A 115,343-nucleotide genomic window follows, 5' to 3' on the forward strand; every position below is an offset into this window, starting at 1 on the left:
GACGATATACGCCAACGAAGTATCTTTAATCAGTGAAATCCATTGATTAATGAATGAGGGCACCATCATCCTCAACGCTTGGGGCAATACAATGTACCATAATACCTGCCAACGGTTGAATCCCAATGACATTCCTGCCTGCCACTGTCCTATACCGATAGCGATAATGCCAGCTTTTACGCCATGCGCTAAATAGGCTGATGAAATCAATGCCAGCGCGCAAACAACGGAGGTAAGCGCCGGGATATCAATACCAAATAGCATCGGCAACATAAAATAAGCCCAGAAGATCAGCATAATCACTGGAATAGCGCGAAAGAAGCCAAGGACAGCGGCAATAATTCCACCAACCCAACCACGAAACATTGCCAACGCCACACCAAGAATAATGCCTAAAATCGCTGACATCACACCAGCAATCAGACTGATAATCAGCGTCAGTGCCGCACCACCAATAGGCCCATCGGGATAAGCCCCCCACAGCAGATAATCCAGATTGTCATAAATAACGGTGAAATCCATATTAACGGCGCTCCTTGGCTAACAGACGATGTTCATACCACATACCCCAGGCTTCCATCACCGCAATCGCCACAATATATAACACGGTGGCAACGCCAAACGCCTGAAACGCTCTTAACGTTTCGGTCTCTACCTGACGTGAAGCATAGGAAAGTTCCGCCACGCCAATCGCCATAGCTAGGGAGGTACTTTTAACGATATTCATGTACTGGCCCAATAATGGAGGAAACGCAATTTTTAACGCCTGCGGTAAAATCACATAGCGCATTGATTGCCAGCCATTAAGCCCAAGAGCCAGTGCGGCATATTTCTGCCCATCCTTAACGCCCCGAATACCCGAACGAATCTCTTCAGCAATAAATGCCGAAAAATAGACCGTCAATCCGAACAGGGCTGCGATAAACTCAAAAGAAGGCCAGGCCAGCGTGAGCCCAAACAGCGTGATTTCATGAGGTGTATTTAACCAGGGAATGACTCCAGCAGGCAGCAATTTACCCACACCGAAGTACCAAAAGAAGAGCTGTACCAGCAGGGGAGTATTACGAAACAGGGAACAATAGGCAATCACCGGTAAACGCAAAACCGCCTGTTTGCTGTCTCTGGCTCCGGCAACCACCATACCCAATGCCGTAGCGGCAATAATCGAGACGGCAGACAGCCCCAACGTCAATAAAAAACCATCCCATAGCCATCCTAGGTATTCAGGCGCTAATAATAATTTTGTTAATTTTTCATCGAACATAAGCACCAGCTATTTATAACGGTTATCCACTAACCCTACTTTATTCCAATTAGTGTAGGTACAACCGGCAACCCTTGTATCACGGTTTAAACAGAAAGCCTCATTCTCTACAAACCAAAACAGGGCACGCCAAAGCATGCCCCGATCTGACTACCTGCAATAAAGTGAGCCTGTTAACTGATTAAGCTTTAGATGGATCAGGCGTTACCGTGCCAAACTTAAATTCCCCACGCGGCATGGAGGACTTGGTTTCAGGCCCGAACCAGCGGTTATAGATTTTGGCTGCTTCGCCATCTTTCTCCAGCTCCAACAGCACTTTGTTAACTTCTTCCGTCAGGCGGGTTTCGCCTTTAGTGATACCAACGCCTTGATATTCTTTAGTAATACTGAATGGTGTAATTTCAAAATCTGCTTTTACTGCATCCGGTAGATTGGCTAATAGGCCAACTAACTTAGCGTCATCCTGAGTAATCGCCTGAACGTTGCCATTACGCAATGCCGTAAAAGCAATCGGAGTATCATCATAGGAGATCACTTTAGCCGTTGGGTATTTATCCCGCAGCGTGATTTCCTGAACGGTGCCTTTATCGGCCCCGATCCGTAACTTAGCGATATCATCCGGCTGTTTTAACAAACCCTTATGAGAAATAAATTTTTGACCCGTAGCAAAATAAGGCACACTAAAATCAACTTCTTTAGCTCGCTGAGGCGTGATGGTGAAGTTAGCGGCAATCAGATCGACCTTCTTGGAAGTCAGTAAAGGAATACGGTTTGCCGGATTAGTCGCTTTCAACTCAACTTTAACCCCTAACGCTTTACCAATCGCATTAGCAATATCCACATCGTAACCCACAATCTTCTTAGTTTGTGGATCGACATAGCCAAACGGAGGATTACTGTCGAACACGGCAATATTCACTACACCCGCTTTTTTAATATCATCCAGTTGGTCTGCGTGAGCGACTGCTGCTGTGCCGGAAAGAGCAGCCAGTATAGTTAATGAAAGTACGCTTTGTTTTAATGTCAATTTCATGGCTGAATCCCGATGTATGAAAGAAAGAGTCGTGTTTGTGTCAGCCAGTTAAAGGCAAATCAGAGGCGGTGTGAAATAATATAAACCGATTTTATATTCCGTTTAGTTATAAGTATTTCTTGCGCAAAAATAGCCCGTTGTCGTCTCATAGCTATTCTTTCATGGTCTTTCATCGCGGTTAAATGAGCTCAAAACATCAATAAACCATCAATTTAAATGTAAATTAAATGTTTAAATCAACATCTAAATGAATCTAATTAATACGATAATAAACACAGTAAAACGGACTCATTTACAACCACACACACATTAAACAACTATTTAAAATCATATGTATATAAATATAACCCACATAAAAATAGAGACAACTTACAATAAATGATGTTCACTCACCCAATAACCATCTGATTCCAAAAATAAAAAATAAAAACATTTCATTAACATAACACGCATCACAAAATAAAGACTTGTTGAAGTTAATTTTTTAAATGATAATTATTATCAATTCGATATTAATTATCATTACCAAGTGGCTTGAATGAAAAATTTATCTTCCCAGGAACGCCCAACATTAAAACAACCGGTGGATCCCGTCTCTCCATTACCTCAGGTAAGCAGCCAACAGCTATTGGGGGAATCTGATATTTTATTGATTCAGCATCAGGGCCAACAGTATCAATTACGCATCACCAAAACCGGAAAACTGATTTTAACCAAATAATCATCAATACATAAAAACAGCCAGCCACCCAGACGATTAAGTTAAGGCAGCCAGCAACTTTCATTTAAAACATTCATGGAGAGTTGCAGTTATGCTTCGTCTGTCATCTTTAACCATTGCCGTTACCTGTGCATTACCGCTATCGGCCTATGCGGAAAGCCCGAAAAAAACGACCAATGAAGTCATGACCGTTACCGCAACGGGAAACGAACGCAATGCGTTTGAAGCCCCAATGATGGTCACCATAATAGATGCCAACGCCCCGGAAAATCTGGCGGCAAACAGCGCCGCCGATCTGGTGCGTTCTATTCCCGGCATTACCATCACGGGGACATCACGCAGTAACGGGCAAGATATCAACATGCGAGGATATGATAAACGCGGCGTGTTGACACTGGTCGACGGCATTCGTCAGGATACGGATACCGGGCACTTGAACGGTATTTTTCTCGATCCGGCACTGATTAAACGCGTTGAAGTGGTGCGTGGGCCTGCGGCTCAGTTGTATGGTAGCGGCGCACTCGGTGGAGTTATCTCCTTTGAAACCGTTGATGCAAAAGATTTACTGCGTAGCGGCGAAGCGGGTGGTGTTCGGCTATTTACCTCTGGTGCCACGCTGGATCACAGCCAGGCCTTGGGGGTAACAACATTTGGCAAAACAGATTCACTTGATGGCGTGTTTTCCGCCAACTTCCGTGATAAAGGCAACCTACGTTTAAGCAACGGCGAAACGGCGCCCAATGATGAGCAAATCGGTTCCTTCCTAGCTAAAGGTAAGTGGGCTATCACCGATGCTCAATCTCTGATGGCTAATCTGCGTTACTACAATAACGACGCTAAAGAACCTAAAAATCCACAAAACCTGAGTGCTGGCGGCACCACTACCGACGTGATGACTAACCGCACCACAGAGGATAAAGATGCCCAACTGGTATACAACCTGAATCCTGCGGATATGGACTGGCTGAATGCCACCACACGGGTTTACTACTCTGAAACCAATATCGACTCCTCACCTACCGGTCAGAAAGCGGAATATCGTAAGCAGAAAACTCAAGGTATCAAGCTGGATAATCGTTCACGCCTATTCCAAGAAAGTTTCATGCCAAACCAACTGACTTACGGCACTGAAACTTATAAGCAAAAGCAGATCCCCAGCGGAGCTACCACCAGCTTCCCAGATGCTGAAATTCGTTTTGCCTCAGGCTGGTTACAAGACGAGATTACCTTGCGCGATCTGCCCGTTTCTCTGATTGGTGCTATGCGCTATGACAATTACAAAGCCGAAAGCAGCGGCTATAGCGATATTGATGCCGACCAGTGGTCGCCGAAAGTGGCTTTATCCCTCTTCCCTACCGAATGGTTAAGTCTGTTTGCTTCCTATGCAGAAGCCTTCCGTGCGCCAACTATGGGTGAAATGTATAACGATTCCCTGCACTTCAGCATGGGGCCAACTATGAACAACTACTGGAAGCCTAACCCGAACTTGAAACCAGAAACCAACGCCACTCAGGAAGTTGGTTTTGGCCTGCGGTTTGACAACCTTTTGCTTGCGGATGATGACCTGAAATTTAAAGCCAGCTATTTCGGTACTAAAGCGGATGATTACATTTCGACCGCAGTCAATATGAAGATCGGATATCGCCCGGGTGTTGGCGTAATTTGCTCCCCGTGTGAAACCACTTCCGTCAATATTCCTCACGCCAAAATCTGGGGTTGGGATGTAATGATGGATTATCAGAGCCGCTATTTTGATTTAAATGTGGCTTATAACCGTACCAGCGGTAAAAACGACGATACCGGTGAATGGCTGTCAACCGTCAATCCGGACACTGTTTCTACCCGTCTGAACGTTCCTGTTGGTCATACCAATGCATCCGTTGGCTGGATGGGTGTATTTGCTAACCGCATCAACGATACGCCAACGCCGCAGCACGGTTATGCCACGCACGATTTCTATATTAGCTACAAACCGGAAATCCTTTCCGACAAATTAACCACCAGTGTGGTTATCGCTAACGCCTTCGATAAAGAGTACTACGCGCCTAACGGTACCCTTCAAGATGGCCGCAATGTGAAGCTATTCGCAAGCTATCAATTCTAACCACTATTCTCCTGTTTACAGGGGAAATATTATTATTCAGGAATAAAAAATGACCACTGTTTTATATCAAAGCTACTTACAGGCCAAACAGCAACACCCGGAAAAGTACGCCAGAGATCTGGCACAACTGCTCAATATTAGTGAAGCAGAGTTAACTCATTCCCGTGTCGGCCACGATGCCGTTCGCCTGAAAAGTGATATCAAAGACTTATTGGCCGCACTGGAAAGTGTTGGTGAAACAAAATCGATCACTCGCAACCAACACGCCGTACATGAGCAAGTCGGCAAATATACCAATCAACATTTAGGCGATCATGCCGGGTTGATTCTGAATCCTTATGCCTTGGACTTACGTCTGTTTCTTGAGCATTGGCTATTTGTCTTTGCTTTAAAGGAAGAGGGTAAGCGCGGCACTCGCCACAGCATCCAATTCTTTGATGAGCAGGGTAATGCACTGCACAAAGTCTACACCACGGAAAATACCGATATGGATGCTTGGCAAAAGGTGATCGATACTTTTATCCAACAGGATAATCCATCATTGAAGCTTGATGCAGTGCCAAAATCATCCGATAAGCAACCCTCGGTTGATAGTCAGGCAATCGACAGTGAATGGCGTGCAATGACTGATGTACATCAGTTTTTCAAACTGCTGAACAAGCATGGCATAACCCGTCAGCAGGCTTTTAATGCGGTTGAAGACGATCTGGCGCAGCGTGTAGATAATCAGTCACTCAGACAAATTCTACAAATGGCGAAAAACGAGGCCAACGACATTATGGTATTCGTCGGTAACCGAGGTTGTGTGCAGATTTTCACCGGGAAAATCGATCGCGTAGCGCCGATTGATGGCTGGATTAATATTTTCAATAAGGCGTTTGTACTGCACCTGATTGAAACCGATATTGCTGAAAGCTGGATAACCCGTAAACCGACCAAAGATGGTTTTGTTACCAGTCTGGAACTGTTTGCCGCTGACGGTACGCAAATCGCCCAACTTTATGGTCAACGCACCGAAGGGCATCCGGAACAGAAAACTTGGCGTACTCAAATAGACACCTTGTTACAACAACAAACGGTATCTGCATGAAAGGGCTAATCAATCGAGGGCTGATAGCCCTCTTTTCTGTGCTATCACTCAATGCGCTGGCCAGTGAACGAATTGTCAGTATTGGTGGGGATGTAACAGAAATCGTGTATGCGTTAGAGGCGCAGTCACAGCTGGTAGGGCGTGATTCAACCAGTACCTATCCGGAAGCGGCAAAGGCACTGCCCGATATTGGCTATATGCGCCAGTTAAACGCTGAAGGTATTCTTTCACTAAAACCCTCATTAGTACTTGCCAGCGACCAGTCGTTACCGGCACTGGCGTTGGAACAGGTTAGTCAGAGTGGGGTAAAGGTTGTCAGCATTCCTGGTAAACCATCGCTGGAAACCGTAACGGATAAAATCCACACTGTCGCTCAGGCGCTGGGCAAAGAGAAACAGGGAGAAAAACTGATTGCAGATTACCGCAATCAGTTAGCCGCGCTGCCGACGAGTCCATTGCCATCTAAAGTCCTGTTTATCATGAACTACGCCGGCTCAACACCCATGGCTGCTGGGCAAAACACCGCCGCTGACGCCATTATTACTATTGCGGGTGGCACCAATGCCATGCAGGGATTTAACAAGTATCGCCCACTTTCTCAGGAAGGCATTATTGCCGCTGCACCGGATATTCTGTTAATCACCTCGGCGGGATACGCGACGTTTGGCAGTGAAGACAATATTTGGCAATTAGCCGGTATCAGCCAGACCCCTGCCGGAAAGAATAAACATTTATTGGTGGTGGACGATCTCGCTCTGCTTGGTTTTAGTCTGAAAACGCCAGCAGTTATCGCTGAACTGCTTAAAGCGATGGAACACACGGGATGAATAGCTACATTTCACCACGCTACTGGCTGGTGGTAATGTTGACGGCATTGGTCATCCTGATGCTGTTTGCCGCTAATCTGGGGCCAGTCAAACTCTCATTTTATACCCTGGTAACCCACTCAGGCGAGGAGGCGAACTGGCACATTTGGTTGAATATTCGTCTTCCCAGAGTGTTGCTGGCAACCCTTATCGGTGCCGCTTTAGCGGTATCCGGCGCTATCATGCAAGGGTTATTTCGTAATCCACTGGCTGACCCAGGATTATTAGGGATCAGTACCGGCGCGGCCCTGTGCGTGGCGCTGGCAATTCTGCTCCCGCTGCCATTAACGGGCGTTATAAAACTATACGGGCATACGCTGGCCGCCTTTGGTGGAAGCATTGCCGTTTGTTGCCTGCTTTATGCTTTGAGCAAAACCGGTCATGGCAGCCTCACTCGCTTACTGTTAACCGGTATTGCGCTTAATGCCCTGGCCGGAGCGGCTATTGGCGTTATTAGTTATATCAGTGATGACCAACAGTTACGGCAGTTCTCCCTTTGGAGCATGGGTAGTTTAGGTCAGGCTCAGTGGTCAACCTTGATCATTGCTGCCTCATTAATTTTACCGGCGATTGCGATCGGCCTGCGCCTGTCACGGCTATTGAACATATTACAGTTGGGCGATGAAGAGGCTCACTATCTTGGGGTTAATGTCGAGTCGGTCAAATTGGGTTTATTGATGCTAAGTGCATTACTGATCGGCACCGCGGTCGCGATGAGTGGAATCATTGGCTTTATTGGGTTGGTGATCCCCCATCTTATCCGCTTACAGCTTGGCTCCGATCATCGTTGGCTATTACCCGGCTCGGTATTAGGGGGGGCTTGCCTGCTGCTGCTAGCCGATACGCTGGCCAGAACGTTGGCATCTCCGGCAGAAATTCCGGTCGGCTTAATTACCAGCCTGTTGGGTGGCCCCTATTTTTTATGGCTTATTTTACGCCAAAGAGAGATACCCCGTGCTTAAGGCTGAACATCTAAACTATAGCCGGTATAACCGCAATATTATCAATCAGGTTTCGCTGACCCTGAACCCCGGTGAGCTGGTGGCGATTATCGGCCCCAATGGAGCAGGCAAATCAACCCTGTTGCGTATTCTGACCGGGTATATTCAGCCGGACAGTGGCCACTGCCAGTTGCAAAATCGCCCTCTGCATCAGTGGCAACATAAAGATTTAGCAGCGGTTCGTGCCGTAATGAATCAACACAGCGCACTGACCTTTCCTTTTAGCGTACAGGAAGTAATTGCTATGGGGCGCACGCCTTATGGTAATCATCATCAGAATCAACAGGCCATTGATCATGCGATAAGCATCACGGAATGCACACCTCTGCTTAACCGCCAATACAATCAACTCTCCGGTGGAGAAAAACAGCGGATACAGTTAGCCCGCCTGTTAGCCCAACTGTGGCATCCAACGCCAGTAGAACGGTTGCTGTTTCTTGATGAGCCTACTTCGGCGTTAGATCTCTACCATCAGCAGCAAACATTACGTTTACTGAAGCAGATGACACGTCAGGCCCCCTTTTCCGTTTGTACCGTGCTGCACGATCTGAATCTGGCGGCACTGTATGCGGATAGAATTCTGTTATTACATCAAGGAAGTATTGTTGCCAGCGGAACGCCGGGGGAAGTGCTAAAAGATAAATTGCTAACGCGCTGGTATCAGGCGGATCTCTGCGTTTATGCGCATCCTGAAAATGCTGAAGTGCCGCAAATTTGTTTAAGAAGATAAGCTCACGCCCGGCTCAGAAAACATCATGATCGGGCGTGAACTCACAGTCGCTTTACTTTTTCGCCAGCAGGCTTTCAACTTCATCACCGCTACGGTGACGGAAATCCTGACCTTTCACGAAGTAGAAAATAAATTCACAAATGTTCTGACAGCGATCGCCAATACGCTCAATAGAACGCGCACAGGCCAGAGCAGTTAATACGCTGGGAATCGAGCGCGGGTCTTCCATCATATAGGTCATTAGTTGGCGGATAATTCCTTCATATTCCTGATCGACTTTCTTATCTTCCCGATAGATACGGACCGCTTCATCAATATCCATACGCGCAAAGGCATCAAGCACATCATGTAACATTTGAACCGTATGGCGACCTAACGATTCCAGATTCACCAGCAGCGGCTTGTGCTGCTGAGAGAACTTTTCCAGCGCCATACGACAAATTTTATCCGCAACATCGCCAATACGCTCCAGTTCTGAAACCGTTTTGGTGATGGCCATGACTAAACGCAGGTCGCTGGCGGTGGGTTGACGCTTGGCAATAATCCGCACGCAGGCTTCATCAATCGCCACTTCCATATTGTTAACTTTACGATCGTCTTCAATCACCCGGCGGGCCAGCTCTTCATCTGCCTGGTGCATAGCATTGATGGCATCGGTTAACTGTTGTTCCACCAGACCGCCCATGACCATGACCTGAGTACGTATATGTTCCAGTTCCGCATTAAACTGGCCGGAAATGTGTTTGCCTAAATTAAGGTTTTCCATTGTGGGTTCCCCGTTATCAACCATAGCGACCAGTAATGTAGTCTTCAGTTTGTTTCTTCTGCGGTGCGGTAAACAGCATATCGGTATCAGAGTACTCAATCAGCTCGCCCAAATACATAAATGCCGTATGGTCAGAACAACGAGCCGCCTGCTGCATATTATGGGTGACGATCACCACGGTATATTCAGATTTTAATTCGCTAATCAGCTCTTCTATACGACCGGTAGAAATCGGATCGAGCGCTGAACAAGGCTCATCCAGCAACAGTACTTCCGGGCGAATGGCAATGCCACGGGCAATACACAGACGCTGTTGCTGACCACCAGACAGGCTGTAGCCACTCTGATTCAGTTTATTTTTGGTTTCATCCCACAGCGCGGCTTTGGTTAATGCCCACTGCACTCGCTCATCCATCTCTGCACGGGGCAAGCGTTCAAACAGGCGTACGCCAAAGGCAATATTGTCATAAATCGACATCGGGAATGGCGTTGGCTTTTGGAACACCATGCCTACTTTTGCCCGTAGCAATGCGACGTCCTGATTATCTTCAAGGATATTTTGACCATCTAACAGAATTTGTCCGGTGGCATGCTGTTCCGGATAAAGCTGATACATTTTATTGAATGTCCGCAGCAAAGTTGATTTACCACAGCCAGACGGTCCAATAAACGCCGTGACCTGATTTTTGGCGATATCCAAGGAGATATTCTTTAACGCATGGAATTTGCCGTAATAAAAATTCAGATCCCGTACCTGAATCTTGCTGTCGGTTGAGTTGTCGTCACTCATCAGATTCATTAAGTCGTCTCTCTAGTATTTTTTACTGGCAAAAACTACACGCGCCAGAATATTTAATAACAATACACACAGGGTAATCAGCAATACACCAGCCCAAGCTAACTGTTGCCACTCAGCAAAAGGACTCATGGCAAATTTGAAAATGGTTACCGGCAAATTGGCAATCGGATGGCTCAGGTCAAGGCTCCAGAACTGATTGGACAGTGCAGTAAACAGCAAGGGTGCGGTTTCCCCGGCAATACGGGCAATGGCTAGCAGCACGCCTGTGACAATGCCGGAAAGAGAGGCTTTCAGCGTCAGAGAAAGAATAATCTTCCACTTAGGCGTACCCAGCGCGTAGGCCGCTTCCCGTAGGGTGTCCGGAACCAGTCGTAACATATTCTCAGTAGTACGAATGACGATAGGCACTTGTAATAACGCCAGTGCAATCACACCAGCCCAACCGGAAAAATGCTCCATTTGCATTACCACAATGGTGTAAACAAACAGACCAACCACAATGGACGGAGCCGACAGCAAAATATCGTTAATAAAACGCACCACTGAAGCAAATATCGACTTACGACCATATTCCGCCAGATAGATACCCGCCAAAATCCCCAACGGAGTACCGATCACCGTCGCCCACAGAATCAGTAGGCCACTACCTGCAAGAGCATTGGCTAATCCACCGCCCGCGGTATTCGGCGGCGGCGTCATTTCGGTAAATAGCGCCATCGACATACCGTCGATGCCTTTGGTAATCGTCGAAAACAGAATCCAGATTAACCAAAACAAGCCAAAAGCCATCGCCATCATCGAAATCAACAGCGCGATACGGTTTTTTTGACGGCGCCACGACTGCATACGTCTGCGACTGGTATAAAAAGAGGCGATTTCAGATTTATTGGTCGTCGTCATCTTAGCGTCCCTCATTTTTATTTAATCTGAGAATCATTAATTTAGATAGGGACAGTACAATAAAGGTGATAACAAACAGGATTAACCCCAACTCCATCAACGCGGCGGTATGCAGCCCTGATTCAGCCTCAGCAAACTCATTCGCCAGCGCAGAAGTAATACTGTTACCCGGCATATACAGGGAGAAGCTATCCAATTGGTAAGTGTTGCCAATAATGAAGGTCACCGCCATAGTTTCCCCTAAGGCGCGACCCAAACCCAGCATAATGCCGCCAATCACACCATTTTTGGTATAAGGCAGCACGATATTGCGGATCACTTCCCAAGTGGTACAACCGATGCCGTAAGCGGACTCTTTTAACAGCGTTGGCGTTTGTTCAAACACGTCACGCATTACCGCAGCGATATAAGGAATAATCATGATGGCCAGAATAATACCGGCGGCTAAAATACCGATACCAAATGCTGGGCCAGAAAACAGCGTGCTAATAATAGGAATGTTAGCCACCACATCCCCTACCGGCTGCTGAAAGTATTCGGCAAACAACGGAGCGAAAATAAACAGCCCCCACATGCCGTAAACAATGCTGGGTATAGCCGCCAATAGTTCAATGGCAATACCCAATGGGCGTTTTAACCATTTAGGTGACAGTTCAGTCAGGAACAGCGCGATACCAAAACTTACCGGTACGGCAATAAGTAACGCAATGATGGACGTTACGATGGTGCCATAAATGGGAACCAGCGCCCCAAACTCATCGGCTGGCGCATCCCACTCTTTATGCCAGAGAAAGCTGATGCCAAACTTTTGAATGCTAGGCCATGAAGCAATCACCAGAGAGATGATTATGCCGCCCAATAATAAAAGCGTAATCAGCGCTGCCAGTTTAACCAGCGCGCCAAAAATAATATCACCCTTCTTTCCCGGCGCTTTCATTACCGGCTTATGTACCGCCATTAAGTCTCTCTTTCATATTTACGGCCCTCTTCCATCTATCGGAAGAGGGCGGTTAGGAATGATTAATAGAGCGCTTTACCGCTGCTATCTTTAACCTGTGTTTTCCAGGCTGCACGAACTTGTTCAGTCACCGTGTCTGGCAGTACCGCATAATCAAGCTCTGTTGCCAGAGAGCCGCCTTTTTTGTAGCCCCAGTCAAAGAACTTCAGTACTTCTGCGCCACGTTTGGCATCTTTCTGAGTTTTGTGTACCAAAATAAACGTGGTTGAAGTAATCGGCCATACATCTTTGCCCTTCTGGAAGGTCAGATCCTGAGCAAAAGATTTAGACCAGTCGATACCTTTAGCCGCCGCACTGAACGATTGCTGAGTTGGGCTTACCGCTTCACCATCTGCTGATATTAGTTTGGTATAGGCCAGATTATTTTGCTTAGCGTAAGCATACTCAACATAACCAATAGAACCCGGCAAACGCTGAACAAAGGCTGCAATACCATCATTACCTTTACCACCTAAGCCCACCGGCCATTTAACGGTAGAACCAACCCCAACCTTCTCTTTCCAATCTGGATTCACTTTTGCCAAATAGCTGGTGAACACGAAAGAGGTTCCTGAACCATCGGCACGACGCACTACTGCGATATCCTGCTCTGGCAGTTTGACGCCAGGATTCAGTTTAACAATCGCCGGATCGTTCCACTTTTTCACCGTACCCAGATAGATATCGCCCAAGGTTTTTCCATCTAGGGTTAATTCCCCTGATTTAATTCCCTGAACATTCACCGCCAATACCACACCGCCAATGACGGTTGGGAACTGGAATAGATCATCTTTAGCCAGCTTTTCCTCATCCAGAGGCGCATCTGACGCACCAAAATCTACCGTATTGGCATTAATTTGCTTAACGCCACCGGACGAACCAATCCCTTGATAGTTAATGTTATTACCGCTCTCTTTTTGATAGCTATCCGCCCATTTTGCATAGACGGGTGCAGGGAACGTAGCACCGGCACCGGTAATATTCTCTGCCGCAAATGCTGACAAAGTTGTCAGAGAAACAGCTGCTGCAATACCATAAGCAATGGTTGTACGTGTCAGTTTCATCATTCCTCCTAAAGGAATTTATTGGCTCTGTATCGTTAAAAATCAGACTGGTGATGAGTACAAGCGCAAAGATAAGACCGTTTAGTGACAGTATAATGTCAACTAGGTTACAGTTTTATGACAGTGAGAAATTTTGATTTAACTAAGCCATGTTTTTATGAAATGTTACCCGAAGCGGTTGATAGCAATAATGACATTTTATTCCCTTCTTTTTTCACACTTCCCATTTCTATAAATTAATACTTTTTTCTTATTGAATTTTTATTCATAAACAACACATGAGCTTAGGTTGTTTATTAAGCAATTTATCGTCTACCTTCCAACCCGTTAATAATACCAGTGCTACATTTAATTTACGTAGGTGATTACTACGCATTTAACTACATATATAAGTAATGGCGGTGCATCCTATGTTGACTAAAAACACCTTTGAGAGAAAATTTACTTTATCAATATTATCAACGATATTGATCTGTAGTTTTCCAAGTCTATTGAATCAGGCGAATGGCGCAACTATTCCACTGACTGACAACAACACATATTCACAAATTAAAGCTAATACCAATGATATCGGTTCTGGAAATAATATTACGGTTAGTTCCAGCGTAGGAAGTTCAAATGACGGGGCGGTTTCGGCTCTGGACGGCGGGAACATCACTTTATCTAACAGTAATATCAGTAATGTGTGGAACAGCACCGCCGGATCCCGCGCGGTTAATGCACGTGGTACTAACAGCGTCGTTACACTCAATAACACCAATGCCCAGTTAAGCGCCACTCAGGCCAGCAACGGCGATGCCAGCTCGGTGGTTTCTGCCACCAGTAACGGTAACGTGTTTATTACTGGGGGGACTTTCGCAGCAGCCGGGGCTTATGTTCGTGGTCTTTCCGCTGCGGGTGATAATCCGGATAATGGCGGCGGTTATATCCGTGCCGAAAATGCCACGATCACCACACTGGGAAATTTCGGCCTTGGCGTACAGGCTTACGGCTCTAACAACCCATTAATGCCGGTAACACAAGTAGATTTAATCGGTGGTTCTGTGACCACCAACTCCACCAACTATGCGCCCGCACTGCAATCTGCTCGTATTGGTGCATTGATTACCACCCAAAATACTAACCTTACAGCTAATGGCGCTAATAACTTGGTGGTTGATGTTAACCGGGGCGGCGGCGTCAATATTGCAGGGGGTAATATCGTTGCCAACGGTGCTACCAGCGCGGGTATTTCCGCTGATGGTAGTGGCAGCCACGCCGTCGTCAACGGCAGTAACATCATCATGAACGGAGAAAAATCAGTTGGTGTATCCGCCAGCAATGGAGGGATTGCGGATATCTCCAATAATTCTATTGCCCTTACCGACATAGGCACCAACGGCATGGGCGCTTATGCTTCCGGTTCAGCTTCAGGTATTAATCTAATTAATACGGTAATTAATGTTAAAGGTGCAGGAACAAACGGTGGCAATGCACCCATTGGCGTAGGTTCTGAAAATGGAGGAACGGTGACCTTAACCGGCGGTAGCGTCACTATGGATGGCGCTAACCGGACTATTGCAGCCAGAGTAGTTAACAACGGTACCCTGACGGCCACCGGCACTCTTTTTGCCACCAAAGGCAATAACTCACATGCCGTGATGTCTTGGTTAAACGATCCTGTGGCCACAGGAATAATCACCTTAAATAATGCTACCATCACCACCGCAGGTACCAACGCCTATGGCCTTACCGCTAATAACAGTGCCAATGCCCAAATAACGGCTAACAATACCAATATCACCACCACCGGAGATATTGGTCGCGGTGTCTATGCCTGGAATGGCGGTGCCGTTACGCTTAACGGTGGCAATATTACCACCAGCGGTAGTCTGGCGTCCGGGTTACAGGCAGCTGGTACCAGCAGCTATTCGCCAAATGCTCAGGCGCAAATCAACGCAACCGGTATACAAGTCACCACATCGGGCTCTTTATCTGATGGTATCACCGCCGGATGGAGCGATGGCAGTATGGGATTGGTTAATGTTACTAACAGTCAGGTTAATACTTCCGGTGAATCCAGTGCCGGTGCGGCTGCCCGCTATGCCGGTACCATTAACCTATTCAATACCACCATCCAAGCCACCGGCGATCAATCCGCAGCCGTTTATGCTGAGGGGGGTGGTGTCGTATCGGTCAATAACTCCAGCCTTACTTCAACAAAATCTGATGGTGTTTCATTAAGCAACAGTGCAACCGTCACGCTAAATAATAGCCAAGTGATTGCCAATGGTGCTTCCATCAGTTCTGTTCTTAACCTCGCAGGCCAGACTCAAAATATTACCGTTGGTGCTGGCAGCCAGTTATTACAAAATAACGGTACGCTGTTGCAAGTTACCCGAACTGATGCGGGTATGGACGGCATCATCAACTTGACGCTGGCCCCAGGCTCTAAAGCCAGTGGCGATATCAGCGATTTGAATGGACTTACCAACGACTTTACTCGTTCCGGAGGGGGAAAAACTAACTTTATCGTTCAGGATGGCGCCCGCTGGATAGGGATGGTTAGAGGCATCAACGATATTGTTGTTGGTGGTAACAGTCAGTTTGTTAACGATGGAAGTGCGCCGATTAATGGCAATATTAATAGCGGGCAAAACGCCTCACTGATATTTAATAACAACACTTTTATCAACGGCGTTCTTCAACTCAACAGCGGTTCTAATGCTAGCTTTAATGGTAATTCAACCATCGTTCAAAACGTCATTGGTAATGGCTCAATTATCAGTTTCTTGCAAGACGCCATCTTGCAACACAACCTGATTGGTAGTAGTGCATCCCAACTGATTTTTAATGGTAATACCAATATCAGTAATGATGTAACCGGTAGCGGCAATTCAAACTTTACCTTCGCCGGAAATACTCAAATTGGCGGTAACCTAAGTGGTGATTTAACCAACTTCACTTTCAGTAAAACCGGAAATACGCACATTGTCGGAAATATTGACTTAACCAACTCATCAACGATTCATGGGGGAACCCAGCAAAATCCTATCGTTATTGATGGAAATGCGCTGGTATCCAATGGCTCAATACTGGGCGGTAACTTAGTGGTAAACGGCGCGCTGTCCGGATCGGGGGGTACTGTAGCGCCGGGGAACTCCGTCGGTACTCAAACTTACGCCAGCATGGCCCAATTTAGTGGTAATTATGCTGCGGAGGTCAATGCCGCCGGTCAATCAGATAATATTATTATTCAGGGCAATGCGGATTTGTCAGGTATCAACCTGTCTGTTGCTCAGGAAAACGGTACCGGTGGATATCAACTCAACCACCTGTATACCATTTTGCAAACCACCAATGGTGGTGTAGTACAAAACACCTTTGCCAGTACGGCGCTTAACGCTAACTTGCAAAATACGCTGGTGAAACTGGATCCGGTCAGTTATGGCACTGACGCGGTACAGGTTAGTTTGTCTGTTGATGAACAAAAACTGGCGGCAAAACAAGGGGATTTAACCTCCAACCAGAAAAATACGCTATCTGGTATTGTCGGTGCTGCCGGACAAAACAGCGCGGTTGATGCAGCAATGCAATCAACCAACACTGCTAATGCACTGGATCAGCTTTCTGGTGAAATTCACGCCAGCCTGCGTTCATCACTGTTTGCCTCCAGCACCATGCTAACGGATACGGTCATGAGCAGAGCCCGCCCGGAACACCGTGGATCTCAAGCCAGCAATCAGGTATGGGTACAAACGCTTGGGGGTAAATACAGTCTGGATGGAAATAGTAATGCCGCTAAGAGTACCAATAAAAATGGAGGGATCGCTGTAGGTGGCGCGCTTGCCCTTGATGGCGGCTGGCAACTTGGTCTGGCTCTGGCCTACAACAACGAAGATATTGATGTCGATGCGCGTTCATCCTCCGCCGATGTGGATACTACCACCATGATGGCTTATGCCAACAATAGCTGGGCCGCAGGAGCTGGTAATGTCAATCTGGTCATTGGCGGCGGATATAGCTGGCATAGCATTGATACCGAGCGTAACGTTAATTTAGTCAATCAAAAGCTAACCGCTTCGTATGATGCAAATACCACTCAGGCCTTTGCGGATATTGGCTACGCCATTCCAGTCACGACCAACTTTACCGTTGAACCTTACACCGGTATGGCTTGGTATCGTCAAAGCACCGATGACTTTACCGAACACAATGGCAATGCTGCATTGAAAGGGCAAGGGGACGATCAGGATGTCACGCTGTATAATCTGGGGCTTCGTAACCAGTTGAAGTTCTCTGTTGCTCATACACCCGCAGCGGTCAATATGTCTGCTGGCTGGCGCCATGCGGCAGGAGACGTAGATTCCGACGTTAAACTGGGCCTAGCTCAAAACGCGACCCCAACCTACACCGTAACCGGCGCACCGATAACCAAAGATGCAGCGGTGGTTTCCATTGGGATAGAGGCTCAGGTTTTAAATAATGCGGTAGTCGGTACGGCGTATAATGGCCAGCTATCTGATGATAATTCAGATAATGCCGGTTCTCTCTATTTCAAATATACCTTCTAATAAACGTTTAAAAAGTACCAGACAAAAGCCCCTAAACCTGACTGATTTAGGGGCTTATGGAAAGACAAAATAGAAAGGGGATATCGCATAAAACAGATATCCCCTTTCTTTATTAACTCAGATCTGAGCCGTTACTGGCGATGACCTTCTTATACCAGTAAAACGATTTTTTTCTCTTTCTGGCCAAGGTACCATTTCCCTGATCATCACGATCGACATAGACAAAGCCATAGCGTTTACTCATTTCCCCGGTGGAAGCAGAAACCAGATCAATACATCCCCAAGAGGTATAACCAATAACCGGAATACCATCTTCAATCGCATCCCCCATCGCTTTGATATGCTCACGCAAATAGCTGATGCGGTATTCGTCGTCGATTTCACCCTGCTGATTCATTTCGTCTTTCGCACCCAGACCATTTTCCACTAGGAACAGCGGTTTCTGGTAACGGTCATACATCATGTTCATGGTAATCCGCAGACCTAAGGGATCGATCCCCCACCCCCATTCGCTGGCCTGAATATGTGGATTCTTCAGAGATTTAACGATATTGGCAGCACTGCTGTTGTGCTCGTTCATATCAGCCGATGCACAGCGGGAAGCGTAATAGCTAAAAGAGACAAAATCGACACTGTTCTTGAGGATCTCGCTATCCCCCTCCTCCATCTCGATGGTAATGCCTTTTTCCCGAAACAGGCGTTTTGTGTACGAAGGATAAGCACCTCGAGCCTGAACATCGATGAAAAATAAGTTCTCTCGGTCTTTTTCCAGCGCCGCCCAAACATCTTCGGGTTTGCACGACCACGGGTAGAAATTACCACCAGCCAGCATGCAACCAACCTGATTGTGCGGGTTGACCTCATGGGCAATTCTAGTGGCTAAAGCACTCGCCAACAGCTCGTGATGTGCAGCCTGATATTTTACCTGTTCCTGATTATCATCTTTTTCGAACACCAGCCCCGCACCGGAGAATGGACTATGTAGCAAAATATTGATTTCATTAAACGTGAGCCAGTATTTCACCAATCCATCAAACGCTTCAAAACAGGTACGAGCGTAGTGTGTAAAAAACTCAACCATTTTCCTGTTACGCCACGAGCCGTACTCACGTACCAGATGCATTGGTACATCAAAGTGGCATAGTGTCACCAGCGGCTCGATACCATGCTTTTTGCATTCAGTGAAAACATCGCGGTAGAAGGCAATACCCTCTGCATTAGGTACTGATTCATTCCCGTTTGGGAAAATACGACTCCAGGCAATCGAAGTACGAAATACGCTAAACCCCATTTCCGCCATGAGGGCGATGTCATCTTTATAGCGATAATAAAAATCGATGCCTAAATGGCTGGGGTAAAATTCATCATCACGTAATGTAAACCGTTTTTCCTGACCCAGTTTTACCGCCAACCGATCTTTGCCGTGAGGGATCATATCAACCGTAGTCAGCCCTTTACCGCCGTCAAGATAAGCGCCTTCGGCCTGATTGGCAGCTAGTGCACCACCCCATAAAAAATCTGCGGGGAAAACAGACGCTGACATAAGGATACCTCTTATAAATTAATTTACTTTACAATAAGTTATACAGATAACGCGGGGGTCAATTTGGCTTCTTCTCTTTCCTCATCTTCAGAGACAGGAATGTCTTCAAACCCCAACAGCAACGTGAGGACAAAGGAAAGCACCACCGCCAGAATCATCACGCCGAACACCCACACAATAGTCATCGGGTTTGCCGGGTCAAAAAACTGAACGCTGGTAAACAAACCTGGAGAAGCCATCGAGTGACTTGCCAAGCCGGCAACCCCAGCAACGCCACCGCAGACAAAGCCACTGATCAGCGCCGCAATAAGAGGGCGCTTCAAGCGTATTGCGACACCATAAAGCGCAGGTTCTGAAATGCCCGCAACAATAGCGGATGCAGCAGCAGCCAGCGCCGTTTGGCGCAGTTCTGGGTTTTTGGTACGCCAAGCAACCGCCAACGATGAACCACCCAATGAAAGATTGGCACCAATCTCTGATGGCATCACCATGCCTTCTTTACCGGTTTCTGCAATGGTCTGAATGATGGTTGGCGTAAACACACGGTGCATCCCTGTCATCACCAACAGCGGCCACAGCCCTCCCATAATGGCGACGGATAACCAGCCCAGATAGCTATGAATGGTGTAAACCAACGCAGAAATACCACTTCCTATCCAGATGCCTAATGGCCCAATTAGCATGATGGCAATCGGCGCAGAGATGAGCACAATCAGCATCGGTTTAAGGAAGTTTTTGGTCACCGCTGGCGTGATACGGTCAACCCATTTTTCAATATAGGAGAGTAGCCAAGTCATGCACAGTGCCGGAATCACTGTGTAGGTATATTTCACCGCAGTAACCGATAAGCCGATAAATTCAACCTGCTGGCCCTGTGCTGCTTTTGCCATCAAATCGATAAATGTTGGGTGAACCAGCACCCCGGCTATTGCAATCGCTAATGACATGTTGGTTTTGAATTTTACCGCCGCAGAAGCGGCAACCATCACCGGCAGGAAGAAAAATGCCCCGTCGCCAATAACATTAAGAATAATCAGCGTTGAAGAGCCTTTGTCGAATACGCCTGTCATATCAAGAATCATAGCGAGCAATTTCACCATCGAGCCGCCGATAATGGCCGGGATCAGCGGTGACATGGTGCCAATCAACGCATCCAAAATCCCTGCTCCGATACGTTTCAGGGTGATTTTGTTTTTTTCAGGCACGGATTGCTGCGCCACCGATCCTTCTGGCAACAGTTTCAGCACTTCGGCATAGGCCTGTGAAACCGTGTTGCCAATAATTACCTGACACTGATTTTCGCTTCTCACTACGCCCAACACACCACCAATCGACTTCAATCCAGCAACATCAACAACGCTGTCATCGTTGAGCACAAAACGTAAGCGCGTCATACAATGAGTCACCGCCGCAACGTTACTCACTCCGCCAACTGCATCCACTATCGCTCTTGCTACCGCCACATAATTCTTAGTCATCGGGAAAACTCTCATAGATAGGTAACCGGTTTCATATAATGATGTTAATAAAAATATTAAATATCAATTTATAAATTTATTATTTATCTATTTTGTGATAATCATCCACATTAAATTCATTCGATAATCTGCCCAATGGCCTGCTTCTGCCTCGCCAGAATGTGTAGAATATAAGTAAATAGTTTTCAAGAAGTCAGGGAATCCCTATGTCTACCATGCAGGAAGTCGCCAACAAAGCAGGCGTCTCAAAAGCCACTGTTTCACGCGTTCTTTCCGGTAAAGGGTACGTCAGCAAAACAACAAAAGATCGGGTATATAAAGCCATAGAAGACGCAGGGTATCGCCCTAATTTGCTGGCGAGAAATCTGGCGACCAATAAATCTCAATGTATTGGCCTGGTAGTAACCAATACGCTCTATAACGGTAATTATTTCAGCGAATTAATTTCTCAGGCCGCACAAAAACTGGAAGATCACGGACGCCAGCTTATTCTGGTGGACGGGAAACACAGCGCCGAAGAAGAGCAAGAGGCGATCCAATTCCTGCTAGATTTACAATGCGATGCGGTGATCATCTATCCGCGCTTCTTAACCATCGACGTGATGGATGACATCATCGAGCAGTATAAACAGCCCATAATGGTGGTTAACCGAAGGCTAAGGAAAAACCAAAGCCAGTGTATTTGTTGCGATCACAAAGGTGCCAGTTTTAACGCAACAAAACACCTGATAGAGCAGGGCCACCGAGATATCGCCTTCATTACGGGTTCGCTGGATTCACCAACGGCTATTGAGCGTCTTTCCGGCTATAAAGAGGCCTTAAACCAACACCATATAGAGGTGCAGGATAAGCTCATTATCAAGGGAAAATGGACACCTGCCAGTGGTGCGGCAGCAATCGAGTCCCTGTTAAACAACAAGGTTACCTTTAGCGCAGTGCTTGCCAGTAATGATGATATGGCGATTGGTGTTATTAAGAAACTGACTGAAGTAGGTATTGCCATCCCGACTGATGTGTCCATTATCGGCTTCGATAACATCCCTACCGCTCCCTATTTAACACCTTCACTATCCAGCGTTAAAGATCCGGTTAGTAATATGGTTAGCGAGGTAATAAACCGGCTGATTTCCATGCTTGACGGTGGCTACCTGTCAAAAAACAATCTCTTCACTTCGGAATTGCTCGTCAGAGATTCGGTTGCTTATGGGCCTTTTTGGGGTAAATGATTACAAAGCTTCTTACACAACAGAGAACGAGCAACTGCGCTGACCATAAAAAAATCCGGTATACCTTTTGAACAGCATAACCGGATTTATTCAGTTTATAACGCTCTTGCCCTGTTTAGGTATTTGTTATCCGTCCACAGGGCTTACTATTAATAAACCCAAATTACTCTACGGTCACCGACTTCGCCAGATTTCGCGGCTGATCAACGTCAGTCCCTTTAATCAGCGCAACGTGATAAGAGAGCAATTGCAGAGGAATGGTATAAAAAATAGGTGCCACCAGTTCATCCACATAAGGCAATGGAATAATGGTCATACCTTCTGCATTGCTGAATCCGGCATCTTCTGCCGCGAATACATACAGCTGACCACCGCGAGCGCGAACTTCTTCAATATTCGACTTCAGTTTTTCCAGCAGTTCGTTGTTAGGTGCAACCACAATCACCGGCATATCCGCATCAATCAGTGCCAGCGGGCCGTGTTTTAACTCACCGGCAGCATAAGCTTCCGCATGGATATAGGAGATCTCTTTCAGCTTCAGAGCACCTTCCATCGCAATTGGGTACTGATCGCCACGACCTAGGAACAGGGCATGATGCTTCTCGGAGAAGTCTTCTGCCAGCGTTTCAATAGCTTTATCCAGAGACAGAAGCTGATCGATACGATTAGGCAGCGCCTGCAATGCATGAACAATATCGCGCTCGACTTTTTCTGACATGCCATGTAAGCGACCTAAACGGGCAACCAACATCAATAGTACGGTTAATTGAGTGGTGAAGGCTTTGGTTGATGCTACGCCAATTTCGGCACCGGCACGGGTCATCAGTGCGATATCTGATTCACGAACCAATGATGAGCCATTAACGTTACAAATAGCCAGAGAACCCAAATAGCCCAGCTCTTTTGACAAGCGTAATGCGGCCAGAGAATCGGCGGTTTCACCAGACTGGGACAGCGTCAGTAACAAGCTGCCTTTACGCACAGCCGGTTTACGATAGCGGAACTCTGAAGCAATTTCGATATCACAGGGCACACCGGCAATCGCTTCAAACCAATAGCGGGCAACCATCCCTGAGTGGTAAGACGTACCACAGGCGACGATTTGAATATGCTCAACCTTCTCTAACAGCGCGGTGGCTGAGGGGCCAAGCTCTTCCAGATTGACCAAACCGTGGCTGATACGCCCTTCAAGGGTGTTTTTAATTGCCAGAGGTTGTTCATAAATCTCTTTTTGCATGTAATGACGGTAAATACCTTTATCACCGGCATCATATTGACTGGTTGATTCAATGGATGGACGATCCACCAGCGTTCCTGCTTTATCAAAGATGGTTACAGAACGACGAGTGACTTCTGCAACATCACCCTCTTCCATATAGATAAAACGACGGGTAACTGGTAGCAACGCGAGCTGGTCAGAGGCAATGAAGTTTTCCCCCAAACCTAAACCAATCACCATTGGGCTGCCTGAACGAGCGGCAACCAAAACATCAGGATTACGACGATCGATAATCACCGTACCGTAAGCACCACGCAGGACTTTCAGTACGCGCTGCACCGCTTCCAGCAGGCTCAGTTCACTGTGATTTTTCAGCTCTTCATGCACCAGATGAGCAATAACCTCGGTATCTGTCTCTGAAGTAAAGACATAACCTTTAGCTCTCATCTCATCGCGCAGAGGCTCATAGTTCTCAATAATGCCGTTATGAACTACGGCAATAAAACCAGATTCGTGAGGGTGTGCGTTAGTTTCTGAAGGCTCACCATGAGTAGCCCAGCGGGTATGTGCAATGCCGGTACCGCCAGACAGTGGATACTCATCCACGGCGTCACTCAGCATTTTCACTTTACCCAAACGGCGAACACGCTGTAGGTTATGGGCTTCATCAATAACCGCCAGACCCGCAGAGTCATACCCGCGGTATTCCAGACGACGTAAACCTTCTAATAGTATTTCCGCTATATCTCGTTGTGCTACTGCACCAACAATTCCACACATCGTTTATATTCCTGATTTAAGAACCGGAGGATATCCGGATTCTGCGATGCCCTTGACCTTTTTGTTGCCGGTTTTCCGGCCTCCCCGAGCCTGTAGAGTTGGGGATTATTATGTTTTGCTATCGTCTCTCTGCTACAACATCAAAAAAACCATAGCAAAACAGTGAATGGTTACAGAGCAGCGTTAAACACCGCTCTGTAACTTACCAAATTACTTCTTTTTCTCTGGTCTTTTCCAACCAGAAATCTGACGCTGTCTGACTCGGCTAATCACCAGCTCATTTTCACCCACATCCTGAGTGACCGTGGTACCGGCACCAATGGTGGCACCTTTAGCAACCGTAACTGGCGCAACCAGTTGGGTATCCGATCCAACAAACACATCGTCACCAATAATGGTTTTAAACTTATTGGCACCATCGTAATTACAGGTAATGGTACCGGCACCGATATTAACCCGATCGCCAATATCCGCATCTCCGAGGTAAGACAGGTGACCCGCCTTAGAACCTTTACCCAAACGCGCTTTCTTCATCTCAACGAAGTTACCAACGTGCGCTTCATCTTCAAGCTGCGCGCCAGGGCGTAAGCGTGCGAATGGACCAACGGTACAACCAACACCCAACTCAGAATCATCAATAACGCTATAAGGGCTTATCACGCTATCATTACCGATAACGCAGTTTTTCAGTACACAACCGCTTTCAATGCGAACCCGATCCCCAAGCACTACACGGCCTTCAATGATGACATTGGTATCAATCACCACATCACGGCCATGAATCAGTTCACCGCGTAAATCAAAGCGGGAAGGGTCGTTTAGCATCACGCCAGCCAACAGTAAGCGATCTGCCTGTTCTGCCTGATAGACGCGCTCCAAACGAGACAGTTGCAGGCGGTTGTTTACCCCTTCAACTTCGCTCAGTCGGGAAGGGTGTACCGCTTCAACGCGGTTACCTTCTTCATAAGCCAGTCCAATAATGTCAGTGATGTAATATTCGCCCTGAGCATTGTTATTATTCAATTTGGCTAACCAGCGTTTTAAATCTTTGCCGCTAGCGACCAGAATACCGGTATTTATTTCATTGATTTTATGCTGCTCTTCGCTGGCATCTTTATGCTCAACAATACTAACCACTTGACCATCTTTACGTACAATACGTCCATATCCGGTTGGGTCATCCAGCTTAACGGTCAACAGACCAATGCCGCCGACAGGTTTAGCCGCCACTAAACGACGTAGGGTATCCTCTGAAATGAGTGGTACATCGCCGTACAACATCAGGATATTTTCATCATCGGCAAAATAAGGCGCGGCCTGCTGCATTGCATGGCCCGTACCCAATTGTTCTGCCTGTAAAACCCAGTTAATTGGCTGATCGGACAGCGTTTTCTTCAGTAGGTCTCCACCATGCCCGTAAACCAAATGAACCTGTTTGGCACCCAGTTTAGACGCGGTATCAATGACGTGTTGCACCATTGGCTTACCGGCTAAAAGATGCAGTACCTTTGGAAGATCTGAATACATACGCGTACCCTTGCCGGCGGCAAGAATCGCTACGCTAAGTTGAGACATTGACATAAACAACCTGCTAAAAAATTGATTGGCGAAAGTAAACCTGTTTAGTAACAAAAATGCTACTTCTTTTTCATCGAAAAATGCCGACAGGCCTTGTGGCACAAGGGTTGATAAAAAACACAGCTTTACCGGAAAATAGCCAAAAAACTGTCGGCATTCGGAGACAGATTTTTGGCTGTTATTGGTGAATAATAACCCGTTACTCACCGCGATAAACCACTTTTTTTTTAACGCGTACCAAGATGGTTAAAAAGTGAAAAAAACGGCGGTTTTAGTCGATTATCATTAAAACAAGAAGGTGACATGAGTAGTCTTTGGCTACTGAATGGGTACAACACAAATATTTGATGCCTGTTTTTCACAAAAATCTGCTTAAATGTCTAATATCATTGATCAGGAATCAATAATCACCATGAAAACCACACTGGAAGAACTTCTGGCATTTGTTACCGTGGTCGATAGCCATTCAATTACCCATGCAGCCAGTAAACTGAATCAAACAGTTTCAGGCATTAGTCGGGCACTGAGCAGGTTGGAACAAAAGCTGGAAACCTCGCTGTTAAACCGCACTACCCGGCGATTAGTATTAACGGAAGAAGGTCAGGCATTTTTAGTACACGCCAGAAAAATTCTGGCATCCGTCGATGAAGCAGAAGATCAGATGACGATACGCCGACAGCAGCCTTCAGGCTTACTGCGGGTCAATGCGGCATCCCCTTTTATGATACATACCATAGTGCCAATTATTGGCGAATTCCGTCGCCTTTATCCACAAATTGAACTGGAATTAAATACTAATGACCACTTTATCGACTTGCTGGAACACAAGACCGATATCGCTATCCGCATTGGTGAATTACGGGACTCTACCCTACATGCCCGTCATTTAGGCTCCAGCCAGAGACGTGCGTTGGCAAGTCCTGAATATCTAAAAAACTATCCGACAATCACCTGTACAGACGATTTAACATCCCATCAGCTATTGGGCTTTACTCAAATTGATAAGTTAAATGAATGGCCCTTCAGCGATGACAATGGGCATCTGCTGCACATAACCCCAAATCTGACCGCTTCCAGCGGCGAAACGTTAAGACAATTGGCTTTAGCCGGAGAAGGCATTGTTTGCCTGTCTGATTTTATGACCCATAAAGACAGACTACAGGGTGCTTTAATCGAAATACTTCCGCAACAAACGGTCAAGGTCATGCAACCCATTAACGCAGTCTATTATCGTAATACTCAGCTATCTGCCCGAATCACCTGTTTTTTAGATTTCTTAAGTAATCGAATAAAAATAATGCTTTAAATAAAAGTTTTAATATAAATACCACCTTAATCATTGAACCAAAAATAACGTCATAAATTGATGTTATTTTTCAGACAACTGACAAAGTTTGATGGGTTTATGTCTGGCAGCCAATCGGAGGGAGAGGTCGCCGTTGGGGTCGACTTGGCGTCAGCCAACGACAAACAGGTAAAGCCTGTTTGAACAGCGCTGGCACTGGCCCGCAAGGTGTTTCATAACCGCCCCTAGGCAGACTAGGCCCGGTGCGCTCCGAACTGAAGTACCGACGGCCTTCCGACCAAGCACAACAGTGATATGAGCAACATCGTATTTACGGCCGGAATATTCATTAAAGCCAATTTATCTGGTTTGTCAGCCCCCTAAAAACAACACCATAAACTGATGTTATTTTTTTATATGAAATTAATCACAATTTAATAACATTTCATGGCATTCCTTTAAGACTCTACTACGATTAATCTAACATCCATAACCCCTACCGGTAGTTATCGTGTTGTTTTGTAAAAAATATTAATACATCAGTCTTATTGGTAACCTTGTTACTAATCGGCTGTCGCGTGTTAACAATTCAAACTTAAAATAGTTATGCATGGAGATTTTCATGAAAAAAACGCTATTAGCCACGATTGTGTTTGGTACCTGTATGGCCGTCTCTGCAGCTACGTTGGCAGCCACCAAAATTGGGGTTACGATTTACAAATACGATGACAACTTTATGTCTGTTGTCCGTAAAGCGATTGAGAAAGAGTCTGCCGGCAATAAAGATGTCGCCCTGTTAATGAATGACTCACAAAATGACCAATCCAAACAGAACGACCAGATTGATGTTCTGATCGCAAAAGGGGTTAAAGCCCTAGCAATTAACCTGGTTGACCCGGCGGCGGCTCAGGTTGTGATTGATAAAGCGCGTGGCGACTCTATTCCCGTGGTGTTCTTCAATAAAGAGCCGTCAAAAGCCGCTCTGGACAGCTATGACAAAGCTTACTTTGTTGGTACTGACTCTAAAGAATCTGGCGTGATTCAGGGCCAACTCATTGCCAAACACTGGAAAGCACATCCTGAGTGGGATCTGAATAAAGATGGCGTCATTCAATTTGTACTGCTTAAAGGTGAACCGGGACATCCGGATGCTGAAGCGCGTACCACTTACGTGGTTAAAACACTGAATGATGATGACAAGATTAAAACCCAGCAACTGCAACTAGATACTGCAATGTGGGATACCGCACAGGCTAAAGATAAAATGGATGCCTGGTTATCCGGTCCTAATGCCGACAAGATTGAAGTAGTTATCGCTAACAATGATGCGATGGCTATGGGTGCAATTGAAGCATTGAAAGCGCATAACAAAGGAAAAATTCCGGTATTTGGCGTTGATGCCCTGCCAGAAGCGTTGGCTCTGGTACGTCAAGGTACTATGGCTGGAACCGTGCTAAATGATGCCAGCAATCAGGCAAAAGCCACCTTTGAATTATCTAAAAACCTGGCTGAAGGGAAACCTGCTGCACAAGGCACCAAGTGGGAAATTAAAGACAAAGTTGTCCGCGTTCCTTACGTAGCAGTAGATAAAGACAATCTGGATAAATTTAAATAATCCTTTTTATTGATAAAAATAGAAGGGGCGGCTTGCTGTCGCCCCTTTTTAATCAGGACCTGTTGTATGAGCGAAGAACTAGCCCCGCCAACCGATGATTTATTACTGGAAATGATCAATATCAGTAAGTCATTTCCCGGTGTAAAAGCGTTAGATAACGTTAATCTTAAAGTTCGCTCTCATTCCGTCCATGCATTAGTGGGCGAAAACGGGGCCGGAAAATCAACGTTATTAAAATGTCTGTTTGGTATTTATAAAAAAGACAGCGGAAAAATTATCTTTCAGGGGAAAGAAGTTAACTTTAGTCATTCTAAAGAAGCATTGGAACAAGGGGTTTCAATGGTACATCAGGAGCTTAATTTAGTGCTTCAACGTACCGTTATGGACAACATGTGGCTTGGTCGATATCCGGTAAAAGGCCTGTTTGTCGACCATAAAAAAATGTATCAAGACACTAAAGGTATATTCGATGAGCTGGATATTAATATTGACCCGCTGGTAAAAGTCGCCACCTTATCTGTTTCCCAAATGCAGATGATAGAAATTGCCAGAGCATTTTCCTACAACGCTAAAATAGTCATTATGGATGAACCTACGTCTTCTTTAACCGAGAAAGAGGTTAGTCATCTATTTAGTATTATTCGTAAATTGAAAGATCGCGGCTGCGGTATTGTTTATATCTCCCACAAAATGGAAGAGATATTCCAGCTTTGCGACGAAATAACCGTACTGCGTGATGGACAATGGGTAACCACTCGCCCTCTTGAAGGGCTAGCCATGAATGACATTATCTCTATGATGGTGGGTCGTTCATTAACTCAACGCTTTCCTGAAAAAACCAATAATATTGGTGATGTGATCCTTGAAGTTAAAAACCTAACTTCCAAAAAACAGCCTTCGGTTCAAGATGTCTCTTTTTCTCTGCATAAAGGAGAAATATTAGGCATTGCCGGTTTAGTTGGGGCTAAGCGTACTGATATTGTAGAAATACTGTTCGGTATTCGCGAAAGAATTGCCGGTAAAATTATTCTGAATGGAAAAGAGATAAAGAATAACAACGCTAATGAAGCTATTAGCCATGGTTTTGCTTTAGTGACTGAAGAACGCCGATCGACAGGAATTTACGCCCATCTGGATATTGGATTTAACTCTTTAATTTCCAATATGAAAACCTACAAAAACTCAGTAGGTTTATTAAACAACAACCGAATGAAAAGCGATACTCAGTGGGTTATCGATTCAATGCGGGTAAAAACCCCGGGCCATAAAACAGCAATTGGTTCTCTCTCGGGCGGTAATCAGCAAAAAGTGATTATTGGCCGCTGGCTGCTGACCCATCCTGAAATTTTATTATTGGATGAACCTACCCGTGGAATTGACGTAGGTGCCAAATTTGAAATTTATCAATTAATTATTGAGCTGGCTAAAAAAGAGAAAGGAATCATTATTATTTCTTCTGAGATGCCTGAATTATTAGGTATTACCGATCGTATTCTGGTTATGAGCAATGGCCGCTTGGCGGGTATTGTTAATACTAAAGAGACATCTCAAAGTGAAATTTTACAACTGGCTTCCAAATATTTATAAGTTATAGGATCGGCATATTATGAGTACTAAAAATAAAGGCTCTGTTGTTAATTTCATGAAAGAGAATGGTATTTATATCGTTCTCTTCGTGCTGCTTGGCATTATTATTATTCAGGATACCTCATTCCTCAGTTTGCTTAACTTGAGTAATATTCTGACTCAATCTTCGGTGCGAATTATTATCGCTCTTGGCGTTGCCGGACTGATTGTAACTCAGGGTACTGACCTGTCAGCGGGGCGTCAGGTGGGTTTAGCCGCCGTAATTGCCGCCACTTTGCTGCAATCCATGAGTAACGTAAATAAAGTATTCCCGAGTTTAGGTGAAATTCCTATTCCGGTGGTGATCCTGATTGTTTGTGCTATTGGTGCAATCATTGGGCTAATCAATGGGTTAATTATTGCCTATCTCAACGTGACGCCGTTTATTACCACCTTGGGCACCATGATTATCGTTTATGGTATTAACTCTCTCTATTATGACTTTGTTGGCGCCTCGCCCATCGCCGGTTTTGACCCACGATTTTCCACCTTTGCTCAGGGGTTTATCCGGTTTGGTGATTTTAAGCTGTCGTATATTACCTTCTACGCCGCTATCGCTATCGGGTTCGTCTGGATTTTGTGGAATAAAACTCGCTTTGGTAAAAACATATTTGCCATCGGCGGTAACCCGGAAGCAGCAAAAGTCTCCGGTGTTAACGTAACCCTAAACCTGATTATGATATATGCCCTGTCCGGCGTGTTCTACGCTTTTGGCGGTATGTTGGAAGCAGGACGCATTGGCAGTGCCACCAATAACCTAGGCTTTATGTATGAGCTGGATGCTATCGCGGCCTGTGTGGTTGGCGGTGTATCGTTTAGCGGCGGTGTAGGTACCGTTGCCGGGGTCGTAACCGGGGTTCTGATTTTTACCGTTATCAACTATGGCCTGACGTATATCGGGGTGAACCCTTACTGGCAGTATATTATTAAGGGCAGCATTATTATCTTTGCGGTGGCGTTGGATTCGTTGAAGTATGCGAAGAAGAAATAATATCTATAGGTTGATAAATTAGCTTTAGTGGATATTCCGGCCGTAATCGCTCTTGTACTGATATTACCTTGGTGCTCGGCCGGAAGACCATTTGTACTTTAGTTCAGAGTGCGTCGGGCCTACCTTTCCTAGGGGCCGTTACAAAACACCTTCGGTGTTTTGCCCTTCGGGCCAGCGCGATCGCTGTTCAAACAGGCTTTCGCCTGCTTGTCGTTGGCTTACGCCAAGTCGACCCCAACGGAAAGCTCTCCCTCCGATTGGATATTTTTTAGGTATAAATATTCACTGTCTGGTGTTTTCATATCAATCCGTATATTTAACCCAAAGTAACTTACCATCTGAAATTATCTGGCTAAACAACGCTTTTATTTTTTCTTTCTCACTATCAGCTACATGGTATAGCAACAATAAATCTTCACAGAGATGGTTTAACTGTATCTCTGTTAATGGCGCTTTCCTGATAAACCCTAAATAGGAAGCACCAATACCAATAAGCTCTAAGCCATATTGTTGTTGAAAGCGTTTTGCCAATATAAAGTTTTCTGCCGGTGATAAATCGCAACTAAAATAGCCATTAGGAAACGCATATAAAGTTTCATAGCTATGATTAACCGGTACAACTAATGCAGATACCGGACAATCAAAAATAGAAAGCGGGTCTTTTTGATAGTCTATCCATTCTTGTAAATAATCATCCGTTAACGTTAATCCTTTTTCACAAACCTGTTCAAAGGTAACGTCTTTTATTAATCGCTGGAAATTATGCTGACAAATAAACATCTCAGATGGGTTATTTAAATATCCAAGATACTCACCCTCATCAAAACATTCAGGTGGCAGTCCGGATAAATCCAAATCGTCACTATTGGCTAAATCGCAATCCACTCTAGCGTGACCAGAGGTATAGCAAGCCTGAGATACATCATCCAGCGTTAATAAAATTCGTTGATTACCATATTCCTGACTTTTTTGATGATAAAAATCTATCAAACTATCCAGACTATCAATCTCATCAATTCGATACTCATTACAGAGGCCTCCTGAAGGATTATGCGTCTCATCATGGCCTAAAAACTTAATGTTCATCTACTATGTCCCTTTATGCTTATCAACCCGCCTTCACCAAATACTGCTTCCCACTCACCTCAATCACCGGCACCCTGTGGTTAGTTTCAAAAAAATCGTACGCTGGCTTTAGCGTTTTCCAAAAATCAATATATTCCGAATCCTGATACTGAGTCATTTTATTTTGCGTCATGGCAAACGGGAAAATATGAATAGGAACCACTTTCTGCCCACCGGCAAAAGCCTGTTCAACCAGTCCATATATCTCGGTAATTATAGGGTCAGTCATGGCGTAGCAACCGGCTGAGGCACAACCGCCGTGTACCATAAGAAAATCACCGGTATAACCATTGGCACGATCGAAAGCGTTAGGGTAACCAATATTAAAAGAGAGATGATAATTGCTATTAGGGTTGAGTAGCCCTTTGGTGGTTGAGTAGAAACCTTCCGGGCTTTTATGATCCCCCTGTATTCTTTTAGGCCCTAGCCCTCCAGAATAAGTACATATGATATAGCTCTTATACAACTGATAAGGTTTATTGTCTGAACTGAACCACAGCTCAAACTTATCTTCCGCTTTAAGAATGCGGATATACAAACGATCGCCAAACTTAATCTGCTTTTCAGGTTCTGATGGGCGAGGTTGAATGGGTCCACCGTCCGAGCCCGGTTCTTTAGGAGGGCCCCCGGTAAGATTCTGATAAATAAGTAGGCTGACAATCACAATCAGCACCAGAATAATAATGAAAAGCACATTTCTCATTCAATAACGTCCCAATTATCTCTAGCGCTTTCTATCCATAGTAAAAAAGCCAATCTGTTTATCAGATTGGCTTTTTGTAACGCACCTAGCAATCAAAATACTGGGGGCTGATTACATCAATTTCTTGGTCAATTCGATAACGCGCAGTTTTGCAATCGCTTTACTCAGCTCTGCAGATGCCTGTGCATAATCGATGTCACCATGCGAATTACGGATATGTTCTTCCGCTTTACGCTTGGATTCCATTGCCCGAGCTTCATCAAGATCCTGTCCGCGGATAGCCGTATCAGATAAAACGGTAACGATGGTTGGTTGAACCTCGAGAATACCACCGGAAAGATAGATAAACTCTTCATCACCGTTTAGCTTAACGATACGAATCAGGCCCGGCTTGATGGCAGTGAGCAGCGGCGTATGCTGAGGATAAATCCCCAGTTCACCTTCGCTACCCGTCACCTGGATTCTTTGTACTTCGCCGGAAAACAGATTATTTTCCGCGCTCACTACGTCCAGATGGAAAGTTGATACGGCCATGTAGCCCTCCTATTGCAGCTTACAGTTTCTTGGCTTTTTCCACAGCTTCGTCAATGGAGCCAACCATGTAGAACGCCTGCTCAGGCAGATGATCGTATTCACCGTTCATAATACCGTTGAAGCCACGGATAGTGTCTTTCAGCGATACGTACTTACCAGAAGAACCGGTAAATACTTCTGCAACGAAGAATGGCTGAGACAGGAAGCGCTGAATCTTACGAGCACGAGATACCACCAACTTGTCACTTTCTGACAGCTCGTCCATACCCAGAATCGCAATGATGTCTTTCAGTTCCTGGTAACGTTGCAGAATTGACTGAACGCCACGAGCACAATCATAGTGCTCCTGACCAACCACTAAAGGATCCAACTGACGGCTGGTTGAATCAAGCGGGTCAACCGCCGGGTAAATACCCAGAGAAGCGATTTGACGACTTAATACGACCGTTGCGTCCAAGTGGGCGAAGGTGGTTGCCGGTGATGGGTCAGTCAAGTCATCCGCAGGTACATATACGGCCTGTACCGAGGTGATTGAACCGGTTTTCGTTGATGTAATACGTTCTTGCAGTACACCCATCTCTTCTGCCAGCGTTGGCTGATAGCCTACCGCGGATGGCATACGTCCTAACAGTGCGGATACTTCCGTACCGGCTAGGGTATAGCGATAGATATTATCGATAAATAACAGAACGTCACGGCCTTCATCACGGAATTTTTCCGCCATGGTCAAGCCGGTTAATGCAACGCGCAGACGGTTTCCTGGTGGCTCGTTCATTTGGCCATAAACCAGAGATACCTTATCCAGTACGTTTGATTCGGTCATTTCATGATAGAAGTCGTTACCTTCACGAGTACGTTCACCTACACCCGCAAATACAGAGTAACCTGAGTGCTCAGTCGCAATGTTACGAATCAGCTCCATCATGTTTACGGTTTTACCTACACCCGCACCACCGAACAGACCAACTTTACCACCTTTAGCAAACGGACAAATCAGGTCGATAACCTTGATACCCGTTTCCAGCAGTTCAGTTGCACCAGACAGATCTTCATAGCTTGGTGCTTCACGGTGAATAGCCCAACGCTCTTCTTCACCGATATCGCCTTTCATATCGATTGGCTGACCAAGTACGTTCATGATACGTCCCAGCGTCGCGGTACCAACAGGTACTTCGATAGGGTGCTCTAAATCTAATACTTTCAGACCGCGGCTTAGGCCATCGGATGTACCCATTGCGATACAACGAACTACACCACCACCGAGCTGTTGTTGAACTTCCAGCACCAGTTTGGCATCGATCTGAACTTCAAGCGCGTCGTACACTTTAGGTACGGCGTCTTGAGGGAATTCGACGTCCACTACGGCGCCGATAACCTGGATAATCTTTCCAGTAGCCATCTTGAATCCTCTACGTAATTCCTAAACCAAGCCCTAGACCGCCGAAGCTCCCGAGACAATCTCGGTAAGTTCCTGAGTGATGCTGGTCTGACGCGCTTTGTTATAAACTAACTGAAGCTCTTTAATCAGCTCACCACCGTTATCGGTTGCGGCTTTCATCGCTACCATTCGGGCGGCCTGCTCGCTTGCCAGGTTCTCAACTACACTTTGATAAACCTGCGATTCGACATAACGACGCAGCAAGGTATCCAGCAGCGACTTCGGATCGGGCTCGTATAGATAATCCCAGGACTTGTTTTTAATCTCTTCGTCATCTGACTGCGGCAGCGGTAACAGCTGTCTGATTTCTGGCGATTGCGACATGGTGTTAACAAACTTGTTATTAGCAACATACAGTCTGTCTAAACGACCTTCATCAAAGGCCTGCAGCATAACTTTTACCGGACCTATCAGTTCAGATACCGAGGGGCTATCGCCCATACCGGTAACCTGAGCCACAATATTGCCGCCAACCGATGAAAAGAAAGAGGTACCTTTAGAGCCGATCAACGCTAAATCAACGCTAACGCCTTTATCGTTCCACTCTTTCATTTCAGCCAGTAACTTCTTGAACAGGTTAATGTTCAATCCACCACACAGGCCACGGTCGGTAGACACAACCAGATAACCAACACGCTTAACGTCACGTTCATCCAGATAAGGGTGCTTATACTCAAGATTACCTAACGCAAGGTGACCAATCACTTTGCGCATCATCTCAGCATAAGGACGGCTTGCCGCCATGCGTTCTTGCGATTTACGCATTTTAGACGCGGCAACCATCTCCATCGCTTTGGTGATCTTTTGCGTATTTTGTACGCTGCCGATCTTACTACGTATTTCTTTTGCGCCGGCCATTTAAGCTTCTCCTCACTACCTTACGGCCCCTAAAGGCCGTTTGGTATTACCAAGACTGGGTTGCCTTGAAATTATCGAGAATGGCTTTGAAGCCTGCCTCGATCTCATCATTGTAGCCACCGGTTTGGTTGATTTTCTGTAAAAGCTCAGCGTGGTCACGCTCGGCATAGGCTAATAAAGCCGTTTCAAAGCTACCAACCTTATCTAACGCAACATCTTCCAGATAACCGCGTTCAGCTGCGAAAAGCACCAGAGACTGGTTAGCAACTGACATAGGATCATACTGTTTCTGTTTCAGTAATTCGGTAACTTTCTGACCGTGGCTCAGCTGTTTACGTGTTGCATCATCCAAATCAGAAGCAAACTGGGAGAATGCTGCCAGCTCACGATACTGTGCCAATGCGGTACGGATACCACCGGACAGTTTCTTCATGATTTTAGTCTGTGCTGCACCACCAACCCGCGATACGGAAATACCTGGGTTAACCGCCGGGCGAATACCCGCGTTAAACAAGTTAGATTCCAAGAAGATCTGGCCATCGGTAATGGAGATTACGTTGGTCGGAACGAACGCAGAAACGTCACCCGCCTGAGTTTCGATGATCGGTAATGCGGTTAATGAACCGGTTTTACCTTTCACTTCACCTTTAGTAAAGGCTTCAACGTACTCTTCGTTAACGCGAGCAGCACGCTCAAGTAAACGGGAGTGGAGATAGAATACGTCACCAGGGAACGCTTCACGACCCGGTGGACGACGTAGCAACAGAGAGATCTGACGATATGCAACAGCCTGCTTAGACAGGTCATCATAAATAATCAGTGCATCTTCACCGCGATCGCGGAAATATTCACCCATTGCACATCCAGCATAAGGTGCCAAATATTGCAGTGCGGCAGATTCGGATGCAGAAGCAACCACAACGATAGTGTTGGCTAATGCATTATGCTCTTCTAACTTACGCACAACGTTGGCGATAGTTGAAGCTTTCTGGCCGATAGCCACATAAATACATTTAATACCAGAATCACGCTGGTTGATGATGGCATCGATCGCCAGAGCCGTTTTACCAGTCTGACGGTCACCGATAATCAGCTCACGCTGACCACGGCCGATTGGAATCATGGAATCAACAGACTTATAACCAGTCTGTACTGGCTGGTCTACCGATTGACGTTCGATAACGCCTGGAGCGATAGCTTCAACAGCAGAGAAACCATCATTCTCAACCGGGCCTTTACCGTCAATTGGCGCACCCAGCGTGTTAACAACACGACCAAGCAGGCCACGACCGACCGGAACCTCAAGAATACGACCTGTACACTTAACTTTCATGCCTTCGGCAAGGTCAGTGTATGGCCCCATAACTACCGCACCAACGGAGTCACGCTCAAGGTTAAGTGCAATCGCATAGCGGCTACCCGGCAGTGCGATCATCTCACCCTGCATAACATCGGCTAAACCGTGAATACGGATAATTCCGTCACTGACGGAAACAATAGTACCTTCGTTGTGAGCTTCACTCACAACATTGAACTGAGCAATGCGTTGCTTGATCAGTTCGCTGATTTCTGTGGAATTCAGTTGCATGCTCCAGTCCCCTTAAGACTGCAAGACGTCTGTTAAACGTTCAAGACGACCACGTACACTGTCGTCTATCACCATGTCACCCGCACGGATGACAAAACCGGCTATAACAGACTTATCAATTTTGCAATTTAGCTTAACTTTGCGTGACAAACGTTTTTCCATCGCGGTGGCAATTTTTGCCAACTGGGCATCATTCAATGGAGCAGCGGCAGTAACATCCACTTCAATGGTTGACTCCTGCTCTGAACGCAATTGAATAAACTGTTCTAACACGTCAGGAAGCACGATTAAACGTCCATTTTCGGCCATGACCTTTATCAGGTTTTGACCACTTTCGTTGAGCTGTTCACCACAAATAGCAAGAAACGTGCTGGCTAAATGTTCCGGTGCCATCGCTCCGGACAGCAAATCAGCAACTTGCTCATTACGGCTAACTTCAGCAGCAAACGTCAGCATTTGTTGCCAGTTATCCAGGTCTTTCTGCTCAACGGCAAAGTCAAAAGCTGCTTTGGCGTAGGGGCGAGCTACAGTAATAAATTCAGACATCTGCCCCTCCCTCCTTACAGTTCAGCGACCAGTTTATCAACGATGTCGCTATTAGCAGCTTCATCCACGGAACGTTCGATAATTTTCTCAGCACCAGCAATCGCCAGCATAGCCACTTGCTTACGCAATTCTTCACGCGCTCGTTTGCGTTCTGCGTCTATTTCAGCCTGAGCCTGAGCAAGAATTCGAGAACGTTCTTGTTCAGCTTCAACTTTAGCTTCGTCGACTATTTGAGCCTTACGCTTATTTGCCTGCTCAATAATTACCTGAGCATCAGCTTTAGCTTGAGCTAACTGGTCGGTCACATTGGCTTGCGCTAAATCCAAATCTTTTTTAGCTCGTTCTGCAGAAGCTAAACCGTCAGCAATCTCTTTTTGACGTTTTTCGATGGCAGAGATAATCGGCGGCCATACGAACCTCATGCAGAACCAGACAAACAGGACAAACGCTATCGCCTGGCCGAGGATTGTTGCATTAATATTCACAGCACAATGCCTCTTGTTAATTTAACAGTTTGGTGTGGTTTCAATGTGTAATGTTAACCGGCAACGGCGAACATGACATACAGACCCAGACCAACAGCGATCATCGGAATGGCGTCAACCAGACCCATAACGATGAAGAACTGTGTACGTAATAATGGGATAAGATCAGGTTGGCGAGCAGCACCTTCCAAGAATTTACCACCCAAAATGCCGATACCGATAGCAGCACCGATCGCTGCAAGGCCCATCATTACAGCAGCAGCCATGTACAGCAGATCCATGTTTAGGTTTTCCATGACAGTCTCCAGTTTATTTCAGTTAAAACTTAGCAGGGTTGTTAATATTAATGTTCTTCAGAAGCCATCGACAGATAGACAATCGTCAGAACCATAAAGATAAAGGCCTGTAACGTAATGATCAGTATGTGGAATATTGCCCATGGGACATTAAGTAACCACTGTGACCACCAAGGAAGCAGACCAGCAATTAGGATGAAAATTAACTCACCCGCATACATGTTTCCGAACAGTCGCAGACCGAGGGAAACAGGTTTGGACAGCAAGCTAACGCCTTCCAAAATTAGGTTAACTGGAATAAACGCCCAGTGATTGAACGGCTGCATGGTGAGTTCTTTAACAAAACCCGATACGCCTTTCATCTTAATGCTGTAGAACAGAATCAGAATGAATACGCCCAGCGCCATTGAGAGAGTAATGCTCACGTCCGCAGTTGGTACCACACGTAAAGCAGGTAAACCAAGAACGTGTTCTCCAAGATAAGGAAGTAAATCGATTGGCAGTAAATCCATGGTATTCATCAGGAAAACCCAGACGAATACGGTAAGTGCCAGTGGAGCAATCAGCTTACTTTTGCCCTGATACATGTCTTTAACCGTACCATTAACAAAATCAATAATCAGCTCAACCGCACACTGAAATTTACCCGGAACACCGCTGCTAGCCTTGACCGCAACGCGGCGGAAAATGAACAGAAACAGTAAACCAAGAACAATGGAAAAAAACATCGAGTCGATGTTAATCGCCCAAAAACCAGGCTTATCACCGTGTTTAACGAGCTCCATAGTATGCAGATCCATCTGAAGGTTGTTCAAATGGTGGCCGATATATTCCTGTGGAGTAGAGATTTCCCCTGATGCAGACATGATGCCTCTCACTCTTTATTATCAATTAGTTACGAAAAATATTTATTATAGCCGGCGCCACTACTTGTACTATTAATACAGCCAAATAAGTCACGCAAAGAGGCAAAAACTCTGCCTTAAACACAACCAACGCGATAACAAGCAGCGCAATGGTCAAAATAATTTTTACAATCTCACCGATAAAAAATGACCAGGCCAGTTTACCCTGAGCCCGATCGCTATCTTGATGTTGCCATGTTAACAGTAAAAACACCGCGTTAGGCAAACATCCAGATAAACCACCCAAAAAAGCAGAAATAGCCCATTTTTGGCTGCTAAGACAAAAAACCACGCTAAGTATAATAACAATGGCAAATTGTGCTAACAAAAGTCTGCGGGCTGTGACTAAATCATAAAGCGCTACAGACATGGCATATACTCTCTTTGAGCGTTAGCTTTCTTTCTACTGAAAAAGTAGAAACCGAGTAGCGTATAAAACTGTCTTTATCGACCAGAGTCAAGCCAGAAAAAACCTGTGAATTATACGAACAAGCGCGACTAATTCTATATTTAAGTAACAAAAAAGTGAACAAATGATTAAATTCCCAAATGTTCACTTTTTAGCATTTTTAATGAAAGTGCGGCCTATTATTACTAATAATGTTAAATATGTTTTGATTAATTATCCTTTTGTGAAGCTAATCACATAAATAAATTTAGTTTACTAACTTAATTAAATATTACATATCTTACTAATTATTATTGATTTTATATAAAATCAAAGGCCTGAAAGGATTCAACAAAAATTTAATGACGCTAATGGTCAAATCCGCTCTTTTTAGCTTTCAGTTAACAAACACATTAGAGAAGTGGATAAGGTTTTGTAAAAAATACGTTAAAAAAAATCGTATTCAAACCTACCAATCGCTCAATTATGTAAATTTATTTTATCTTTTAAAATAAATCGGTAAGAGCACGTTTTACTCATTAAAAGCATAAATACCTAATTTGAGTGACTAACATTTAGCCACTAATAATAACCAAATGACGTTCCCCATCCAGTTCAGGTACATCTAACGCAACGATTTCTTGCACATGGAAGCCCGCAGGTACCTGCGACAACTCTTCTTCAGAGATAATTCCTTTTAGTGCATAAAATTTACCGTGCTCTTTCGATGGTAAATGGTGGCACCACTCCAGCATGTCCTGAAGTGAAGCAAAAGCCCGGCTGATAACCCCATCAAACCCTTCAGGTATGGAATACTCCTCCACACGGCTCTGAACGGGTGTAACGTTAGTAATATTCAATTCATGCATTACCTGGCGAATGAAGCGAATACGCTTACCTAAGCTATCCAATAGCGTAAATTGAGCATCGGGGCGAACGATGGCCAATGGAATACCGGGCAAGCCAGGTCCGGTCCCCACATCAATAAAGCGCTCTCCCTGAAGATGAGGATTAACTACGATACTATCCATGATATGGCGGATCAGCATTTGTTGAGGATCTCTGACTGAAGTGAGGTTGTAAGCCTTATTCCACTTATGCAATAAGGCCACATAGCCCAGAAGTTGATCTTTCTGAAGCTGGCTCAGTTCCATTCCTACTGCTTTAAGCAACTTATCAAATTGGTTTTGCAAAACTTATCCTTAAGCGCTACGACGCAGCATGCCCTGTTTTTTTAGCCAAATCAGCAAAATAGAAATAGCCGCCGGTGTAATACCCGAAATACGAGATGCCTGACCAATAGAAATCGGTTTGTGATCGTTAAGCTTAGCGCTCACTTCGTTAGACAGCCCTGAAACTTGACGATAGTCTAGATCTGGCGGCAGCATCGCATTTTCATTACGCAGGTGTTTTTCTATTTCTCCCTGCTGACGAGCAATATAACCCTCATACTTAACCTGAATTTCTACTTGCTCAGCGGCTTGTTCATCAGATAACCCCGGAGCAAACAGCGATAAAGTGGACAGGATTGCATAATCAACTTCAGGACGTTTCAACAGCTCTTCACCGGTGGCTTCTTTAGACAGCGGTGATTTCAGTAACGAATTAATCTCTTCAACCCGATCCATATTTGGATGAACCAGAATGCCTCTCAAACGCTGACGTTCTTGTTCAATGCTTTCTTGCTTAGTAACGAAGTGTTCCCAACGTTGATCGTCAACCAGACCCATTTCCCGTCCGATTTCAGTTAAGCGTAGATCCGCATTGTCTTCACGCAGCATCAAGCGATATTCCGCCCGTGAGGTAAACATACGGTAAGGCTCTTTAGTACCCAGAGTACATAAATCGTCAACCAGAACGCCAATGTAAGCCTGATCGCGACGTGGTGACCATCCTTCTTTTTCAGCAGAGAAACGACCTGCATTAAGGCCTGCTAGCAGTCCTTGAGCCGCTGCTTCTTCATAACCGGTTGTGCCATTAATTTGGCCAGCAAAGAATAGACCTTGAATAAATTTACTTTCCAGCGTTGGTTTGAGATCTCGTGGATCGAAGAAATCATATTCGATGGCATAACCAGGACGAACGATCGTTGCGTTTTCCATACCCACCATGGATCGAACGATCTTCATTTGCACATCAAACGGTAAACTGGTGGAGATCCCGTTAGGGTAGACCTCATTGCTGGTTAAGCCTTCTGGTTCTAAGAAGATCTGATGCGCATTGCGATCGGCAAAACGCATTACTTTATCTTCGATAGAAGGACAGTAACGCGGCCCGATCCCTTCGATGATCCCGGTATACATTGGGCTACGATCCAGATTATTGCGGATCACATCATGAGTTTGTTCATTGGTATAGGTGATGTAACACGGGATCTGTGCTGGATGTTCACTGGTATTTCCCATAAACGAAAATACCGGTAATGGGGTATCCCCATGCTGCTGTTGCAGAATATCAAAATTGATGGTTCTGGCATCAATTCTTGGCGGTGTACCGGTTTTTAAACGACTTACCCGTAGAGGAAGTTCACGTAGGCGTTGAGATAAGCCAATGGAAGGAGGATCGCCTGCTCTGCCACCGCTGTAATTTTCAAGTCCAATATGAATTTTGCCATCTAGGAAAGTTCCTACCGTCAGTACAACCGCTTTTGCTCTGAACTTTAAGCCCATCTTAGTCACTACACCGGTGACTTTATCGTTTTCAACAATGAGATCTTCTGCTGGCTGTTGGAAGATCATCAGATTTGGCTGGTTTTCCAGTGCGGATCTTACGGCCTGTTTGTACAAAGCACGATCGGCCTGAGCCCGTGTTGCTCTTACTGCTGGGCCTTTACTGGCATTTAATATTCTGAATTGAATTCCTGCTTTATCAATAGCATGAGCCATTAATCCGCCTAAAGCATCCACTTCTTTAACCAAATGACCTTTACCAATACCACCAATAGCTGGGTTACAGGACATCAACCCCAACGTATCGATGTTATGGGTTAATAAAAGTGTTTGTTGCCCCATACGAGCAGCAGCCATAGCGGCTTCAGTTCCGGCATGACCACCACCGATAACGATGACGTCAAAGGAATCTGGATAAAACATGGTATTACACCTCGGGATGTTCGGACGATCGAATATAAATGATCTTGAGTCAGCGATTCTACTTGAGTTTAAAGCTTAGTCCAACTGGCTTGGATCTTGGTTAATTAAAGAAAGATCTTTTTATTTAGAGATCTTCTTATTAGATCTACTACTAGGATCCTCTACTGCTGTGGATAAGCAATATTTCATCTTTGGGATCAATTTATTGAACGGATCCTTTCACTGTGGATGATCGGTGATCCTAAATAGTATAAGCTGAGCATAATAATGGTAGTTATCCACATGCATGACCTGCACTTTAAGTTGTTAGTTGGATAACTACAGGTTAACAGCTGCTTTTAACTATACTTATACACAACTGACCGCGCATTAATTAATCGTTTTTGATTAAATTAATCCAACTTTCGATCCAAATCCCTGCTGGATCCTCAGGAATTTCATGTTCAGTGACGTCAATTTCCAGTCGATCGCCTATGCGTTTTGCTCCACGATCCTGCAAAATACGATCCGCAGTTTTAATTCCACCACAGAAAGTGTCATATTCTTTACTGCCTAAACCAATAGCGCCAAATCTGACTTGAGTAAGATCCGGTTTCTGTTGTTCTATTTGTTCAAATAATGGCTGTAGGTTATCGGGTAAGTCACCCGCGCCGTGGGTTGATGTCACTACCAACCAGATGCCTTCAGGCGTTAATTCATCCAGTTCAGCACCATGCAGGACTTCTGTGATAAAACCTGCTTCAGTGAGTTTTTCTTCCAGATGCTCGGCAACATATTCAGCACTACCTAAAGTACTGCCGCTAATTAGCGTTATATCAGGCATACCCATCCTTAATTATTCAGTTTTGTGCATATTGTACGCTGTGAAACAGCTGGGATCTACCTGTGGATAATGTGGGTATAATAAAATAGTAATTATGGTCTGATGGTCCTCATAATCGGGTTCTGAAGGGAGATGAGCGTTTCTGTAGATTGAATTTCATCAATGGTCTGGATCTTGTTGATAAGTACCTGCTGTAGCCCATCGATAGATTTGGTCATGACTTTAATAAAGATGCTGTAATGACCGGTGGTGTAGTAGGCTTCAACCACTTCTTCCAGGTTTTCAAGTTTGGTTAGGGCGGATGGATAATCTTTAGCACTTTTTAAAATAATACCGATAAAGCAACAAACATCATAACCCAGTTGCTTTGGACTGATTTCAACCTGAGTACCTAAAATAATCCCAGCCTGTTTCATTTTTTCTACCCTTACGTGAATAGTTCCCGGACTGACATTAAAATTTTTTGCCAGCTCGGCATAAGGAACACGGGCATTTTTCATTAATTCGTTCAGTATGCTGCGGTCTAAATTATCGATCTGGTAATTATCGGTCATTTTAAGCCCTCTTTTTTGATGGATTGTTATTAAAATAGCTATAAAAATGAATAATTGAAATCAGTATAGCTATATTTATTATTGAATATTGAATTTAGGTATGATTCTGTTGCTTAATACTCATCAACGACATCACAGTATTGAGATAACCACAATGAAAAAGTCCTTTATTCAAAAGCAACAACAAATCACGTTCGTTAAATCTTTCCTATCTCACCAGTTAGAGCAAAAGCTTGGTTTGGTTGAGATTCAGGCTCCGATATTAAGTCGCGTTGGTGATGGTACTCAGGATAATCTGTCAGGCTGCGAAAAAGCGGTTCAGGTAAAGGTGAAAGCAATTCCTGGTGCTACATTTGAAGTGGTTCACTCATTAGCAAAATGGAAGCGCCAAACGCTAGGACGTTTTGGTTTTGTTCCTGGTGAAGGCATTTATACCAATATGAAAGCCCTACGCCCTGATGAAGATCGCCTGAGTCCAATTCATTCTGTGTATGTGGATCAGTGGGATTGGGAATGCGTGATGTCTGATTCTGAGCGTAACACGGATTACCTGAAACAAACGGTTCGTTCTATTTATTCAGCGATCAAAGAAACAGAAGCCGCCGTCGCCAAGGAGTTTGGTTTTAAACCGTTCTTACCGGCGGAAATTAAGTTTATTCACAGTGAAGAGCTGTTACAGCGCTATCCAGATCTGAATGCTAAAGGCCGTGAACGGGCGATTGCTAAAGAATTTGGGGCTGTTTTCTTGATTGGTATTGGTGGTAAGTTATCTCACGGTGAAGCACATGATATGCGTGCGCCAGATTATGATGACTGGACAACGCCGGGCGTAGATGGTGAAGGCCTGAATGGGGACATCTTAGTATGGAACCCTGTATTGGAAGATGCATTTGAGCTCTCTTCTATGGGGATCCGTGTTGATGCAGAAACGCTGAAGCGCCAGTTAGCGTTAACCAACGATGAAGGTCGTTTGGCACTGGAGTGGCATCAGGCGTTATTACGTGGAGAAATGCCGCAAACCATCGGTGGTGGTATTGGTCAATCTCGCGTGGTTATGCTGCTACTGCAACAAAAGCACATTGGGCAGGTACAGTGTGGCGTATGGAGCCCAGAATTACGTGAAAGCGTAGAGTGCATGCTGTAATTAACTAGCGCGCCAGCGGCGACGTAACCGCTGGCTAAGTCCGGTATCAAAACGCCAAACGTGATCGAATATTTTCATAATGTTTGGTTTACCATGCTTAGACATAGCCACCGCGTGAAACCGGTGGTTATGTTTTTTTTGTTTATTTTTTATCTGATTGATTAAATTGTCTGGTAAACGTTGGGCAATAAAGTCGGAAACGATCACCACATCGGCATCAATCCAATCCTGCTGATTTAGCTTTTCTACCGTTTCTGATAAGCAGGCAGCCAGATCGGTACCCCCTCTAAAACGCTGGCTAAGAAAGCGAATTGCTTCACTGATACCTGTCGATGATGTCAACTCGTAATGCACCACCTCGGTGGAAAAAAGTAAGATATAGCAGCGTCGATTGTCAGCCATAGCGATACGTAATAATGCTAAACAAAATGCTTTGGCGCATTGTTCATTAAAGCCGCTCATGGATCCTGATGTATCGACGCAAACAATAAATGGCCCTCTGGGGAGTTGCTCATTGACGGTTTTTGAAATTGCTCTTACTTTTACCTGCTCGCGCCAAGCATCGCCTTTTAGCTGATAAGTCAAAAGCTGCTGCTCTAAGAAACGTCGGTAAAATTCTAATTCCAGTTCATCAATATTTAGTAGCACCATTTCTGTGGGTAGCATTCTGACGATGTCATTACTCTGGAATATACCATTAACGTTTTCAGGCAGCGTTGCTGGCTCTCTGACCATGACACGATATTTTTCATATTGGGTATCTTTACGATCGACAGATGTGGGTTGGTAACTTCGGCCTAATTGCTCCGCCAGCTTTTTTAATTCTGGCTGTTGTGCCAGAAATTTACCGTATTCAATTAGCGTGTTGCAGTCAGATCGATATTTTTCTCCACGGCTCATATCCCATAGATGACCAGAACTCCGGTCGTTTTCCACCAAGAATGGTTCCAGTGCACTATTAATGGCCAGACGATCCTGAAGCTGAGATATCAACTGTTCCCAATCCCCTTCAATCAGTGATTTGTGTAATGTGGTAACCTGAACGGAAAGGCTTTTTCGCCATTGATGTAAAAAAAGGCTACGAAAGCTCTCATTACGATACTCCGCCGTGGCCGATAATTTTTTAGCCTGTTCAACGAAGGGGGAATGGAGTTCCTCAAGCTGTTTAACAACATTGTCCAACTGCTCAAAAAACAGGGCGTTTTCTGAAGAAATACTCTGTTTATAGAGTGTGAATTCTGCAGAGATAACCGCGGGCACGGCAGATTGTCGTAACTTATCCTGAAGCTTTATCTTCCAGCCAGAAATTTCTTTATTAAAAGCATTTCTTATTTTTGGGTATTTTTCAAAAAATATGGCTAACTGAGGTGCTGCCAACAGGCCTATAAGCAATTCTTCGATTATTTCACTTTCACTAATAGAAAGTAATAGCTCGATAGTTTGCAGGCTCATAATGACTATTCAGCTCCAGAAAAACGCTGTTTTTGTTTGCTGATTTCTTCATGTACCGCAAACAGACTGGCTTCAATTTTTTCCAGCCACTGCTTATTAATGAATAGACAGGGTTGAGCATCGGTAAAATATTTACGTTGTTGATTGAGTCTGGACTGAGCGTTTTCTAATCGTTGAACTAACTCTTCAGTTGGTTGTATATGAAAGCTATCGTCTGACAAAGACAGGATAGAAGGAGATAAACTTAAATCCCGGATAATAAGTTGCATATTATCATCAACGGCCATATCTAAAGATTGTGAAAAACCAATGCCGTTAAGTTTACCTTTTGGCGATTCGCCTTTGGTTAACCATAATTCAATTTGTTGTTTTTCAATAACAATATGAGTTACTTCAATACCGTGGAGTTTCAGTGGTGTTTGTAATAATAGCGTTATTTTAGCTTCGGTAATATTTGCCGGTAATGCGTAGGTTTGTTTACGGTTAAACAGGGTAGTTTTACGTTCCAGTTTCAGAGATAACTGATTAGATTGTTTTTGCTTATATTTTAACCAATCAGCATTAATTTGTTGAATTTGTAATGTAATACTTTGCTGTTGAAATGCTTTTTCGGTAATTAATAATTCAATTTGATGTTCTACCAGCGATAAAGAATTAATATCGTGCCACAGGCAATCTTTTAATAAGATGAGATCGATAGGGCTTATGGCATCTCTGTCACTAAAGAATGAACTGGCTTGCAGCAGTCGAATGGCTTTTTTCCAACGTCGGTCAGAAATATAAGGACTATTATTCAAAGCATTAAGGTTTTGGCGCAGAGAATATATCAGCTCAAATATATCATCTGGTAACTTTACTTGGTTAATTTGTTGCTGCCATTCAACATACTCTTCATCACTGATACTTAATGATTCAATGGCAGAATTGAGCTTTTCACTGCTTTGATGATTGATCATCGATAAAAAGTTAGCTTTATCCTGAATATTGTTTAGCGATAAACGGATTAGCATCCTGTCGTATAGTGCTTCAAGACTGTTATCCTCTTCAGGAAGTTCGTTCGAGGCGGTAACCAATAATCGCAATGGCATGGCAACTTCAGTATCACCATTGCGGAAATGTCTTTCATTTATTGCCGTTAATAATGTATTTAGAATAGCAGGGCCTGCTTTCCATATTTCATCTAAAAAAACTATTTCAGCTTCAGGTAGATAGTTTTTAGTTAATCTAATATATCGACCATCTTCTTTTAACGCTTGAATAGATAATGGCCCAAACACCTCTTCTGGCGTTGAAAATCGAGTCATCAAATATTCAAAAGCATTAGCCTGTTTAAACGAGTATTTTAATCGGCGAGCTATCATACTTTTGGCAATACCTGGGGGCCCCAATAAAAAAACACTTTCCCCACACAGCGCGGCTAGCAGGCAGAGTCTTATGACGTGCTGGCGTTCATAAAGATCGGTTTCAAGGATACTGCTTAAACGGGTTATTCGTTCCGACAGGTATTTAGATTTAAGCATGATGAGAGTGACTGAATAATAATTAGTAAGAAAATTATAGCAGATCAATGATTAGTAATACTTTTACTTTACAACTAAAATAGATCTATCAGGGAAATTTAAACGTCGTTATGAAATATTTTATTGGCATCTGCTTTATATAAAGCAGATATTTATCAATATGTCTTTGGTTCTCCAACCACCGTATAAAAACGCGGATACAAGAAGCACTTATGAGTACAGATAATAAACGCTCGTTGCCGGCAACCATGTTAGCCACAATTGGTGTGGTTTATGGTGATATAGGTACCAGTCCTCTTTATACCCTAAGGGAATGTTTTTCTGGCTATTATGGATTTAGCGTTGAGCCTGATGTCATTTTTGGTTTCCTGTCTTTAATCTTCTGGATGCTTATTGTGGTGGTATCCCTTAAGTACCTGAGTTTTGTTATGCGGGCTGATAACGCAGGTGAAGGTGGGATTCTGACGTTAATGTCTTTGGCGGGAAGATATGCCAGCGATAAAAAAACCGCATTTGTGGTGATTATCGGGCTGATTGGTGGCAGCTTCTTTTATGGTGAGGTGGTGATTACGCCGGCAGTTTCAGTCATGTCAGCGTTAGAGGGGCTGGAAATTCTGGCTCCCTCCCTTGAAACCTATATTGTTCCCTGTGCGGTAGTGGTTTTGACCATCCTTTTTTGTATTCAGAAGCATGGAACCACGGGTATCAGTAAAGTATTTGCTCCGGTTATGCTGCTCTGGTTTTTCGTCATTGGTTTGTTAGGTGCTCGTAGCATTTTAGCCAGTCCGGAAGTGCTGTATGCCCTTAATCCTTCTTGGGCGATTGGTTTTTTTCTTGAATATAAGGCGTTATCATTTTTCGCCCTTGGTGCTGTCGTTTTAGCTATTACCGGTGTTGAAGCGCTGTATGCTGATATGGGCCACTTTGGTAAAATGCCGATTCGTTATGCCTGGTTTACTGTGGTATTGCCTTGTTTAGTTCTCAACTATTTTGGTCAGGGCGCATTATTATTGAGAAGTCCGGAAGCGATAAAGAATCCTTTCTTCTTGCTGGCTCCAGATTGGGCGCTAATTCCACTGTTGATTTTGGCCGCATTGGCTACGGTTATCGCCTCCCAAGCTGTTATCTCTGGCGTTTTCTCTCTCACTCGACAAGCGGTGCATTTAGGGTATTTACCACCGATGAAAATTTTGCACACCTCCGATATGGAGGCAGGGCAAATCTATATCCCGGTTATTAACTGGCTACTGTATATTGCTGTGGTTTTGGTGATTGTTACCTTCAAACACTCCAGTAACCTTGCTGCTGCTTATGGTATAGCCGTAACGGGAACCATGGTAATAACCTCTATTCTCTCTTGTACTGTGGCTAATCAAAACTGGCATTGGCCACGTATTGCTACCGTGACTATTCTGACGGTTTTGCTGTGTGTTGATGTTCCTTTGTTCTCAGCTAATGCCGTTAAGGTGTTCTCCGGAGGTTGGTTACCGTTGCTGCTGGGGCTATGTATGTTTATCGTGATGACGTCTTGGAAAAGCGAGCGATTCCGGTTGCTGCGTCGTATACACGAACATGGCAACTCTCTGGAAGCGCTAATTGCCTCGCTGGAAAAGAACCCGCCTACGCGAGTTAAAGGCACAGCGGTGTTTATGATACGTACAACCAACGTGATTCCGTTCTCTTTGCTGCATAATCTAACCCATAACAAAGTGCTGCATGAAAGGGTGATTTTAATGACGATAAAAACCGTCGATACCCCTTATGTGCATAACGTTCAGCGGGTGACTATTGAGCAGCTTTCACCGTCGTTTTGGCGCGTTGTGTCCAGCTATGGCTATAAAGAAACGCCAAATGTCGAAAATATCTTTTATCTGTGCGGGTTGGAAGGGTTGTCATTCAATATGGAGGAGGCATCATTCTTCCTTTCTCATGAATCGGTTAAATTAGGTAAACGCCCGTGGTATTTGAAAATCAGAGGTCAGCTATTTTTGGCGCTTAATCGTAATGCGTTACGGGCAGCCGATCAGTTTAAGATACCGCCGAACAGGGTGATTGAGCTGGGGACGCAGATAGATATATAGAAAGTGGATTTTGTTATAGATATTTAATCAGCTTTTGTGAATATTCCGGCCGTAATGACAATGTGGTTATATGAACATTGTGTTCGGCCGGAAGACCATTTTACTTAGCTTCGGAGTGCGTCGGGCCTGGCCGGGTTAGGGGCGCTCCGGCAGCTAAAGCTGCTACGACCCCAACACCGTGCCTCCCAACGATTGGCTATCTTAAGGGGCTAAACCGAACAACCATACTTTGTTATCAATCTGAAAACATCTTCAGTGGGCTAGCGCAAGAGTCAAGTCGCCCCCTCGCCCGATGATTAACTTTTTTAAAGATGATTATTAATATTAGAAAATATAAATGTTATTAACCCTTTCTTCCCGTTATCAAATTATCCCCATCGCCAGGTTTTAGCATGATGAATACCAGCGAGGACAAGAAGGTGATAACGCCCATGGTGATAAAGGTGTAATGGAAGTGGTCGATGGTATTTCCGCTGGAGAAGGTTTCGTAAGCGTGAAGTACGGTGGCGCTAACGGCAACACCAAAGCTGATGGATAGCTGCTGGGTTACGGCCATCAGGCTATTACCGGAACTGGCGTTTTTATCGGTTAAATCACCCAGCGTAATGGTATTCATGGCGGTGAATTGCACCGACATTACCATCCCCATAAAAAACAGTGGAATAATTAGCATCCACAGCGGCTCTGCCGGGTCTTGTAATGAAAATTGGGAGATCATTGCACCAATCAGCAATGTAACGGCAATCAGAGTATTACGATAACCAAACTTATTAAGCACTTTAGTCACTATCGATTTAGCCAGCAGTGAACCAACCGCCGTTGGTGCCATCATACAGCCTGCTATCAGCGCCGAATAACCAAATCCGATTTGTAACATTAGCGGCATCAGAAAAGGGACACTTCCGGTTCCTAAGCGCGAAACGATGCTGCCCAGAATACCGGCAGAGAAAGTACGGATCTTAAACAGTGATAAGTGAAATAACGGGTGTCGATATCTAAATGCATGCCACACATACAGGAAGAGCAGAATAATCCCTGAAATAAAAATCAGTATAGCGAGTTGAGTTGACACAATGTGTTCGCTAAACAGTGATAACCCACTAAGCAACACCACTAGGCTTAAGCCAAACAGTAGGAAGCCCAATATATCGAATTTACGACCGGGAACGGTAAAATCAGGCATATATTTACGGGCATAAAACAGACCTATTAACCCGACAGGAATATTTATCAGGAAGATCCAGTGCCAAGTAGCATATGTGACTAGCCACCCTCCTAGTAGTGGGCCAACAATGGGGCCAATCAATCCGGGTATAGTGACAAAATTTAATACGGATAACAGTTCACTGCGTGGGTAGGCTCTTAACAACGCAAGGCGGGCAACGGGCATCATCATCGCCCCGCCTATACCTTGGATAATTCGCGAAATGACTAACATTGAGAGTGAATGTGATAGCGCGCAAAACAGAGAGCCAAGCACAAACAGAAATACCGAAATCATAAAAACTTTGCGAGTGCCAAAACGATCGGCTAACCAACCGCTAATGGGAATTAGCATCGCAACCGTGAGCGTATAGCTAATTATGGCTGACTGCATTGCCAATGGGGAATGATTGAGGCTTTTAGCAATAGCAGGAATGGCTGTATTTAATATCGTGGCATCCAGCGCCTGCATAAAGAACGCAGTAGCGGCAATCCAAGGTAGACCTGCTACACTACGTGCTAATTGAGTCATTCATTATCCTGCGGTTAATTTAATATTGTAGATCTTAATATCCTTTTCTAATAATTCCTGTGTGGCCTTAAGTGCTTCTGCACTATCCTTTTTCAGGATAGCATCAACAATGGATTGATGGTGTTCCAGCTTGATAACTTCATTATTGGTAATTGACCTGAAATAAGTTTGATAGACCGAACTAAACAGGTTGGAGAAGGAAGTCAAAAGCGGATTACAGCTGGCATTGTAGATAAGTTTATGGAATTCCGTATCAACCTGTACCCACTTTTCAGTGTCGAAATTTTTGTGTAATGAACGCATTTCAGCCATTAAAAGAGAGAGTTGATAGCGCTGTTCATTACTGGCATGTATTGCAGCCAAAGCGGCAGCCTGAGGCTCTAATGCCCGGCGTAATACCACAAAGTGTTGAGTGACTTCAAAAAAGTTATCTTTACTAATCCACCATGAAAGCAGATCTTTATCGAGAAAATTCCAGTGATACTTAGGCATAACTCGCGTACCAATCCGCGGTCGGGCAAGCAACATGCCTTTAGCAGTAAGCATTTTTACCGCTTCTCTGATGGCGGTTCTGCTAACGCTATATATTTCACAGAGTTCATTTTCACCCGGCAATATACTTTCTGCTGCAAATTCGCCAGACAAAATACGGTGTGCTAACTTTTCTGCAACCAAATAAGACAGATTTCGGTGGGCGGCCTGTTGCTGAACGCTAAATGGCATTATGTTAAGTATCCTTTCGCAGTTATCAATGTAAACCATTTGATTTTTTTAATGATTATTTTTGTTACACAACGAGAAGCACGCTATTTTATCCGATAAAGGGCGATAAAATAATAAACATTTCACCTTATTATGATCACACGTAATCGATAACGTATTTAAATAAGATAGGAATTATCTACTTGGATGAATCGCAGATAAAACACCGCCCTCTATAAAACCGGAATTCAGCTAAAACAGGGCGGTAAATCGATTTTACGACTGATAAATATCCCAGCCTTTTTCTTTCCATAACAGGGGTAATTCACTCATATTATAGAACGTAGTGACCAGAGGGTGATCGATTGGCTGATTGTGTGGATCGGCACAGTAGTAAAATACGGGAATACCGGCAGCAATACCGGCATGGGCACCTGCAACGGAGTCCTCAACTAAAATACATTTTTCCAATGGGATATCGAGCTTTTCACAGGCAAATACCAATAGTGCCGGATCGGGTTTCCAACGCTGGATATCAAAAGCGCTGTATAAATGGTCACCAAAGAAATCGATCAGCTTGGTTAGCCCTAGAGAATGCTGCATTTTACTGACTGGACCATTAGAAACGACGGCCATAGGCACAGTAATGCCTTCCAGCAGAGGACGGATCCCTTTGATAGGTTTCAGGCTCAGTTCGAACAACCGTGCCATATCCTGTCGGTACTCTTTCTCCAGTTTGTCGTCAGGCTGATCGAGACCATAGGTCTCCCTGACTTGAGCAAACACTTTATAAAGATTGGTTCCCTTAAACTGCTTTATGCACTCTTCTGTAGAAAGTGGAATGCCATAGCTCATAAAAACGTTAGAAAAAGATTCACAACATAAAATCTCGCTGTCTACTAAGGTGCCATCACTATCAAACAGCACGCATTCAACCGGTTGCATAATTCATTCCTTCACAAGTGACCAAAGTGTTTCATGTTAGAGGACATTCTATATATTAAAACAGTGTTTCAATAAATGGTAGTTCTTTGTTTATTTTGGATTTTTTGATAATAATCATATTGTTTGTAGTACAAAACGACCCATCAGGATTGCAACCTAATGATAAAAACTTAAATAATTCATGTAATCGATTGCGTATTTTGGTATATGTAGCGGCTTAGTTTTTATTACTTCATCTTCTTTCCGGATATCAAAATGAACAAACCAGTTTCTGGACCTGCTAACGGGCAAGGATTACTAGAGCGCATATTTCAGTTAAATCAACATGGAACGACCATAAGAACTGAGATTGTAGCTGGCTTTACCACCTTTTTAACCATGGTTTATATCGTTTTTGTTAACCCTCAAATTTTAGGGGTTGCAGGAATGGATACTGAAGCGGTTTTTGTTACTACCTGCTTGGTTGCCGCATTTGGTAGCATTTTTATGGGCGTTTTAGCCAATTTACCGGTTGCGCTGGCTCCGGCTATGGGGTTAAACGCTTTTTTTGCTTTTGTGGTCGTCGGAGCAATGGGCCATTCATGGCAAGTGGCAATGGGTGCCATTTTCTGGGGTTCTTTTGGTTTTCTGTTGCTGACATTATTTCGTGTTCGTTACTGGATGATTTCCAGTATTCCGGTTAGCCTGCGGGTTGGTATTACCAGCGGTATAGGTCTGTTCATTGGTATGATGGGGCTAAAAAATGCCGGTATTATCGTACCGAATCCAGATACGCTGGTGGCGGTTGGTAACCTGACCTCTCTGAATGTTGCATTAGGTATTTTAGGTTTCTTTATTATTGCCGTACTGGCGGCAAAAAATATTCATGCAGCTGTGCTGATCTCTATTGTAGTTACTACGGGTATTGGCTTGCTGGTGGGGGATGTAACCTATCAGGGTATATTCTCTGCGCCACCGAGCATTGCCAGCATTGTTGGTCAGGTGGATGTAAAAGGGGCGTTAGATATCGGTTTAGCCGGAATTATCTTCTCTTTTATGCTGATTAACCTATTTGACTCTTCCGGTACACTTATTGCGGTAACCGACAAAGCAGGACTAGCCGATGAAAGCGGTAAGTTTCCACGGATGAAGCAGGCACTAATGGTTGATAGTATTACTTCTACTGCCGGTGCTTATTTAGGGACTTCGTCTATTTCAACCTACATTGAAAGTTCTTCCGGGGTTTCTGTCGGTGGCAGAACCGGGCTGACGGCAGTTGTGGTTGGTCTGTTATTCCTGTTAGTTATTTTCCTGTCGCCATTGGCGAAGATGGTTCAGCCTTATGCGGTTGCTGGTGCGCTGATTTATGTAGGGGTTTTGATGACCTCTAGCCTGTCTCGCGTGAAGTGGAATGATTTAACGGAAGCAACGCCAGCGTTTATCACTGCGGTAATGATGCCGTTTACTTTCTCCATTACCGAAGGGATTGCATTAGGTTTTATCTCTTACTGTGTGATGAAAGCAGGCGTAGGTCGCTGGAGAGAGATCAGCCCTTGCGTACTGATTGTTGCTTTACTGTTTTTGATTAAAATTATTTTTGTCGATCATTAATCTGATGAAAATAAAACCGGCCTGAATTTCAGGCCGGTTTTATTGCTAGGGTGTTAACGGATATTATTCCGCACTATCATTCGTTTGAATCAAAGCATCTACACGACGGTTTGCACGGTTACAGTAGTTGCGTTCCTGATTTTGTAAGCTATCACAATTTACCGTTGGGTTATTGGCACCCTCACCGCTGGTAAACAGCATTGACGCTGGTACACCATAGGAAATCAGCATTTTCTTCACGGTTTCTGCGCGTTGAACCGATAGTTTCTGGTTAAATTCCGGCGTACCTATTGGGTCTGCGTGACCAACAATATCAACTCGTTGAATTTGAGGCAGGCTATTAATGTGTTTTGCCATATTTTTCACGATATCTACACCACCGGCTTCGATATCCGACACTTTATTACCGGCAAAGTTGAACAGTACGTTGCCTAACTGAGACATACCGCCTACATATTCACAGGGTTTGACTGCCGAAGCTCGGTTAATCGTCGCGCTGCTTTTATAACCAAATAGTTGGTTTTCTGCCGTGATACGGCTGACAGACACTGGTGTTCCGTTATCTTTATCTGAATTCGTTTCAACAAAGTAGGTTTTTCCACCGTTAAGTTGAGCGATAGTTTTTGGTGCTTCTTTCCCCGTATAGTGAGGTGCATCATTCTGATAAGCTTCAATAATGTGCTTACCAGGTAGCAGACAGAATACGCTAAATTGACCTTCTCTCAATGCACCTTGAAATTCCCGATCCACATAAATATCCGCCACGCCAATGGTGTTACTGCTGGATTTTTTCGGGTTATAAAACACGACCTGAGACAGTGAATTACCAATCTTTCCAACAGGCAGATACTGCAAACCGGTATGCTTCATAATGACAGCGGGTCCTGGTGTTGATGCGACAGGGCCTGCTGATGACTCTACAGAATCAAACATCATGGAGTCATTATCAACTGCCGGGTTGGCCATAGCGTTAAAAGTTAATAACGCGGAAATTAAACCGATTGCTGATTTACGGCACCATGTTGAACGTTTATTTACTTGTGACATTTTATTTTCCTTAAACATAACTATTTCTGAATGATTTACTTACTGAAGATTAGGCAATATTTTCTAAAGTGACCGTCATTTGACGGTCACTTTAGTTTTTAATTACATGATGATTGGACTAACAGTATCTTCGACCAGTACTTCAATACCTGAGGTACTCATGGTCCAGACGTTGTAGTTATTACCGCCATGTTGGTAATTGCTTTGCGACATGGTCCATTGGCCGTCACCGCTCTCTAACTGCAGGGTGCTGCCTTCTTCACCATTAACGATAATCGCTTTATCACCATTGTGGATTGCCAGTTCTTCTGAACCCAAACGCAGAACATCATCCAGAGAAACAGTCATGGTGTTATGACCATCACCCATATCGAAGATCTCTACCGAGCTCAGGTTATCTTTCAGTGCACTCAGGTTTAACAACAAGTCATGCCCTGCCAGAACCAGAGTATCAATACCTTCATCACCGGTGATAGTGGCGAAGTCAGTTGAGGCTATCTGGATAACATCGTTACCCGCTCCACCCATGACCTGATCGCCAGTACTAATGTTGTTAAAGGTATCGTTGCCCAGACCACCCATCAGAATGTCTGCATTATTGGTTCCAAATATCATGTCGTCACCGGCAGTAAACATCTGAGAGATAGACAGTAATGATTGCTGAGTTGTTGATAACAGTGAATGTGTACCTGAAGATCCACTGGTCAACGTATCATCACCCACTTCTATCTGGTTGTTAGACAACAGCGTCACCAGGTCCGTACTCACACCTTTCAGCGTTAACAGTTCTTCGAAGCCATACGCACCGCCTTTACCATCGCGGTCAATGCTGATGACGGTATCGCCACCGACCTGTTCTACTTTCAGATAATTCAGTATTCCCTGAGAGGCTGAGTCTAGCTTCATTACCCCTTCATCCATAAAGCAGGATAACGGACCAGAGTAGTTCAACACGTCGCTCAGGTTAATCAGGTCGGCATTGTTATTGGTCAGCAGGTTACCCACGGTGAAGCCATATACTGTGTCATGACCGTTACCGCCAGTGCTGTCACCGCCTTTACCTGCTTGTACTTTGTACATCAGCGTGTCATTACCGCCGTTTGTCAGGTGGAAGGTGTCATCACCACCGCGGCCTTCAAACAGGTTGTTGGCTGCGTTATCTGTGAAGGTATCATTCTGTACAGTACCAATTAGACCTTCGATGCTGACCAGCGTGTCATTACCTTCTCCAGTTGCAACACCAGTAGCCAGGTTGGCTGTGATAGCTGAAGCAGAACGGCTGTAGTCAACAATATCCATACCCTCAGTTTCGCTCCAGACTTGCTGACCACTCACAACTCGGTTCCATCCGCCACCACCGGTGTAGGTATCGTCCCCGGCAGAACCGAAGAAGGTATCGTTATAACCAGTACCGATAATACCGCCAGTTCCTGTGGTGTTGTTGATTGCATCAGAGCTTTCTGCTGTCAATACGTAGGCATCGTGAGATTTACCGGTAGTCAGACCACCCCAGTTCTCGTTAACCGTACCGTTGGTATAACCGCCAATACTGGATGTTGCGCCCACATGGTCAACGACTCCGTTGGTGATACGCAGCATCTGCACCGAGTACACTTCATTTGGATCTAATCCGAAGAAGCTCACCAGGCCCATACTGTTGCTAGAACCAGACGCCTGCGGGTTAATCAGCTGTGTTGCTACACATTCACCGGCAGAGTTATACAACTTAACGGTGTTGCTGTAGAAAGTATTGATGCCGTTGCCGTCAACAATACGGATCTGCAGGCTGGTACCATCCGCGGCGATATTGGTGTTTTTCACCAACAGCGTTGGCGCTGAGTTGGTGCTGGATACCACACTGGCATCGCTGCCGGAGCGATATAACACCAGGTCCATCGAGCCATCCCAATCGTAGTCCAGAGCCACTGCACCGGTAATATTGTCGAACTTGGTGGTACCCGTCAGGCTGACCGCGTTCGCACCCCAAGAATTGCTACCGGTGTTGGTATACAGCATCGGGCTACCGTTCACACCGGAACGCTGAACTTCGATAATGTCTGTCTTACCGTCATGGTTCCAGTCCACTGCCAGCGATGTACCGCCAACCTGACTGTCACCAAACCACAGTGCTTGGGCATCTGTTGCCATCAACTTACCGGTACCATCGTTCAGATAGATACGGCTTTCATCACTGTTTGCACCGCCTTTAGTACCACGACTCAGGAACAGATCCAGCCAGCCATCACCATTATAGTCCGCATAGGTCATGGAGATGGACAGGTTACCGTAGTCATCCGCACCATCGTTGGCAAACACGTTGGAATAATAACCGACAGTACCGAAGTTGGTTTTTCCTGTACCGGTTAACTCGTTATACAGAATACCCAGACCGCGAGATGGGTTACCTGCGTTAGTTCCCGCACCGTTGTAGTCAACATGAGCGGTAATATCTACCGTACCATTGTTGTCGATATCCACTGCGCCCACTTCATGCATGATACTCATTGCTGCTGGCAGTGCACCGCCTGGGTGACCGTTAGCGAAACCGGATACTTTCTCGTAAGACAGCACACCCTGATCATTCTTCATGAATGAAATGGAGTCTGACTCGGAGTCCGCCAGCACGAAGTCCAAATAACCGTCACCTTCACGGTCATAGGCAATCACGCCGCCCAAGTGGTTCAATGTTCCTTGATCTACCGCCTTCGGTGAGAAAGAACCATCAGCATTTTGCAGCCAGTAAGCAGTACGACCACCATTACCGTATGAGCTAACCTGTGACATGACATCGGTATAACCATCGCGGTTAATATCTGCAAATACTGCCGAGTTAATGTAGCGGCTGTAAGAAGCATCATCCACGTTATAGCCAGCGCCGTTAGAGGTAGACGGTTGAGCCAGATAAGTAGAATCATAGGTTTCACGGTCAGTCGCGGTATACACACGACCGGCGTTAGCGGTAGTTGAACCGGAAGTACCACGTACGCTCTGGAAGAACGACCATGTACCGTCTTGGCTGATGGTTACCGCCGCTGAGTTAAGGCCACGTCCATCAGAGTCAGTGGTTCCACCCCATGTTTGTGTAACCAGCAAGCTACCTTCACCGTCGGTAACCCCGACGCTGGTGCTAGCACCCATACTTGAGTGGTTACCCGCTTCATCCCACACCATAAACGCCAGGTTATGTGCTCCAGCCGGCAGTGAGGTGGTCATCGTCCAGGTGCCATCTGCATTCGCTTTAGCAAAGCCCAGTACCTGATCCAGACCTTCCTGATAGCTACCGTTGCTGTTTTCATCGCTGACCAGTGCAACAATAGTACCTGCCTCTACATTGCCGTATTGGCTGCTGTCGAAGGTGAATGAATCTTTGGTGCTAACCGTCTTGGCAATATCCGGGGCTGCGATAAGCGCATCCGGCACTGTCAGGTCAATCACGACTTTGTAATTTTCGGCAAACGATGTGTTTTTACCTACGTTACCTGCGTTATCAATTACCTGTAGCTTGTAGTTGTACGTGGTGTCTACTGACACTTCAGGCAACTCGTAGCTCCAGTTATTGCCGCTCATAGTGAGAGTTACCCAGGTCGCGCCGTCATCCAGCGAAATCTGAAGTTTTTCACCTGTTAACAGCGCTGCACTCAGAGTACCGCTGACGGTGACGTTATTATCACGCGTGACCATATCGGTATTGGTGACTGTTGCACTGTGACTGAAAATATCACCACTCACCAAGCCATGACTGGTATCGGTAGAGATCTTCGCTGTTGTGTTCAGACCCTCCATATCACGGCCTTCCAGTGCGATGGTTAACGCATGGTTGTCTGTGTTACCAATGTTACCGGCAGTATCCACCACGCGGGCTTTGATGGTGTAATCTCCAGCGTCCAGTTCTGTACTTTGCAGGTCAACGGTCCAGCCGGTATCGGTTAGTGTTGTTGCTTTAGTCCAAGTTTTACCATCATCCAGAGAGATTTCTACCGTCTCGTCAGACAACAGGGCTTTATCCAGAGTACCGCTAATCAACAACGTATTATCGTTGGTAATAAAGTCAGTACTTGAGCCACCGCGGTCATCAGAAATCTCGGTAATAGTGACTTTAGCGTCTGATACAAAGGTGTCCAAAATGATAGTGTATGGCTCGCTTGGTTCGGTGATGTTACCTACCGGGTCCATTTCTACAGCGGTGAATTTATTTTCACCCTGAGCCAGTGCCTCTGCTGGTTGCAGACTCCAGTTACCTTCTGCATCTACAGTGGTGCTACCAATCACGTGTTTATCGGTGCTGTCAGTGGTGTACACAATAATCGTGTCACCGGCAGTACCTGTACCGCTAATGGTTGGACGCGTGTCGTCAGTAGAATCACCAGATTTAACGTTACCAGTGACGATACCGATTTGGTCATCTACGCCAGTGATAGCCAGTTTATTGGCATCTGGGGCAGTGAAGTCCATGGTCAGCACAAAGTCATCGGACGGCTGGCTGATGTTGCCCGCGGTATCGGTGGCGGTGACATGGAACGTATGTTTCCCTTCAGCCAAGGCTTCGGTGGTGAAGGTCCATTCGCCGTCATCGTTGGCGGTGGTGGTACCCAGCAGAGTCTCACCGTCATACACATTAACCGTACTGTTCTTCTCCGCGGTCCCGTTCAGGGTTGGCGTAGCGTCATCGGTAGCGCTGTTATTGTTTAAGGTGCCCTTAATTTCCCCTTCGTTGTCTTCAGCGGATTCAATGGTTGGCTTAGTTGGCGCCACGGTATCCACTGAGAAACTGAAGGCGTCAGTTGGTTCTGTCACGTTACCGGCTTTATCGGTGGCCGTCGCGGTGATGCTGTGCGCACCTTCACTCAGGTCGGTGGCTGGCGTGAAGCTCCAGTTGCCTTCGGCATCCGTTGTGGTTGAACCCAACAGTGTGCTGCCGTCATACACATTAATTGTGCTGTTAGCTTTACCTTCACCGATGATTTCCGGACGGGCATCGTCAGTAATGTCGTTAGCTTTCATTTCACCGGTGATATCGCCGACGTTATCCACCAGTTTAGTGATGGTTACGGTGGCTACACTGGTATCAATAGTGATATTGACCACAGGTGTGGCTTCACCGGTATTGCCGGCGGCATCGGTCACGGTGGTGCTGAACTGATAGTCACCGTCTGCCAAGGTGTCTGGCGTGAATGACCAGCTGCCGTCAGCGCCCGCTTTAACGGAACCCAGAACGGTCTCGCCATTGTAGACAGTCACAATACCGTTGGCTTCTGCCAGACCGCTGAAGGTCGGGGTGTTGTCATCGGTGGTGTCGCCATCGTTCAGGGCGCCAGTAACGGCCCCAACGTTGTCGGTGATCGCCAGATCGGAGGCGGCAACCGGTGCGGTCAGGTCGATATCCAGCACAAAGTCGGCGGATTTATCGCTGACGTTGCCGGCAGCATCGGTAGCGGTCACGTGGAACGTATGCTCACCTTCAGCCAGTACGTCGGTGGTGAAGGTCCATTCGCCGTCGTCGTTGGCGGTGGTGGTACCCAGCAGAGTATCCCCTTCGTACACGCTGACAGTGCTGTTCTTCTCTGCGGTGCCGTTCAGGGTCGGCGTGGTGTCATCAGTGGCGCTGTTATTGTCTAACGTGCCCTTAATGTCGCCTTCGTTGTCTTCAGCCGATTCGATAGTCGGAGCGGTTGGGGCTACGGTATCTACGGTAAAGGCGAAGGCGTCAGTTGGTTCTGTCACGTTACCGGCTTTATCGGTGGCCGTTGCGGTGATGCTGTGCGCACCTTCGCTCAGGTCAGTGGCTGGCGTGAAGCTCCAGTTGCCTTCGGCATCCGTTGTGGTTGAACCCAACAGCGTGCTGCCGTCATACACATTAATCGTGCTGTTAGCTTTACCTTCACCGATGATTTCCGGACGGGCATCGTCAGTAATGTCGTTAGCTTTCATTTCACCGGTGATATCGCCGACGTTGTCCACCAGTTTAGTGATGGTTACGGTGGCTACACTGGTATCAATAGTGATATTGACCACAGGAGTGGCTTCACCGGTATTGCCGGCGGCATCGGTCACGGTGGTGCTGAACTGATAGTCACCGTCTGCCAAGGTGTCTGGCGTGAATGTCCAGCTGCCGTCGGTTCCTGCTTTAACGGAACCCAGAACGGTCTCGCCATTGTAGACAGTCACGATACCGTTGGCTTCTGCCAGACCGCTGAAGGTCGGGGTGTTGTCATCGGTGGTGTCGCCATCGTTCAGGGCGCCAGTAACGGCCCCAACGTTGTCAGTAATCGCCAGATCGGAGGCGGCAACCGGTGCAGTCAGGTCGATATCCAGCACAAAGTCGGCGGATTTATCGCTGACGTTGCCGGCAGCATCGGTAGCGGTCACGTGGAACGTATGCTCACCTTCAGCCAGTACGTCGGTGGTGAAGGTCCATTCGCCGTCATCGTTGGCGGTGGTGGTACCCAGCAGGGTATCCCCTTCGTACACGCTGACGGTGCTGTTCTTCTCTGCAGTGCCGTTCAGGGTCGGCGTGGTGTCATCAGTGGCGCTGTTATTGTCTAACGTGCCCTTAATGTCGCCTTCGTTGTCTTCAGCCGATTCGATAGTCGGAGCGGTTGGGGCTACGGTATCTACGGTAAAGGTGAAGGCGTCAGTTGGTTCTGTCACGTTACCGGCTTTATCGGTGGCCGTTGCGGTGATGCTGTGCGCACCTTCGCTCAGGTCAGTGGCTGGCGTGAAGCTCCAGTTGCCTTCGGCATCCGTTGTGGTTGAACCCAACAGCGTGCTGCCGTCATACACATTAATCGTGCTGTTAGCTTTACCTTCACCGATGATTTCCGGACGGGCATCGTCAGTAATGTCGTTAGCTTTCATTTCACCGGTGATATCGCCGACGTTGTCCACCAGTTTAGTGATGGTTACGGTGGCTACACTGGTATCAATAGTGATATTGACCACAGGAGTGGCTTCACCGGTATTGCCGGCGGCATCGGTCACGGTGGTGCTGAACTGATAGTCACCGTCTGCCAAGGTGTCTGGCGTGAATGTCCAACTGCCGTCAGCGCCCGCTTTAACGGAACCCAGAGCGGTCTCGCCATTGTAGATGGTCACGATACCGTTGGCTTCTGCCAGACCGCTGAAGGTCGGGGTGTTGTCATCGGTGGTGTCGCCATCGTTCAGGGCGCCGGTAACGTCTCCAACGTTGTCGGTGATCGCCAGATCGGAGGCGGCAACCGGTGCAGTCAGGTCGATATCCAGCACAAAGTCGGCGGATTTATCGCTGACGTTGCCGGCGGCATCGGTGGCGGTCACGTGGAACGTATGCTCACCTTCAGCCAGTACGTCGGTGGTGAAGGTCCATTCGCCGTCATCGTTGGCGGTGGTGGTACCCAGCAGGGTATCCCCTTCGTACACGCTGACAGTGCTGTTCTTCTCTGCAGTGCCGTTCAGGGTCGGCGTGGTGTCATCAGTGGCGCTGTTATTGTCTAACGTGCCCTTAATGTCGCCTTCGTTGTCTTCAGCCGATTCGATAGTCGGAGCGGTTGGGGCTACGGTATCTACGGTAAAGGTGAAGGCGTCAGTTGGTTCTGTCACGTTACCGGCTTTATCGGTGGCCGTTGCAGTGATGCTGTGCGCACCTTCGCTCAGGTCAGTGGCTGGGGTGAAGCTCCAGTTGCCTTCGGCATCCACGGTGGTGGAGCCCAGTAAGGTTTCACCGTCGTACACATTGATGGTGCTGTTAGCTTTACCTTCACCGATGATTTCCGGACGGGCATCGTCAGTAATGTCGTTAGCCTTGATATCACCGGTGATATCGCCAATGTTGTCCACCAGTTTAGTGATGGTTACGGTGGCTACACTGGTATCAATGGTGATATTGACCACAGGTGTGGCTTCACCGGTATTGCCGGCGGCATCGGTCACGGTGGTGCTGAACTGATAGTCACCATCTGCCAAGGTGTCTGGCGTGAATGACCAGCTGCCGTCGGTTCCTGCTTTAACGGAACCCAGAGCGGTCTCGCCATTGTAGACAGTCACGATACCGTTGGCTTCTGCCAGACCGCTGAAGGTCGGGGTGTTGTCATCGGTGGTGTCGCCATCGTTCAGGGCGCCGGTAACGTCTCCAACGTTGTCGGTGATCGCCAGATCGGAGGCGGCAACCGGTGCAGTCAGGTCGATATCCAGCACAAAGTCGGCGGATTTATCGCTGACGTTGCCGGCGGCATCGGTGGCGGTCACGTGGAACGTATGCTCACCTTCAGCCAGTACGTCGGTGGTGAAGGTCCATTCGCCGTCATCGTTGGCGGTGGTGGTACCCAGCAGGGTATCCCCTTCGTACACGCTTACGGTGCTGTTCTTCTCTGCAGTCCCGTTCAGGGTCGGCGTGGTGTCATCAGTGGCGCTGTTATTGTCTAACGTGCCCTTAATGTCGCCTTCGTTGTCTTCAGCCGATTCGATAGTCGGAGCGGTTGGGGCTACGGTATCTACGGTAAAGGTGAAGGCGTCAGTTGGTTCTGTCACGTTACCGGCTTTATCGGTGGCCGTCGCGGTGATGCTGTGCGCACCTTCGCTCAGGTCAGTGGCTGGCGTGAAGCTCCAGTTGCCTTCGGCATCCACGGTGGTGGAGCCCAGTAAGGTTTCACCGTCGTACACATTGATGGTGCTGTCGGCTTTGCCTTTACCCATGATGTCTGGGCGAGCATCGTCAGTGATGTCGTTAGCTTTCATTTCACCGGTGATATCGCCGACGTTATCCACCAGTTTAGTGATGGTTACGGTGGCTACACTGGTATCAATAGTGATATTGACCACAGGTGTGGCTTCACCGGTATTGCCGGCGGCATCGGTCACGGTGGTGCTGAACTGATAGTCACCGTCTGCCAAGGTGTCTGGCGTGAATGACCAGCTGCCGTCAGCGCCCGCTTTAACGGAACCCAGAACGGTCTCGCCATTGTAGACAGTCACAATACCGTTGGCTTCTGCCAGACCGCTGAAGGTCGGGGTGTTGTCATCGGTGGTGTCGCCATCGTTCAGGGCGCCAGTAACGGCCCCAACGTTGTCAGTAATCGCCAGATCGGAGGCGGCAACCGGTGCGGTCAGGTCGATATCCAGCACAAAGTCGGCGGATTTATCGCTGACGTTGCCGGCAGCATCGGTAGCGGTCACGTGGAACGTATGCTCACCTTCAGACAGTACGTCGGTGGTGAAGGTCCATTCGCCGTCATCGTTGGCGGTGGTGGTACCCAGCAGGGTATCCCCTTCGTACACGCTTACGGTGCTGTTCTTCTCTGCAGTCCCGTTCAGGGTCGGCGTGGTGTCATCAGTGGCGCTGTTATTGTCTAACGTGCCCTTAATGTCGCCTTCGTTGTCTTCAGCCGATTCGATAGTCGGAGCGGTTGGGGCTACGGTATCTACGGTAAAGGTGAAGGCGTCAGTTGGTTCTGTCACGTTACCGGCTTTATCGGTGGCCGTTGCGGTGATGCTGTGCGCACCTTCGCTCAGGTCAGTGGCTGGCGTGAAGCTCCAGTTGCCTTCGGCATCCACGGTGGTGGAGCCCAGTAAGGTTTCACCGTCGTACACATTGATGGTGCTGTCGGCTTTGCCTTTACCCATGATATCTGGGCGCGCATCGTCAGTGATGTCGTTAGCCTTGATATCGCCGGTGATATCGCCGACGTTATCCACCAGTTTAGTGATAGTCACTTCAACCGCGCTGGTATCAATGGTGATATTGACCACAGGTGTGGCTTCACCGGTATTGCCGGCGGCATCGGTCACGGTGGTGCTGAACTGATAGTCACCGTCTGCCAAGGTGTCTGGCGTGAATGACCAGCTGCCGTCGGTTCCTGCTTTAACGGAACCCAGAACGGTCTCGCCATTGTAGATGGTCACGATACCGTTGGCTTCTGCCAGACCACTGAAGGTCGGGGTGTTGTCATCGGTGGTGTCGCCATCGTTCAGGGCGCCAGTAACGGCCCCAACGTTGTCAGTAATCGCCAGATCGGAGGCGGCAACCGGTGCAGTCAGGTCGATATCCAGCACAAAGTCGGCGGATTTATCGCTGACGTTGCCGGCGGCATCGGTGGCGGTCACGTGGAACGTATGCTCACCTTCAGCCAGTACGTCGGTGGTGAAGGTCCATTCGCCGTCATCGTTGGCGGTGGTGGTACCCAGCAGGGTATCCCCTTCGTACACGCTGACAGTGCTGTTCTTCTCTGCAGTGCCGTTCAGGGTCGGCGTGGTGTCATCAGTGGCGCTGTTATTGTCTAACGTGCCCTTAATGTCGCCTTCGTTGTCTTCAGCCGATTCGATAGTCGGAGCGGTTGGGGCTACGGTATCTACGGTAAAGGTGAAGGCGTCAGTTGGTTCTGTCACGTTACCGGCTTTATCGGTGGCCGTTGCGGTGATGCTGTGCGCACCTTCGCTCAGGTCAGTGGCTGGCGTGAAGCTCCAGTTGCCTTCGGCATCCACGGTGGTGGAGCCCAGTAAGGTTTCACCGTCGTACACATTGATGGTGCTGTCGGCTTTGCCTTTACCCATGATGTCTGGGCGAGCATCGTCAGTGATGTCGTTAGCCTTGATATCGCCGGTGATATCGCCGACGTTATCCACCAGTTTAGTGATAGTCACTTCAACCGCGCTGGTATCAATGGTGATATGCACGATAGCAGAAGCTTCACCGGTATTGCCGGCTTCGTCAGTCACGGTAGTGCTGAACTGATAGTCACCGTCTGCCAAGGTGTCTGGCGTGAATGACCAGCTGCCGTCGGTTCCTGCTTTAACGGAACCCAGAACGGTCTCGCCATTGTAGATGGTCACGATACCGTTGGCTTCTGCCAGACCACTGAAGGTCGGGGTGTTGTCATCGGTGGTGTCGCCATCGTTCAGGGCGCCAGTAACGGCCCCAACGTTGTCAGTAATCGCCAGATCGGAGGCGGCAACCGGTGCAGTCAGGTCGATATCCAGCACAAAGTCGGCGGATTTATCGCTGACGTTGCCGGCGGCATCGGTGGCGGTCACGTGGAACGTATGCTCACCTTCAGCCAGTACGTCGGTGGTGAAGGTCCATTCGCCGTCATCGTTGGCGGTGGTGGTACCCAGCAGGGTATCCCCTTCGTACACGCTGACAGTGCTGTTCTTCTCTGCAGTGCCGTTCAGGGTCGGCGTGGTGTCATCAGTGGCGCTGTTATTGTCTAACGTGCCCTTAATGTCGCCTTCGTTGTCTTCAGCCGATTCGATAGTCGGAGCGGTTGGGGCTACGGTATCTACGGTAAAGGTGAAGGCGTCAGTTGGTTCTGTCACGTTACCGGCTTTATCGGTGGCCGTTGCGGTGATGCTGTGCGCACCTTCGCTCAGGTCAGTGGCTGGCGTGAAGCTCCAGTTGCCTTCGGCATCCACGGTGGTGGAGCCCAGTAAGGTTTCACCGTCGTACACATTGATGGTGCTGTCGGCTTTGCCTTTACCCATGATGTCTGGGCGAGCATCGTCAGTGATGTCGTTAGCCTTGATATCGCCGGTGATATCGCCGACGTTATCCACCAGTTTAGTGATAGTCACTTCAACCGCGCTGGTATCAATGGTGATATGCACGATAGCAGAAGCTTCACCGGTATTGCCGGCTTCGTCAGTCACGGTAGTGCTGAACTGATAGTCGCCGTCAGCCAGAGCATCTGGGGTAAATGACCAGTCACCGTTGGCATCTGCTTTGACCGAACCCATCACATCATCGCCGTTATAAATGATGACCATACCGTTGGCTTCCGCCTGACCGCTGAAGGTCGGGGTGTTGTCATCGGAGATATCGCCATCGTTCAGGGCGCCAGTAACGCCACCGACGTTGTCGATGATGTTCACATTAGCCTGATCTGGGGCAATGGTATCCACGGTAAAGTCAATCGGGTCAGACGGCTCGCTTTCGTTGCCGGCTTCGTCCTTCTCGATAATGGTAATGCTGTGGTCGCCATCCGCCAGTTCAGTTTCTGGTGTCCATTCCCATTTACCATCTTCATCCACAATCACTGAGCCAATAACGTCATCACCGTCTTTAATGATGATGGTGTCGCCTGGTTCGCCGCCACCGTTAAAGGTTGGGGTTGAATCGTCAGTTTTGCTGCCCGGTTCGATAGCGCCGGTGGTGTCGCCTTGGTTATCCGTCGCGGTTGGAACTTCTGGTTTAGCTGGAGCGATGGTGTCGATAGTAAAGTCAATCGGGTCAGACGGCTCGCTTTCATTGCCGGCTTCGTCTTTCTCGATAATGGTAATGCTGTGGTCGCCATCCGCCAGTTCAGTTTCTGGTGTCCATTCCCATTTACCGTCTTCATCCACAATCACTGAGCCAATAACGTCATCACCGTCTTTGATGATGATGGTGTCGCCCGGTTCGCCGCCGCCGTTAAAGGTTGGGGTTGAATCGTCAGTTTTGCTGCCTGGCTCGATAGCGCCAGTGGTGTCGCCCACGTTATCCGTCGCGGTTGGAACTTCTGGTTTAGCTGGAGCGATGGTGTCGATAGTGAAATCAATCGGGTCAGACGGCTCGCTTTCGTTGCCGGCTTCGTCTTTCTCGATAATGGTAATGCTGTGGTCGCCATCCGCCAGTTCAGTTTCTGGTGTCCATTCCCATTTACCGTCTTCATCCACAATCACTGAGCCAATAACGTCGTCACCGTCTTTAATGATGATGGTGTCGCCTGGTTCGCCGCCACCGTTAAAGGTTGGGGTTGAATCGTCAGTTTTGCTGCCCGGCTCGATAGCGCCAGTGGTGTCGCCCACGTTATCGGTGGCAGTTGGGACTTCCGGTTTAGCCGGTGCGATGGTGTCGATAGTAAAGTCGATAGGGTCAGACGGCTCGCTTTCATTGCCGGCTTCGTCCTTCTCGATAATGGTAATGCTGTGGTCGCCTTCCGCCAGTTCAGTTTCTGGTGTCCATTCCCACGTGCCGTCTTCGTTAACTACGGTTGAACCGATAACGTCATCACCGTCTTTGATGATGATGGTGTCGCCTGGTTCGCCGCCGCCGTTAAAGGTTGGGGTTGAATCGTCAGTTTTGCTGCCTGGCTCGATAGCGCCGGTGGTGTCGCCCACGTTATCGGTGGCGGTTGGAACTTCCGGTTTAGCCGGTGCGATGGTGTCGATAGTAAAGTCGATAGGGTCAGACGGCTCGCTTTCATTGCCGGCTTCGTCCTTCTCGATAATGGTAATGCTGTGGTCGCCTTCCGCCAGTTCAGTTTCTGGTGTCCATTCCCACGTGCCGTCTTCGTTAACTACGGTTGAACCGATAACGTCATCACCGTCTTTGATGATGATGGTGTCGCCTGGTTCGCCGCCGCCGTTAAAGGTTGGGGTTGAATCGTCAGTTTTGCTGCCCGGCTCGATAGCGCCGGTGGTGTCGCCCACGTTATCGGTGGCGGTTGGAACTTCCGGTTTAGCCGGTGCGACAGTATCCACGGTAAAGGTGAAGGCGTCGGTTGGCGCGCTCACGTTACCGGTTTTATCGGTGGCCGTTGCGGTGATGCTGTGCGCACCTTCGCTCAGGTCAGTGGCTGGGGTGAAGCTCCAGTTACCTTCGGCATCCACGGTGGTGGAGCCCAGTAAGGTTTCACCGTCGTACACATTGATGGTGCTGTCGGCTTTGCCTTTACCCATAATGTCTGGGCGCGCATCGTCAGTGATGTCGTTAGCCTTGATATCGCCGGTGATATTGCCGACGTTATCCACCAGTTTAGTGATAGTCACTTCAACCGCGCTGGTATCAATGGTGATATGCACGATAGCAGAAGCTTCACCGGTATTGCCGGCTTCGTCAGTCACGGTAGTGCTGAACTGATAGTCGCCGTCAGCCAGTGCTTCTGGGGTAAATGACCAGTCACCGTTGGCATCTGCTTTGACCGAACCCATCACATCATCACCGTTATAAATGATGACCATACCGTTGGCTTCCGCCTGACCGCTGAAGGTCGGGGTGTTGTCATCGGAGATATCGCCATCGTTCAGGGCGCCAGTAACGCCACCGACGTTGTCGATGATGCTCACATTAGCCTGATCTGGGGCAATGGTATCCACGGTAAAGTCAATCGGGTCAGACGGCTCGCTTTCGTTGCCGGCTTCGTCCTTCTCGATAATGGTAATGCTGTGGTCGCCTTCCGCCAGTTCGGTTTCCGGTGTCCATTCCCACGTGCCGTCTTCGTTAACCACGGTTGAACCGATAACGTCATCACCGTCTTTGATGATGATGGTGTCACCCGGTTCGCCGCCGCCGTTAAAGGTCGGAGTGGTGTCGTCAGTTTTGCTGCCCGGCTCGATAGCGCCGGTGGTGTCGCCCACGTTATCCGTCGCGGTTGGAACCTCTGGTTTAGCTGGAGCGACAGTATCGATAGTGAAATCAATCGGGTCAGATGGCTCGCTTTCGTTGCCGGCTTCGTCTTTCTCGATAATGGTAATGCTGTGGTCGCCATCTGCCAGTTCGGTTTCTGGTGTCCATTCCCACGTGCCGTCTTCGTTAACTACGGTTGAACCGATAACGTCATCACCGTCTTTGATGATGATGGTGTCACCCGGTTCGCCGCCGCCGTTAAAGGTTGGGGTTGAATCGTCGGTTTTGCTGCCCGGCTCGATAGCGCCGGTGGTGTCGCCCACGTTATCGGTGGCAGTTGGGACTTCTGGTTTAGCCGGTGCGACAGTATCCACGGTAAAGGTGAAGGCGTCGGTTGGCGCGCTCACGTTACCGGTTTTATCGGTCGCCGTTGCGGTGATGCTGTGCGCACCTTCGCTCAGGTCAGTGGCTGGGGTGAAGCTCCAGTTGCCTTCGGCATCCACGGTGGTGGAGCCCAGTAAGGTTTCACCGTCGTACACATTGATGGTGCTGTCGGCTTTGCCTTTACCCATGATGTCTGGGCGCGCATCGTCGGTGATGTCGTTAGCCTTGATATCGCCGGTGATATTGCCGACGTTATCCACCAGTTTAGTGATAGTCACTTCAACCGCGCTGGTATCAATGGTGATATGCACGATAGCAGAAGCTTCACCGGTATTGCCGGCTTCGTCAGTCACGGTAGTGCTGAACTGATAGTCGCCGTCAGCCAGAGCCTCTGGGGTAAATGACCAGTCACCGTTGGCATCTGCTTTGACCGAACCCATCACATCATCACCGTTATAGATGATAACCATACCGTTGGCTTCCGCCTGACCGCTGAAGGTCGGGGTGTTGTCATCGGAGATATCGCCATCGTTCAGGGCGCCAGTAACGCCACCGACGTTGTCGATGATGCTCACATTAGCCTGATCTGGGGCAATGGTATCCACGGTAAAGTCAATCGGGTCAGACGGCTCGCTTTCGTTGCCGGCTTCGTCCTTCTCGATAATGGTAATGCTATGGTCGCCATCCGCCAGTTCGGTTTCCGGTGTCCATTCCCATTTACCGTCTTCATCCACAATCACTGAGCCGATAACGTCGTCACCGTCTTTGATGATGATGGTGTCGCCCGGTTCGCCGCCGCCGTTAAAGGTTGGGGTTGAATCGTCAGTTTTGCTGCCCGGCTCGATAGCGCCAGTGGTGTCGCCCACGTTATCGGTAGCAGTTGGGACTTCTGGTTTAGCTGGAGCGATGGTGTCGATAGTGAAATCAATCGGGTCAGACGGCTCGCTTTCGTTGCCGGCTTCGTCCTTCTCGATAATGGTAATGCTGTGATCGCCATCCGCCAGTTCGGTTTCCGGTGTCCACTCCCATTTACCGTCTTCATCCACAATCACCGAGCCAATAACGTCATCACCGTCTTTGATGATGATGGTGTCGCCCGGTTCGCCGCCGCCGTTAAAGGTTGGGGTTGAATCGTCAGTTTTGCTGCCTGGCTCGATAGCGCCGGTGGTGTCGCCTTGATTATCCGTCGCGGTTGGAACTTCCGGTTTAGCCGGTGCGACAGTATCCACGGTAAAGGTGAAGGCGTCGGTTGGCGCGCTCACGTTACCGGTTTTATCGGTGGCCGTTGCGGTGATGCTGTGCGCACCTTCGCTCAGGTCAGTGGCTGGGGTGAAGCTCCAGTTGCCTTCGGCATCCACGGTGGTGGAGCCCAGTAAGGTTTCACCGTCGTACACATTGATGGTGCTGTCGGCTTTGCCTTTACCCATGATGTCTGGGCGCGCATCGTCGGTGATGTCGTTGGCCTTGATATCGCCGGTGATATTGCCGACGTTATCCACCAGTTTAGTGATAGTCACTTCAACCGCGCTGGTATCAATGGTGATATGCACGATAGCAGAAGCTTCACCGGTATTGCCGGCTTCGTCAGTCACGGTAGTGCTGAACTGATAGTCGCCGTCAGCCAGAGCCTCTGGGGTAAATGACCAGTCACCGTTGGCATCTGCTTTGACCGAACCCATCACATCATCACCGTTATAGATGATAACCATACCGTTGGCTTCCGCCTGACCGCTGAAGGTCGGGGTGTTGTCATCGGAGATATCGCCATCGTTCAGGGCGCCAGTAACGCCACCGACGTTGTCGATGATGCTCACATTAGCCTGATCTGGGGCAATGGTATCCACGGTAAAGTCAATCGGGTCAGACGGCTCGCTTTCGTTGCCGGCTTCGTCCTTCTCGATAATGGTAATGCTGTGGTCGCCATCCGCCAGTTCGGTTTCCGGTGTCCATTCCCATTTACCGTCTTCATCCACAATCACTGAGCCAATAACGTCATCACCGTCTTTGATGATGATGGTGTCACCGGCTTCGCCTTCGCCGTTAAAGGTCGGAGTGGTGTCGTCAGTTTTGCTGCCCGGCTCGATAGCACCGGTGGTGTCGCCTTGGTTATCCGTCGCGGTTGGAACCTCTGGTTTAGCTGGAGCGACAGTATCGATAGTAAATTCGATAGGGTCAGACGGCTCGCTTTCGTTGCCGGCTTCGTCCTTCTCGATAATGGTAATGCTGTGATCGCCATCCGCCAGTTCGGTTTCCGGTGTCCATTCCCATTTACCGTCTTCATCCACAATCACTGAGCCAATAACGTCATCACCGTCTTTGATGATGATGGTGTCACCCGGTTCGCCGCCACCGTTAAAGGTCGGGGTTGAATCGTCAGTTTTGCTGCCCGGCTCGATAGCGCCGGTGGTGTCGCCTTGGTTATCGGTGGCAGTTGGGACTTCTGGTTTAGCCGGTGCGACAGTATCGATAGTGAAATCAATCGGGTCAGACGGCTCGCTTTCGTTGCCGGCTTCGTCTTTCTCGATAATGGTAATGCTGTGATCGCCATCCGCCAGTTCGGTTTCTGGTGTCCATTCCCACGTGCCGTCTTCGTTAACTACGGTTGAACCGATAACGTCATCACCGTCTTTGATGATGATGGTGTCACCCGGTTCGCCGCCGCCGTTAAAGGTTGGGGTTGAATCGTCGGTTTTGCTACCCGGTTCGATAGCGCCGGTGGTGTCGCCTTGGTTATCCGTCGCGGTTGGAACCTCTGGTTTAGCTGGAGCGACAGTATCGATAGTAAATTCGATAGGGTCAGACGGCTCGCTTTCGTTGCCGGCTTCGTCTTTCTCGATAATGGTAATGCTGTGGTCGCCATCCGCCAGTTCAGTTTCCGGTGTCCATTCCCATTTACCGTCTTCATCCACAATCACTGAGCCGATAACGTCGTCACCGTCTTTGATGATGATGGTGTCGCCCGGTTCGCCGCCGCCGTTAAAGGTTGGGGTTGAATCGTCAGTTTTGCTGCCCGGTTCGATAGCGCCGGTGGTGTCGCCTTGGTTATCCGTCGCGGTTGGGACTTCTGGTTTAGCCGGAGCGATGGTGTCGATAGTAAAGTCGATAGGGTCAGATGGCTCGCTTTCGTTGCCGGCTTCGTCCTTCTCGATAATGGTAATGCTGTGGTCGCCATCCGCCAGTTCGGTTTCCGGTGTCCACTCCCATTTACCGTCTTCATCCACAATCACCGAGCCAATAACGTCATCACCGTCTTTGATGATGATGGTGTCGCCCGGTTCGCCGCCGCCGTTAAAGGTCGGGGTTGAATCGTCAGTTTTGCTGCCCGGTTCGATAGCGCCAGTGGTGTCGCCTTGGTTATCTGTCGCGGTTGGAACCTCTGGTTTAGCTGGAGCGACAGTATCGATAGTGAAATCAATCGGGTCAGACGGCTCGCTTTCGTTGCCGGCTTCGTCCTTCTCGATAATGGTAATGCTGTGGTCGCCATCTGCCAGTTCGGTTTCCGGTGTCCATTCCCACGTGCCGTCTTCGTTAACTACGGTTGAACCGATAACGTCATCACCGTCTTTGATGATGATGGTGTCACCCGGTTCGCCGCCACCGTTAAAGGTTGGGGTTGAATCGTCAGTTTTGCTACCCGGTTCGATAGCGCCGGTGGTGTCGCCTTGGTTATCGGTGGCAGTTGGGACTTCTGGTTTAGCTGGAGCGATGGTGTCGATAGTAAAGTCGATAGGGTCAGACGGCTCGCTTTCGTTGCCGGCTTCGTCCTTCTCGATAATGGTAATGCTGTGGTCGCCATCTGCCAGTTCGGTTTCTGGTGTCCATTCCCATTTACCGTCTTCATCCACAATCACTGAGCCAATAACGTCGTCACCGTCTTTGATGATGATGGTGTCGCCCGGTTCACCGCCGCCGTTAAAGGTTGGGGTTGAATCGTCGGTTTTGCTGCCCGGTTCGATAGCGCCAGTGGTGTCGCCCACGTTATCGGTAGCAGTTGGGACTTCCGGTTTAGCTGGAGCGATGGTGTCGATAGTGAAATCAATCGGGTCAGACGGCTCGCTTTCGTTGCCGGCTTCGTCTTTCTCGATAATGGTAATGCTGTGGTCGCCATCTGCCAGTTCGGTTTCTGGTGTCCATTCCCACGTGCCGTCTTCGTTAACGACGGTTGAACCGATAACGTCATCACCGTCTTTGATGATGATGGTGTCACCCGGTTCGCCGCCGCCGTTAAAGGTCGGGGTTGAATCGTCAGTTTTGCTGCCCGGTTCGATAGCGCCAGTGGTGTCGCCTTGGTTATCGGTGGCAGTTGGGACTTCTGGTTTAGCTGGAGCGACAGTATCGATAGTAAAGTCAATCGGGTCAGACGGCTCGCTTTCGTTGCCGGCTTCGTCCTTCTCGATAATGGTAATGCTGTGGTCGCCATCCGCCAGTTCGGTTTCCGGTGTCCACTCCCATTTACCGTCTTCATCCACAATCACCGAGCCAATAACGTCATCACCGTCTTTGATGATGATGGTGTCGCCTGGTTCGCCGCCGCCGTTAAAGGTCGGGGTTGAATCGTCAGTTTTGCTGCCCGGTTCGATAGCGCCAGTGGTGTCGCCTTGGTTATCTGTCGCGGTTGGAACCTCTGGTTTAGCTGGAGCGACAGTATCGATAGTGAAATCAATCGGGTCAGACGGCTCGCTTTCGTTGCCGGCTTCGTCCTTCTCGATAATGGTAATGCTGTGGTCGCCATCTGCCAGTTCGGTTTCCGGTGTCCATTCCCATTTGCCGTCTTCATCCACAATCACTGAGCCAATAACGTCATCACCGTCTTTAATGATGATGGTGTCACCCGGTTCGCCGCCGCCGTTAAAGGTTGGGGTTGAATCGTCAGTTTTGCTGCCCGGCTCGATGGCACCAGTGGTGTCGCCTTGGTTATCCGTCGCGGATGGAACCTCTGGTTTAGCTGGAGCGACAGTATCGATAGTAAAGTCGATAGGGTCAGATGGCTCGCTTTCGTTGCCGGCTTCGTCCTTCTCGATAATGGTAATGCTGTGATCGCCATCCGCCAGTTCGGTTTCCGGTGTCCATTCCCATTTACCGTCTTCATCCACAATCACTGAGCCAATAACGTCATCACCGTCTTTAATGATGATGGTGTCGCCCGGTTCGCCGCCGCCGTTAAAGGTTGGGGTTGAATCGTCAGTTTTGCTGCCCGGCTCGATAGCGCCGGTGGTGTCGCCCACGTTATCGGTGGCAGTTGGGACTTCCGGTTTAGCCGGTGCGATGGTGTCGATAGTAAAGTCGATAGGGTCAGACGGCTCGCTTTCGTTGCCGGCTTCGTCTTTCTCGATAATGGTAATGCTGTGGTCGCCATCCGCCAGTTCAGTTTCCGGTGTCCATTCCCACGTGCCGTCTTCGTTAACCACGGTTGAACCGATAACGTCATCACCGTCTTTAATGATGATGGTGTCGCCTGGTTCGCCGCCGCCGTTAAAGGTCGGAGTGGCGTCGTCGGTTTTGCTGCCCGGCTCGATAGCGCCAGTGGTGTCGCCTTGATTATCCGTCGCGGTTGGAACTTCTGGTTTAGCCGGAGCGATGGTGTCGATAGTAAAGTCAATCGGGTCAGACGGCTCGCTTTCGTTGCCGGCTTCGTCTTTCTCGATAATGGTAATGCTGTGGTCGCCATCCGCCAGTTCAGTTTCCGGTGTCCATTCCCACGTGCCGTCTTCGTTAACCACGGTTGAACCGATAACGTCATCACCGTCTTTGATGATGATGGTGTCGCCCGGTTCGCCGCCGCCGTTAAAGGTTGGGGTTGAATCATCAGTTTTGCTGCCTGGCTCGATAGCGCCGGTGGTGTCGCCTTGATTATCCGTCGCGGTTGGAACTTCTGGTTTAGCCGGAGCGATGGTGTCGATAGTAAAGTCAATCGGGTCAGACGGCTCGCTTTCGTTGCCGGCTTCGTCTTTCTCGATAATGGTAATGCTGTGGTCGCCATCCGCCAGTTCAGTTTCCGGTGTCCATTCCCACGTGCCGTCTTCGTTAACGACGGTTGAACCGATAACGTCATCACCGTCTTTAATGATGATGGTGTCACCGGCTTCGCCTTCGCCGTTAAAGGTTGGGGTTGAATCGTCAGTTTTGCTGCCCGGCTCGATAGCACCGGTGGTGTCGCCTTGGTTATCGGTGGCAGTTGGGACTTCTGGTTTAGCTGGAGCGACAGTATCGATAGTAAAGTCAATCGGGTCAGACGGCTCGCTTTCGTTGCCGGCTTCGTCCTTCTCGATAATGGTAATGCTGTGGTCGCCATCTGCCAGTTCGGTTTCCGGTGTCCATTCCCACGTGCCGTCTTCGTTAACCACGGTTGAACCGATAACGTCATCACCGTCTTTAATGATGATGGTGTCGCCCGGTTCGCCGCCACCGTTAAAGGTCGGAGTTGAATCGTCAGTTTTGCTGCCCGGCTCGATAGCGCCAGTGGTGTCGCCTTGGTTATCGGTGGCAGTTGGGACTTCTGGTTTAGCTGGAGCGATGGTGTCGATAGTGAAATCAATCGGGTCAGACGGCTCGCTTTCGTTGCCGGCTTCGTCTTTCTCGATAATGGTAATGCTGTGGTCGCCATCCGCCAGTTCGGTTTCCGGTGTCCATTCCCATTTGCCGTCTTCATCCACAATCACTGAGCCAATAACGTCGTCACCGTCTTTAATGATGATGGTGTCGCCCGGTTCGCCGCCGCCGTTAAAGGTTGGGGTTGAATCGTCAGTTTTGCTACCTGGCTCGATAGCACCGGTGGTGTCGCCGTGGTTATCAGTGGCTGCTGGAACGTCTGGTTTAGCCGGTGCGATGGTGTCGACATCAATCACAACCGGAACGTAAGTATCAACATTAAAGTCAAATGTTGGTGAAATAGGGCTAACATTACCCGCTTTATCTGTTTCAGTGATGGTCAGTTGATAATGGCCATCGGCTAAATTCGTTTCTGGTGTCCAGCTCCAGTGTCCGTTACTGTCGATAACAGCGTTACCCGCTTTCTCACCATTAATGAAAATGGTGATGGTATTACCAGGTTCGCCAGTACCCGTGATTTCAGGGCGAGCATCATCCGTTGTTGCGCCGTTAGCAATTGGGCCTTGAATAGCGCCAACATCATCAATGATATCGCCAAACAGTGGTCTTAATGGGGCAATGGTATCAACGATAAATGAGAAATCATCAGATGGGGCACTGGTTGAACCCGATGGTTCGGTCTGAGTAACGGTAATTTTGTGATCGCCATCTTTTAACCCAGTTTCTGGTTTAAAGTTCCAAGTACCGTCAGCGTTTACAACCGCAGTACCGATAGCAATACCATTATCGTAAATGGTGATGGTATTACCTGCTTCACCGGTACCATAAATGATTGGATTTTTTTCGTCAGTAGAAGAACCGTAACTGATAGGGCCCGTGATCGTACCGGTCATATCTGTTGCGCCATTTAAGGTTGGTATTGCAGCAACTTTAGGTTCAACAACGGGCTCTGGAGTAACAACTGGAGTAGATGAATCTTTACCATGATGCTTGTTATGATTGTAAATCGCACCACCAGCAATCCCTGCTACGGCAGCGCCGAGGAACCATGGCCATAAGGCCATCAAGCTGTCATCATCATCAGTTTCTGTATTGGCAAACAGATAAGAACCATCGCCCAGCGATGTGCCGGCTAGCGCAGCAGGTGCTAGGTTTCCATCTTCAAGCGAATAACCTTCAGCAGAACCATCCGTTACCATATAGGCATACAGTTGACCGTCTTCAGCCATACCCAGTAAGGCTTGGTCGTTGCCTGTAGCATAGTAATCTTCAATAACAATGGCTGGGTTTGAATCACCTTCAAGAATTATATTTAGGTTATCACCATTACGCTGGAGCGTTATGTTCTCTGGTGCAAAGTTATCATCTTCATTTTTCAGAACATATTTACTTCCTGGCTGAATTTTTATCTTGATTGTTTTTTGGGCATTAAGAGAAATAACTTGAGAGGTAGTGTTTCCTGAATTTACTAATAAACTGGCGTTCTTACTCATATGGATAGCTCCGTTAGATAGTGTTTATTTACCCGAAATTAGCGTTTATCTAAGAGTGATGCGTTGTTATCATCTTTTAGATAGAACAGGTGCGGACAACATGTTTTTGTCGCACTATTTATCCGGTGTGTGTTGATATAATAATTGTGTTGTTTTATATTTTCTCTGTCCGATAATGGATGGGTGTGTTTTGAATGGGTTTTTATTCTGTTTTAATATTCTAATTGTGTTGTTTTTATAAATATAAATTATTAATTTTCCATATAACTATAAATTGATTTAATTAATTTATTGATTTTAATTTATTGATTTTATTGTAATTTAATTGTTTATTTTTAATTTAATGAAAATTAAATTTAGTTTTTAATATATGATTAATATTTATTGTTTATATTAATTATGTGTTGGTGTTGTTATCGAGATATACTTGGTGTCTTTTAAAGGATATGTGTTTATTCATGTTGGTGAATAAGTTAATTGGATGTGATTAAACCTGTCTAATATTGGATGGTATATGAAAAATTTATAAAGTTTTGGGGAGATAAATAAGATTTGGTGGTTAATTTACAATGGGGTTAACTGGCTGTAATAATTGATAGCTTAGATAGCTATCGGGATTGATGCTGGTAAGATAAATTGTTCAGTCAGAAAGCCGGTGGGCTTCCTGACATGGCTTTATGAATAATCCAGCTAATGAGTCTGAATGGTTGGTGCAGGCGGTTTTTCTGCTTCATCGAAGACAGCATGACTGTCTTCGACCGGTGATTACTCCTCATATCCATGGAAACTCGAAATAGTCATGGAGACATCGTTTTTTACATCGTTACCCGGTTCCAGATGATAAGAAATGGATTCGCCATCGGAAGGTACTATACGCATATTGCACAGGCGAAAAGCATCGGACTTATTGGTCTGAATAATTTTTCCTGCTGAAAATTTAGGCATTTTTTCATCAGGATGTCGCTCTTTATGATGTTTTCTTAGCGCGTTTAAAACGCGCTGAACAATTATTGGGTGATCGCAATTTGCTGCAACTACTGGCTCTGGCTCTGCGGGCTGCTCAGCTCGGGTTGATGGTGTTGCTGAAGCTGGGGGGATATCTGCTACCGGCAATGGGGCAAGAGATTCAGATCGCTGCGGTGCGGAGGCGGGTTTATCTGTCTTACCGCATTTATTTACCCAGCTAATGATCATCATAAATATAATAAAAGGTAGGAGTTTACCCTTTATAAATCCGCTCTTTTTCTTTGGCTGGCTGATTGACCTTTCTGGCGGTTGCTGAACCACTGCGGGTTCATTAGCTTCTCGTTGAATAGAACGTTGGGCGGCTGAATGGTCAGCTTGTTCTTGCGCTATTCCTTGTTCTACCAGCCATAAAAAAAGATGGTAAGAGGTATTAAATTTGAGGGTATTGCGGCTCAAAAGCAGTGAACGGGCGTCAGCAAACTGTTGGTCATTAATAAAGTTAGTATTGTGGAGCTGGGTCAATAAATCGATATGTTGTTGCTGGGGGCTAATGCGATTCTCTGGCTGAGTGACTCTGGCCGATGGATTTGTTGATAGCGGTGTCGCTTCAGAAGCGCTCTCTATCGGTGGTGTACCAATAATTTTGTTATTCAATAACCAGGTAATGGCGCTGGATTGACTGTCAAAGCTGCTGGTCGTTCCGGACAGCAGGCAGGCGATAGCCTTTCGTCTTTCCTGCTCGGTAATCACGTTTTGATTGGTGAGATCTGCTAGTAGCGCGATTTGTTCATCGGTGGAGAGTGCCATAATTAAGCTGAATATTCCCTGTCTGTTTTCCTGATGGTTCGTTATAGCATTTTTAGGTTACTTGGGTGTAGTGAATCCCACTAACTCCGGTAATTTCATGGGACTAAGGGTACATTTTTCACTGTCTGCCAGCCAACTTTCAATATGCTGAACGGCTAAATTAGTGCTGATGGCCCAGGCAATATCCTGATGTTGGCTGGTAAGGCAAAACAGCTCGGGTTGAAAGTCTGCAAATAGCGTTTTTTGCTGCGGCATAACCTGAATTTGCTTCATTTGCCAGACGCCCTTGGCTGAGAGTTTTAGTACTGACTCTCTCAGAGTCCAGAGTTGCCAAAAACCGTTGGTTTGTTCTGACGCCGGTAAATTGGTCAGCCACTGATATTCATCATCACTGAAGCTGTATTGTGCTAACTCCATCAGCTTTCTTCTAGGGCGGATATGTTCCACATCCAATCCAATTCGACCCCTTTGCGCCAGCGCCACCATAATGTATTCACCGCTATGACTGATATTAAAATCAGGCAATGCAGTATCAGTAAAAACAGGACGCCCATTGTCAGAAGTAACGATATCAGGGAGTTCGGAGCAGCCCAACTGATGGAACATCAACTCAGCTAACAGCCAACGGCCAGAAATAAATTGCTGACGACGTTTAGGATTAAACTGTTCCCCCTGCCGCTGTATCGATATGGGAAGCCGCGACTGGTGGGCCGGCAGCCATTCTTCATTCGGTAGGCGCAGCGTTGCGATGGTAATGTTGGCGGGGGTTAGGCTCATAACATTATGACCAGCGTTTGATAATCAGTGAGGTATTGATGCCACCAAACGCAAAGTTATTGGATTGAATATATTGGGTATCAATATATCGACCATCATCAACGATATAATCTAATTTACCGCACTTTGGGTCAGGGGTTACCAGATTAATCGTAGGTGAAAACCATCCTTCCTGCATCATCTCAATAGATAGCCAGGCTTCAAGGGCCCCACAGGCTCCTAGGGTGTGGCCAAAATAGCTTTTCAGTGAAGATATGGGTGTGCGATTACCAAAAATAGCTTCTGTTGCCAGACTTTCTGCAATATCACCACGCTCGGTTGCGGTACCGTGTGCAGAAATATAACCAATATCATCTGACGACAAGTTGGCAGATTTTAATGCTTGTTCGATGCAAATTTTCATGGTTTCTTTGCGCGGTTGCGTAATATGGGATGCATCGCAATTGGTGGCAAAGCCGACAATTTCACCATATATTTTTGCTCCGCGTGCCAGAGCGTGTTCCATCTCTTCTAAAATCAGAGTGCCTGCACCTTCACCAATCACCAGACCATCACGTTGAGTATCGAAAGGGCGCGGTGACAGTTTAGGGCTATCATTCATCTGGCTGGTAGCAAACAGAGTATCAAAAACCACTGCTTCTGAAGGGCATAGCTCTTCAGCACCACCGGCTACCATAACAGTTTGATAACCATGACGAATGGCTTCATAAGCGTAGCCAATGGCCTGACTGCCAGAAGTACAGGCGCTGGAGGTTGGGATCACCCGCCCGCGTAAACCGAAAAATAGGCCGGTATTCACTGCCGCAGTATGGGGCATCATTTGTACGTAAGTTGTGGCAGTAATGCTGTAAACATTTTTGTCGTTGAGCATGGTTCCAAACTCACCAACTTGCTTGGTGCTGCCGGTTGAGGAACCATAAGCAATGCCCGTATCGCCATTATTCAGTACTTCATGGCCCAATAAACCAGACTGTTCCAACGCCATTTCAGTTGCCCGGGTGGCTAAAAGAGAAACTCTTCCCATTGAGCGGATTTTTTTACGAGTGTAGTGCTCAGGTAGTGTGAAGTTATTAATTGGTGCGCCAAGCAGCGTGTTCAGCCCCTCAAACTCTTGCCATTCTGGCATAAATTGCACGGCATTTTTTTTCTGTTTCAAATGATGGGAGATGGTCTGCCAGTCATTACCTAATGCCGTTACGCCGCCCATACCTGTGATGACAACTCTGCGCGTCATATCATACCTCCATTTATTGATATCACCTGACGCGTCACATAAGCCGCAATGTCAGACATTAAATAGCTGGCCAGCCCGGCCACTTCGTCACTGTTTCCCATGCGCTTGAGGGGGATCATTCGCATTGCCTCATCAAGAGCAGCCTGTTCCATATCAAGAATACCGGTATCAATTAGCCCCGGAGCAATACAGTTAACGGTGATTTTTCGTTTTGCCAATTCCAGAGCTAGTGCTTTGGTGGCACCAATAATACCTGCTTTGGCGGCACTGTAGTTTACCTGACCGCGATTTCCCGTAATTCCTGAAACAGAGGAGAGGGTAATAATGCGCCCACCTCGGCGTAAACCAATCATTGGCATAACGCAGGGATGAATTACGTTGTAGAAGCTATCCAGATTAGTATGGATTACGCCATCCCAGTCGCTCTCCGTTAACGCAGGGAAAGCGCCGTCCCGAATGATACCGGCATTATTCACCACGCCATAATAAGCGCCGTATTGTTCAATATCTTGTTCAATTAATTGACGGCATTCTTCGCGGTTACTGATATCAAAACAGATTAAACGACCACAACCACCCACAGAGGTGATTTGTTGTAGTGTTTGCTCTGCGCCAGTTTTATCACTCAGGTAGTGAACCACAATAGTGAATCCATCCTGTGCCAGACGGCAGGCAATAGCTTGCCCAATTCCTTTACTTGCGCCGGTGACTAAAACAGAACGCGTCATGCTGTTGGTTCCTCAGAAGTAGGAGGTTGTATGAGCCGTGCTAATTCCAGCTCGTCAGGTTGATAGACATTAAGTCTGGCCTGAATTATCTGTTCGCCATCAATTTCCAGATGGCAGTCAAAGCTGGCCAGTTTGTCATCTTGTAATTGCAGGGCGACGGATACACGCAATATGCTGTTGTATGGATACTCATGAAGCGTTGATTTAAGCCCCCGAGCACCGAGCAGCATACCTAATCGTGGTGTTTCGCTCTTTTTTATTCCGTGCCATCCGCGCCAAACCCCTATGGCTTGCGCCATTATTTCAATAGCAAACCAAGCTGGTAGAGCTTTACGTTCATTCAGAAACGGAGCAAGTATACCTTCGGTGCTGATTTTTACTTCACAAATAGCACTGTCATTATCAACGGCACAAACCTTCTCTAGAAACACCATCGGTGATTCATGGGGTAGATAATATGTCGCAGGCTGAAAGTCCATCATCCAACATCTCCCAACAGTACACAGGCGTTATTTCCGCCAAAAGCAAATGAGTTTGAAATAATTGTTTTATTGGTTATTTTTTGCGGTGAGGTCATCAAATTAATATCGGCAAGCGTTCTATCTTTTACTGACATTGAAAAGTCCTGAATGGGTAAATTGAGATCCTGCGTCAAAATTAACCAACTGAGGATCGCCTCGGTAATGCCTGCCGCACCGAGTGTGTGCCCGGTAAGATGTTTTGTTGAGCTACAGGGGGTGGTATGACCAAAAAGCCGGTTGATGGCTTTACTTTCTGCGGCATCATTTAGAGGAGTCGCTGTGCCGTGCAGATTAATATACCCGATTTGGTCAGGGGTCATTCCTGCCTGAGTCAGTGCCATTTTCATCGCTTTTTCAGCCCCCACACCTTCAGGATGAGGCGCAGACATATGCCAAGCATCTGATGACTCGCCCATGCCTAAAAGCGCAATCTGGCCTGGTTGACGGGTTAGTAGGACTAATCCGGCACTCTCACCAATATTGATACCGTTTCGCCCTTCCGCGAACGGTTGGCAGAGCTGGCTGGATATGGACTCCAGACTGTTAAAGCCGTTAATTGCCATCCGACACAGGCTATCAGCCCCACCAACCAGTGCAGCATCGGCCAGTCCGGCTTTAATTAATCGATAGCCGCTGATAATGGCGCGAACGCTGGAGGAGCAGGCGGTAGAAATCGTATAGGCTGGGCCATTCAACTTCAGTAAGGCCGCCAGAAATTGAGCCGGATCCCCTAACTCTTGTTGCTGATAGTAATAGCTATCGGGAAGTTCCCCGGTAGCAAGCTGGTGAGCAATGGCTAACTCACCTTCATGTATACCGGAGGTACTGGTTCCCATCACAACGGCGATACGCGCCGATCCAAATTGGCGAATAGTGGCATCCAACTGCGGGCGGATTTGTTCAAGGGCGGCCATCAGCAGGCGATTGTTTCTGGAGTTATGCTGAGCAAGTTCTACAGGAACTTCTGGTAATGGCGCACAAACCTCACCAATCCAGGTGGGTTTCTGGTTCAATAACCAGTCAGTAGAAGGCTTAAGCCCGGATTTTCCCTGAGCCAGATTCTCGCTGATTTGTTCCAGCGAATGGCCTAATGCGTTAGTCATCCCGGCGGCAGAAAAATAGATCATGACGAGGTATCCACGTTTTGAATGCTGATCTGATAGCCAAAATGGTGCTGAGTAATCAGGACGGGTTCACGCCGGTTATTGCCTGACTGATACTGAATTTCGCTGATGACATTACCTTTGTTATCCGTGAGTATTCGCTTGTCCTGCTGGTCGCTTAACTGCCATCCTTCAGGCAAATGCGCCTGCCAGTCGGCTATTGGCCAATAGCTCAACATAATATCGGCTAATACTTGTTCCGCAGGAGGAAGCTGAGGTAGGGCAATGGACTGTTCGGTATGAATACCTGTTGCATCGTAAGTCAGTTTAAATAACCGAATACCCACCGGGGACAATGCTGCCAGAGTGATCTTTTCATGGTCAGCATCCAGTAATACCAGCATCGATTGGGATTTATCCTCAATCGTAGCGGTCAGTAGTTGCTGATAGTGCAGCGGAGAAGCCAGCGTTGGCGCAGGTAGCGTGACTTTGGTACCGCGTTTTAGCCAGGCTTGAGGGTGGCTCTGATCCTGACTAAGCGAACAGCCGCTTAGCAACAGTATTAAGAAAGCGCTAATCAACCCTGTTGTTATTTTCATGATATTTTCTCGGGGGTAGTACGTTCTGGCAACGCCAGTGGTGAAAGAATAAATGCGGCAAAGATCCCGCCACTGAGTACCAGACCAAAACCTGAAATAGCTTGAGTACCACTGGCTGCCAGCAAGCCAAAACTTAACTCGGTGGTTAACGCCGCGAGTAAAATAGAGAGCATGGAGGTGGACGGTGTTCCCGCTGGATTACTGAAAAACAGCGTGTAATCAATGCCGATACCCAGCACCAGAATCAAGGCTAATAAAGAGAATAGATTGAGCGATTGCCCACTCAGGCTAAGCACTGATAAAGCAACGCCTAGCGATAATATGGTTGGGATAATACAACGTAAACCTTGTTTGATGCCGAAACGCCATAAAAACAACACACCAATAATCAGAACTGAGATGCCGAGCAATGTGGTCAGATGTTGGCGATAAACAGAAAACAGCGTAGAGAACTCCGTGTGCTTATCCACCCAATGTGTTCCACTGTGGCTGTTTGCCATTTGTTTTAATGCCACAGGGTTGGTAACACCCTCTACCGGAACCAGAACTGCAGATTGGCCATTATCCAGACTGAGCCATAACAGTTGCCAACCCTCACTGGCTACGCTATTAAGCCAATTCTGAGGTTTAACCGTTGGTTGCTCAAACGATGGCAACGTTGTGTTAATACCCGCTTGCTGTAATCGATGGATGATTTCCGGTGCCTGCTGTTTTATTAACGCGATATTTTTTTGCTGCTGCTGTTCTGATGGGAAAGGAAGGAATCGGTACCCGTTGAGCCAGCCGGACTGCTTTGCCGTATTCAGAGCACTTTCTAATGATTCCAGCCGTTGTAACGTTTGTTCCGGTGATTCGCCATAAACCATAAGCCACTTTTGATCGCTGTGCTGTCCGGTTAGCGCGGCAATCTGGCGATCTTGCTGCTGAAATTCAGGAGGAAGGGTTTGCAGTTTACGAATATCGTCATCGGTTTTTAGCTGAATAAAACCAGCTACGCTAATCAATAAAGCGATCAGAGGTATACCAATACGGAAGGCCTTTCCGTTTTGCCAATAGAAAAGCCAACGGTGAATAAAGCCAAGACGCAGCGTTTTGCGAACCGGAAGGCGGCGAGAAAGCCACGGATACCAGCAGATGACGGTTAAAAATGCTCCAGTGAGTCCGGCGGCGGCAAAAATAGCCAATTGCTGCAAACCGGGGAAGGGTGCGATAAATAGCAAGAGGTAAGCAATCGAGCTAGAAATTACCGCCAGTAATAGCGCAGGGAAGAGCTTCTTCATGCTGACCAGCGCAGACTCATCTTCACCATGTACCATACGCTCGGTTAAATAATGCAGCGCATAGTCAATAGAAATCCCCACCACGCTGGTACTCATCACCAACGTCATAACGTGGACTTCGCCAAACAGAATAAATACCGCCACGCTTCCGCTAATGGCACCAATAGTGAGAGATAACAGCGTAAGCCACAGTGGTTTTAGCGAGCGAAAAACCAACAGAATGAGAATGATAATGCCTAAACCAGAGACGCTGCCAATGGTGGACATATCTTGTTGAGCCTGTTGGCTGGCATAGTCGCTATAAAACAGGGTTCCTCGCTGTAAAACTTGAGTGCCTGGCCATTTTTGCGCCACCAGCTGTTTTAGCTGGTCCAGCTTTTTAACGGTCTGGCGAGCGCTTTGGATATCATAAGATGAAGTGTTCAGTTCACCGTGTAGCAAATACCAGGTTCTACCCTGTGGGTCTTTGCTGGTTAGCCAACCGTTATTCAGCTGTAGCGTTCGGTTATTTTGTTGCTGAGTTATCTGGGCTGAACGCATGGTTAGCAGTGGATCGTTATTCAGCTCTTTGGCGCTAATACCGGAAAACGGCGAATAAATCTGGCTTAAAATCCAGTCGGATTGGGCGGAAGCATCGCCAGCCAGACGCTGTTGGGTTGCGCTATCTAACAAGGCGTAACGATTATCAAAAAAGAACTTTCCCCACTGCTGCTGGTGGTCTGCACTCATCTGGCCCGATGTATTACTGAAGGCTGCCATCTGTTTTAGCTGCTGTTGCCACCAAAGGACCGGCGCTTGATCGTCGGGCTGAGGCGGGCTGATTAACCAGACTAATTGACGATCCAAACGTTGGTTAAATCCCTCTTCCAGCGCAGGGGGAACATTTTCAATGTGCTCTTTAGGCAGCAGGGCCATAACGCTGCTGTTCAGGTGACTATTGGGTAACACCACCATTAGCGCGATCAGCAATGCAATAACACCCAGTACCCAGGCGTATGCAATTCGGCGATGTACCTCAGGACGAAAAATGGTGTTTTTCATCTGGAGTCAGTGCTGTGGGGGTGGTGGTTTGGTCAAAGAATCGAATATGAGTGCTGTCGTCTTGCATATCATTAATTTGAATCTCATTCAGAAACTCAGAGCCGTTCAGGGTGATTTGGCGAAATAATTTGTCGAGCGGTGTCGTGGTGGGCTGCAAGATTAACTGCCAATTGCCTTTACCAAGATAGCTAAACTGCAAGTTAAAGTTCTGCTCTAGCGCTTTACGGTCCGCGTGGAAAAGAGCGGTCAAGATCGAGTTAAAACGAAACATCTGCGGGTTGTTGTCGGCAGTAATCACCTGAGGTGGTTGCCCAGCCATGCGCTGTTCCATCCTAGTTTCGTTCATCATGAGTATTAGTGGAAACGGTTTGGTTTGATTCCAGATTAAACCATGGGCTTTTGCAATCAGGACGTTACCGTTGGATTTCAGCGGTTGAGACATGCCGCTGATGGTGCGCTGCTGTTCGAACTGGGCTCGCAAAACGGGTTGATGGCTGAAACGTTGCTGTAAGTCATCAAGTGTTACCGCTGACGCTGTCTGACTTAGCAGCAGGAAGGCGCTGGTAATGAATGAAGCGAATAACCAGAAAAAATGTTTCATGGCTGAACACCTAATTTATCAAACAGTACAGAAGGGCTGACGAAACACATTTCGCCATTCTGTTCATTGACCGCAACTTGAATGGTGTAACCCTTCGTCAATTTTTTACCGCTGGCGGCATCAACAATGATGTAGTCAATACGCAGGCGGTTTTCATATTCTGTCAGGTGAGCGTTGACGCGGATTTTCTGTTCAAAGCAGGCCGGAGCAATGTATTTGACTCGTGTATCGATAACGGGCCAGACATAGCCAGAATCGCGCATTTGCTGATAGCCATAATCAAACTGTTTTAGTAAGGCTTCCCGCGCCACTTCGAAATAGCGAAAGTAGTTACCGTGCCAGACTACATGCATGGAATCTACATCGTGAAATGGCACTGTCAGTTCAATATCGATGGATAAACGGGGATCGGAATTAAGATTCATGATTATAGCCTGACTCTTTTTTTGGCGCGTTCAACTGCCAGAATTGGTAAAAGTTAAACCAGTCTAATGGTGATATCAGACTGTAGTGTTCCAAGCGTTTCGCATAGCGCTCGACGGTCTGTTGAATGGCTTGTTGGCGGTTTTCTCTCGGCAGAATTAATGGGTCAGCAAATTTCTCAAAATGGATAGAGAACTGCCCGTTAGGCTTCAGGCCAAACATTAAGTATACCGGGCAGCGCAGTACAGAAGCTAAAATAAAAGGCCCCTGAGGAAACGGTGCGGGTTTCCCTAAAAATTCGGCCCAGACAATGTGCTGCTCGCTTTTTCGGTGATATTGGCTGACGGGAGTTCGGTCTCCTACAATGGCGACCCACTCTCCGGCATCCAGCTTTTGTTTTAGTAAAATGGCAACCTCGGGTCCCCAATGACTAACCTGAATCAGATTGATATTGGAAGTGGGATTGATCTCCTGCATCACCTGATTGAAACGCTCAGCGTGCTGAGTGAAGACCAGCGCATTAATTTTTATATCAAAGGAGAGTTCTCCCAGCGCCCGACAAACCTCTAAATCGCCAAGGTGTGAACCAAGAATCAGTGTGCCCTGTTGGGTGGCTAATTGGTTTATGCATTCATTTTTGTCTGGGAAATCTACCTGCTCCAACTTAATGTCACCTAACCAACAGGCCAGTTTATCCAGCATGGCTTCGCCAAAACGCATAAAGTGGCGATAGCTGGTGAGGTTAGGCGGCAGGAAATGATTCTGCTGTGTGGCGTATTTTTTTAGCTGGTGCAGATAGTGTTCTGAAGCTTTGCGCTGCTGATTCCCTGTTAGCCAGTAAAAGCCAATAACCGGATACAGCAGTAGATTAAATGCCGGTCGGCCAAACAGGCGATACGTTTTTACCATCAGGCGGATGCCCCATAGCCCTTTACGTTCGCTGGTGTTTGACCAGTGAGTTTCTGGGGTGAAATGTCGCATTATTAGCGATGGCATTTTGGGTAACATCGAAAGAAATAGCCGGGTATGCATCCACGAAATTCGCAGGTTGTCGCGCCAGACATCAAAATGAGACAGGCCATCTTCGGGATAAATGACTTTGGTCGGAATAAAACGTGATTGGGTGCCTTGCCAGTAGAGACGTACCATGATTTCGGTATCAAAATCCATCCTCTGCCCAAGAGCCACTTTATCCGCAAGAGCCAGAACAATATCTACCGGGTAGGCACGAAAGCCGCACATGCTATCGCGAATAGACAGCGAGAGTGTTTCAATCCACACCCAAACGTGAGTAATGTAGCGAGAGTAAAGTCGGGACTTAGGCACGCTGTCATCGTAAATAGGCTGACCGGAAATCAACTGATCCGGGTACTGTTGTGCTTCAGCCAGCAGATGGGGAATATCTTCTAGATGATGTTGGCCGTCGGCATCGATTTGTATACCGTGACTGTATCCCTGACGATTTGCTTCCCTTAACGCGCTGAGTACTGCGCCTCCTTTTCCCTTGTTATTGGGGTGTCGAACCAGCGTTACCCAGCCATATTGTTGGCTGAGCCTGTCCAGTTCATCGGCGGTTTCTTTTTGGCTGCCATCATCCACAATAACGCAGTGCAGGTGAAAAGATTCAAGCTGCTGTAGGGTAGCGGCCATGGTTGTACCATGGTTATAGCAGGGAATGATCAGACAGGGATTAAAGGTATCCCCCGATGGTTTTACTGGCATAAGTTAATCCTGCCGCTACTGGCAACTATTTCACCACAGCAATATTGGAAATTAAGCCGGGATTTTTTTTCATCCCAACTAAGGGTTAAGGTAATTTCTTCGCCGGGAAATAGCGGGCGTTGAAACTTCACCACTTCTATCGCACTAAATACGGGAGAATGCGGGAAAATCTCTGCGGCGTAATGTATCGCCCAATGAATTTGAGTCACGCCTGGCAATATTGACTGTTCAGGAAAATGACCTTTAAACCAGAGCAGTTCTGGCTGGAGTTTAAAATGGAGAGTGGCGCTTCCGTCGTCAGCGATTTGACGGGCGTTTTCCTGTGGCAACTTCATAAAAACAGTTCCTGTAATTCACTGTAGGCACGTTTGCCCTGAGTATTTAGCGGGATAGTTTTCACTATTCGCCAGCGTTTGGGCACGGCAACCGGCTCAAGCCATTCTCTTAATCGTTGGCGTAAATGGCGAGTCAGGACGATCTCGCCCTGTTGGTAATATTGTTCACCGGCTTCTGTTAGTACGATAATGGCGGCCAGAACTGTGCGGTTCCCCTGAGTCAGTGGAATAATCGCAGCATCACAGATTTCATTGAGTGAAAGCAGGCGTTGCTCCACACCGGTAAGTGAAAGGCGTTTCTCTTCAATCTTAATGATTTTATCTTTACGGCCTAACAGGTGAAATCCGTGGTCATCAATGCGGATGATATCGTAAATAGTACTGCCCGAATCATCTTCAAACAGCGGTGATGTGACATGGATGATATCGTCCTGAAGCTGGGCGATATCGATACCATCAAACGCTAACCAAGGTTGTTCTGGGTGTTGTTGGGTGCGATGGGCGATAACACCTGTCTCACTGGTGCCATAAATTTCCAGAGGTAAAACCCCCAAGCACTGTCGTACGCGTTGTGCTTCTTCTAGATCCAGCGGGCCTCCGGCGGAGACTATCATGGTGCACTTTAACGGAGACAGACTGCAATCCAATCGTTTTAGGTAGGCCGGGCTGGCGACTAATGTGAGTGGTATTGCGGTTAGCAGTTGTAGCTGCTCATGATACTCCGTTGTCAGCGCATTAAAGGGTAACCCTAAAGCAAGGGGTAAAAGAATACGGAAGGTTAAACCATAAAGGTGCTGATGGGAGACCGTTGCGGCCACCTGAGTATTTGCCAGCTGCTTTGCGCAATAGTGCGCTAGGATTTCGCTTTCCGCTTCCAGTAGCCTGACGGGTTTAGAAACGGCTTTCGGCTGTCCGGTTGAACCAGAGGTAAACAAAATAATTTTGGCTTGCGTTGGCCAATCGGGAAGATCGGAGTCGGAAAAAGATTCGTTTTGCTCCGGTGGTTCCGCTGATATCTGAATTGTCGGGCAAGTCATTTGTAACGGTAGATCGGTCAGTAACGCATCAAAAGAGCCCTGCTGTTGCTGTTCCTGCAATTGAGTTTGACGCAAATGCCCCGGAATAACAGGGGTTTTATTACTGTAAAGCAACGCTATCATAGCAGCAGAAAAAAGATAACTATCATTAAAGCAGATAGCCCAGCGCTTTTCAGGCGAGGTTTGTAACTGTTGAATTAGCGATGTAATCCGATGACGAAAGTCAGATAGCGTGAGCTGTTGATCGCCACGCCAGGCTATCTGCGTATTATTGGGGCGTTGAGTGTTTAGCGTATCTTGCAGGCGTAATGTTAGGCGTGACGCAGCATTTTTCTGATTATCCATTCTGCACTCATTAATAATCCCATTAAAACATAACTGATAGCGCCATTGTACAAGGTCCATAACTTGATATCGCCGTACAGACAGGTAAAGAGCGCTATGCTTCCATTCAATATGAAAAACAGACACCAAACCTGAGTCACTTTTTGCGTATAGCGTACGCCCTCAGGGGGTAAATCAGGCTCAGTTAACCGTGCCAATCGTTCGACAATAGTCGGTGGATTAAACAGCGAATGACCAAACAAAGCCAATAACAGAATGCTAACTACCACCGGATAATAAAGTAACCAGTGATTTTGTTTCAGAAGCCAACTGGCAAGGGCTAATGCGATACCTAATAACGCAAATGCTTTCATCAGCCAGGATAGCTGTCGAATTTTCCCTCTGGCCAGTATTAGACGACTGGCAAAAAGTATTATCAATGCAGGCGCTAATACTGATGACTCCCAATAAGTTAAACCAAAATAGACAGCAAACGGATAACCGATAACGGCCAGCGCTGTTATTCCCTGAATAACTATTGAGGGGGAAAGCCGGGATGGCTTGTCGCTATTCATCAGCAATGACGATAGAGGCTACTGGTTTTTCAGTAACTGGTCGATAGCATTAACCACATCTTCAACAGTACGAACTGATTTAAAAACTTCAGGGTTAATCTTTTTCCCCGTCATCTTTTGCAGATGCACGACCAGATCAACCGCGTCGATACTGTCCAGCTCTAGGTCTTCATACAGTTTGGTATCGAGTTTAATATCGTCAGCATCTAACTCAAAAAGCTTTACCATAATGGTTTGAATTTCATTAAAAATATGTTGTTTATCCATTAGTGTTTACCTTTAATTATTTGCCGTGTTGTGAGGCAATAAGCGCTGAAAGAGAGGCGATAGAATAAAAATGTTTGCGAGTATCTTCACTTTCAGCCGAAAGGACAACGCCATAGTGATTTTTAATGGCTAAACCTAACTCTAATGCATCAATTGAATCCAAACCGAGACCATCACCAAACAGAGGGGCATCCGTATCGATATCTTCCGGAGTCATTCCCTCTAAATTCAGGGAGTCAATGATAAGTTTTTTAATTTCTTGATTTAATACATCCATTATTTTTTCTCATTCGTTTTTATCGGCTCAGGGATGAGCTTCTGACTTAAAATTCGCGTCAAACGACGAGCGGCAATAGCTGGCGAAGCATCGCCCTCAGCAGCGTAATCCTTTGCGCTAATTTTTTCTTTCACTACGAGTTGAAACAAGGGTTTCATTTTTGGAATATTATACCACTTTCGCTGTTTCGTCAGCACTGGTTGGTCACAATGAATCGTGACTAACCGAATATTGGCATCGCATCGTACAGCGATATTGGCGGCACCTCGTTGCAAATGCATTGCTTTACCGGGAGTAGTTCGCGTTCCTTCAGGAAATATCAAAATCATCCCATTGTTATTTAATATTTCTTTGCATTGCGGTAATAAAATTTCTGACTCGGAGTTAGCAATATATCCGGCAGATTTAATCACGCCACAAACAAAAAAATTATTTAATAAAGACTGTTTAACAATGCAGTCACAGCGCGGCATGCAAGAGGCTAAAAAAACGTAGTCCAACAGGCTGGGATGGTTGGCGACAACAATACAACCCGCATCCTGTTTTAGTTTTTCAACGCCATAAAACTGGTAATCTAACACGCGAACAAAACGCATGAGCCAGATAAAAAGCTTAAAGCTATAGCGAATACTGCTTTGTGTCAGTTGGATACAGCGTTGTCGGTCTTTGACCAACAGGCGTAATGTAGAAAACCAAAAGGTAGAGAGCAACAACCCACCAATGCCAAATAAGGCAAAGCAAAATCCGGTAGCTGCAATACGCCAGATACGATTCAGAACGGAAGAGTGTCTCTGGGCTGTTACTATTGGTGCCATTGCCAGTCAGACCTCATTCCCTGTAGTGTGAACTGAGGATCTTTTGCCAGCCAGTGCTGCATAAAGGTTAAACTTTGCGGTAATACAGGGTTTTCAGTCTTGCTAGATAGAGGGTATACGTTTTTATCTCTTTGCTGACAGCGTAGCGTTTCACCCGATGAGATTAGAAGTCCAACAGCGTAAGCGGGCACCTGATGTTTTATCCGTGTCTGATAGACGTCAGGTACCGCCCCGTCAAAATCAACCAATAGCACTTTTTTAGCACCATCAGCCAGCATCGCCTGTGCTTCCAGCATTCCCTGTTGAAAACCATCAATATCAGCGGCAATTGATGTTATCGGTAATGGCTGTTTTCCAGTAATGGTTAACAATCCGGATGCCGTGTTATGAACGGACATAGCAAAGTCTGTTGGTGAAATATCCTGCTGCTGGCAAAGCCCTTCAATGATTTTACAGGTTCGTTCAAGCTCGCCGTGTCGGCTAATAAAAATAGCGGCATCAGGTTGTTGGTTCAGCAAGGTCAGGCCTACCTCTACGCTGAGTCGACTGGCGGTGCTCATGCGACGGGCAGTCATCATTGGAATGTGTTGAGTTTTGGGTAAGGCTTCACTCCAGTCAGTTTCTGGGTGTATTGACCAGCTTTGCCATTGTTCGATGTTACATAATCCCGGAGCCAGTGCACACCAATCCAGAATGTTAAATGAATATGTCATTGATGATTAATGCCTTTTTAGCAATCCCTTGTTAATGCACTAGCATGGTGGCTGATATTTAAATCTAATGTCTTGGGCAACATAATATATAAATGAAAGTGTTTTTGCTGCTGTAATTCCTGTTTTTATCAGAATTATTCAGATTTCATATTATTAATCAGAGTGTTTTCATTTTGATATATAAAATTTTTAGTTCATTAACCTATTGTACTTTTTTATTCATATGTAGATAAATCGTTATGTCTTAAGTTATTATCTGGCTTGAAAAAATAAGTAACAATACGAAGCGATAACTATTACAGCAAATCTGAAGATATTAATGGAGAGTTGATAAAATGAAAATAAATCGTTTAAAAGGATTAATTGTTGGCATTATTGCCCTTATCTTTATTGCTGGTTGTAGTGGAAATCGTGCGGTTCGTGATATTACCTCTGATATTAATGGTAGTTTTACTCCACAACAAATTGAAAAAGCCATTATCGATGCGGGTAAAGCACGCGGGTGGGCGATGAAAAAGATGCGTGATGGCTTAATCACCGGCAAGATTGTTACCCGTGGTTACTCTACAGAAATCAGAATTCCTTATACTTCATCACAATATTCTGTTGAGTATGTTGGTAGCCAAAACCTGACCCCTGACACTGAAAAAGTGCCTAATAATTACAATCGCTGGGCGACCAAGTTAGATCAAGATATTAAAACCAAGTTGCTCGAACAACAGAATCTATATAATTCAGCGCTTTAGTTTTCAGAATAAGCATACGGGATAGCCGTATGAATTTACGTAATATCATAAGAAATAAGGAAATATTTTTTGAGTACAAAGACTGAAGTACGCTATGGCTATGATAAGGACCCCTTTACAGCATTAGAAGCCATCACTGAAGCACAAAAACTTGCGTTTGCCCCAATGTTATTTCAAGCCGCGCTAAATCTCCGTGACAGTGGAATACTGACCGCGCTGGATAAAGCAGGTAAACAAGGCGCAACCCCTGAAGAAATCGCCCAATTTGTAAGTCTTAATCACTATGCTATTCAGCTTTTATTGGATGTTGGTTTAAGTAGTCGTATTGTTTATCAACTTAACGATCGTTTCTTGTTGGGTAAAATCGGCCATTTTTTACTGCATGACAAAATGACTCGGGTCAATATGGATTTTAGTCAGGACGTTTGTTATCAGGGAATGTTCCATCTTAATGAAGCGTTGGAGAATAGTCAGCCTGCGGGCCTTAAAGTGTTTGGCGACTGGGCAACTATTTATCCTGCATTGAGCCAGTTGCCTGATGCAGCACAAAAGAGCTGGTTTGCTTTTGACCATTTCTATTCAGATGCAGCCTTCAATGCAGCGTTTAAGCACATTTTTCCTTTAAATCCACAGCATATTTACGATGTTGGTGGGAATACCGGAAAGTGGGCGATGTGCTGTGCTAAAAATGATGAGCAGGTCAACGTCACTATTTTGGATCTTCCACAACAAATTGCTTTAGCTACAAAGAACATTGAAAACGCGGGATACAGCGATCGTATCAACGGTTATGGGGTTGATTTATTAACTGCTGAAGAATTACCTGGTGACGCGGATATCTGGTGGATGAGTCAGTTCCTAGACTGTTTTAGTGAGGAGCAGGTGGTCCATATCCTGAAGCTTATAGGTAAAAGCATTAAGCCGGATGCGCAAGTCTGCATTATGGAAGTGTTTTGGGATCGCCAACCATTTGAGGCCGGAGCGCTAAGCCTGAATGCATCATCTCTCTACTTCACTTGTATGGCTAACGGCAACAGTCGTTTTTATCATTCTCGGGTATTATATGATTGCCTACGGAAAGCTGGATTTTACGTACAGCAAGATATCGATAATTTAGGATTAGGTCATACCTTACTGATTTGTAAGCGTTTACCTGACTAAATTTTTGTAATGGATACCGTCAAAAGAGATTAACGGTATCCATTAATCTCTTTCTCTTCTAGTTTTTCTGTTTATTTCATTTTTATTCATACACTAACTAATTGATAAATATTATCATTGATAATGAAGGGTGAATTATATTTCATCATTCTAAATATGTGTTTTTGTATTTCTTTTATACTCTATTTTTCGTTAACCAAATTAATACATTGGATGGCGTTACTCTGTTAGCAATAATCATTGAACCTATATCATGACGACTGGCAATCGTGGTGGTTCGGATTTTTATTCTAAGGGAGTACCATTACCAGAATACGCGGGAAGGATTAACCAAGCTCTCACTGACGGTATCCATCGGCGAAACAGCGCCACATGCTTTACGCCAGCTCTGTCTCGCGGATTTATCTAACGGTGGTCGCGGTATAGTAGCTCCGACCAAGGGTCGACTGTTATACTTAGCAACGTGTATTTCAGCCATTAAATTAAACCAGCCAGAGAGCAAATAGATATGGGATTGCTGATTACTATTGTGGTTGTCATTTTTGTCGTGTTGGGTCTGGGTGGCTGGGTAATTAGCATTTATAACCGTTTGGTGGCACTGCGTAATAATATTGATGCGTCTTTTGCCAATATTGATGTGATTCTGAAACAGCGTGCTGACCAGATCCCTGCGCTAGTTCAGGTAGTCTCTAAAGCCATGTCCCATGAGCAAGAAACCTTTACCCGCTTAAGTGCAGCCAGAACCGCTTATCTAAATGCGGGTTCGATAAAGGATAAGGTGGACGCTGCCAATCAGATGGAGACGGCATTAAAGTCGGTCATTGCCATTTCAGAAAACTATCCAACGCTGATCTCCGGCGAGACCTTTATTGAGCTGCAAAAATCGGTCAGTGAAGTCGAGGATAAAATTGCTCACCGCCGTGAATTCTTTAATGATGCAATGAATCTTTACAATATTGGTATCGCTCTGTTTCCTAACATTTTTTGTGCCAAAGTGATGGGCTACCAACGGATGTCATTACTAAAAATCAGTACGGAAGAGACCGCTTATGATGGGGTTAAATTTAGCAGCTAATCATTCCTGCTATGATTAGTATTCACTCGCTTCGGGGATAGTTATCCCCGAATATTTCCCTATTTTTCTAATATATCGTTCCCTAATCGAAGAGCGGCATTAGCATGAGAGGATATCGGGTGATAGTAATAGAGGGGATTTTTTTACTTATTAATGGCTTGTGATTGGTCAGCTATTAATATAGCTGACTACATCTTCCATCAAGGCCTGATGCTCACCCTCGTTCCACAGCCTTACTCGCTGGCGAATATCATCACGCTGAGAAGCGGTTAACTGGTAACGGGTGATGTTTTCCTGTATCTGCCCCTTCCTTTCAGCATAACGATGCAACAATATCTGTTGTTGTTGCTCATCATTATTGTCATCGCTTTGCTGCTGTAAAAAGACTGCGCTTAAGGTTAAGAATACGCATTGTAATATCACTAGGCTGTCGGTTTGTTGTGAGTTTTTTGCCATATCCAGAGAGAATATGGCGGCCAAGTCTTCCGCAGCCTCCACGCTGTCAAACTGCAAAGCATAGAAGTAGTGCATCAACATGGGAGCGGTATGGTGCTGGGTATGGGATATGCGCGCCAGCGAGAGGTGGCAGAATGCTAATTGATGGTGGTTAGCTTCCGTATTTTCACCTTGGCTATAACGTTCAATCAATTGCCCGAATATTTCGGCGGCTTTATCTAAATCTAGTTCAACGGTATTACCCGACAAATACAGCTGTGCCAGTACCAGATAAGCAGGGAGGTAATCTCTCGCCAGTAGCTTATTCAGCCAGTGCCAAAGTTGCTGTGGCTGCCATTGTTCGGTCAGATAGATGTCGATGAGTGCCAGCATATAAGCCGGATCGTCGGTTAGTTCTGCCATACGGATCAGGTGGTGTTCTTTTTCTTCCAGAGAGAGTTCTGATTTTTCTGACAGTTCAAATTGTTGGGTCATTTTATGGTAAATAGTGACAATGGTGATTAATGGGGGAACCTTACCCGCTTAGTATAAACTAAACAATATCAGAAACTTTTTATTCTCTGGAGAGAATGATGTCTCAATTACGTATTGGCGTTGCCGGGCTGGGGGGCATTGCTCAAAAAGCCTATTTACCGATACTCAGCCGGACTGAGAACTGGGCGCTGGTTGGCGCTTTTTCGCCAAATCAGAAAAAGGCCAAAGTGATTTGCGACAGCTACCGCATTGCTTGCTTCTCCAGCCTGTCTGAACTGGCTCGCCACTGTGATGCGGTTCTGGTTCACAGCAGTACTGCCAGTCACTTCCAAGTGGTTGGTGAACTGCTAAAGCTGGGCGTTCATGTCTATGTGGATAAGCCGCTGGCGGAAACTCTGGAGCAGTCAGAGCAGTTGGTTGAACTGGCCCACCGGCAGCGAAAAACCTTGATGGTGGGGTTTAACCGACGCTTTGCACCGCTGTATCAGCAGCTTAAACAGGGCCTGGATCAGGCTTCCTCTCTGCGTATGGATAAACATCGTACCCATAGCGTAGGGCCAAATGATGTGCGCTTTACCATGTTGGATGATTATCTGCACGTTGTAGATACCGCGCTCTGGTTGGCTGGTCAGGACGCTAAACTGATGAGCGAACAATTGCGGGTGAATCAGGAAAAACAGATGCTGTACGCCGAGCACCATTTCCGCTGTGGCGATACCATCGTTACCACCAGCATGCATCGGCAGGCGGGCAGCCAGCGAGAAAGTGTACAAGCAGTCACCTCCGGAGCGGTTTTTCAGGTTGATGATATGCGCCGCTGGCGGCGTGAAAGCGCTCAGGGAATAATTGAATTGCCGACTCCTGGCTGGCAAACCACCCTCGAGCAGCGCGGTTTTGATGGGGCTATTCGCCATTTTATTGAGGCGGTGAGTAATCAGACTCCGGCTGAAACCTCCGGTGAACAAGCGATTTATGCCCAGCGGATCGTAGAGCAACTTCTGCAAAGCCACAGTGAGTAACCTAAAATAGAAATATATTCCGAGATGAATGACTCGGCTTAATGCCCCACCAGCGAGGATACGACTATGCAGCGTTCTTTAGATAGAGTCATTGAGGAAGCTATTCGGCCAGAAATGGGCCTGACTCCGGCCATCGTTGGTACTGTGGTATTGGTTTCTCAATGTGGAAAACGGTTATATCAACGGGCCGCCGGATATGCCGATCGGGAAAATCAGATCCCCATGATGATGGATACGCTGTTTCGCTTGTCATCCGTCACTAAGCCCTTTGTAACAGCGGCAGCGGGCGTGTTATTGGAGCAGGGGCGAATGGGTTTAAATGACTGTGTAACTCAATGGCTACCTGATTTTACGCCATCCTTACCGGATGGTAGCCAACCCGATATTACGATTGCCCATCTGCTCTCTCATTCTGCCGGATTAAATTATGGTTTTTCAGAGGAACCCGATGGCCCTTACCATCAGTTAGGGGTTTCAGACGGGTTGGATATTTCTGGATTAACGCTGGAGGAAAACCTTCAGCGTATAGCCTGTGCTCCATTGCTGTATCTACCGGGAACATCAATGCAATATTCAGTGGCGACTGATGTTTTGGGTGCGGTGATTGCTCAGATATGCGGTACTAATCTGGCGGATGCTATCCATCAATTAGTCACGGAGCCATTGGGAATAACGGACAGCGGGTTTATGGTTTCTGAACCAGAACGGCTTGCGGTGCCTTATGTTAATAGCTCGCCTGAACCAAGAAAGATGGAAGCAGACGAATGGTTGGTTGATCCTGAGGCTGGTATTGCTGGCGGTATCCATTTTTCTCCCGGCAGAGCACTGGAGGCCGGAGAGTTTTTCTCTGGTGGTGGGGGCATGGTGAGTACTGCTGGAGATGTTGAAAGGCTATTACAAGTGTTCAGAACCGGTGGGCATCCTCTATTTGGTAAACAAACGCTAAACCAGTTGTTAATCGACCGGGCTGGAGATCTGGAGTTCAACCCTGGTTGGGGGTTTGCTTCCAGCTGGCAAGTATTAAGAGATCCGCTGTTAGCCAACTCTCCGCAATCGCCGGGAACGATAGGTTGGGGCGGCGTATACGGCCATAGCTGGTTTATTGATTTTGAGCAGGACCTCAGCGTAGTAGTGCTGACTAATACCTCCCCAGAAGGGCTGTTTGGGGAGTTTATTGAAGATATTCGCGATGCGGTTTATATGGCGTTGTTGGCGAAGGCTTCGTGATATGAGTCGCCGCTCCTTATGTCACTACATGCTACCCTAGGCCTGACACACTCAAGCTTAAGTACAGAGGGGCTCCCGGCCAAGCACAAAGGTGATATACGCAATATCGTTGTTACGGACGGAATATTCACAGAAGCCAATAGTAAAAATGTTAATCGGCGGGCTTTGCCCGCCGAACGCCAGCGTTAAATACAACCAGTCTTCCGATAGAAATATTACTTAATATCCTGCCGCTAAATCATCCTTAGACCTCGGATCCGCTGCCCCAAACAGCCCGTCTGGCGTCACCACAATACTTTGTGTGCTGCCCATTGCCGGTTTGATGCTGACTTTATGACCCTTTTTCTCTAACAGTTTGATGGTGTCAGTACTGATGCCTTTCTCAACCCGAATCTCCTCTGGCAGCCACTGGTGGTGAATTCGCGGTGCGTTCGTGGCTTCGGCGATATTCATATTGAACTCGATAGTGTTGAGGACAATCTGTAATACTGTGGTAATGATACGGCTGCCACCTGGGCTACCAGTTACCAGAACCACTTTACCGTTCTGAGTTACGATGGTGGGTGACATGGATGACAGAGGGCGTTTTCCGGCCTGAACCGCGTTAGCTTCGCCACCGATTAAACCATATACGTTGGGAACACCTGGCTTGGCAGAAAAATCATCCATCTGGTTGTTCAGCAGAATGCCGCTTTTTCCCGCTACAATACCGCTACCAAAGTTAGTATTCAGGGTATAGGTTACCGCGACGGCGTTGCCCTGAGAGTCGACTACCGAGTAGTGGGTGGTTTGGTCACTTTCATACGGCGCCAGCTTGCCCGGTTTGATAGTGCTGGATGGATTAGCTTTGTCGAGATGAATCTGCGAAGCCAATTGCTTAGCATACTTCTTACTGGTCAGCGCGCTGACGGGTACTTTAACGAAGTCCGGATCCCCTAGATATTCTGAGCGGTCGGCATAGGCGTACTTCATGGCTTCAGACATGACGTGAATAGCATCAGCACTGTTTTGCCCCATAGCTTTCAGATCGAAGTTTTCCAGAATATTCAGGATCTGAATAATATGGATACCGCCGGAAGAAGGTGCTGGCATGGAGTAAATCTCATAGCCCTTATAAGTACCGGAAACCGGCGTACGCTCGACGGCTTTATATGTAGCCAGATCCTGTTTGGTAATCAGACCGCCATTTTTTGCCATCTCATCGGCTATTTCATCGGCAATCTTACCCTGATAAAACGCAGCAGGCCCCTCAGCAGCAATCATGCTCAGACTGTTTGCCAGATCGGTCTGAACCAGCGTTTCGCCCTTTTTCCACGGGGTGCCATCGGGTTTAATGAAGATAGCCCGACTGTTAGGGTTATCGAGTAGAACCTCCTGACCGTAAACCGCCAGATCGTCTGCCAGTGCATCGTTTACGACAAAGCCCTCTTTTGCCAGCTTAATAGCGGGTTTCAGTAGCTCAGCTACCGGCATCGAGCCATATTTCTCATTGGCTAGAGCAAAACCGGCAACGGTACCCGGAACCCCTGATGCCAAATGGCTGGTGAGTGATTTCTTGCTGTCGGCGTTGCCTTTCTCATCCAGAAACATATCCCGTGTCGCTCTTGACGGTGCCATTTCTCGGAAATCAATAGCGGTTGTTTTGCCATCTTTGGTGCGAATAAGCATAAAGCCACCGCCGCCAATATTCCCAGCCTGTGGATGGGTAACCGCGAGGGTATAACCAATGGCAACGGCGGCATCAACGGCATTACCACCCTGTTTCAGTACTTCTACACCCACCTGCGTTGCGGTGCTATTTACGGAAGAGACCATCCCGTTTTTCGCGTACACCGGATGGAAAATATCCTCTTCAACACCGTAGGAGACAACTTTCGCGGCCAATGTTCCCTGCCAGAACAGCAGAAAAGCAACGATCAGATATCGCATACTGCCTTTTCTTAACATACTCAACATAACGCTTCCTCTGTGATGAAATGACTCAAATTTTAACAATAAATTCACATTAGAGGATTGTTTAGACTTTGACCAGAAAATAAATGGCAATAATGAGGGTAGAAATTGGGGGGACATCACGTTTTAAAATAAAACCGGCATTTTGTAATCATAACCTGTGGAACAAAAATAGATTCAGGGGCAACGCCCCTGAACTTTAGCCTTAAGGGCGTTCTTCAAATTTTGGATTGTCATCACACAAATCTTCCCACTCCGCTTTTGAAGCAGTGAAGATATGCATTTTCTCTGCTGGAGTAATTGACGTGTCCAGCGTACCTATCCGCAGGCGATAAGCTTCTGGTTGATTATCTCTGGCGCTATAGAGGGGAGAGCCGCACTCACCGCAGAAAAAGCGATGAACTCCCGGTGTGGAGGAAAAGCTTTTCAAACTCGCTTTGCCAGTCAGTAAGGTGAATTTGTCAGAACGAATAAGCGCAGCAGAATTAAACGCCGTTCCGGTTGCTTTGCGACACTTTGAGCAGTGGCAGAAAAAGAGTTGATTAATGGGTTCATCTAATTGATAGGTTACTGTTCCGCACAGGCAGCTTCCTTTTAACATAGTACTCTCCAGATTGATCATCACTGATAGATAAAAGTATACACTATCGATTAGTGTTGCAAATTTGGGCTTTATTGCATTACGCCTTTTGCCAATGGGTTGTGGCCCATTGCGCTTGTTGCTCATCAGATAAGAAGGTCCATGCCACAATACGGCTGGCTTTCTGCCCCTGAGCCATATCGATGGTTTTTATCTCAGTAGCCCCTGCATAGCGTAAAGCGTGATACAAAACCGGTAAGGTGGTTTTTTTAGAAACCAAGGTGGTAAACCACAGGCATTGATGGGCTAACGCTGCGCTTTCCTGCGCCATTTGACGCACAAACTGCTCCTCTCCTCCTTCACACCAGAGCTCATGACTCTTACCACCAAAATTTAGCACTGGCTTATCGTCATTTTTCAGATGGCCCAGATTACGCTGCTTTTTCAGGTTAACCGCTTCGGCCTCTTGGGCGGAAGCATGGAATGGAGGATTACACAGGGTAATATCAAATCGGTCAGTTGGTCTGATTACGCCGCGGAAAATATGCCCGGCATCTTTTTGCTGGCGGATATCGAATGCTTTTGAAAGATTACGGTTGGCTTCAGCGATCAGTTTGGCGCTGCCGACAGACACAGGGTCGATATCGGTACCCACAAATTTCCAGCCATAGCTGATATGACCAATAATTGGGTAGATAGCGTTAGCCCCAACACCAATATCCAGAGCATGAACTGCATTACCCCGTGGAACTTCCCCACCATGAGTTTGTGCCAGAATATCTGCCAGATAGTGAATATAGTCAGCCCGACCAGGAATCGGCGGGCAAAGATAACCTGCCGGAATATCCCACTGCTCGATACGATAAAAATGTTTTAATAATGCCTTATTCAACATTTTTACCGCCGCAGGATCGGAAAAGTTGACCGAGAGGTCGCCATATTTATTGGGCGAAACAAAAGGGGCAAGGTCAGGACAGCTGGCGATTAGCACAGGGAAGTCATAGCGTTGGCGATGCTGATTACGCGGGTGTAATTCTGATTTTTGCGTCGGAAACGGTTTTTTAGATGGCGTCATAGTGGTGTCAGCTACCATTGCAGAAGGTGAAACGATAGGTCCAATTAATTGAACCGTAATGGGGGTATTGTACGTGAATTAGAAACCGACTGGCAGAAGAAATCTGTTTAGCGCGTTAGGTGATTATTTTCACCCGATTAGCCAGATCAATACCGATACAGACCGGTACCAGCGCTATCTAAACTTTCTCTTCGGTTTTACGACGGGCTAGATAACCGCTGCGTAATTGGGTTAACTGAATAAATAGCTCGTTTTGATGCGTCACCACCTTTTCTGCCACTTTAATCAGTACTGGGATTTTATCAGCCCGCTGTTTCAGCAGTACATCAATATTGGCAAAGGATTTTTCCACGTGGTTTTGAGAGTGATGATTTTGTTATACAGTATTACCAGATAGCGAACTGCGTGGCGCAGTGACCTGCTGTGATGATGATACTTTCCCTTCTACTTCAACCAGCCTCATTGCCAGTGAACGGATTTTTGAGGTGGGTAAGATTTGCTGTAGATTAAAGATTAAGCCTTTGGTGGAGGGCTTTATCCAAGAAATAATAACAACCACCAATTGCCGCGGCGAAGAAGGCGATAAAAAACCATAATGAGTTCATTCTGTTGCAATAACATGATTGTAACCTTAAGGTGAATATGGACAACTTTGGATTTAAGGCCGTGGCAGCAGGCGCTGGTTGAGAACAGAATACCAACCAAATCGGTTATTCAGGCTTATTGGTGAGATTTAAAAATAAGGAAACCATCATGATTGAACAGAAAGTTCGTGAATATGAAACCCTGTTGCAGGAGATTCGTCATCAGATTCATGAAAACCCAGAACTGGGGCTGGAAGAAATTAAGACCAGCAATCTGGTCGCAGAAAAATTAACTGAATGGGGTTATGAAGTTCATCGTGGTATGGCAACCACTGGTGTTATCGGTACTCTGAAAGTCGGTGACGGCAAAAAAACACTGGGTATTCGTGCCGATATGGATGCGCTTCCCATTCATGAAGCTAGCGGCAAATCATGGAGCAGTAAAATTCCTGGTAGAATGCACGCCTGCGGTCATGATGGGCATACCACCATGCTGTTGGGGGCGGCTAAATATCTGGCAGAAACCCGTCGGTTTAACGGTACGCTACACCTGATTTTCCAGCCCGCTGAAGAGATGATTAACGGCGGTGAGATCATGGTAAAAGAGGGGCTGTTTGAGCAGTTCCCCTGTGATGCCCTTTTCGCCATGCACAATATGCCTGGCTTCCCGACCGGGCAATTCCTGTTTCAGCCGGGGGCATTTATGGCCTCGATGGATCAGTATCAGATTGTCATTAAGGGATGTGGTGGGCATGGTGCCATGCCTCATAAAGCCATCGATCCGGTAGTGGTTGCCTCGTATGTCACGACGGCGTTACAAACCATTGTGTCGCGCAATGTCGATCCTCTGGAAGCGGCAGTGATTACCGTTGGCAGTATTATTGCTGGTGAAGCCGCTAACGTTATTCCTGACACTGCGGTAATGAAGCTCAGCGTTCGCTCCCTGAGCCGGCCTACCCGTGAACTGTTGTTGAAACGTATCCCTGAGTTGGTTAAGGCGCAGGCTGAAAGTTTTGGTGCAATGGCAGATGTAAAACACCTCAATGGTACGCCGGTGTTGGTAAATCAGGAAGAGATGACGCAGTTTGCTTGGCAGGTGGCTAAACAGCAGTTTGGTGAAGAGCGTGCCATATATGGGGCGAAACCGCTAATGGGCAGTGAGGACTTTGCCTTTATGCTGGATGCCAACCCGAATGGTTGCTATCTGATGGTGGGAAATGGTGATAAAGATGAAGGTACCTGCATGGTGCATAATCCAGGTTACGATTTTAACGATAAGTGTCTGGTGCCGGGAAGTACATACTGGTGTGCGTTGACCGAAGCTTATCTGAAATAAATTATAAAAATAACATTGAAAACAATAAGTAATAAAGAAATTGCTTTCATTATGGGCGACTAAGGACAGGAAAAATGGCAGATACATTAACTTCAATCGCCTCAAAGGAGGTTGCGGCTGCTAAACCGGAAAAGAAGGTTAGCGGTCGGCGTATTATCTTTGCTTCGGCGTTTGGTAATGCTTTAGAGTTTTTTGATTTTGGGGTGTACAACTTTTTTGTGGTGTACATTGGGGTACTGTTTTTTCCACCAACCAGCGACCCTAATATAGGGCTATTACTGGCTTTTGCCACCTTCGGCGTTAGTTTTTTTATGCGTCCTTTAGGGGGCATTTTGATTGGTGCTTACGCCGATCGCTTTGGCCGCAAACCTGCTATGGTGCTGACGATTTTGTTAATGAGTCTGGGTACCTTAATGATTGGTATTGCACCCACTTACGCCAGCGCAGGTTATTGGGGAACCATCACTCTGGTGCTTGCCCGTTTAATTCAGGGGGTAGCCGCGGGTGGCGAAGTGGGGGCTTCCATGTCAATGCTGGTGGAGTCGGCTCCGGCTAACCGCCGTGGTTTCTATAGCAGTTGGGCACTGGCCACTCAGGGGTTGGCGACCACCTTTGGTGGATTAGTGGCATTAAGTTTGAGCGCCTATTTACCGATAATAACCGGCTCGCCTGATGTGATGTCCGAGTGGGGATGGCGTGTACCGTTCTTTATTGGCGTGGCGCTAGCTCCTATTGGTTGCTGGCTGCGTCTGAGCTTGGAAAACGATATGTCGCATCCTAAGCCTGCTAAAAATCAGGTTGTTGTGGTGCGCGAAAGCGCAGTGAAGCTACTGGGTCAGCATATTCGGGTGATTAACATTGGTATACTACTGACGATTGGTAGCACGGTGGCTACCTACATCTCGCTTTACTATTACGGTACCTATGCTGCGAAATACCTGAAGATGGACCAGAATTATGCCTATGCGGCCATGCTCTTAGCCGGCATATTAACCTTCGTTGGTGGTTTGTTGGTTGGGGTGCTAAGCGATCATGTGGGCCGGAAAAAGCTGGTGGTGATCTCTCGAATGGTGATTCTGCTGTTGGCTTACCCGTCATTTTGGCTGTTGGTGAATTATCCTGAGCCTGCGGTTTTACTCTCGGTTGTCTTTGTGATGGTGTGTTTTACCACATTGGGAGCCGTGCCGGTGATGTTAGTCATCTCTGAATTACTACCAAAGCGTATTCGTGCGTTGGGGTTTGCGCTAGTTTACAGTGTTGGGGTAGCTATTTTTGGTGGCTTTGCTCAGTTTTTTGCCACTCAATCTATTGTTTGGTTAGACAGTCTGACTGCGCCTGCATGGTACCTGGGCGGCGCAACGCTGTTTTCTATGTTGGCGTTGCCATTCTTTAAAGATCCAAAACGCCTGGAAGAATAATTCCTTGAACCGACCGGAATCGAAAGAGGGTATCCGGTCGGTTTACTTCCTGAAAGCGCTGCTGAATAAAATGCATATTCTGGCTGGACGGGGCATCGTAGCTGGTGTGGTCATGACGCGATTAGAATAATTACCCGTTTGTTTTTTTAGTTAATGTTCGCCAAAAACAACCGTGTTATGTTTTTTAATTCTGATAGTGAATATTGATCCCTGATATTAATGAAATTATTGCGTGAGACGATAGTGTTAATCGCATATTGCAAGGTTTATATCAATATCCAGTAAGTTATGCTTTTGTTGCTAAAATAATTAGAAGTTACTTTGTCATTATTTCGATATAATCGGCTTATCAAAATATGTACGTTTTGATTTGTCCGATACATAAACAGCGTGCCGGAAAGCATCAGGCCGCATAAAAAATAACGCAAGCAAACTAACAGCATAAATTATATGGAAAATACATCACAGATCCGTGAGCTTACGCTGCGCGGAATTATCATTGGTGCGTTGATTACCGTGGTATTCACTGCATCAAACGTCTACTTAGGATTGAAAGTTGGTTTAACCTTTTCGTCCGCGATCCCTGCTGCCGTTATTTCAATGGCAGTGCTGCGTTTCTTTTCGAAGTCGAATATTTTAGAAAATAACATGGTACAGACGCAGGCATCTGCTGCCGGTACACTGTCATCGGTTATTTTTATCCTTCCTGGCCTGCTAATGATTGGCTATTGGAACAGCTTCCCGTTTTGGCAGACATTATTGATCTGTTCTGCGGGGGGGATGCTAGGGGTGGTGTTCTCTATTCCATTGCGCCATGCGATGGTGGTGAAGAGCAACCTGCCTTATCCTGAAGGGGTTGCAGCGGCCGAAATTCTGAAAGCTGGCTGTAATGATTATGTGGGTGATGACGGTAAGTTAGTCAGCACTAACGAAGGTGCTGAAGACGATAAAGACAATGGATTTCGCGATATTCTGTTTGGTGGCTTTATTGCATCAGTAGTGAGCTTCGCGACTAATGGCCTACGGATTTTGGCTGATGGTGCCAGCTACTGGTTCGTTCAGGGTCGTGCTATTTTCCAAATTCCGTTAGGTTTCTCTTTAGCGCTGCTGAGTGCGGGTTATCTGATTGGAATTGCGGCAGGTATCGCTATTCTAGTTGGTTCAATCATTGCTTGGGGTGTTGCTCTCCCCGTTATCAGTTCATTAACCGGCAGTGCGGAAGGGCTGGCGACGTTAAGTTCCTGGGGCGTTTCAGTGCCTATGGATATCTTAGACAGCGGTTCTGTTAGCGCGTTGGCGATGACGCTCTGGAAAACTAACGTGCGCTTTATCGGTGCTGGTACGTTAGCAATTGCTGCTATCTGGACGCTGCTGACGCTGGTTAAGCCGATTATTGAAGGAATGAAAACGTCTCTGCGCGCGTTAAATAAAAACAACGTGGGCGAAGTGATTCCAAGAACTGAGCTGGACCTGTCGCCGAAGATTGTTTTACTCATCAGCGTGGTGATGTTCCTTGTATTGATTGCAACCTTCTACTCTTTCGTTGCTGATAGCGGTTTATCTGCAACAACGGCCTGGAGTCTGGTGTTTGCTTCCGTTATTTTTGCTTTCCTGATTGGTTTTCTGGTTGCTGCGGCCTGTGGTTATATGGCGGGCTTAGTGGGTTCATCTGCCAGTCCAATCTCCGGTATCGGTATTATTGCGATTACGACCATCTCTCTGCTGCTGCTGTTTTTAGGTGGCCTGAACGGGATGCTGGAAACGGAAAAAGGTACCAATTTTGCTACCGCGCTGGCGATTTTTACGACCAGTGCGGTATTAGCAATTGCTACTATTTCTAACGATAACCTACAAGATCTGAAAACTGGCTATCTGGTAAAAGCGACACCGTGGCGTCAGCAGGTTGCATTATTGATTGGATGTATCGTGGGTGCGGCAGTGATTTCTCCGGTGCTTGAGCTGCTGTATAACGCTTATGGTTTTACCGGGGCGACACCTCGTCCGAATATGGATCCAAATCAGGTACTGGCTGCACCGCAGGCAACCTTAATGACGACGATTGCCAAAGGTATCTTCTCCCATAAACTGGAGTGGACCATGATCATCACCGGTCTGGTGGTGGGTGCGGTAGTGATTATGATTGATGTAATGTTGGCTAAGAAGGGCAGCAATCTGCGTATTCCTGCGCTGGCTGTGGGTATGGGTATCTACCTGCCGCCTTCTATTACGGCTCCGCTGATCATTGGTTCTGTACTCTCTTGGCTGGTTGCGTCTCAGGTGAAAAAACGCGCTAAGGCACAGAATGGTGATTTCAAAGAGATGTATAAGCCAGTTGAGCGTAAAGGTGCTCTGATTGCCTCTGGTCTGATCGTGGGTGAAAGTCTGGTGGGGGTAGCGCTGGCTGTGCTGATTGTTATCAGTATCAGTAACGGTGGTAGTGATGCACCTCTGTCCATTAGTTCATGGCTTGAGCCTGTCTTCGGTAGCTCTGGTGTGGTTGAGCAACTGCTAGGCCTGGCGGTGTTTGTGATTGTTTGTATCTTGTTTGCTAAACGCGTGTTGAGTGTGCTGAAAGCTAAATAAGTTGTAATAGAGAGTATGAGTAAGAAGCCCATCGATGGAAGTCGGTGGGCTTTTTTATTATGGTTGGTCAATATTAGAAAATGCCTTCAGATGGGTTTTAACTATCGCTACCTTCTATTTTTTAAACAGTAGGTGCCACATTAGTTGTTACTGACCACATCATGGCGCAAGCAGCTATTCAACGAAGGTTAAAAAATAAATATCTTTGTTTCTCAGATATGGACGGGATTGTTTGAACTTTTAGTGAATATGATAGGGAGTAAAATTAGTAACAAATTTTACTCCCTTTAGTAAATATTAAAAAATACCTTCAAATGGGTTCCAGCCATCACGGCCTTTCACTTCCTTTAGATAGTATGCGTAATTGGCCGTTACTGACCACATCAGGAGGGAAACAATATTAATACCGTCACTCAGCACCTGGGACAGGCTAGAGCCTGTGCGGAGTCCAAAGCTGTCAGTAATAGAGTTAATCATCATGAAGATAACGATTATAACCAGATTCTTTTTCCATAACCCTAATTTGAAGAAATAAATAAAGCCAAAAAAGAAGGCAATAAAATTCAAACTTAATGAGATTTGGCGAGTAACTTTTTCAGCACTGAGAGCTGCTTTATGCTCAGGAGTGTTTGGTGCGCCATACAGATCAAAGAAAGCAAAACGGGTTTGTCATTTTTCTGGATACTGACTTTTGCCCATTATATTACCGAGTCCTTATTATGGTGATTAATCATTTTACTGAAAGTCCGAGTGCTATTTCCCAATACAAAAACTCGAGAAAATTCGTCCCAACAAATCATCAGAGGTAAATTCACCGGTGATTTCGCTGAGTGACTGCTGCGCCAAGCGCAGTTCTTCTGCTAGCAGTTCCCCTGCGCGAGCGCTGACTAACTGATCCATACCCTGCTCAAGGTGTTGTGCTGAGGTTTCTAACGCCTGTAGGTGACGGCGGCGAGCCAGAAAGCCCCCTTCGGTATTGCTGGTAAAGCCCATACTCTCTTTAAGATGGTTGCGAAGAGCTTCCACACCTTCACCGGTGCGTGCTGACAGGCGGATAAGTGAGTGACTATTCACTTCGCTGATACCCAGCGTTTCTCCGGTTAAATCGGCTTTATTTCGCACCACGGTAATGGGCAGAGTCTTGGGTAAGCGCGCCATAAACTCCGGCCAGATCTGTTCTGGTTCGGTTGCATCGGTGGTGGTGCCATCAACCATAAATAACACTCGGTCGGCCTGTTCGATTTCGTTCCATGCGCGCTCAATACCGATCCGTTCGACTTCATCACCGGCTTCGCGCAGGCCCGCAGTATCAATAATATGCAGCGGCATACCGTCGATGTGGATATGTTCACGCAGTACGTCACGGGTGGTGCCTGCAATGTCGGTCACAATCGCGGCTTCGCGGCCTGCCAGCGCGTTTAGCAGGCTGGATTTACCGGCATTAGGGCGTCCGGCAATCACCACTTTCATCCCTTCACGCAACAGGCTTCCCTGACGGGCTTCGGCTCTGACGCCGTTCAGCTCTTCCATGACTTGCTGGAGCTGAGATTCAATTTTGCCATCGGAAAGAAAATCGATCTCTTCGTCAGGAAAGTCGATAGCCGCCTCAACGTAGATGCGTAAGTGAGTGAGTGTTTCCACTAACTGATGAACTCGGTTGGAGAAAACGCCCTGCAATGAATTTACTGCCGAGCGGGCGGCTTGCTCTGAGCTGGCATCGATCAAATCGGCAATCGCTTCAGCCTGCGCCAAATCCAGCTTGTCGTTTAGGAAGGCGCGTTCAGAAAATTCGCCGGGACGGGCAATACGCACGTCAGGTAGAGTCAGAATTCGTTTCAGCAGCAAATCGAGAATCACCGGACCACCGTGCCCTTGTAGCTCCAGCACATCTTCACCGGTAAAAGAGTTTGGGCCGGGAAAGTAGATCGCAATTCCCTGATCGAGAATGCTGCCATCTATATCCCGAAACGGTAAATAGTCCGCATAGCGTGGTTGTGGAACTTTGCCCAGAAGCTGCATAGCCACTTCTGCTGCTTGTTTTCCAGAAACCCGAAGTATGCCGACGCCGCCGCGCCCCGGAGGAGTGGCTTGGGCTACGATAGTATCGGTTGTATTCATGATTTGGCTCTCTGAAAAGTGTATTAAGTCATTATATAAAAAAGGCGGTCATGGTGACCGCCTTTTATCAAGCATATTGCTGAGGTCTTACCGTCATATTAAGCGGTTTTCTTCTCTTTCTTATCGCGGTTATGTAGACCTTTCTTCTCCAAGCCACGATAGATCAGTTTCTGCTGGATAATGGTAACTAGGTTACTCACGATATAGTACAGAACCAGACCTGATGGGAACCACAGGAAGAAGACGGTGAAAATAACCGGCATATAAGTCATGATCTTCTGCTGCATTGGATCTGTCACCGGCGTTGGTGACATCTTCTGGATCAGGAACATGGTTCCACCCATTAACAGAGGCAGAATGTAGTACGGATCCTGTGCAGATAAGTCATGAATCCACAAGGCGAACGGCGCATGACGCAGTTCGACGGAGCCCATCAACATGTAATACAGCGCCAGGAAGATAGGCATCTGAATGATTAATGGTAAACAACCGCCCAGTGGGTTAACTTTTTCTTCTTTGTACAGCGCCATCATTTCCTGACTCATGCGCTGTTTGTCATCACCAATACGCTCACGCATCGCCTGTAGTTTTGGCTGTAACAGCTTCATCTTGGCCATGGACGTGTATTGCGCTTTCGTCAGCGGATACATGATACCGCGCACGATAAAGGTGATAACAATGATGGAGAAGCCCCAGTTACCAACAAAGCCCTGAATAAATTTCAGTAACTTAAACAGCGGCTGAGAGATAAACCATAACCAACCGTAATCAACGGTCAGGTCTAAGTGTTCAGCAACGGCAGCCATTTGGTTCTGAATTTCAGGACCAACCCACAGTTGAGCACCAAGTTGCTCAGACGCACCCGGTTGAATAATCACCGGCGCATTTCTGAAGCTGATAGATGACTGACCATCATCACCATGAGTGGTAAAGAATGTGCTTTGGCTGTTGCTATTTGGGATCCAAGCCGTAGCAAAATATTGCTGCAGCATGGCAACCCAACCGCCTTTAGTATCGACTTTCAGGTTCTCATCGGCGATGTCATCAAAACTGTATTTCTTATATTTGTTGTCATTCGAAGAGTACGCTGCGCCACGATAGGTATGCAGTGCAAAGTTGTTACTACCATTGTCACGTACTTTTGGCAGCTTAGTGGTTTGCTTCAACTGACCAAACAGCACAACATCCATTGGTTGCTGGCTGGTATTGTTCACGATGTAGTTGACATTAACGACATACTCACCACGTTTTAACACGAAGGTTTTGGTGTATTTCACACCATTGCTGTCGGTATAAGTCATCGGAACGGCAAGTTCGTTTTGACCATCAGCCAGCTCAAATACGTCTTGTGTGGTGGTATAAAGTGGACGAGAACCGTTAGCTGGGTTGTCTGGACCATTCTTACCCACGAGGCCGCTGAGAGCCTGATAAGTGAAATCAGGTGCTTTTTCCAGCAGTCTGAACGGTTGCTTTGAACCTAAAGTATCAGGGTAAGCTGACAGGTCGGCTTCCTGAATATCACCACCACGGGTACTGATAGTCATAGACAGGACGTCAGTTTTCACCGTGATTAGACTGCCTTCACCGACAGCCAGTTCTGACTGAGTGGTGCCGACCGATCCAGCCGCAGTGGTAGCAGTGGTTTTCTGCGCCGTTGGTGCTGGCTGTGGTGCATTATCCGTTTCCCATGCCTGCCAAATCAAAAAAGTGACAAACAGCAGGGCGACAAGAAGAAGATTACGTTGAGAATCCATTATTAATGTTCTCTATTATGGTCAGTATTGTTAGGCGGAACTGGATCATCACCACCCGTATGTAAAGGATGGCATTTTAATACGCGTTTGATTGTCAACCAACTACCTTTCACTACGCCAAACCTGCTCAATGCCTCAATTCC

The 115,343-nt window shown here is 46.8% G+C and carries 86 protein-coding genes (2 of these 86 cut by a window edge); 24 read left to right on the plus strand and 62 right to left on the minus strand.

Translation table 11 applies throughout. From position 1 onward, the window contains the following. From HYN51_RS15780 to HYN51_RS15790, 3 genes are all read right to left on the minus strand, one after another. Positions 1 to 522, minus strand: the 5' portion of a protein-coding gene (locus HYN51_RS15780) for an amino acid ABC transporter permease (protein WP_108900885.1). The gene continues 225 nt to the left of window position 1, outside the view; the window shows 522 of its 747 coding nt (coding positions 1-522); the start codon lies at positions 520 to 522; the stop codon falls past the left edge of the window. Position 523: 1 nt separating this feature from the next. Then, complete coding sequence (locus HYN51_RS15785; RefSeq protein WP_108900886.1) at positions 524 to 1,264, minus strand: amino acid ABC transporter permease; 741 nt, start codon at positions 1,262 to 1,264, stop codon at positions 524 to 526. A 181-nt stretch (positions 1,265 to 1,445) separates the two neighbouring features. Further along, complete coding sequence (locus HYN51_RS15790; RefSeq protein WP_108900887.1) at positions 1,446 to 2,297, minus strand: ABC transporter substrate-binding protein; 852 nt, start codon at positions 2,295 to 2,297, stop codon at positions 1,446 to 1,448. A gap of 538 nt (positions 2,298 to 2,835) precedes the next feature. Here HYN51_RS15790 and hemP point away from each other — a divergent pair. The 6 genes from hemP (at position 2,836) to HYN51_RS15820 (ending at position 8,809) form a co-directional block, all read left to right on the plus strand. Further along, positions 2,836 to 3,018: a hemin uptake protein HemP gene (gene hemP / locus HYN51_RS15795; protein ID WP_108900888.1), complete on the plus strand. Its 183-nt coding sequence runs from the start codon at positions 2,836 to 2,838 to the stop codon at positions 3,016 to 3,018. Positions 3,019 to 3,109: 91 nt separating this feature from the next. Beyond that, a complete protein-coding gene (locus HYN51_RS15800) occupies positions 3,110 to 5,122 on the plus strand; it encodes a TonB-dependent hemoglobin/transferrin/lactoferrin family receptor (RefSeq protein ID WP_108900889.1) in 2,013 nt (670 codons plus the stop codon). 49 nt (positions 5,123 to 5,171) lie between these two features. Then, complete coding sequence (locus tag HYN51_RS15805) at positions 5,172 to 6,212, plus strand: hemin-degrading factor (RefSeq protein WP_108900890.1); 1,041 nt, start codon at positions 5,172 to 5,174, stop codon at positions 6,210 to 6,212. Further along, positions 6,209 to 7,039: a heme/hemin ABC transporter substrate-binding protein gene (locus HYN51_RS15810; protein WP_108900891.1), complete on the plus strand. Its 831-nt coding sequence runs from the start codon at positions 6,209 to 6,211 to the stop codon at positions 7,037 to 7,039. The genes HYN51_RS15805 and HYN51_RS15810 overlap by 4 nt, the downstream gene beginning before the upstream one ends. Continuing rightward, positions 7,036 to 8,040 carry a FecCD family ABC transporter permease gene (locus tag HYN51_RS15815; RefSeq protein ID WP_108900892.1) on the plus strand — a complete coding sequence of 335 codons (1,005 nt, stop codon included), beginning with the start codon at positions 7,036 to 7,038 and terminating at the stop codon, positions 8,038 to 8,040. Before HYN51_RS15810 ends, HYN51_RS15815 begins: the two co-directional genes overlap by 4 nt. Further along, entirely contained in the window at positions 8,033 to 8,809 is a 777-nt protein-coding gene (locus tag HYN51_RS15820; RefSeq protein WP_192878421.1) for a heme ABC transporter ATP-binding protein, read from the plus strand. The genes HYN51_RS15815 and HYN51_RS15820 overlap by 8 nt, the downstream gene beginning before the upstream one ends. A 52-nt stretch (positions 8,810 to 8,861) precedes the next feature. Here the strand turns inward: HYN51_RS15820 and phoU are convergent, their stop codons facing one another. The 5 genes from phoU to pstS form a co-directional block, all read right to left on the minus strand. Continuing rightward, on the minus strand, positions 8,862 to 9,575 hold the full coding sequence (gene phoU, locus HYN51_RS15825) for a phosphate signaling complex protein PhoU (RefSeq protein ID WP_108902099.1): 714 nt from the start codon (positions 9,573 to 9,575) through the stop codon (positions 8,862 to 8,864). A 16-nt stretch (positions 9,576 to 9,591) separates the two neighbouring features. Further along, positions 9,592 to 10,365: a phosphate ABC transporter ATP-binding protein PstB gene (gene pstB, locus HYN51_RS15830; protein ID WP_407936357.1), complete on the minus strand. Its 774-nt coding sequence runs from the start codon at positions 10,363 to 10,365 to the stop codon at positions 9,592 to 9,594. 21 nt (positions 10,366 to 10,386) lie between these two features. Then, a complete protein-coding gene (gene pstA, locus HYN51_RS15835) occupies positions 10,387 to 11,274 on the minus strand; it encodes a phosphate ABC transporter permease PstA (RefSeq protein WP_108900894.1) in 888 nt (295 codons plus the stop codon). Between the two features lies 1 nt (position 11,275). Beyond that, positions 11,276 to 12,232, minus strand: a complete 957-nt coding sequence (gene pstC, locus HYN51_RS15840) for a phosphate ABC transporter permease PstC (protein ID WP_108900895.1) — start codon at positions 12,230 to 12,232, stop codon at positions 11,276 to 11,278. 62 nt (positions 12,233 to 12,294) lie between these two features. After that, positions 12,295 to 13,335, minus strand: coding sequence for a phosphate ABC transporter substrate-binding protein PstS (gene pstS / locus HYN51_RS15845; protein WP_108900896.1), 1,041 nt, complete (start codon positions 13,333 to 13,335; stop codon positions 12,295 to 12,297). A 410-nt stretch (positions 13,336 to 13,745) separates the two neighbouring features. Between pstS and HYN51_RS15850 the strand changes: the two genes are divergently transcribed. Further along, positions 13,746 to 17,888: an autotransporter outer membrane beta-barrel domain-containing protein gene (locus HYN51_RS15850; RefSeq protein ID WP_157953060.1), complete on the plus strand. Its 4,143-nt coding sequence runs from the start codon at positions 13,746 to 13,748 to the stop codon at positions 17,886 to 17,888. A gap of 112 nt (positions 17,889 to 18,000) precedes the next feature. Here the strand turns inward: HYN51_RS15850 and HYN51_RS15855 are convergent, their stop codons facing one another. Both HYN51_RS15855 and ascF read right to left on the minus strand, forming a co-directional pair. Continuing rightward, positions 18,001 to 19,431, minus strand: a complete 1,431-nt coding sequence (locus HYN51_RS15855) for a 6-phospho-beta-glucosidase (RefSeq protein ID WP_108900898.1) — start codon at positions 19,429 to 19,431, stop codon at positions 18,001 to 18,003. Between the two features lie 38 nt (positions 19,432 to 19,469). Continuing rightward, positions 19,470 to 20,909: a PTS cellobiose/arbutin/salicin transporter subunit IIBC gene (gene ascF, locus HYN51_RS15860; RefSeq protein ID WP_108900899.1), complete on the minus strand. Its 1,440-nt coding sequence runs from the start codon at positions 20,907 to 20,909 to the stop codon at positions 19,470 to 19,472. A 206-nt stretch (positions 20,910 to 21,115) separates the two neighbouring features. On the opposite strand from ascF, the gene HYN51_RS15865 reads away from it, so the two are divergent. Further along, on the plus strand, positions 21,116 to 22,135 hold the full coding sequence (locus tag HYN51_RS15865; protein WP_108900900.1) for a LacI family DNA-binding transcriptional regulator: 1,020 nt from the start codon (positions 21,116 to 21,118) through the stop codon (positions 22,133 to 22,135). A 163-nt stretch (positions 22,136 to 22,298) separates the two neighbouring features. On the opposite strand, the gene glmS is transcribed toward HYN51_RS15865, so the two are convergent. Both glmS and glmU read right to left on the minus strand, forming a co-directional pair. Next, positions 22,299 to 24,134 (minus strand): glutamine--fructose-6-phosphate transaminase (isomerizing), encoded by a 1,836-nt coding sequence (gene glmS / locus HYN51_RS15870; RefSeq protein ID WP_108900901.1) that lies wholly within the window; start codon positions 24,132 to 24,134, stop codon positions 22,299 to 22,301. 210 nt (positions 24,135 to 24,344) lie between these two features. Continuing rightward, positions 24,345 to 25,715 (minus strand): bifunctional UDP-N-acetylglucosamine diphosphorylase/glucosamine-1-phosphate N-acetyltransferase GlmU, encoded by a 1,371-nt coding sequence (gene glmU / locus HYN51_RS15875; RefSeq protein WP_108902100.1) that lies wholly within the window; start codon positions 25,713 to 25,715, stop codon positions 24,345 to 24,347. Positions 25,716 to 26,124: 409 nt separating this feature from the next. Here glmU and HYN51_RS15880 point away from each other — a divergent pair, with 409 nt between their 5' ends. From HYN51_RS15880 to mglC, 4 genes are all read left to right on the plus strand, one after another. Then, complete coding sequence (locus HYN51_RS15880) at positions 26,125 to 27,018, plus strand: LysR family transcriptional regulator (RefSeq protein WP_108900902.1); 894 nt, start codon at positions 26,125 to 26,127, stop codon at positions 27,016 to 27,018. Between the two features lie 643 nt (positions 27,019 to 27,661). Then, complete coding sequence (mglB, locus tag HYN51_RS15885) at positions 27,662 to 28,612, plus strand: galactose/glucose ABC transporter substrate-binding protein MglB (RefSeq protein WP_230514073.1); 951 nt, start codon at positions 27,662 to 27,664, stop codon at positions 28,610 to 28,612. 66 nt (positions 28,613 to 28,678) lie between these two features. Further along, positions 28,679 to 30,199 (plus strand): galactose/methyl galactoside ABC transporter ATP-binding protein MglA, encoded by a 1,521-nt coding sequence (gene mglA, locus HYN51_RS15890; RefSeq protein ID WP_108900904.1) that lies wholly within the window; start codon positions 28,679 to 28,681, stop codon positions 30,197 to 30,199. Positions 30,200 to 30,218: 19 nt separating this feature from the next. After that, positions 30,219 to 31,229, plus strand: a complete 1,011-nt coding sequence (mglC, locus tag HYN51_RS15895; protein WP_108900905.1) for a galactose/methyl galactoside ABC transporter permease MglC — start codon at positions 30,219 to 30,221, stop codon at positions 31,227 to 31,229. Between the two features lie 303 nt (positions 31,230 to 31,532). Here the strand turns inward: mglC and HYN51_RS15900 are convergent, their stop codons facing one another. The 15 genes from HYN51_RS15900 to asnC form a co-directional block, all read right to left on the minus strand. Beyond that, complete coding sequence (locus HYN51_RS15900; RefSeq protein WP_108900906.1) at positions 31,533 to 32,315, minus strand: hypothetical protein; 783 nt, start codon at positions 32,313 to 32,315, stop codon at positions 31,533 to 31,535. Positions 32,316 to 32,337: 22 nt separating this feature from the next. After that, the gene (locus HYN51_RS15905; protein WP_108900907.1) at positions 32,338 to 33,057 is read right to left on the minus strand and encodes a L,D-transpeptidase family protein; all 720 of its coding nucleotides are present in this window, start codon (positions 33,055 to 33,057) and stop codon (positions 32,338 to 32,340) included. Positions 33,058 to 33,168: 111 nt separating this feature from the next. Further along, the gene (locus HYN51_RS15910) at positions 33,169 to 33,591 is read right to left on the minus strand and encodes a F0F1 ATP synthase subunit epsilon (protein WP_108900908.1); all 423 of its coding nucleotides are present in this window, start codon (positions 33,589 to 33,591) and stop codon (positions 33,169 to 33,171) included. Positions 33,592 to 33,610: 19 nt separating this feature from the next. Then, positions 33,611 to 34,990 (minus strand): F0F1 ATP synthase subunit beta, encoded by a 1,380-nt coding sequence (atpD, locus tag HYN51_RS15915; protein ID WP_108900909.1) that lies wholly within the window; start codon positions 34,988 to 34,990, stop codon positions 33,611 to 33,613. Positions 34,991 to 35,023: 33 nt separating this feature from the next. Next, complete coding sequence (atpG, locus tag HYN51_RS15920; protein ID WP_108900910.1) at positions 35,024 to 35,887, minus strand: F0F1 ATP synthase subunit gamma; 864 nt, start codon at positions 35,885 to 35,887, stop codon at positions 35,024 to 35,026. 46 nt (positions 35,888 to 35,933) lie between these two features. Beyond that, the gene (gene atpA / locus HYN51_RS15925; protein WP_108900911.1) at positions 35,934 to 37,475 is read right to left on the minus strand and encodes a F0F1 ATP synthase subunit alpha; all 1,542 of its coding nucleotides are present in this window, start codon (positions 37,473 to 37,475) and stop codon (positions 35,934 to 35,936) included. A gap of 12 nt (positions 37,476 to 37,487) precedes the next feature. Beyond that, entirely contained in the window at positions 37,488 to 38,021 is a 534-nt protein-coding gene (gene atpH / locus HYN51_RS15930) for a F0F1 ATP synthase subunit delta (protein WP_108900912.1), read from the minus strand. A 14-nt stretch (positions 38,022 to 38,035) separates the two neighbouring features. Beyond that, the gene (gene atpF, locus HYN51_RS15935) at positions 38,036 to 38,506 is read right to left on the minus strand and encodes a F0F1 ATP synthase subunit B (RefSeq protein WP_108900913.1); all 471 of its coding nucleotides are present in this window, start codon (positions 38,504 to 38,506) and stop codon (positions 38,036 to 38,038) included. A gap of 53 nt (positions 38,507 to 38,559) precedes the next feature. Further along, complete coding sequence (gene atpE / locus HYN51_RS15940; protein WP_108900914.1) at positions 38,560 to 38,802, minus strand: F0F1 ATP synthase subunit C; 243 nt, start codon at positions 38,800 to 38,802, stop codon at positions 38,560 to 38,562. 47 nt (positions 38,803 to 38,849) lie between these two features. Next, positions 38,850 to 39,668, minus strand: a complete 819-nt coding sequence (gene atpB / locus HYN51_RS15945) for a F0F1 ATP synthase subunit A (RefSeq protein WP_108900915.1) — start codon at positions 39,666 to 39,668, stop codon at positions 38,850 to 38,852. Between the two features lie 25 nt (positions 39,669 to 39,693). Beyond that, positions 39,694 to 40,077 (minus strand): F0F1 ATP synthase subunit I, encoded by a 384-nt coding sequence (gene atpI, locus HYN51_RS15950; protein ID WP_108900916.1) that lies wholly within the window; start codon positions 40,075 to 40,077, stop codon positions 39,694 to 39,696. Between the two features lie 593 nt (positions 40,078 to 40,670). After that, positions 40,671 to 41,249, minus strand: coding sequence for a 16S rRNA (guanine(527)-N(7))-methyltransferase RsmG (rsmG, locus tag HYN51_RS15955; RefSeq protein WP_407936358.1), 579 nt, complete (start codon positions 41,247 to 41,249; stop codon positions 40,671 to 40,673). A gap of 48 nt (positions 41,250 to 41,297) precedes the next feature. Beyond that, positions 41,298 to 43,187 carry a tRNA uridine-5-carboxymethylaminomethyl(34) synthesis enzyme MnmG gene (gene mnmG, locus HYN51_RS15960; RefSeq protein WP_108900918.1) on the minus strand — a complete coding sequence of 630 codons (1,890 nt, stop codon included), beginning with the start codon at positions 43,185 to 43,187 and terminating at the stop codon, positions 41,298 to 41,300. 373 nt (positions 43,188 to 43,560) lie between these two features. Then, the gene (gene mioC, locus HYN51_RS15965; RefSeq protein ID WP_108900919.1) at positions 43,561 to 44,010 is read right to left on the minus strand and encodes an FMN-binding protein MioC; all 450 of its coding nucleotides are present in this window, start codon (positions 44,008 to 44,010) and stop codon (positions 43,561 to 43,563) included. 92 nt (positions 44,011 to 44,102) lie between these two features. Continuing rightward, positions 44,103 to 44,564 carry a transcriptional regulator AsnC gene (gene asnC / locus HYN51_RS15970; protein WP_108900920.1) on the minus strand — a complete coding sequence of 154 codons (462 nt, stop codon included), beginning with the start codon at positions 44,562 to 44,564 and terminating at the stop codon, positions 44,103 to 44,105. A gap of 154 nt (positions 44,565 to 44,718) precedes the next feature. Here asnC and asnA point away from each other — a divergent pair, with 154 nt between their 5' ends. Next, positions 44,719 to 45,708 carry an aspartate--ammonia ligase gene (gene asnA / locus HYN51_RS15975; RefSeq protein ID WP_108900921.1) on the plus strand — a complete coding sequence of 330 codons (990 nt, stop codon included), beginning with the start codon at positions 44,719 to 44,721 and terminating at the stop codon, positions 45,706 to 45,708. Here asnA and viaA read toward each other — a convergent pair whose 3' ends face one another. Together viaA and ravA are read right to left on the minus strand one after the other, a co-directional pair. Further along, positions 45,709 to 47,163 carry an ATPase RavA stimulator ViaA gene (gene viaA / locus HYN51_RS15980; protein WP_108900922.1) on the minus strand — a complete coding sequence of 485 codons (1,455 nt, stop codon included), beginning with the start codon at positions 47,161 to 47,163 and terminating at the stop codon, positions 45,709 to 45,711. It abuts the gene before it with no gap. Positions 47,164 to 47,165: 2 nt separating this feature from the next. Continuing rightward, on the minus strand, positions 47,166 to 48,680 hold the full coding sequence (gene ravA / locus HYN51_RS15985; protein ID WP_108900923.1) for an ATPase RavA: 1,515 nt from the start codon (positions 48,678 to 48,680) through the stop codon (positions 47,166 to 47,168). Between the two features lie 212 nt (positions 48,681 to 48,892). On the opposite strand from ravA, the gene kup reads away from it, so the two are divergent. Further along, complete coding sequence (gene kup, locus HYN51_RS15990; RefSeq protein WP_108900924.1) at positions 48,893 to 50,761, plus strand: low affinity potassium transporter Kup; 1,869 nt, start codon at positions 48,893 to 48,895, stop codon at positions 50,759 to 50,761. A 343-nt stretch (positions 50,762 to 51,104) separates the two neighbouring features. Here the strand turns inward: kup and mdtD are convergent, their stop codons facing one another. The 3 genes from mdtD to yieH all read right to left on the minus strand — a co-directional run bounded on the left by mdtD (position 51,105) and on the right by yieH (position 54,143). Beyond that, entirely contained in the window at positions 51,105 to 52,496 is a 1,392-nt protein-coding gene (gene mdtD / locus HYN51_RS15995) for a multidrug transporter subunit MdtD (RefSeq protein WP_108900925.1), read from the minus strand. Positions 52,497 to 52,499: 3 nt separating this feature from the next. Further along, positions 52,500 to 53,219, minus strand: coding sequence for a FadR/GntR family transcriptional regulator (locus HYN51_RS16000; protein ID WP_108900926.1), 720 nt, complete (start codon positions 53,217 to 53,219; stop codon positions 52,500 to 52,502). Positions 53,220 to 53,474: 255 nt separating this feature from the next. After that, positions 53,475 to 54,143, minus strand: a complete 669-nt coding sequence (gene yieH, locus HYN51_RS16005; RefSeq protein ID WP_108900927.1) for a 6-phosphogluconate phosphatase — start codon at positions 54,141 to 54,143, stop codon at positions 53,475 to 53,477. Positions 54,144 to 54,398: 255 nt separating this feature from the next. Here yieH and HYN51_RS16010 point away from each other — a divergent pair, with 255 nt between their 5' ends. Next, positions 54,399 to 55,733, plus strand: a complete 1,335-nt coding sequence (locus HYN51_RS16010) for an NCS2 family permease (RefSeq protein ID WP_108900928.1) — start codon at positions 54,399 to 54,401, stop codon at positions 55,731 to 55,733. 63 nt (positions 55,734 to 55,796) lie between these two features. Here HYN51_RS16010 and HYN51_RS16015 read toward each other — a convergent pair whose 3' ends face one another. The 20 genes from HYN51_RS16015 to HYN51_RS16110 form a co-directional block, all read right to left on the minus strand. Then, the gene (locus tag HYN51_RS16015; RefSeq protein ID WP_157953061.1) at positions 55,797 to 56,780 is read right to left on the minus strand and encodes an OmpA family protein; all 984 of its coding nucleotides are present in this window, start codon (positions 56,778 to 56,780) and stop codon (positions 55,797 to 55,799) included. A gap of 102 nt (positions 56,781 to 56,882) precedes the next feature. Further along, a complete protein-coding gene (locus tag HYN51_RS16020) occupies positions 56,883 to 79,496 on the minus strand; it encodes an Ig-like domain-containing protein (RefSeq protein ID WP_108900930.1) in 22,614 nt (7,537 codons plus the stop codon). 765 nt (positions 79,497 to 80,261) lie between these two features. Beyond that, positions 80,262 to 81,269 (minus strand): hypothetical protein, encoded by a 1,008-nt coding sequence (locus tag HYN51_RS16025; RefSeq protein WP_108900931.1) that lies wholly within the window; start codon positions 81,267 to 81,269, stop codon positions 80,262 to 80,264. A gap of 57 nt (positions 81,270 to 81,326) precedes the next feature. After that, complete coding sequence (locus HYN51_RS16030; protein WP_108900932.1) at positions 81,327 to 82,046, minus strand: 4'-phosphopantetheinyl transferase family protein; 720 nt, start codon at positions 82,044 to 82,046, stop codon at positions 81,327 to 81,329. 4 nt (positions 82,047 to 82,050) lie between these two features. Beyond that, complete coding sequence (locus HYN51_RS16035) at positions 82,051 to 83,280, minus strand: beta-ketoacyl-ACP synthase (RefSeq protein ID WP_108900933.1); 1,230 nt, start codon at positions 83,278 to 83,280, stop codon at positions 82,051 to 82,053. After that, positions 83,277 to 84,008: a 3-ketoacyl-ACP reductase FabG2 gene (locus HYN51_RS16040; RefSeq protein WP_108900934.1), complete on the minus strand. Its 732-nt coding sequence runs from the start codon at positions 84,006 to 84,008 to the stop codon at positions 83,277 to 83,279. Before HYN51_RS16040 ends, HYN51_RS16035 begins: the two co-directional genes overlap by 4 nt. Beyond that, entirely contained in the window at positions 84,005 to 84,490 is a 486-nt protein-coding gene (locus tag HYN51_RS16045; RefSeq protein ID WP_108900935.1) for an ApeP family dehydratase, read from the minus strand. The genes HYN51_RS16040 and HYN51_RS16045 overlap by 4 nt, the downstream gene beginning before the upstream one ends. Next, complete coding sequence (locus HYN51_RS16050) at positions 84,487 to 85,656, minus strand: beta-ketoacyl-[acyl-carrier-protein] synthase family protein (protein ID WP_108900936.1); 1,170 nt, start codon at positions 85,654 to 85,656, stop codon at positions 84,487 to 84,489. The genes HYN51_RS16045 and HYN51_RS16050 overlap by 4 nt, the downstream gene beginning before the upstream one ends. Then, positions 85,653 to 86,231, minus strand: coding sequence for a DUF3261 domain-containing protein (locus HYN51_RS16055; RefSeq protein WP_108900937.1), 579 nt, complete (start codon positions 86,229 to 86,231; stop codon positions 85,653 to 85,655). The genes HYN51_RS16050 and HYN51_RS16055 overlap by 4 nt, the downstream gene beginning before the upstream one ends. Further along, positions 86,228 to 88,552, minus strand: a complete 2,325-nt coding sequence (locus tag HYN51_RS16060) for an MMPL family transporter (protein ID WP_108900938.1) — start codon at positions 88,550 to 88,552, stop codon at positions 86,228 to 86,230. The genes HYN51_RS16055 and HYN51_RS16060 overlap by 4 nt, the downstream gene beginning before the upstream one ends. Next, entirely contained in the window at positions 88,527 to 89,153 is a 627-nt protein-coding gene (locus tag HYN51_RS16065; RefSeq protein WP_108900939.1) for a LolA family protein, read from the minus strand. The genes HYN51_RS16060 and HYN51_RS16065 overlap by 26 nt, the downstream gene beginning before the upstream one ends. Continuing rightward, positions 89,150 to 89,578: an acyl-CoA thioesterase gene (locus HYN51_RS16070; RefSeq protein WP_108900940.1), complete on the minus strand. Its 429-nt coding sequence runs from the start codon at positions 89,576 to 89,578 to the stop codon at positions 89,150 to 89,152. The genes HYN51_RS16065 and HYN51_RS16070 overlap by 4 nt, the downstream gene beginning before the upstream one ends. Further along, the gene (locus tag HYN51_RS16075; RefSeq protein ID WP_108900941.1) at positions 89,568 to 91,298 is read right to left on the minus strand and encodes a glycosyltransferase family 2 protein; all 1,731 of its coding nucleotides are present in this window, start codon (positions 91,296 to 91,298) and stop codon (positions 89,568 to 89,570) included. The genes HYN51_RS16070 and HYN51_RS16075 overlap by 11 nt, the downstream gene beginning before the upstream one ends. Then, entirely contained in the window at positions 91,289 to 91,633 is a 345-nt protein-coding gene (locus HYN51_RS16080; protein WP_108900942.1) for an ApeI family dehydratase, read from the minus strand. Before HYN51_RS16080 ends, HYN51_RS16075 begins: the two co-directional genes overlap by 10 nt. Then, on the minus strand, positions 91,630 to 93,015 hold the full coding sequence (locus tag HYN51_RS16085) for an AMP-binding protein (protein ID WP_108900943.1): 1,386 nt from the start codon (positions 93,013 to 93,015) through the stop codon (positions 91,630 to 91,632). Before HYN51_RS16085 ends, HYN51_RS16080 begins: the two co-directional genes overlap by 4 nt. Continuing rightward, a complete protein-coding gene (locus HYN51_RS16090; protein WP_108900944.1) occupies positions 92,982 to 93,569 on the minus strand; it encodes a COG4648 family protein in 588 nt (195 codons plus the stop codon). Before HYN51_RS16090 ends, HYN51_RS16085 begins: the two co-directional genes overlap by 34 nt. Positions 93,570 to 93,587: 18 nt before the next feature. Next, entirely contained in the window at positions 93,588 to 93,836 is a 249-nt protein-coding gene (locus HYN51_RS16095; protein WP_108900945.1) for an acyl carrier protein, read from the minus strand. A 16-nt stretch (positions 93,837 to 93,852) separates the two neighbouring features. Continuing rightward, positions 93,853 to 94,113 carry a phosphopantetheine-binding protein gene (locus tag HYN51_RS16100; protein WP_108900946.1) on the minus strand — a complete coding sequence of 87 codons (261 nt, stop codon included), beginning with the start codon at positions 94,111 to 94,113 and terminating at the stop codon, positions 93,853 to 93,855. Next, positions 94,113 to 94,928, minus strand: a complete 816-nt coding sequence (locus HYN51_RS16105) for a lysophospholipid acyltransferase family protein (protein ID WP_108900947.1) — start codon at positions 94,926 to 94,928, stop codon at positions 94,113 to 94,115. The genes HYN51_RS16100 and HYN51_RS16105 overlap by 1 nt, the downstream gene beginning before the upstream one ends. Beyond that, positions 94,916 to 95,641, minus strand: coding sequence for a beta-ketoacyl synthase chain length factor (locus tag HYN51_RS16110; protein WP_108900948.1), 726 nt, complete (start codon positions 95,639 to 95,641; stop codon positions 94,916 to 94,918). Before HYN51_RS16110 ends, HYN51_RS16105 begins: the two co-directional genes overlap by 13 nt. 335 nt (positions 95,642 to 95,976) lie before the next feature. Here HYN51_RS16110 and HYN51_RS16115 point away from each other — a divergent pair, with 335 nt between their 5' ends. Together HYN51_RS16115 and HYN51_RS16120 are read left to right on the plus strand one after the other, a co-directional pair. Continuing rightward, positions 95,977 to 96,387, plus strand: a complete 411-nt coding sequence (locus HYN51_RS16115) for a hypothetical protein (RefSeq protein ID WP_108900949.1) — start codon at positions 95,977 to 95,979, stop codon at positions 96,385 to 96,387. Positions 96,388 to 96,456: 69 nt separating this feature from the next. Further along, positions 96,457 to 97,548: a methyltransferase gene (locus HYN51_RS16120; RefSeq protein WP_230513992.1), complete on the plus strand. Its 1,092-nt coding sequence runs from the start codon at positions 96,457 to 96,459 to the stop codon at positions 97,546 to 97,548. Between the two features lie 304 nt (positions 97,549 to 97,852). Here the strand turns inward: HYN51_RS16120 and HYN51_RS16435 are convergent, their stop codons facing one another. Continuing rightward, positions 97,853 to 98,026, minus strand: a complete 174-nt coding sequence (locus tag HYN51_RS16435) for a hypothetical protein (protein ID WP_157953062.1) — start codon at positions 98,024 to 98,026, stop codon at positions 97,853 to 97,855. Between the two features lie 30 nt (positions 98,027 to 98,056). Here HYN51_RS16435 and HYN51_RS16125 point away from each other — a divergent pair, with 30 nt between their 5' ends. After that, positions 98,057 to 98,623, plus strand: coding sequence for a LemA family protein (locus tag HYN51_RS16125; protein ID WP_230513993.1), 567 nt, complete (start codon positions 98,057 to 98,059; stop codon positions 98,621 to 98,623). A 168-nt stretch (positions 98,624 to 98,791) separates the two neighbouring features. On the opposite strand, the gene HYN51_RS16130 is transcribed toward HYN51_RS16125, so the two are convergent. Next, positions 98,792 to 99,553 (minus strand): hypothetical protein, encoded by a 762-nt coding sequence (locus HYN51_RS16130; RefSeq protein ID WP_108900951.1) that lies wholly within the window; start codon positions 99,551 to 99,553, stop codon positions 98,792 to 98,794. A gap of 98 nt (positions 99,554 to 99,651) precedes the next feature. Here HYN51_RS16130 and HYN51_RS16135 point away from each other — a divergent pair, with 98 nt between their 5' ends. Then, positions 99,652 to 100,572 (plus strand): Gfo/Idh/MocA family protein, encoded by a 921-nt coding sequence (locus HYN51_RS16135; protein WP_108900952.1) that lies wholly within the window; start codon positions 99,652 to 99,654, stop codon positions 100,570 to 100,572. Positions 100,573 to 100,638: 66 nt separating this feature from the next. Next, on the plus strand, positions 100,639 to 101,799 hold the full coding sequence (locus tag HYN51_RS16140) for a serine hydrolase domain-containing protein (RefSeq protein WP_108900953.1): 1,161 nt from the start codon (positions 100,639 to 100,641) through the stop codon (positions 101,797 to 101,799). Positions 101,800 to 102,018: 219 nt separating this feature from the next. Here the strand turns inward: HYN51_RS16140 and ggt are convergent, their stop codons facing one another. The 4 genes from ggt to HYN51_RS16160 all read right to left on the minus strand — a co-directional run bounded on the left by ggt (position 102,019) and on the right by HYN51_RS16160 (position 105,759). Next, positions 102,019 to 103,728, minus strand: coding sequence for a gamma-glutamyltransferase (gene ggt / locus HYN51_RS16145; RefSeq protein ID WP_407936359.1), 1,710 nt, complete (start codon positions 103,726 to 103,728; stop codon positions 102,019 to 102,021). A 229-nt stretch (positions 103,729 to 103,957) separates the two neighbouring features. Next, the gene (locus tag HYN51_RS16150) at positions 103,958 to 104,353 is read right to left on the minus strand and encodes a GFA family protein (protein WP_108900954.1); all 396 of its coding nucleotides are present in this window, start codon (positions 104,351 to 104,353) and stop codon (positions 103,958 to 103,960) included. Between the two features lie 79 nt (positions 104,354 to 104,432). Continuing rightward, positions 104,433 to 105,407 (minus strand): 23S rRNA (adenine(1618)-N(6))-methyltransferase RlmF, encoded by a 975-nt coding sequence (gene rlmF, locus HYN51_RS16155; protein ID WP_108902103.1) that lies wholly within the window; start codon positions 105,405 to 105,407, stop codon positions 104,433 to 104,435. 178 nt (positions 105,408 to 105,585) lie between these two features. Next, on the minus strand, positions 105,586 to 105,759 hold the full coding sequence (locus HYN51_RS16160; RefSeq protein ID WP_108900955.1) for a LemA family protein: 174 nt from the start codon (positions 105,757 to 105,759) through the stop codon (positions 105,586 to 105,588). A gap of 401 nt (positions 105,760 to 106,160) precedes the next feature. On the opposite strand from HYN51_RS16160, the gene HYN51_RS16165 reads away from it, so the two are divergent. The 4 genes from HYN51_RS16165 (at position 106,161) to HYN51_RS16175 (ending at position 111,328) form a co-directional block, all read left to right on the plus strand. After that, positions 106,161 to 107,327 (plus strand): M20 aminoacylase family protein, encoded by a 1,167-nt coding sequence (locus HYN51_RS16165; RefSeq protein ID WP_108900956.1) that lies wholly within the window; start codon positions 106,161 to 106,163, stop codon positions 107,325 to 107,327. A gap of 74 nt (positions 107,328 to 107,401) precedes the next feature. After that, complete coding sequence (locus HYN51_RS16170) at positions 107,402 to 108,745, plus strand: MFS transporter (RefSeq protein ID WP_108900957.1); 1,344 nt, start codon at positions 107,402 to 107,404, stop codon at positions 108,743 to 108,745. A 4-nt stretch (positions 108,746 to 108,749) separates the two neighbouring features. Beyond that, entirely contained in the window at positions 108,750 to 108,875 is a 126-nt protein-coding gene (locus HYN51_RS16730) for a hypothetical protein (protein ID WP_268993525.1), read from the plus strand. A 320-nt stretch (positions 108,876 to 109,195) separates the two neighbouring features. Then, entirely contained in the window at positions 109,196 to 111,328 is a 2,133-nt protein-coding gene (locus tag HYN51_RS16175; protein WP_108900958.1) for an OPT family oligopeptide transporter, read from the plus strand. Positions 111,329 to 111,625: 297 nt separating this feature from the next. Here HYN51_RS16175 and HYN51_RS16850 read toward each other — a convergent pair whose 3' ends face one another. From HYN51_RS16850 to yidD, 4 genes are all read right to left on the minus strand, one after another. Beyond that, entirely contained in the window at positions 111,626 to 111,973 is a 348-nt protein-coding gene (locus HYN51_RS16850) for a DUF2628 domain-containing protein (protein ID WP_407936360.1), read from the minus strand. 108 nt (positions 111,974 to 112,081) lie between these two features. Next, a complete protein-coding gene (gene mnmE / locus HYN51_RS16185; protein WP_108900959.1) occupies positions 112,082 to 113,446 on the minus strand; it encodes a tRNA uridine-5-carboxymethylaminomethyl(34) synthesis GTPase MnmE in 1,365 nt (454 codons plus the stop codon). Positions 113,447 to 113,544: 98 nt separating this feature from the next. Further along, complete coding sequence (gene yidC / locus HYN51_RS16190) at positions 113,545 to 115,200, minus strand: membrane protein insertase YidC (RefSeq protein ID WP_108900960.1); 1,656 nt, start codon at positions 115,198 to 115,200, stop codon at positions 113,545 to 113,547. 2 nt (positions 115,201 to 115,202) lie between these two features. Next, positions 115,203 to 115,343: the 3' portion of a membrane protein insertion efficiency factor YidD gene (yidD, locus tag HYN51_RS16195; protein ID WP_108900961.1), read on the minus strand. 120 nt of this gene lie beyond the right edge of the window; 141 of the gene's 261 nt are visible here — the last part of the coding sequence; the start codon falls outside the window, past its right edge; its stop codon occupies positions 115,203 to 115,205.

Source organism: Limnobaculum parvum, from assembly GCF_003096015.2.
GTDB classification, from domain to species: Bacteria; Pseudomonadota; Gammaproteobacteria; order Enterobacterales; family Enterobacteriaceae; genus Limnobaculum; species Limnobaculum parvum.

Bases quoted from the DNA above. Each gene is read 5' to 3' on its own strand.
- HYN51_RS15785 (WP_108900886.1), bottom strand. From the start codon at position 1,264: ATGTTCGATGAAAAATTAACAAAATTATTATTAGCGCCTGAATACCTA.
- HYN51_RS15790 (WP_108900887.1), bottom strand. From the start codon at position 2,297: ATGAAATTGACATTAAAACAAAGCGTACTTTCATTAACTATACTGGCT.
- hemP (WP_108900888.1), top strand. From the start codon at position 2,836: ATGAAAAATTTATCTTCCCAGGAACGCCCAACATTAAAACAACCGGTG.
- HYN51_RS15800 (WP_108900889.1), top strand. From the start codon at position 3,110: ATGCTTCGTCTGTCATCTTTAACCATTGCCGTTACCTGTGCATTACCG.
- HYN51_RS15805 (WP_108900890.1), top strand. From the start codon at position 5,172: ATGACCACTGTTTTATATCAAAGCTACTTACAGGCCAAACAGCAACAC.
- HYN51_RS15810 (WP_108900891.1), top strand. From the start codon at position 6,209: ATGAAAGGGCTAATCAATCGAGGGCTGATAGCCCTCTTTTCTGTGCTA.
- HYN51_RS15815 (WP_108900892.1), top strand. From the start codon at position 7,036: ATGAATAGCTACATTTCACCACGCTACTGGCTGGTGGTAATGTTGACG.
- phoU (WP_108902099.1), bottom strand. From the start codon at position 9,575: ATGGAAAACCTTAATTTAGGCAAACACATTTCCGGCCAGTTTAATGCG.
- pstB (WP_407936357.1), bottom strand. From the start codon at position 10,365: ATGAGTGACGACAACTCAACCGACAGCAAGATTCAGGTACGGGATCTG.
- pstA (WP_108900894.1), bottom strand. From the start codon at position 11,274: ATGACGACGACCAATAAATCTGAAATCGCCTCTTTTTATACCAGTCGC.
- pstC (WP_108900895.1), bottom strand. From the start codon at position 12,232: ATGGCGGTACATAAGCCGGTAATGAAAGCGCCGGGAAAGAAGGGTGAT.
- pstS (WP_108900896.1), bottom strand. From the start codon at position 13,335: ATGAAACTGACACGTACAACCATTGCTTATGGTATTGCAGCAGCTGTT.
- HYN51_RS15850 (WP_157953060.1), top strand. From the start codon at position 13,746: ATGTTGACTAAAAACACCTTTGAGAGAAAATTTACTTTATCAATATTA.
- HYN51_RS15855 (WP_108900898.1), bottom strand. From the start codon at position 19,431: ATGTCAGCGTCTGTTTTCCCCGCAGATTTTTTATGGGGTGGTGCACTA.
- ascF (WP_108900899.1), bottom strand. From the start codon at position 20,909: ATGACTAAGAATTATGTGGCGGTAGCAAGAGCGATAGTGGATGCAGTT.
- HYN51_RS15865 (WP_108900900.1), top strand. From the start codon at position 21,116: ATGTCTACCATGCAGGAAGTCGCCAACAAAGCAGGCGTCTCAAAAGCC.
- glmS (WP_108900901.1), bottom strand. From the start codon at position 24,134: ATGTGTGGAATTGTTGGTGCAGTAGCACAACGAGATATAGCGGAAATA.
- glmU (WP_108902100.1), bottom strand. From the start codon at position 25,715: ATGTCAATGTCTCAACTTAGCGTAGCGATTCTTGCCGCCGGCAAGGGT.
- HYN51_RS15880 (WP_108900902.1), top strand. From the start codon at position 26,125: ATGAAAACCACACTGGAAGAACTTCTGGCATTTGTTACCGTGGTCGAT.
- mglB (WP_230514073.1), top strand. From the start codon at position 27,662: ATGGCCGTCTCTGCAGCTACGTTGGCAGCCACCAAAATTGGGGTTACG.
- mglA (WP_108900904.1), top strand. From the start codon at position 28,679: ATGAGCGAAGAACTAGCCCCGCCAACCGATGATTTATTACTGGAAATG.
- mglC (WP_108900905.1), top strand. From the start codon at position 30,219: ATGAGTACTAAAAATAAAGGCTCTGTTGTTAATTTCATGAAAGAGAAT.
- HYN51_RS15900 (WP_108900906.1), bottom strand. From the start codon at position 32,315: ATGAACATTAAGTTTTTAGGCCATGATGAGACGCATAATCCTTCAGGA.
- HYN51_RS15905 (WP_108900907.1), bottom strand. From the start codon at position 33,057: ATGAGAAATGTGCTTTTCATTATTATTCTGGTGCTGATTGTGATTGTC.
- HYN51_RS15910 (WP_108900908.1), bottom strand. From the start codon at position 33,591: ATGGCCGTATCAACTTTCCATCTGGACGTAGTGAGCGCGGAAAATAAT.
- atpD (WP_108900909.1), bottom strand. From the start codon at position 34,990: ATGGCTACTGGAAAGATTATCCAGGTTATCGGCGCCGTAGTGGACGTC.
- atpG (WP_108900910.1), bottom strand. From the start codon at position 35,887: ATGGCCGGCGCAAAAGAAATACGTAGTAAGATCGGCAGCGTACAAAAT.
- atpA (WP_108900911.1), bottom strand. From the start codon at position 37,475: ATGCAACTGAATTCCACAGAAATCAGCGAACTGATCAAGCAACGCATT.
- atpH (WP_108900912.1), bottom strand. From the start codon at position 38,021: ATGTCTGAATTTATTACTGTAGCTCGCCCCTACGCCAAAGCAGCTTTT.
- atpE (WP_108900914.1), bottom strand. From the start codon at position 38,802: ATGGAAAACCTAAACATGGATCTGCTGTACATGGCTGCTGCTGTAATG.
- atpB (WP_108900915.1), bottom strand. From the start codon at position 39,668: ATGTCTGCATCAGGGGAAATCTCTACTCCACAGGAATATATCGGCCAC.
- atpI (WP_108900916.1), bottom strand. From the start codon at position 40,077: ATGTCTGTAGCGCTTTATGATTTAGTCACAGCCCGCAGACTTTTGTTA.
- rsmG (WP_407936358.1), bottom strand. From the start codon at position 41,249: ATGGAACTGAGCCAGCTTCAGAAAGATCAACTTCTGGGCTATGTGGCC.
- mnmG (WP_108900918.1), bottom strand. From the start codon at position 43,187: ATGTTTTATCCAGATTCCTTTGACGTCATCGTTATCGGTGGTGGTCAT.
- mioC (WP_108900919.1), bottom strand. From the start codon at position 44,010: ATGCCTGATATAACGCTAATTAGCGGCAGTACTTTAGGTAGTGCTGAA.
- asnC (WP_108900920.1), bottom strand. From the start codon at position 44,564: ATGACCGATAATTACCAGATCGATAATTTAGACCGCAGCATACTGAAC.
- asnA (WP_108900921.1), top strand. From the start codon at position 44,719: ATGAAAAAGTCCTTTATTCAAAAGCAACAACAAATCACGTTCGTTAAA.
- ravA (WP_108900923.1), bottom strand. From the start codon at position 48,680: ATGCTTAAATCTAAATACCTGTCGGAACGAATAACCCGTTTAAGCAGT.
- kup (WP_108900924.1), top strand. From the start codon at position 48,893: ATGAGTACAGATAATAAACGCTCGTTGCCGGCAACCATGTTAGCCACA.
- mdtD (WP_108900925.1), bottom strand. From the start codon at position 52,496: ATGACTCAATTAGCACGTAGTGTAGCAGGTCTACCTTGGATTGCCGCT.
- HYN51_RS16000 (WP_108900926.1), bottom strand. From the start codon at position 53,219: ATGCCATTTAGCGTTCAGCAACAGGCCGCCCACCGAAATCTGTCTTAT.
- yieH (WP_108900927.1), bottom strand. From the start codon at position 54,143: ATGCAACCGGTTGAATGCGTGCTGTTTGATAGTGATGGCACCTTAGTA.
- HYN51_RS16010 (WP_108900928.1), top strand. From the start codon at position 54,399: ATGAACAAACCAGTTTCTGGACCTGCTAACGGGCAAGGATTACTAGAG.
- HYN51_RS16015 (WP_157953061.1), bottom strand. From the start codon at position 56,780: ATGTCACAAGTAAATAAACGTTCAACATGGTGCCGTAAATCAGCAATC.
- HYN51_RS16020 (WP_108900930.1), bottom strand. From the start codon at position 79,496: ATGAGTAAGAACGCCAGTTTATTAGTAAATTCAGGAAACACTACCTCT.
- HYN51_RS16025 (WP_108900931.1), bottom strand. From the start codon at position 81,269: ATGGCACTCTCCACCGATGAACAAATCGCGCTACTAGCAGATCTCACC.
- HYN51_RS16030 (WP_108900932.1), bottom strand. From the start codon at position 82,046: ATGAGCCTAACCCCCGCCAACATTACCATCGCAACGCTGCGCCTACCG.
- HYN51_RS16035 (WP_108900933.1), bottom strand. From the start codon at position 83,280: ATGACGCGCAGAGTTGTCATCACAGGTATGGGCGGCGTAACGGCATTA.
- HYN51_RS16040 (WP_108900934.1), bottom strand. From the start codon at position 84,008: ATGACGCGTTCTGTTTTAGTCACCGGCGCAAGTAAAGGAATTGGGCAA.
- HYN51_RS16045 (WP_108900935.1), bottom strand. From the start codon at position 84,490: ATGATGGACTTTCAGCCTGCGACATATTATCTACCCCATGAATCACCG.
- HYN51_RS16050 (WP_108900936.1), bottom strand. From the start codon at position 85,656: ATGATCTATTTTTCTGCCGCCGGGATGACTAACGCATTAGGCCATTCG.
- HYN51_RS16055 (WP_108900937.1), bottom strand. From the start codon at position 86,231: ATGAAAATAACAACAGGGTTGATTAGCGCTTTCTTAATACTGTTGCTA.
- HYN51_RS16060 (WP_108900938.1), bottom strand. From the start codon at position 88,552: ATGAAAAACACCATTTTTCGTCCTGAGGTACATCGCCGAATTGCATAC.
- HYN51_RS16065 (WP_108900939.1), bottom strand. From the start codon at position 89,153: ATGAAACATTTTTTCTGGTTATTCGCTTCATTCATTACCAGCGCCTTC.
- HYN51_RS16070 (WP_108900940.1), bottom strand. From the start codon at position 89,578: ATGAATCTTAATTCCGATCCCCGTTTATCCATCGATATTGAACTGACA.
- HYN51_RS16075 (WP_108900941.1), bottom strand. From the start codon at position 91,298: ATGCCAGTAAAACCATCGGGGGATACCTTTAATCCCTGTCTGATCATT.
- HYN51_RS16080 (WP_108900942.1), bottom strand. From the start codon at position 91,633: ATGAAGTTGCCACAGGAAAACGCCCGTCAAATCGCTGACGACGGAAGC.
- HYN51_RS16085 (WP_108900943.1), bottom strand. From the start codon at position 93,015: ATGGATAATCAGAAAAATGCTGCGTCACGCCTAACATTACGCCTGCAA.
- HYN51_RS16090 (WP_108900944.1), bottom strand. From the start codon at position 93,569: ATGAATAGCGACAAGCCATCCCGGCTTTCCCCCTCAATAGTTATTCAG.
- HYN51_RS16095 (WP_108900945.1), bottom strand. From the start codon at position 93,836: ATGGATAAACAACATATTTTTAATGAAATTCAAACCATTATGGTAAAG.
- HYN51_RS16100 (WP_108900946.1), bottom strand. From the start codon at position 94,113: ATGGATGTATTAAATCAAGAAATTAAAAAACTTATCATTGACTCCCTG.
- HYN51_RS16105 (WP_108900947.1), bottom strand. From the start codon at position 94,928: ATGGCACCAATAGTAACAGCCCAGAGACACTCTTCCGTTCTGAATCGT.
- HYN51_RS16110 (WP_108900948.1), bottom strand. From the start codon at position 95,641: ATGACATATTCATTTAACATTCTGGATTGGTGTGCACTGGCTCCGGGA.
- HYN51_RS16115 (WP_108900949.1), top strand. From the start codon at position 95,977: ATGAAAATAAATCGTTTAAAAGGATTAATTGTTGGCATTATTGCCCTT.
- HYN51_RS16435 (WP_157953062.1), bottom strand. From the start codon at position 98,026: ATGGCTGAAATACACGTTGCTAAGTATAACAGTCGACCCTTGGTCGGA.
- HYN51_RS16125 (WP_230513993.1), top strand. From the start codon at position 98,057: ATGGGATTGCTGATTACTATTGTGGTTGTCATTTTTGTCGTGTTGGGT.
- HYN51_RS16130 (WP_108900951.1), bottom strand. From the start codon at position 99,553: ATGACCCAACAATTTGAACTGTCAGAAAAATCAGAACTCTCTCTGGAA.
- HYN51_RS16135 (WP_108900952.1), top strand. From the start codon at position 99,652: ATGTCTCAATTACGTATTGGCGTTGCCGGGCTGGGGGGCATTGCTCAA.
- HYN51_RS16140 (WP_108900953.1), top strand. From the start codon at position 100,639: ATGCAGCGTTCTTTAGATAGAGTCATTGAGGAAGCTATTCGGCCAGAA.
- ggt (WP_407936359.1), bottom strand. From the start codon at position 103,728: ATGCGATATCTGATCGTTGCTTTTCTGCTGTTCTGGCAGGGAACATTG.
- HYN51_RS16150 (WP_108900954.1), bottom strand. From the start codon at position 104,353: ATGTTAAAAGGAAGCTGCCTGTGCGGAACAGTAACCTATCAATTAGAT.
- rlmF (WP_108902103.1), bottom strand. From the start codon at position 105,407: ATGACGCCATCTAAAAAACCGTTTCCGACGCAAAAATCAGAATTACAC.
- HYN51_RS16165 (WP_108900956.1), top strand. From the start codon at position 106,161: ATGATTGAACAGAAAGTTCGTGAATATGAAACCCTGTTGCAGGAGATT.
- HYN51_RS16170 (WP_108900957.1), top strand. From the start codon at position 107,402: ATGGCAGATACATTAACTTCAATCGCCTCAAAGGAGGTTGCGGCTGCT.
- HYN51_RS16175 (WP_108900958.1), top strand. From the start codon at position 109,196: ATGGAAAATACATCACAGATCCGTGAGCTTACGCTGCGCGGAATTATC.
- mnmE (WP_108900959.1), bottom strand. From the start codon at position 113,446: ATGAATACAACCGATACTATCGTAGCCCAAGCCACTCCTCCGGGGCGC.
- yidC (WP_108900960.1), bottom strand. From the start codon at position 115,200: ATGGATTCTCAACGTAATCTTCTTCTTGTCGCCCTGCTGTTTGTCACT.